66 protein-coding genes, 1 pseudogene and 1 riboswitch are annotated in these 91,456 nt (G+C 46.0%); of the genes and pseudogenes, 23 read left to right on the top strand and 44 right to left on the bottom strand.

Annotated elements, in window-relative coordinates; genetic code table 11:
• Positions 1 to 305 precede the first annotated feature (305 nt).
• The 22 genes from HQM11_12990 to HQM11_12885 all read right to left on the bottom strand — a co-directional run bounded on the left by HQM11_12990 (position 306) and on the right by HQM11_12885 (position 19,117).
• On the bottom strand, positions 306 to 995 hold the full coding sequence (locus HQM11_12990; GenBank protein MBF0351942.1) for a hypothetical protein: 690 nt from the start codon (positions 993 to 995) through the stop codon (positions 306 to 308).
• A 10-nt stretch (positions 996 to 1,005) separates the two neighbouring features.
• Positions 1,006 to 1,461: a hypothetical protein gene (locus HQM11_12985; protein MBF0351941.1), complete on the bottom strand. Its 456-nt coding sequence runs from the start codon at positions 1,459 to 1,461 to the stop codon at positions 1,006 to 1,008.
• Between the two features lie 5 nt (positions 1,462 to 1,466).
• Entirely contained in the window at positions 1,467 to 3,173 is a 1,707-nt protein-coding gene (gene ureC, locus HQM11_12980; protein ID MBF0351940.1) for an urease subunit alpha, read from the bottom strand.
• Positions 3,170 to 3,541 carry an urease subunit beta gene (locus HQM11_12975; protein MBF0351939.1) on the bottom strand — a complete coding sequence of 124 codons (372 nt, stop codon included), beginning with the start codon at positions 3,539 to 3,541 and terminating at the stop codon, positions 3,170 to 3,172. The genes ureC and HQM11_12975 overlap by 4 nt, the downstream gene beginning before the upstream one ends.
• A gap of 81 nt (positions 3,542 to 3,622) precedes the next feature.
• Positions 3,623 to 3,847: a DUF2283 domain-containing protein gene (locus HQM11_12970; protein ID MBF0351938.1), complete on the bottom strand. Its 225-nt coding sequence runs from the start codon at positions 3,845 to 3,847 to the stop codon at positions 3,623 to 3,625.
• 3 nt (positions 3,848 to 3,850) lie between these two features.
• Positions 3,851 to 4,087: a hypothetical protein gene (locus HQM11_12965; protein ID MBF0351937.1), complete on the bottom strand. Its 237-nt coding sequence runs from the start codon at positions 4,085 to 4,087 to the stop codon at positions 3,851 to 3,853.
• The gene (gene ureA / locus HQM11_12960; GenBank protein MBF0351936.1) at positions 4,088 to 4,390 is read right to left on the bottom strand and encodes an urease subunit gamma; all 303 of its coding nucleotides are present in this window, start codon (positions 4,388 to 4,390) and stop codon (positions 4,088 to 4,090) included.
• A 23-nt stretch (positions 4,391 to 4,413) separates the two neighbouring features.
• Entirely contained in the window at positions 4,414 to 5,019 is a 606-nt protein-coding gene (locus tag HQM11_12955) for a HupE/UreJ family protein (GenBank protein MBF0351935.1), read from the bottom strand.
• A 205-nt stretch (positions 5,020 to 5,224) separates the two neighbouring features.
• Complete coding sequence (gene urtE / locus HQM11_12950; protein ID MBF0351934.1) at positions 5,225 to 5,920, bottom strand: urea ABC transporter ATP-binding subunit UrtE; 696 nt, start codon at positions 5,918 to 5,920, stop codon at positions 5,225 to 5,227.
• A gap of 15 nt (positions 5,921 to 5,935) precedes the next feature.
• A complete protein-coding gene (gene urtD, locus HQM11_12945) occupies positions 5,936 to 6,697 on the bottom strand; it encodes an urea ABC transporter ATP-binding protein UrtD (protein ID MBF0351933.1) in 762 nt (253 codons plus the stop codon).
• Positions 6,681 to 7,784: an urea ABC transporter permease subunit UrtC gene (gene urtC, locus HQM11_12940; protein ID MBF0351932.1), complete on the bottom strand. Its 1,104-nt coding sequence runs from the start codon at positions 7,782 to 7,784 to the stop codon at positions 6,681 to 6,683. The genes urtD and urtC overlap by 17 nt, the downstream gene beginning before the upstream one ends.
• A gap of 88 nt (positions 7,785 to 7,872) precedes the next feature.
• Positions 7,873 to 9,507, bottom strand: a complete 1,635-nt coding sequence (gene urtB / locus HQM11_12935; protein ID MBF0351931.1) for an urea ABC transporter permease subunit UrtB — start codon at positions 9,505 to 9,507, stop codon at positions 7,873 to 7,875.
• A gap of 107 nt (positions 9,508 to 9,614) precedes the next feature.
• Positions 9,615 to 10,901 (bottom strand): urea ABC transporter substrate-binding protein, encoded by a 1,287-nt coding sequence (urtA, locus tag HQM11_12930; GenBank protein ID MBF0351930.1) that lies wholly within the window; start codon positions 10,899 to 10,901, stop codon positions 9,615 to 9,617.
• A gap of 312 nt (positions 10,902 to 11,213) precedes the next feature.
• Positions 11,214 to 11,486: an AraC family transcriptional regulator gene (locus HQM11_12925; GenBank protein ID MBF0351929.1), complete on the bottom strand. Its 273-nt coding sequence runs from the start codon at positions 11,484 to 11,486 to the stop codon at positions 11,214 to 11,216.
• Between the two features lie 112 nt (positions 11,487 to 11,598).
• Positions 11,599 to 12,399: a hypothetical protein gene (locus HQM11_12920; protein ID MBF0351928.1), complete on the bottom strand. Its 801-nt coding sequence runs from the start codon at positions 12,397 to 12,399 to the stop codon at positions 11,599 to 11,601.
• Positions 12,396 to 13,052, bottom strand: a complete 657-nt coding sequence (locus tag HQM11_12915; GenBank protein ID MBF0351927.1) for an SCO family protein — start codon at positions 13,050 to 13,052, stop codon at positions 12,396 to 12,398. The genes HQM11_12920 and HQM11_12915 overlap by 4 nt, the downstream gene beginning before the upstream one ends.
• A complete protein-coding gene (locus HQM11_12910; GenBank protein MBF0351926.1) occupies positions 13,028 to 13,735 on the bottom strand; it encodes a hypothetical protein in 708 nt (235 codons plus the stop codon). Before HQM11_12910 ends, HQM11_12915 begins: the two co-directional genes overlap by 25 nt.
• Before the next feature lie 11 nt (positions 13,736 to 13,746).
• Positions 13,747 to 15,918 (bottom strand): hydrogenase iron-sulfur subunit, encoded by a 2,172-nt coding sequence (locus HQM11_12905; protein ID MBF0351925.1) that lies wholly within the window; start codon positions 15,916 to 15,918, stop codon positions 13,747 to 13,749.
• A 29-nt stretch (positions 15,919 to 15,947) separates the two neighbouring features.
• On the bottom strand, positions 15,948 to 16,298 hold the full coding sequence (locus tag HQM11_12900; GenBank protein ID MBF0351924.1) for a hypothetical protein: 351 nt from the start codon (positions 16,296 to 16,298) through the stop codon (positions 15,948 to 15,950).
• 519 nt (positions 16,299 to 16,817) lie between these two features.
• Entirely contained in the window at positions 16,818 to 18,371 is a 1,554-nt protein-coding gene (locus tag HQM11_12895) for a cbb3-type cytochrome c oxidase subunit I (GenBank protein MBF0351923.1), read from the bottom strand.
• A 14-nt stretch (positions 18,372 to 18,385) separates the two neighbouring features.
• Positions 18,386 to 18,949: a cytochrome C oxidase subunit II gene (locus tag HQM11_12890; protein ID MBF0351922.1), complete on the bottom strand. Its 564-nt coding sequence runs from the start codon at positions 18,947 to 18,949 to the stop codon at positions 18,386 to 18,388.
• 18 nt (positions 18,950 to 18,967) lie between these two features.
• On the bottom strand, positions 18,968 to 19,117 hold the full coding sequence (locus HQM11_12885; protein ID MBF0351921.1) for a hypothetical protein: 150 nt from the start codon (positions 19,115 to 19,117) through the stop codon (positions 18,968 to 18,970).
• A gap of 437 nt (positions 19,118 to 19,554) precedes the next feature.
• Here HQM11_12885 and HQM11_12880 point away from each other — a divergent pair, with 437 nt between their 5' ends.
• On the top strand, positions 19,555 to 21,252 hold the full coding sequence (locus tag HQM11_12880; protein MBF0351920.1) for an acyl-CoA dehydrogenase: 1,698 nt from the start codon (positions 19,555 to 19,557) through the stop codon (positions 21,250 to 21,252).
• A gap of 98 nt (positions 21,253 to 21,350) precedes the next feature.
• Here the strand turns inward: HQM11_12880 and HQM11_12875 are convergent, their stop codons facing one another.
• From HQM11_12875 to HQM11_12860, 4 genes are all read right to left on the bottom strand, one after another.
• The gene (locus HQM11_12875) at positions 21,351 to 22,349 is read right to left on the bottom strand and encodes an endonuclease/exonuclease/phosphatase family protein (protein MBF0351919.1); all 999 of its coding nucleotides are present in this window, start codon (positions 22,347 to 22,349) and stop codon (positions 21,351 to 21,353) included.
• An 8-nt stretch (positions 22,350 to 22,357) separates the two neighbouring features.
• Positions 22,358 to 23,566, bottom strand: coding sequence for a hypothetical protein (locus HQM11_12870; protein ID MBF0351918.1), 1,209 nt, complete (start codon positions 23,564 to 23,566; stop codon positions 22,358 to 22,360).
• A 110-nt stretch (positions 23,567 to 23,676) separates the two neighbouring features.
• Complete coding sequence (locus HQM11_12865) at positions 23,677 to 24,150, bottom strand: SET domain-containing protein-lysine N-methyltransferase (GenBank protein MBF0351917.1); 474 nt, start codon at positions 24,148 to 24,150, stop codon at positions 23,677 to 23,679.
• Positions 24,151 to 24,304: 154 nt separating this feature from the next.
• Positions 24,305 to 26,386, bottom strand: coding sequence for an adenylate/guanylate cyclase domain-containing protein (locus HQM11_12860; GenBank protein ID MBF0351916.1), 2,082 nt, complete (start codon positions 26,384 to 26,386; stop codon positions 24,305 to 24,307).
• Positions 26,387 to 27,150: 764 nt separating this feature from the next.
• Here HQM11_12860 and HQM11_12855 point away from each other — a divergent pair.
• The 7 genes from HQM11_12855 to HQM11_12825 all read left to right on the top strand — a co-directional run bounded on the left by HQM11_12855 (position 27,151) and on the right by HQM11_12825 (position 35,797).
• On the top strand, positions 27,151 to 27,561 hold the full coding sequence (locus tag HQM11_12855; GenBank protein MBF0351915.1) for a 2Fe-2S iron-sulfur cluster binding domain-containing protein: 411 nt from the start codon (positions 27,151 to 27,153) through the stop codon (positions 27,559 to 27,561).
• An 8-nt stretch (positions 27,562 to 27,569) separates the two neighbouring features.
• The gene (locus tag HQM11_12850) at positions 27,570 to 27,941 is read left to right on the top strand and encodes an iron-sulfur cluster assembly accessory protein (GenBank protein MBF0351914.1); all 372 of its coding nucleotides are present in this window, start codon (positions 27,570 to 27,572) and stop codon (positions 27,939 to 27,941) included.
• 32 nt (positions 27,942 to 27,973) lie between these two features.
• Positions 27,974 to 28,234: a BolA/IbaG family iron-sulfur metabolism protein gene (locus HQM11_12845; GenBank protein MBF0351913.1), complete on the top strand. Its 261-nt coding sequence runs from the start codon at positions 27,974 to 27,976 to the stop codon at positions 28,232 to 28,234.
• 53 nt (positions 28,235 to 28,287) lie between these two features.
• Complete coding sequence (locus tag HQM11_12840; GenBank protein MBF0351912.1) at positions 28,288 to 30,834, top strand: hypothetical protein; 2,547 nt, start codon at positions 28,288 to 28,290, stop codon at positions 30,832 to 30,834.
• 353 nt (positions 30,835 to 31,187) lie between these two features.
• On the top strand, positions 31,188 to 31,709 hold the full coding sequence (locus HQM11_12835) for a peptidylprolyl isomerase (GenBank protein ID MBF0351911.1): 522 nt from the start codon (positions 31,188 to 31,190) through the stop codon (positions 31,707 to 31,709).
• A gap of 131 nt (positions 31,710 to 31,840) precedes the next feature.
• Positions 31,841 to 34,411 carry a DNA gyrase subunit A gene (gene gyrA, locus HQM11_12830; protein ID MBF0351910.1) on the top strand — a complete coding sequence of 857 codons (2,571 nt, stop codon included), beginning with the start codon at positions 31,841 to 31,843 and terminating at the stop codon, positions 34,409 to 34,411.
• Between the two features lie 168 nt (positions 34,412 to 34,579).
• Complete coding sequence (locus HQM11_12825; GenBank protein MBF0351909.1) at positions 34,580 to 35,797, top strand: protein phosphatase CheZ; 1,218 nt, start codon at positions 34,580 to 34,582, stop codon at positions 35,795 to 35,797.
• Positions 35,798 to 36,602: 805 nt separating this feature from the next.
• Here the strand turns inward: HQM11_12825 and HQM11_12820 are convergent.
• From HQM11_12820 to HQM11_12810, 3 genes are all read right to left on the bottom strand, one after another.
• Positions 36,603 to 38,294: a HAMP domain-containing protein gene (locus tag HQM11_12820; protein ID MBF0351908.1), complete on the bottom strand. Its 1,692-nt coding sequence runs from the start codon at positions 38,292 to 38,294 to the stop codon at positions 36,603 to 36,605.
• Between the two features lie 2 nt (positions 38,295 to 38,296).
• A complete protein-coding gene (locus HQM11_12815; GenBank protein MBF0351907.1) occupies positions 38,297 to 39,415 on the bottom strand; it encodes an ABC transporter substrate-binding protein in 1,119 nt (372 codons plus the stop codon).
• Between the two features lie 369 nt (positions 39,416 to 39,784).
• Positions 39,785 to 41,077: a hypothetical protein gene (locus HQM11_12810; protein ID MBF0351906.1), complete on the bottom strand. Its 1,293-nt coding sequence runs from the start codon at positions 41,075 to 41,077 to the stop codon at positions 39,785 to 39,787.
• 291 nt (positions 41,078 to 41,368) lie between these two features.
• On the opposite strand from HQM11_12810, the gene HQM11_12805 reads away from it, so the two are divergent.
• From HQM11_12805 to HQM11_12780, 6 genes are all read left to right on the top strand, one after another.
• Positions 41,369 to 42,538: a hypothetical protein gene (locus HQM11_12805; protein MBF0351905.1), complete on the top strand. Its 1,170-nt coding sequence runs from the start codon at positions 41,369 to 41,371 to the stop codon at positions 42,536 to 42,538.
• A gap of 95 nt (positions 42,539 to 42,633) precedes the next feature.
• A complete protein-coding gene (locus HQM11_12800) occupies positions 42,634 to 45,426 on the top strand; it encodes an Hpt domain-containing protein (GenBank protein ID MBF0351904.1) in 2,793 nt (930 codons plus the stop codon).
• Positions 45,427 to 45,553: 127 nt separating this feature from the next.
• A complete protein-coding gene (locus HQM11_12795) occupies positions 45,554 to 46,495 on the top strand; it encodes a hypothetical protein (GenBank protein ID MBF0351903.1) in 942 nt (313 codons plus the stop codon).
• Positions 46,492 to 46,947, top strand: a complete 456-nt coding sequence (gene rnhA, locus HQM11_12790; GenBank protein ID MBF0351902.1) for a ribonuclease HI — start codon at positions 46,492 to 46,494, stop codon at positions 46,945 to 46,947. The genes HQM11_12795 and rnhA overlap by 4 nt, the downstream gene beginning before the upstream one ends.
• A complete protein-coding gene (locus HQM11_12785) occupies positions 46,944 to 48,461 on the top strand; it encodes a DUF4080 domain-containing protein (protein ID MBF0351901.1) in 1,518 nt (505 codons plus the stop codon). Before rnhA ends, HQM11_12785 begins: the two co-directional genes overlap by 4 nt.
• Before the next feature lie 4 nt (positions 48,462 to 48,465).
• A complete protein-coding gene (locus tag HQM11_12780; GenBank protein ID MBF0351900.1) occupies positions 48,466 to 49,317 on the top strand; it encodes a transglutaminase family protein in 852 nt (283 codons plus the stop codon).
• 285 nt (positions 49,318 to 49,602) lie between these two features.
• Here HQM11_12780 and HQM11_12775 read toward each other — a convergent pair.
• A pseudogene (locus HQM11_12775) lies at positions 49,603 to 49,710 on the bottom strand (transposase).
• Between the two features lie 119 nt (positions 49,711 to 49,829).
• Here HQM11_12775 and HQM11_12770 point away from each other — a divergent pair.
• Both HQM11_12770 and HQM11_12765 read left to right on the top strand, forming a co-directional pair.
• Positions 49,830 to 50,096 carry a hypothetical protein gene (locus tag HQM11_12770; protein ID MBF0351899.1) on the top strand — a complete coding sequence of 89 codons (267 nt, stop codon included), beginning with the start codon at positions 49,830 to 49,832 and terminating at the stop codon, positions 50,094 to 50,096.
• A gap of 243 nt (positions 50,097 to 50,339) precedes the next feature.
• Positions 50,340 to 52,262, top strand: coding sequence for an acyl-CoA dehydrogenase family protein (locus tag HQM11_12765; protein MBF0351898.1), 1,923 nt, complete (start codon positions 50,340 to 50,342; stop codon positions 52,260 to 52,262).
• 345 nt (positions 52,263 to 52,607) lie between these two features.
• On the opposite strand, the gene HQM11_12760 is transcribed toward HQM11_12765, so the two are convergent.
• From HQM11_12760 to HQM11_12745, 4 genes are read right to left on the bottom strand one after another with little or no spacing between them, the layout of a single operon-like run.
• On the bottom strand, positions 52,608 to 52,859 hold the full coding sequence (locus HQM11_12760) for a DUF2442 domain-containing protein (GenBank protein MBF0351897.1): 252 nt from the start codon (positions 52,857 to 52,859) through the stop codon (positions 52,608 to 52,610).
• 1 nt (position 52,860) lies between these two features.
• A complete protein-coding gene (locus HQM11_12755) occupies positions 52,861 to 53,109 on the bottom strand; it encodes a DUF4160 domain-containing protein (GenBank protein MBF0351896.1) in 249 nt (82 codons plus the stop codon).
• A gap of 53 nt (positions 53,110 to 53,162) precedes the next feature.
• The gene (locus HQM11_12750) at positions 53,163 to 54,677 is read right to left on the bottom strand and encodes a leucyl aminopeptidase (protein ID MBF0351895.1); all 1,515 of its coding nucleotides are present in this window, start codon (positions 54,675 to 54,677) and stop codon (positions 53,163 to 53,165) included.
• Positions 54,678 to 54,706: 29 nt separating this feature from the next.
• A complete protein-coding gene (locus HQM11_12745; protein ID MBF0351894.1) occupies positions 54,707 to 57,631 on the bottom strand; it encodes a calcium-translocating P-type ATPase, PMCA-type in 2,925 nt (974 codons plus the stop codon).
• 375 nt (positions 57,632 to 58,006) lie between these two features.
• Between HQM11_12745 and HQM11_12740 the strand changes: the two genes are divergently transcribed.
• The gene (locus HQM11_12740) at positions 58,007 to 64,006 is read left to right on the top strand and encodes an AAA family ATPase (protein MBF0351893.1); all 6,000 of its coding nucleotides are present in this window, start codon (positions 58,007 to 58,009) and stop codon (positions 64,004 to 64,006) included.
• Positions 64,007 to 64,109: 103 nt separating this feature from the next.
• On the opposite strand, the gene HQM11_12735 is transcribed toward HQM11_12740, so the two are convergent.
• The 8 genes from HQM11_12735 to HQM11_12700 form a co-directional block, all read right to left on the bottom strand.
• Entirely contained in the window at positions 64,110 to 64,577 is a 468-nt protein-coding gene (locus HQM11_12735; GenBank protein MBF0351892.1) for a hypothetical protein, read from the bottom strand.
• A 134-nt stretch (positions 64,578 to 64,711) separates the two neighbouring features.
• Entirely contained in the window at positions 64,712 to 65,248 is a 537-nt protein-coding gene (locus tag HQM11_12730) for a hypothetical protein (GenBank protein MBF0351891.1), read from the bottom strand.
• A gap of 176 nt (positions 65,249 to 65,424) precedes the next feature.
• Positions 65,425 to 66,039, bottom strand: a complete 615-nt coding sequence (locus tag HQM11_12725; protein ID MBF0351890.1) for a hypothetical protein — start codon at positions 66,037 to 66,039, stop codon at positions 65,425 to 65,427.
• Between the two features lie 7 nt (positions 66,040 to 66,046).
• The gene (locus tag HQM11_12720) at positions 66,047 to 66,634 is read right to left on the bottom strand and encodes a YeeE/YedE family protein (protein MBF0351889.1); all 588 of its coding nucleotides are present in this window, start codon (positions 66,632 to 66,634) and stop codon (positions 66,047 to 66,049) included.
• Positions 66,631 to 67,161 (bottom strand): YeeE/YedE family protein, encoded by a 531-nt coding sequence (locus HQM11_12715; GenBank protein ID MBF0351888.1) that lies wholly within the window; start codon positions 67,159 to 67,161, stop codon positions 66,631 to 66,633. Before HQM11_12715 ends, HQM11_12720 begins: the two co-directional genes overlap by 4 nt.
• A 51-nt stretch (positions 67,162 to 67,212) precedes the next feature.
• A complete protein-coding gene (gene nrfD / locus HQM11_12710) occupies positions 67,213 to 68,169 on the bottom strand; it encodes a polysulfide reductase NrfD (protein ID MBF0351887.1) in 957 nt (318 codons plus the stop codon).
• A gap of 9 nt (positions 68,170 to 68,178) precedes the next feature.
• Positions 68,179 to 68,724 (bottom strand): 4Fe-4S dicluster domain-containing protein, encoded by a 546-nt coding sequence (locus tag HQM11_12705; protein MBF0351886.1) that lies wholly within the window; start codon positions 68,722 to 68,724, stop codon positions 68,179 to 68,181.
• Positions 68,724 to 70,919, bottom strand: a complete 2,196-nt coding sequence (locus HQM11_12700; protein ID MBF0351885.1) for a molybdopterin-dependent oxidoreductase — start codon at positions 70,917 to 70,919, stop codon at positions 68,724 to 68,726. Before HQM11_12700 ends, HQM11_12705 begins: the two co-directional genes overlap by 1 nt.
• A 374-nt stretch (positions 70,920 to 71,293) precedes the next feature.
• Between HQM11_12700 and HQM11_12695 the strand changes: the two genes are divergently transcribed.
• Positions 71,294 to 76,870, top strand: coding sequence for a GAF domain-containing protein (locus tag HQM11_12695; protein MBF0351884.1), 5,577 nt, complete (start codon positions 71,294 to 71,296; stop codon positions 76,868 to 76,870).
• 282 nt (positions 76,871 to 77,152) lie between these two features.
• Here HQM11_12695 and thiC read toward each other — a convergent pair whose 3' ends face one another.
• On the bottom strand, positions 77,153 to 78,928 hold the full coding sequence (thiC, locus tag HQM11_12690; protein ID MBF0351883.1) for a phosphomethylpyrimidine synthase ThiC: 1,776 nt from the start codon (positions 78,926 to 78,928) through the stop codon (positions 77,153 to 77,155).
• 71 nt (positions 78,929 to 78,999) lie between these two features.
• Positions 79,000 to 79,101: riboswitch (TPP riboswitch) on the bottom strand.
• A gap of 584 nt (positions 79,102 to 79,685) precedes the next feature.
• Here thiC and HQM11_12685 point away from each other — a divergent pair.
• Positions 79,686 to 81,095 (top strand): response regulator, encoded by a 1,410-nt coding sequence (locus HQM11_12685; protein ID MBF0351882.1) that lies wholly within the window; start codon positions 79,686 to 79,688, stop codon positions 81,093 to 81,095.
• Between the two features lie 65 nt (positions 81,096 to 81,160).
• Here HQM11_12685 and HQM11_12680 read toward each other — a convergent pair whose 3' ends face one another.
• Positions 81,161 to 83,869 carry a CHASE2 domain-containing protein gene (locus HQM11_12680; protein MBF0351881.1) on the bottom strand — a complete coding sequence of 903 codons (2,709 nt, stop codon included), beginning with the start codon at positions 83,867 to 83,869 and terminating at the stop codon, positions 81,161 to 81,163.
• 725 nt (positions 83,870 to 84,594) lie between these two features.
• Between HQM11_12680 and HQM11_12675 the strand changes: the two genes are divergently transcribed.
• From HQM11_12675 to HQM11_12660, 4 genes are all read left to right on the top strand, one after another.
• Complete coding sequence (locus HQM11_12675; protein ID MBF0351880.1) at positions 84,595 to 85,926, top strand: hypothetical protein; 1,332 nt, start codon at positions 84,595 to 84,597, stop codon at positions 85,924 to 85,926.
• Between the two features lie 10 nt (positions 85,927 to 85,936).
• Complete coding sequence (locus HQM11_12670) at positions 85,937 to 86,695, top strand: FecR domain-containing protein (protein ID MBF0351879.1); 759 nt, start codon at positions 85,937 to 85,939, stop codon at positions 86,693 to 86,695.
• Positions 86,696 to 88,304: 1,609 nt separating this feature from the next.
• Positions 88,305 to 89,879: a formylglycine-generating enzyme family protein gene (locus HQM11_12665; protein MBF0351878.1), complete on the top strand. Its 1,575-nt coding sequence runs from the start codon at positions 88,305 to 88,307 to the stop codon at positions 89,877 to 89,879.
• A gap of 17 nt (positions 89,880 to 89,896) precedes the next feature.
• Positions 89,897 to 91,378 (top strand): GAF domain-containing sensor histidine kinase, encoded by a 1,482-nt coding sequence (locus HQM11_12660; protein ID MBF0351877.1) that lies wholly within the window; start codon positions 89,897 to 89,899, stop codon positions 91,376 to 91,378.
• Positions 91,379 to 91,456 lie beyond the last annotated feature (78 nt).

The following is a 91,456-nucleotide window of genomic DNA, read 5'->3' as shown; positions in this document are numbered from 1 at the left end:
ATTATCGGCTTTTTGCTTTTTTAAAAAAATAGACCGCTTTTTCGATTTCTGGGGATGTGTTGTTTCGAGTTGGAAGGAAAATTCGTGTTAGATCTGCGCTGGTAATCATTTCACACATAATTGCTGCCCCTTTGAAAAGGGGGACTTCCCGGCGACGAATTCCTTAAGTTGATGACATTGCCCGGGACGTAACCCGGGGCTACCATTCTTTTTTTCTTTCGTGTTTCTGATGTTTTTCGTGTACTTCGTGGCTAAAAAAATACCTGCACAGCTTGAAATCTTGCTGAGGAGGGAAACCATGGAGGTTATGACCGAAACAGGCGGGAATACAGAAACGGATGATTCATTTGTGCGATATCAACGACGGGCGAAAAATTCAGCAGGAGGGGAGCCTCTGAATCAGGAATCAACCGGGTAATTCGGGCTAAATCTTTCAATCTGGCATTGAGAACCGCCTGTCCCTCCTGTTGACCAAAGGACATCAGGCGTAATGCCGCGGAAATCATCCCGGTCAGACGAATATAGCCGTAACTCAACAGAGCCGCTTCACCATTCAGTCCAGCCACACTTAACAAGACCGCGTAAACCGTGATTGAATTGCCTTTCAGTTGCCCCTGAAGGATTTTTTCATGCAATTGCTCCAGATCGGAATCAGGATATAAAGGAAGACTGGTTTTGAGGAGTCGCTTGCCCAGGGTATGGGAGCTTTCACGGGCTTCAGAAGAGGGTTTCAGGGCTGTCAATTCATGATCAATTCCGCTGAGAGTGTTCCAGTTTTTCTGATGCCAGGCCGTCATCACGCCCAACAGCGCCGGACCTTCACAGAACCGGAAGGTGTGCCCACACCAGGATTCCATCCATTGATTGAGTGTCTGACGGTCCCTCACCCATTGATGAGCAATGGCTGTTTCCAGTCCATCTGAATAGGCAAAGGCGCCCACCGGAAAAAAACTGTCGCAAATCTGAAGGGCATTTAACCAGGTTGTGGCATCCATGATTTGAAGCTTAATGAGTGTGGCCGCTCACTTTGATGGCAGGACGGAAGGCACGGACCGCCTTGCGAAAAGGAACTTTCAACTGAAGAAGAAGCATACTAACCGCAGGTTCATCCATACATACCAGTTCATTTTCTGTGATCATCAAGGCCTGATGTCTGTTGCCGATCTGATAAGCCCAATAGGCCCATTGATATTGGGTGAGCGGGTTGATAAGCAGAACTTTTTCATTGGCTTCCACTACTTCGATCAACACATTTTCTGCTTCCAGTATCAAACAGTTGCCCTGTTCGAGAACCGTCCCTGAAGGAAGGGACAGACCAAACTCCAAACCTCCATCCGTTTGCCGTTTTCCGTGACTCCGACAGCGGTCCTCCCATGTCAGCGTGAGCGTATCATGTTTCATTCCTTCCGGAATTTCCTTGTCAGGCAAGGCTTGCAACAACGTTTCAATCACAGTCATCATTGTACTCAAAATAGAAAATACCGCTGAGCCAACGGTAAAATCAACGCCGGCTCACAAGTCAGAATCTGGCCGTCAGCCCGTACTTCGTAAGTGTCTGGATTCACTTCAATTCGAGGTTGATAACTGTTCAGGATCAAATCCTTCTTGCCAATGTTCCGGCAGTTTCTTACAGGAACAGATTTTCGCCTGAGATCATTGAGCGAACCATTGACGATGCCTGCCTGTGACACGAAATGCACACTGGTATGATCCAGCGCTTGTCCGTAAGAACCGAACATCGGTCGGTAGATCACGGGTTGCGGTGTGGGAATCGAGGCGTTGCCATCACCCATCACCGAACCGGCAATGAATCCCCCCTTGATGATCAGTTCAGGTTTGACACCGAAAAACGCGGGTTTCCACAGCACAAGATCCGCCATTTTACCAATTTCGATCGAGCCGATGATATGACTCACACCATGAGTGATGGCGGGATTGATCGTGTATTTTGCAATGTAACGCCGGATTCTGAAATTATCATTGGAACCTTTGTCTTCAGGAAGCGCTCCTCGTTGTTTTTTCATCTTGTCCGCTGTTTGCCAGGTACGGCAGATCACTTCTCCAATCCGGCCCATCGCCTGGGAATCGGATGAAATCACACTGAAAGCCCCCAAATCATGCAGAATATCTTCGGCGGCAATGGTTTCAGCCCGTATTCGTGATTCCGCAAAAGCGACATCTTCAGGAATTGAAGGCGACAGATGGTGACAGACCATGAGCATGTCCAGGTGTTCATCCATGGTGTTTCGGGTAAAGGGCATGGTCGGGTTGGTCGAAGATGGCAGTACATTGGCTTCGCCGCACAGTTTGATGATATCAGGCGCATGACCGCCGCCGGCGCCTTCGGTGTGGTAGGTGTGGATGGTGCGTCCCTTGAACGCCGCAATGGTGTCTTCCACAAAACCTGCTTCATTCAGCGTGTCGGTGTGGATGGCCACCTGAACATCAAACTCATCAGCCACACTCAGGCATTGATCAATCGCGGCCGGAGTTGTGCCCCAGTCTTCATGGAGCTTGAGTCCGAGCGCTCCAGCCTTGACCTGCTCCCGCAAAGAATCCGGCAGTGACGAATTGCCCTTCCCCATAAACCCGAAGTTCATGGGAAAGGATTCCACCGCTTCATACATTTTGCGGATGTTCCACGCACCGGGCGTGCAGGTCGTGGCATTGGTACCGGTCGCAGGGCCAGTGCCGCCGCCAATCAGGGTGGTGATGCCGGAATAAAACGCTTCAGGGAATTGATTGGGTGAAATGAAATGCACATGCGCGTCAATCGCTCCGGCTGTGAGAATCAGGCCTTCTCCTGCCATGATTTCAGTAGAGGCCCCAATTTCCATGCCTTGGGTAACCCCTTGCATGATGCCAGAGTTGCCAGCTTTGCCAATGCCGGAAATCAAGCCATCCCGAATCGCCACATCCGCTTTATAAATTCCGGTGTAATCCACAATCAGCGCATTGGTAATGACCATATCCGGAGCCCCCTGATTTCTGGTCACGGAAGACGATTGTCCCATTCCATCCCGAAGCACTTTTCCGCCGCCGAATTTGCATTCGTCGCCATACACGGTGTGGTCCTGTTCCACTTCCAGCCACAAATCAGTATCAGCGAGTCTTACCTTGTCTCCAACCGTCGGGCCAAAATGGTCCGCATACACATGCCGATCGATTTTCATGAGTTTCCTTTCGCAACAAATGACTTTATGGCGTCCATGGCAGTTTCACGAAGCTGAGGATCATCCAGACTGCCGTTGATGAGGCCGTTCAGTCCCCAAATCTGCCGTGTGCCGCCCAACGCGACGAGTTCTACTTCTCTGGAATCTCCGGGTTCAAAACGCACGGCGGTTCCTGCGGGAATATTCAGACGCATTCCATAAGCCTGTTCCCGATCAAATTGCAACCAGCGGTTGACCTCAAAAAAATGGAAGTGAGAGCCAATCTGTACAGGCCGGTCTCCGGTGTTGCTGACTTCGAGAGTCAGCACCGGACGATCCACATTGGCCTCAAGGGGTTCTTGTTTTAACTGATATTCACCTGGAATCATGGAGTTCCTTGCTCTCAATCTGTAGATGTTGAAGTTTAAATATTACAGGATGTCATGAATAGCTCTGATACCAGCGTTGTCTCACGCGACCTGTTCAGCATAACCTTTGGATTCTTGTATCTCCTGGTATGAAAATTCCCATAACCCTGCATTAGTTTTTGCATGTTCAATTGTCATGGTTATTAAATTTCCATCTTGATCCAGATCTACATAAACATTTTCACTGATTTCTTTTGTCTCAAACACTGTTTTTTGGACAAACTCAATCAATGCCGTGTCTGTATCAGCAAAGTATTTAACTTTCATATTTTACCTTTCTTTGAATGAACGATCGAAAAAAGCATTATGAACAGTTTCCCCATCTTCTAACAGAATGACACGCAGATACTTGTTTTCTTGCTCAATTTTCCCCCATTTTCTTATTCTGCCATCGGATTGTACTTCTGTTCTGTAGGGATGTTGAATCACCAATTCGATCCACTCTTCCTTAATACTAACTCTATCAGATTTTGTCCGGGTATAGTTAAAATATTCCGTTGTCTTCATTTACACCACCGGATGATGGACCGTGACCAGCTTGGTGCCGTCTGGAAAAGTGCCTTCCACCTGAATCTCATGAATCATTTCCGGCACGCCTTCCATCACATCATCCCGTGCTAAAACAGTTTTGCCCAGACTCATGATTTCAGCGACAGTTTTGCCATTGCGGATTTCCTCCAGCAATTCCGAAGTGATCAGGGCGACGGCTTCAGGATAATTGAGTTTGAGTCCACGAGCCTTGCGTTTGCGTGCAAGTTCACCGGCCATAAAGATCATCAGTTTATCCATTTCCCGAGTGGTTAAATGCATTGGATTCCTTTCAAGAAACAGATTCAGGCAACGGTGGACGCGATCAAGGTCAAGCCGGCAAAAGCAGTCATTCCACCCAGCGCAGTGGTATATTTCCGTAGCAGGGATTGCTTCAGAAAGTAACCCGTTCCCATTCCCGTTCCATGCAGAAGCGCCGCAGAAATAATCGCGCCCAGAGACCACATAAGCATTTGTGAATCCGGTTGAATTTCACTTCCATGAGCCTGCCCATGAAAAAAACCGAAAGCCACGGTCAGAGTCATAGCAGTCCATTGAGGCAAACGGGAGCGTGCAGAAATGAGCACTCCCAGAATGAACACTGAAGCGGCAACACCGGTTTCAACCATTGGTATCTGCCATCCCTGAATTCCTGAAAGCAGTCCGGTTGTCATTCCTGAAAGAAACACCAGCGGTAAAACCCAGAGTTGTTTTCCACCACGTTGAACGGCCCATAATCCGAGAACCAGCATGGCCAGCAGGTGGTCCATGCCTGTGAACGGATGCAGGGAGCCTTCCAGCAAACCACCATGTTCCAGCATATTGGTATGCGCCAATGCGATTCCGCTGGCACTTGTAAACGCAAGGGTGGCAAGCAGGGTTTTTAATTTTGTATTACTGAAAAATTTCATAAGGATCTCCTGGTTAAATTTATAAAGAAATTGTTTCTGGTGACGGCAACCTATTCAAGCCATCGCACGGTGTCATTCCGTGCTTGACACGGAATCCATCGGCGCACTCCTGGATCCCCATTTTCACGGGGATGACATCGTGGCGGGCCACAGGATTTCATCACCAAATTATTTACAGCAGGAAGAAATTCAGAAACAGGCTTTCTCAGACAGCAAGGTGTTTCTGAATCAATTTGTCATCCAGAGCATCAATCGAGTCTCCGGCGACAATACGGCCTTTTTCCATGATACAGAATTCTTTGGCAACTCTCCGGGCAAAGGGAAGTTTCTGTTCGACCAGCAAAACTGTCAGTTTTTCTTCCTGATTCAGTTTGATGATGATGTCGCCAATATCATGAACAATGTTGGGCTGAATGCCTTCAGTGGGTTCATCCAGAATGAGCAGATCCGGATTGGTGGCCAGCGCCCGGCCAATGGCCAGTTGCTGTTGTTGACCGCCTGAAAGGTCTCCCCCTCTGCGGTTTGCCATGTCCTTGAGCACCGGAAACAGATCATAAATTTTTTCAGGAACAGTTCGGACCTTGTCACGCCGGGCACTCAGGCCCACCTTGAGGTTTTCCTCAACGGTCAAAAACGGAAAGATTTCCCGTCCTTGCGGGACATAACCGATACCGGCTTTTACCCGGACATCCGAAGAACTGTCCTGAAGTTCCTGTTCATCCAGTTTGATACTGCCGTTTTTAATTTGCAACAGTCCCATGATGGCTTTCAACAGCGTGGTTTTTCCCACACCGTTTCTTCCCATAAGACAGAGGCATGTTCCAGATTTTATTGTCAAGTCCACATCCCACAGGGTATGACTTTCACCATAGTACTGATTCAATCCTTGTATGGATAGCATAACTTCCTCGAATTTTTAATTTCCCAAATAAACTTCCATGACCTGTTCATTGTTTTGAATGTCTTCCATGGTGCCTTCCGCCAACACGCTTCCTTCATGAAGCACTGTGACATTCCGTGCGATGGAGCGGATAAATTCCATGTCATGTTCCACCACAACCACCGAGTGTTTTCCCGCAAGATCGGTCAGAAGTTGTGCGGTTCTGTCCATTTCCTGCGGAGTCATTCCAGCCACTGGTTCATCGACCAATAGCAGTCGGGGGTCCTGCATCAACAGCATCCCGATTTCCAGCCATTGTTTTTGTCCGTGAGACAGCAAGCCCGCGTTCCGATGGATTTCATCTTTGAGTCCAATGGTTTCGAGCACAAAATCAATCCGATCCTTTTGTTCCGGAGTCAGTTGAGCGAACATGCTGAACCAAACGCTTTTGTTGGAATTGACAGACAACTCCAGATTTTCGAACACCGTGTGTTCCTGATAAACCGTTGGTTTTTGAAATTTTCTGCCGATCCCTGTCTGAACAATTTCATTTTCGGAAAGTTGAGTGAGATCAATCTTCTGTCCAAAATAAATGACACCGCTATCGGGTCTGGTTTTGCCGGTGATCACATCCATCATGGTGGTTTTGCCGGCCCCGTTAGGGCCAATGATACAGCGTAACTCACCATCATTGATATACAGGCTCAGTTCATTCAAGGCCTTGAAACCATCAAAACTGACCGAAATTTTTTCCATATACAGGATAACCCCATGCCGGACATCAATGATGTTTTCCATGTTTCACTCCCTGACTGATCCGTTGCAACAAGCCCACGATTCCCTGAGGAAAATACAGGGTGACCGCAATAAACAGTACGCCGAGAAAATAGAGCCACAAATCCGGAAACATGGCAGTGAACAGGCTTTTGGCACTGTTTACAATTCCTGATCCGACCAAAGCTCCCAACAGGGTTCCTCGTCCGCCGACCGCCACCCAGATCGCCATTTCAATGGAGTTTGACGGTTGCATTTCACCGGGATTGATGATGCCGACCTGCGGCACATACAGCGCTCCGGCGATGGCGCACAAAACAGCCGACAGGGTCCAGACGAACAATTTATAATTGGTGGAATCATAACCTGAAAAGCGTACCCGTTGCTCGGCGTCACGGATCGCCATGAGGATTCTTCCCAGACGGGACGTGACAATGAATCGTGACAGCAGATACACACTGCCAAGCATGAAACCTGTGAGAATGAACAAGCCGACTTTGGTGCCCTGATCCTGCAATGAAAAACCCAGAATGTGCTTGAAGTCGGTAAGCCCGTTGTTGCCGCCAAAACCCATGTCATTTCTGAAAAAGGCCAGCATACTGGCATAGGTCATGGCCTGGGTGATGATCGAAAGGTAAACACCCTTGATTCTGGAATGAAACGCGAAATAGCCGAAAATATAGGCCAGCAACCCCGGAATGAGCAGGACCATCAGCATGGAAAAATAAAAATTATCAAAGCCATACCAGTACCAGGGCAATTCCTTCCAATCCAGAAACACCATGAAATCCGGCAGTTCACTGCGGTAAACCCCTTCTCCGGACATGGCCCGCATGAGATGCATGCCCATGGCATAACCACCAAGCGCGAAAAATACCCCATGCCCCAGACTGAGAATGCCGGTGTATCCCCAGATCAGATCCATCGCCAACGCTACAATGGCAAAACACAGATACTTGCCAATGAGCGGAATCAGATAATCCGGAACATGCAGTGCGGAATCAACCGGAACAGCCAGATTGAGAACAGGCACAAGCACCAGCAGACTCAGCAGACATGCGGCAAAGAAGGCCCAGCCTGTTTTTGAATGAAGTTCAGAAAACCGTTTCATAATGCCTCTATGATTTGTTATTCACTCAATCGTTACGAATTCTCTGCTTTCAGCGGTCAGTGTGCTGAAAACTGATGGCTGAATGCTATTATTCATCAGCCGCTCTGCCTTTGAGAGCAAACATTCCCTGAGGGCGTTTTTGAATGAACAGAATGATAAAAATCAGCATGAGAATCTTGGCAGACACAGCCCCGGTCAGCGGTTCCATGAATTTTGAAATCACGCCCAGACCCATCGCGCTCAGAATGGTACCAATCAGTTTTCCGACTCCGCCAAGCACAACCACCATGAAGGAATCAACGATATATCCCTGTCCCAGTTCCGGATTCACGTTGCCAATCTGTGACAGCGCCAAACCTCCCAGTCCTGCGACGCCAGAGCCAAGCCCGAACGTCCAGGCATCAATTTTTGATGAGGAAATACCCACGCACGAAGCCATCTGTCGATTTTGAGTCACAGCCCTGACCTTGAGTCCCAGTTCGGTGTGCTGAAACAGATACCAGACAGCGGTAACCACCATAATCACAAACACGATGATCACAATTCTGTTATAAGGCAAAACCAGTCCCTGAGACACATGAATGCCGCCGGAGACCCATTCCGGATTGGCGACTTCCACATTCTGGGCGCCAAAAATGAGCCGGACGGTCTGGATCAACAACAAACTGAGTCCCCATGTCGCCAGCAGGGTTTCAAGGGGTCTGCCATAAAGAAAACGTACCACCAGTCGTTCCATCAGAACCCCGGTCAGGGCAGACACCATGAAGGCGGTGGGAATGGCCGCGAGGAGATACCACGAAAACCAGTCGGGCAAATATTGATGAAAAAAGTTCTGAATCACATAGGTGCTGTAGGCTCCCAGCATGAGCATTTCCCCATGAGCCATGTTGATGATTTTCATCAGGCCAAAGGTGATGGCCAGACCGAGGGAAACCAGAAGCAAAATGCTTCCCAGACTGATTCCACGGAACAGATTTCCAGCCATTTCATACAGCATGAGTCTGGAATTGATCGCGCTCAGCGACTTGTTGACGGCTTCCCGAATATCCGCATCAGGTTCAGTCCACTGGCCTTCGCCCGTTTGTTCCAGCAACGGTTCCAGCAGAGATTTGGATCTTCTGTCGCCTGATTCGCCAATGGTTTTAAGGGCGTTGATTCTGGTGAATTTGTCATCACTTTTCATTTCATTCAGTGCCAAAGCCAGGGTCATGACATCCCTGACCTGGCGGTCTTTTTCAACAGTCAGCGCTTTTTTCAGGGCGTCCACAGCGTCAGGGTTGTTTTTTTCCACCAGTTCCTGAGCCGCCTTCAAACGTTCCTCGATGTTGGGCGAAACCAGTTGAAGCTGGGCGATCACCGGAGCAATCGCCCGGCGAACAGAATTGTTGATAGCAGGAGATGAAAAGGAATCGGAAGATTCTAGTTTAAAACTCTGTCCTGTTTTGGGATCCAGAAAGTTTGTGGAACTGGTTTCATCCTGAATCAGTACCAATCCCTCAGGAGTGAGAAAAAGTCGTCTGTCTTTCAAGGCCTGAAGCACAGGCAGAAAAAATCCGTCATTGATTTCAGCAATTTTGTCGATGGTTTCCTTGATAGTCGTCCGGCTTTCTGACACCAGTCCGTGAAGTATGTCATCCTGTTCATCAGCCTGTACAAGAGAAACAAAGAAAAATAAGAATCCGGGCAACAGTATGAAATATTGCCAAAGTCTAGCAATTTGCATAATTTTCCGTTAGATGGAACAAGACGCTTTGTACCGGCACAGCGCTTTTGACGGCCTATCATTAGCAGTCCGGCGCAAAGCGTCTCTTCAAGAGATCAAAGAGGGGATCAATATTTGGCTTTAGTACAGTTTCCGCAAACCCAGGGATAGGTCCAGTCCGCGATTTTTTTGGCACTGTCTGGAATGTAGGGACTCCATGCTTCAGCCCGGATCGGCATTTTGGTTTGCCATACGATTTCCAGTTGTCCATCTTCCTGAATTTCACCAATCATGACAGGTTTGTGGAGGTGATGGTTTTTGGCATCCAGTTGAATGTCATAACCTGAAGGTGCGGTGAACACCTGAGTTCCCAAAGCCTGACGAACCGCGTCAATATCGGTTGTACCTGCCTGAAGAACGGCTTGTGCCCACATATTCACGCCGATATAAGTGGCTTCCATGGGGTCATTGGTCACACGTTTGTCTCCGCCTGGAAGTTTGTTTTTCTTCACATAGGCTTTCCATTTGCTGATAAACGCGTCATTGACAGGATTTTTGACGGACATGAAGTAATTCCATGCGGCCAGATGTCCAACCAGGGGTTTGGTGTCCATTCCACGAAGCTCTTCTTCACCCACTGAAAACGCCATCACCGGCACATCTTCAGCCTTCACCCCCTGATTTGCGAGTTCCTTATAAAACGGAACATTGGCATCCCCATTGATGGTGGAAACCACTGCTGTTTTTCCGGAGGCGGACCATTTTTTGATGTCAGAAACAATATTCTGCCAATCCGTGTGTCCAAAGGGAGTGTAGGTTTCGTAGATGTCTTTATCAGCCACATTTTTGGATTTCAAAAACGCGCGCAAGATTTTATTGGTCGTTCGAGGATACACATAATCTGTTCCAATAAGCATCCAGCGTTTGGCGCTTCCACCATCGGCACTCATCAGATATTCCACGGCTGGAATTGCCTGCTGGTTTGGAGCGGCACCGGTATAGAATACGTTATAGGAAGATTCCTCGCCTTCATACTGCACAGGATAGAACAACAGACCATTGAGTTCTTCAAACACAGGCAGGACGGATTTTCTGGAAACAGAAGTCCAGCAGCCAAAAACTACCGATACTTTGTCTTTCTGAATCAATTCTCTGGCTTTTTCAGCAAACAACGGCCAGTTGGAGGCGGGATCAACCACTACGGGTTCGATTTTCATTCCCAACAGACCACCCTTGTCATTCAGTTCATCAATCGCCATTAACGCCACATCCTTGAGTGAGGTTTCACTGATAGCCATGGTTCCGCTCAGTGAATGAAGGATTCCAACCTTGATGGTGTTTTTAGCGGCCTGTGCCATAAGCGGCATGACCACCATAAAAAATACCAGAACTGACTTTGCCCACTTGTTGCTCATCAATGAGTGATTCATATCAACTCCATAAAATTGTTTTTAGTTATCATTGTTTAATCAGGTCAGATTCAACAGGAATGAGTCTGAATAACTCACACTTCATGAATCGCCTAATAAATAAACAACATCATCAGGGAACGATCCCGGAAACCATTTATCGCAAGAACAGGGCCATGGGGCTGATGTTTGGTGTGAGTGTGTGCAGTTTGCTGTAAATATTGAGTTTATTTTAAATAAAATTTGGGGCTTTAAGCTGTGAGGGTGTTTTTTATCAAAATATTTTATACAAGGATCAATATTGTGATTAAAATTTAATCACAAATACCGATTTGAAGAATAATCAGGCGGGGAGTCGTCACGTGCCTCATTCCGAAAAGTACTAGGTGAAGTTCCTGTCCATCTCTTAAAAGCATGTGAAAAGCTGGCGGGCTCCTGGAAACCCAACAAACAGGAAATCTCCTCAATACTCCAATGGGAGGTTTTGATATAGGAAAGGGTGCATTCCAATAGTGTGATTTTCTGTTTTTTCGACAACAAATCACCACTATAAGGGATTTTAAGAATTTTTATGCAGTATTTGACTACAATTTATGGTTTTAGGAATCGCTCATCAACAACATTCCTAACTATAAATATTCCTCTCCATAGCTTTGTTTTGGTTGGTTGGAGGCAAATGGGTAAGTTATTTCTGTGCGATTCCTTAGGGTTTATTTTCAGTATTTTCCGAGACTCTATTGTCAGCATAATGAAGTAAAAACAGTTCGTCGAGATATGATTCTATATCCTCGATTTCGTTGTCATGGGATACAATTTCCAGCTCATCATCGTTCGATTCAGCCCTTTGTTTCAATTGCTCTCTGACACGCCGCAAAGGATGAATGACGATAAACTGTAAGCCCATATAGGTTCCAATCAGTAACAGGCCAACCATCATGGTGTTGGTCACAAACAGATCTTTCACAAAAAAGAACAGTTTGCTGTCATGCAATTTGGACAAGGGCACCGTGGAAACAGCTAATCCCAGCACATAACCCAGGGGGATCTCTTCTTTTCCATTTTCAGCAAGATGACATTCCTGACAGACTTCAATGACTCGCAGGGGATAGATATATTCAAATTCCTTTTCAGTTTTGTTCAATAGGGGAATTCCCGTTTTTAAAACCTCTTCTTCCATTGAATTTTCAGGATTTCTTGTGGGAGCATTTCCATATTGAAGGGTAATGGATTTACTGCGCCGCAGTGTTACCGGAATATCAGGATCTTCACCAATTTGCAGCAATGCTTTTCGGACAACAGCCTCATCCCCATCGGCGATATTCGCCACAATATGAATAATTTTTTCAAAGGCGATCATATTCTGCTTCATGTCAAATTCTATGGACATTTCCAGAAAACGGTCCACCTGGGGAATAAAATAAAATTTTGCGCAAATCACCACCAAGACGCCCGTAACGCTCAGCAGCATGACCCATTTGCCATTGATAGTCGAAAAATATTTCATAACTGCTCCTGTGCCAAGAGTTCCTTAATCTTCTGGTTAACCATCTCCGGTTTCGGATTGCCCCAGATTTGTTCTTTCAATTGTCCCTGTGTGTCAAACAATCCAATCATGGTCGCATGAGTAATCTGGTCGCCATTTTTAATGATGGGAAAGTTCAACGGTTCGGTCAATTTTAGTAAATTTTCCTGGGATCCTGCCAGAAAAGACCATTGAGGCGCCGGTGATTCAAAGGGCAAACCATATTGTTTCAGTCGTTCCGGTGTGTCATAGTCAGGGTCCATGCTGAACAATAAAAATTGTGTTTTGTGTTTTACACGATCATCCATCCAGTCTTCAATTTCCTTGAATTTAAGCACCAGCAATGAGCATGTGTCCGTACAGCGTGTATAAATAAACCCTGCCACCAGAATTTCTCCCCGCAAATCATTAGCCGATAATGATGTCATATCCTGAGTGATCCAGTCGGGAATAAAATCGTAGAGATTGATTGACGGAACAGGCCTTGGCACTGAAACATTGTTTGTTCCGGAAAACGCTTCCGCCAACGTCAATGTTTGGGGTTGTGAGTAACGCCAGAATCCCCAAATCAGCAGGGGCGAAGCTGAAATCAGGGAAACTGCCAGAATTCTCAGGAAGAAAAGTCGAATTTGCATGAGGCTCCACAATCCATGGCGTGTTCTTCAATGGTTTGAATAATGATCTGGCTGTAAAGTGGACGAATATCCTTCAGAAACTCCGCCTGTTTCCTGGCTGCATCGAATTGTGTGGTTGAACGGGCCAGGAACAGACCATAATGAAATCGACTGAGTGTTCCCTCAGGAGCAATATCAAGCGCCTTTTTGAATTCTTCTTCAGCCCGCATGGTGTTTCCCAACCGTTCCCAGATCAGTGCCCGTCTCACCCACGCCATGAACAATCCGGATTTTTTTTCAAGTGCCTGCCCATACCAATCCAGGGCCTCTTCAGGTTGATGCTGGAGTTCAGCGATCACACCTTTTTGAAAAATCAACCGTGGAATTTTATGAGGATATTCGATGAACATCAGTTCCGCGTCAATTGTGGCCAGATCGAAGGGAATTCGGGAGTTTCTGATTTCCAGATTCCTCGTGAATTGTTCGGCATATTTTCGGCTGTCTTCTTCCGCCATTGCTTTCGGTAGTTCTTCGATGGCATGAAACCAGTCTCCAGCCTGATCGAGTGTTTCCACCACCTGAAATCGCCATCCAGCGTTTGAGGCTAAAGGCGGACTTTGGCGGATCCATTGAACCGAAATGGCAAAGACAATGGCCGTGAAAAAAAAACAACCCCATGTCCAGACAGTTTTAAACCGTTTCATAACACCTCAAATTACCGGGTTCGGAAAAAGAATTTTTCCTGTTCTTCATGATAATCCACAAACAGAATCTGTCGGGATTTCAATGAAACAGAAGTCTCAAAATGAATTCCCGCCTGACGTTCAGGATTCAGTGAATCGTTCATTTGCAGAGTCAGTTGATGATCACCGGAAGGTACTGGCAAATCCAGATTGACATAGGTCAGACCATCCTTGTTGATTCCTGCCGGTTGAAATTCATGATCCAGCACCTGTTTGCCGTTCAAGACAGCAACCAGACGTACAGGAACGCGCTCCCGCGGACAAAGCAACGCTGAAACAAGATGCGAAGATATTGCCTGAGTCTGCCCTTTTTCTGACACATTATCCTTGCGGGTCATCTGGTTGATACGAGACCGGATTTCATTTGAACCCGTTTCCAGATTGTTCATGTCGCAGGACACAATATCGCTTAAATGGAAAAAGTTGATTCTCAGCAATGCGTCTGTTTCCGGCAGTTCATACATGTTCCATTTCCAGGGATCCAGAACCCCGATTGCGAAAACCGAGACAAAAATGATAGAAATCATGGCAACCACCAGGCCTGCCAACGGTTTCCCCCGCATTTTCAGTGGCAGAAAAACGCCTCTGTTGTTTTTAGGGATTTTGTTCTGAGTCCAGAGGTCAAGGTGAGATTGCGCCTGTTTGAAAAATTCAGAATATTCCAGTTTGTTGAAACCAAGCGACAAAACAGGTTTCTGTTCGTGTTTCAGTCTCAGTTTGGGCAAACGTTTTCCTTGGAGTCGTTGTTCCAGCCAGAGATTTCCTTCCTTGTAATAACAGTCATGAGGCCTGCATGCGGCAATGATGATACCCGCGGCACCCTTGTCAAAGGCGTTATGAATGAAAGCCGGTCCGATTGCGCCTGCACAGGGAACGGATAGGATCCTCAGTCGAGTTTCTCCTTTAAGGGTCATCGAATCCTGTTCCAACGCGTCAACCGAATTCTGGCAGAACACTCCCAGATAAGGCGCGGAACCATCCTGAAGCGGTCGTTGCAAGGCGTTTGTGAGTGTCTGCTCCAGACTTTCAAGCGTCATGGTTGTCAGATTCATTGAATGATAGTTGCAGGACCCGACACAGTTGCCGCAACCGGAACAACGATCCTCGATGATGACGGATTCCAGTTTATATTTCTGGCCATCCGTTCTGGGCCGCATATAAATCGCTTCATAGGGACAATCTTTCGAACAGGTCGCACAACCTGTACAGTGTTCCAGATCCACTCTGGCAACATCAATCGGAGTTGGTTTTCGATACCACGGAGCCAGCGCCAGAAAGATAAACACGAGAAGCGTTGATCCCAAAATGAGATAAGGAGAAGTGTGTTCAATGATTGGTGTGAAAAACAGATAAAACCAGTCCACATTTTCAATATGGGGCAAGGCCATAAAATTGAGTTTTTCACCAAGGGCAACAGGGAATAGCAAACTGAAGCCGATCAGAAACAGCACCAGTCCCAGCATGAGTGACGACGGCGGCATCAACGAAGGTCGGGAGATGCGCATCACATGAATATACAGCAGAAAAATGAAGCCTATGGGGATCAGAATATGAACCGCCAGCATGATCCAGATGATCCAGGTTCCAAGCAACTCGATGGATGAAAAGGATCTGGGCAGATCAGGGCCGAACACTTTGAGTGCCGCCAGCAATCTGGAGGTGTTGAACGAAACAAACTGGGAGCGGGTATCGCCAATCATCATGTGTCCCGTCACGCCTTCGAGCACAATGAAAAACAGCAGCACCACGCCTGAAACCCAGGCAATCCAGCGGTATTGACGGTATTTATCCTGCACGAAAATACGGACCATGTGCAACACCGCGAGTACCAGCATCATATCGGCGGCATATTGGTGCACACTGCGAACCAGATTTCCCATGAAAGCTTCATCGTTCACATAACGCACCGATTCATACACACTCTCCACAGAAGGGGAATAGTAGAGAAACATATAAACACCCGTTACTGAAAGAATGATCAGAGCAAAGAGTGTCAGGGGGCCAAGAAAATAGAAGGGATTGTTTTTTTCAGAAAACAGGCGGTTCCACTGAGATTCCAGCATCATGAACAACCGATGCCAGATCACATGCCATTTTTGATAAAGGCTGGAGGAAGATGTTTGCTTTTGCGGAGATGGAGTCATAATTTTCACTGAGGCTCAGGTGAGTGCAATTATTTTCTGGAATGATCCGTGACCCGGAAAATGAAACTGATCGTTCCATAAAAAACGCCTAACACCACAATAAAAATCGTGGTCATCGCCATTTTCCCTGAAATCATTTCCCAAGTACTTCGCAGACGATAACCCCATTGTGTTTCGCCGGGACGTAACTTGTTGGCCCAACCGCATAGTGACGCGATTTTTTCCCAGTCAATAATACCCGTGCCGGTAAGCCGGAAAACAATTTCATTATAAAAGGCAACATAGCTGGGCAATCCAAGCAGGACCATGCAGGCAAACGCCAACAGCAACAGCAACCATGTCTTGATTGAAAAATACATGACATCCTTGAAGAACAGCATATCCCTGAGGGGACAGCGGCCATAGTCATTGTTTCGCCAGTGTCAGATGGTTGCCGGTAAAGAAAATGCGGAAATCATCGAGGATAAATACCGTTTCGAAGACGGTAGCATCGGGTTACGTCCCGATGAAATTCCACGGTTTGTCGCCTTCCCCGGGACGTAACCCGGGGCTACCGTTCTCGGTATTGTTCTGAACGGCTTGCGCCATTCACTGGCGAAGCGATGACTATAGCCGGGACAGCTTTCAAATAAAAAACCAGGTTCTGCCTGTTTAGAAGGAAGGAGGCCTTCAATTCAGACAAAACCTGGCACGGGAGTTTTTTAAATTAGCGCAGAAACCAGTTCTCACTCAAAGCGATCCAGTTCGTGGTATATAAAATCACAAACCACGCAAACCAGATGAGGGTGAGAACAAATGTTCCCGGAGCATGAAATTTTTCTTTTTCCTGACTCATGGAATCCTCGTATTGATCAGGTTAACAACAGGCGGTTGTTTCCAACCGCGTTATGAGCGTACCATCATGCGGATGGAGTGTGTTTAATCATTTCTGAGGGAATTCTTTTTCCAAAAAATGCTGTGAGCGCGGCAATCACACAGAAAATCAGCAATCCGATAAACGCCATGATCGCACCAAGGCCAAGCAGGCCAAGCATGGTTGTGGCGGTTGCGCTGAACGGAACCTGAAAAATCGCTGTTGAGAATGTCACGTCGTAATGTCGTCTTGGAATTCCGAGAATTCCGGCAAAGGTCATTCCGAAAGACATGATGGAAATACCAATTCCAAATATCCACGGTTGGTATTTTGCGAGACCTTTTCCAATCAATTCACGGCGCATGACCAGCGGAAGCGCATAATAGGCCAGGGCCATGAAGGCCAGGCTGGTTCCACCGACAACCGTCACATGGAAATGTCCCGGAATCCTTAAAGTATTGTGTGACATGATGTTGATTTGCTCAACACCCTGGGTGACGCCGGTAACACCACCGCCAAACCCGAATATCACAATTGAAAGCGCCATGCCCGCAAAGGCCGGATTGCCCCAGGGAGCTTTAGTCAGCCACTCGAACAGACCATTGGTGAATCCTTTTTTGCGTTGTGCTGTTTCAATCGCCGCAGGAATGGAGAACGCGTGAATCATACTGCCAATGGTTGCCGCATAAATCACATAGCTGGTGTTGAACATGCGGAAACTTGCGCTGAAACCGGGGTCCACCAGTAAGTGATGCACTGAAGCGACGTTGATACCAATGAGATACAACAAAAACGCAATACGACTGAATTTTTCATTCACAGGAACAGCGCCCACTGTCAAAGTACCGATGAGATACCAGATGGAAACCATTGCCGCCAGGTTGATTTGTTGCGCTGAGTGGCCAAATCCCCAGAATCCCAGACGGTACAGTCCCGGATCAATCGAATTAAGCCAGCCCATGGCCCAGACCCATGTAGGAATATAGGTGATCGCACCGGAAACCAGCGTGAATACCGCAAGAATCACCGCAATCAGGATTCCGAAGGTGAATAGCGGATAGCTTCCCTTGTGATAACCTTCTTTTTTGGCGATGTACAGGGTTGCCAGAAAGTGAAAACAATTCAGCAGGGTTCCTACCGCAAACAGAATGATTCCCAGATAGTAATTGGGATGCGCCTGAAGTGGAGGATAGGAGGTGAACATCACATCCGCGTTTCCGCCGAAAATCATGGCATTGGTCATCAGCGCGCCTACAAGCATCAAGGCGTAATTCAGCCATCCGAACCAGGGCGCGGGCAACCGGCTGCCAAGCACAGCGGTTGAGGCAAAAATCAGCCCCGCCATTTCAAAAAACACGATCCAGAACACCAGCATGTTCATGCCATGAGCGGTCACAAAGCGATAAAACAGATCCGCGGGAAGCAGATGCACCGCAGGCCAGCGGGTCAAGGCAATCAGGATCGCCATGATACCGCCCACCAGGAGAGATACCACCGCTGTCACCGCATGCACATAAAACAGTTTTTCACCGGGAAGATGCACTTTCAGCCCGGTGGTTCTACATATTCTGAATTCATTTTCGTAATTGTTTGATGCCATATCAGGACTCCTTCCTACTTAACAATTATTTTGCCGATCATATTGTGATGCCCAATCGCACAGTATTCATTACAGATGATAAAGGATTCACCAGCTTCCCTTGGTGTGATAGTGACCACGAGGTCATATCCTGACAGAATCTGAAAATTGATATTCTGGGGTTGTAGCGAAAATCCATGTTGATAGTCCATGGATGACATATGGAGGCGATACTCACGCCCTTTTTCAAGCTCGAGGATTGGATAAAATTCCCAGGCTCTGGCCCGGAGATAAATATCTTTGACACCCGGACCGGGGCTGACAACTGGAACCGGCAACTCTACGACTTGTGAGCCAAAGCGTTGTTTGACAATTTCATCACGCACCTTGTTTTCCTGAACAAACTGTTCCGTCAGTTCATTGTATCTTTCCGGAGTCACTTTATAGGATTCATGGGTGGGATTCTGTTTACCAAAAAGATTATAGATCGGCATCATCAAAAACAGCACCAGAGCCGTAGCGATACAAATCTTGATCCAGATTTTTTCATCCGGCCCCAAAGGCTGCCACCAATTCTTTTCAGGTATAAAAATACTCATTTTGTTCTCCTCATCCGGTTAGTTGATTGTTGGAACATTCATCAGTTCAATAAAACCCCACACCAGGTAGGACAAAGCAGACCAGCCCACATGAAATGCGAGCAGTAAAAAATCATTGTCCATAATCTTTTGCCATGGACTGATCACCTCATTATCGATTGCACCCATATCCTTCTCCTGAAAGAATATTAACTTAAATTGCATGAAAGCCTGTTGAGACCTGCACTTTATAGAGTAACCAGCCTTTTTCCGGATATGATGAATGTCATACTTTCCAGACTTTCTTGGGCATCTTTCAAAAAGCCTGAATTTTAGTTTACAGTTTGCCTTTCAAGGTCCACCTGCCTGCCTGTGCGAAAACGACAGCAACGTGTCAACTACTTTTGAAAGGTGCCTAAAATTTTTATCAAAAGGCTTCCAGCCCCAGTTCCCCAACCTGGACAATTTTCTAGCGAACCGTCAGTTATTATTAACAGGATAAAACTTGGGCTGGATTATGGACTTTATTTTCAGGATAACCATCTTGTTGGTATTGAGTTCTTCTACTATACCGGCAAAAAACAGATACTTCGAATCTCTCTGAAAATTTCAATAAGGAGCCACACATGTTATTGTTAAACCCCTCAAAAGAAAAATTTGAACATCTGGACGAAGCATCCCGTCAAATTGTGATGAAGACTGTTGCTTTTTTTGAGAATCGTGGAAAAGCAAAGCTGAAACATGACGATCATGAACGCTTGTGGTATGCGGATTTTCTGGAGTTTTCAAAAAATGAAAAATTATTCGCGACATTCCTTACTCCGGCTCCCTATGGCTCAGAAAATCAAAGATGGGACACCTACCGTAATTGTCAGATCAATGAAATTCTGGGGTTCTTTGGCTTGAGTTACTGGTACACCTGGCAGGTCACTATTCTGGGGTTGGGACCAATCTGGATGGGGGCTAATGAGAACATCAAAAAGAAGACCGCGGAATTACTCAAGGAAGGAGGAATCTTTGCTTTCGGATTGTCGGAAAAGGAACATGGCGCGGATATTTATTCCAGTGATATGTTTCTGGCCGCTGATGGAAAGGGCGGATATACAGCCAACGGGAGTAAATACTACATAGGAAATGGGAACAAGGCTGCTCTTGTTTCAACTTTCGGGAAATTCAAGGAATCCGGGGATTATGTATTTTTTGCGGTAGAATCCAGTCACGAAAAATATGAATGCGTCAAGAACGTGGCAAACTCCCAGAACTATGTGGCCGAATACAAGCTGACAGATTATCCTATCACCGAAGATGATATCCTGACTAAAGGAACAGACGCCTGGGATTCCGCGTTGAACACGGTCAATGTCGGGAAGTTCAATCTGGGATGGGCCTCCATTGGAATTTGCACACACTCGCTGTATGAAGCCATCAATCATGCCTCAAAACGGAGATTATTTGATCATTATGTCACTGATTTTGTGCATATCAAACAATTGTTTGTGGATTCGTATGCACGGTTGATCGCCATGAAACTGTTTGCGTTGCGGGGTATTGATTACATGCGGGCCGCTTCCAGTGAAGACCGGCGTTATCTGCTGTATACACCCATGGTTAAAATGAAAGTCACAACTCAGGGTGAGGAAGTCATGAACATGCTGTGGGATGTCATCGCGGCTAAAGGCTTTGAAAAAGACATGTATTTTGAGATGGCTGTTCGAGATATCCGGGCATTGCCCAAGTTGGAAGGAACAGTGCATGTCAATATGGCGCTGATCATTAAATTCATGGCAAACTATTTCTTTAAACCAGGTGAGTTTAAGGAAATCCCGACAATGAATAAACCTGTGAATGACAGTTTCCTGTTCAATCAAGGGCCAACCAAAGGTTTGAGCAAGATCAAATTCCATGATTACAGACAGGTCTACAACAGTGTGAATCTGCCCAACATCAATATTTTCAAAAAACAGATCAAACTGCTGAAACTCCTGCTGGTTGCCGCAAAGCCCGGTAAAAAACAGATTGAGGACATTGATTTTCTGCTGATTCTGGGAGAATTGTTCACGCTGGTTGTTTATGGACAACTGATCATTGAAAATGCCCGTCTGCTGAAAGTGGAAGACGATATTCTGGAGCAGATTTTTGATTTCATCGTCAGAGATTTTTCCAAGTTTGCCCTGCAACTTTATTCCAAAACAAGCAGTACCGCGCCACAAAGGAGTCTGTGCAAATTAATGATACAGAAAGCTGTGGTTGATACGGATCGTTTTGACCGAATCTGGACGAAACATGTGTACACTTTGAAAGATCAGTACACCATGAATCCATGATCTGGTTGAACGTTACGGCAATTTTTTGGGGGAGCCAATTTTTGGTCACAAATTGTAGGGGCAAACCTGTGTGTTCGCCCTGATTCCGGGAAGATTTGTCACAGTTGCTGAAAGTTGTCGAATTTCAACTGAGAAATCAGTGGTAAATGATCTGAAGCCTGTAGGGTGTTTCGATCGTTGAGAATATGTGATTCGATCACTTTAAAATGATCGGACGCGTAAACATAGTCAATTCTGACTGAGGGGCTCAATCTTTCATAGGGAACCCCCAGTTTTTCATTGGTGTCAAACCAGGTGAATGCGGAAAAATTCCCGGGATTCATGAGTTTCCATGTGTCCGTCATATATTCCCTGAACGAAGACATTCCATGAAATCCTGCCTCAGCGGCACGTTCCATGATGTGTTTTTTCCTGCTTTCCGCCAGTCGATCCTCATATTCCTTGTAGTGGTGTGAATACCAGAAACTGCCCTGATGGTGTAAGGGTGCCTGTTCATCCGCGAAATCTTCCCAGTCCACCGTATTGAAATCGCCCATCAGAATGGTGGGTTCCGAAAGTTTTTTCAAAACATTTTCCCATAGATAGCGGGTTTGATTGAAGCGGTCTTCCACGGAAAGTCCCAGATGGGCAACCATCACATGAACAGATTTTCCCTGATATTGGACATGGGCTTCAATGACCACACGTTGGTCAGCCACACTTTCCAGAAAAATCGTGTTGGTTTTTTCAAGTGGATATTTGGACAGCAGAGCGACACCATAAATATTATCTTTGGTTTTCGGGCCGAAATAACTGTACATGCCCAGTTTGTTAGCCAACCAGCGGACCAGATCATAGTTGGACGAAATCACACGGTTTGTATCGGATTCCTGCAATCCCAGCAAATCTGGATTCTCGGCTTGAATAGCTCTGAGAAACAGCGTTGGATCGACTTTTCCCGCATTATTGAATCCCTGATGGATATTGTAGGTCATCACTTTCAGCGTTTCTGCCGGGGTGACCGGTTCAGGAGATTTCTGATTCAACAGATAAATGATACTGAGCAGTGACAGAAAAAAAGCACTCAGAGTGATGATCCATGTCGAAATTTTTTCCATACATTCCTTCAGTCACGAGATTGCAGATCATTATAAATCCGGCTGTTATAAAAAACAGACGTGGTGATATAGACCAGACTGGCACCTGTCAGGAGCGGAATCAACTGCCCTTTGAGAAATAGTCCCGGTGGGCCAACATGCGCCCAGACCAACGTTGCTATGGATAAAAACAGGATCACCAGAAAGGTGATGATGCCCACCACCGTCAATCGGATAAAATGGATGATGGAATAATTTCTGGTTCCAACAATCTGAAACAGAATAAACATATCCATAATCAGGGAACTCAGGGCAATGCCGGCAAGAAACTGGTATAATCCGTAATCCATCCATAAAATATCAATAATGGCCAATAATTGTAACGCATTCAGAATAACTTGAGAAACCGGATGAAACAGCAATTTTCTGACAAGGGACCATTGCAGTAGCATGATCATCACGGTGAGACACACCACACAGGAAAGAATGACCACGTTATAACTTCCCTCTGTCCAGCGGATCGCGGTACCCGGAGTTCCCAGCAGAATGAAAAACACACTGAGTAGCAATCCCAGACAGATTCCAGGCCAGAAACTCGATACGGGCTGTCCTGAACGCTGAGTGACACGGATGGAAGGCAAGGATTCAAGGATGTGGAGATAGTTGACACACACACAATACAGGGCCATCGCGCAAATCAACAAGGTGAACCATAAAGGACTCAGCGAAGACTCAGGTGAGATCCCGGTGATTCCGACAATGGTAATGTCCAGGGTATCACCAAGCACACACAGTGTGATGTCCGTCAAGATGGCCAGCACGAGTCCGATAATGATGGCCCATGGCATTGTATGCATTTTATGTTTGGCATGAAAGGCGTAGTAAATCGTTAGAAATGAGGGGAAATAGGTTCCAAAAGCGATGATCACAACCGCATGAAAGAGCATGTATAAATTGGCTTCAGAATGCAGGCTTCCATAAAGACGGTGCAGGATAATGGCCACTCCGGAAACCAGCATCACCATGTTGACATTCAGTTCCTTGAGGAACACCATCAGCAATGGCGCCAGAAAAACAGCCAGATATCCCACCGAGGGACTCATCCCCATGCCGGTCAGGTTTTCATAATAGATTGTAGCGATGAATTGACGGGTAGATTGGAAATACATCAGTGCAATCAGCGCAAAAGCCAGAATGAAATTATGATTGCGCCGGATCAGATCCTGTTTGGTCTGCATACATCCCCTTGAAAAAACGGTGTTTACAAAAACTGAAAAGAGGAGCAATCCCCGGTTGCTCCCGGTTTATCCCGAAAAATAAAGGTGATCTGATATGCAGTTTACCGACATCAGGATTGTGGCGGTTGCAACACCTGCAGAAGTTTTTGGGTGGAATTCCAGATGTTTTCCTCCCAGTGGTAGCCAATGATTTTTCTTCCTGTGACCGCATCATCAAAACCGATGTCATCGCCCGGTTTAATGAGATAGCGGTAATCAATGGTCAGTTCATCTCCCGGTTGAATGGGTTTCATACAAAAGACAAATCCAAGATGCCACATTCCGTTGGGGTCAAATGAATGGTTGATATAACATTCATCAGGCCAGTCTGGTGTTAATGAATAAATATTTTCAAACCAGCACACCGAGCTTTGATATTCGATGCTGTCGGTTGGCAGTTTTTTCAGTTCAGTATCATCTATAATCCGATCAATGCCGTCAGGAGCCACTATGATTTTCCCGGGTGTGACCTGTTCCTCAACAAACAAACCGTTTCCTGCACATGGAATTGATGATTGACCGACACGATATTTGACACGAAACATGATTACTCCTGACAAATTTGGTTTAAAAAGGAAATCCCCTTTTACAAAAAATTATCATTTCATGCAGGGGATATTAAAAAACGGAGCAGAAAACAGGGGCGTTTTTACTGTTCCGTAAAAAGAATGTGGTCTTGATGTGTGGCTGAGATCAATACTATTTTTGGGTATATATCATGGTTCCGTCCCAGTTTTCCGGTAGTTTTTCAGGGTGTTCCCTGAAATCCTGACTTCGGTTGAGAAATAATTGAACGGCATGGTCTTCAGGATTTTTTTCTTGCGCTTTGGTAAACAGATTGATCGCTGAGTCCCAATCTTTATTGAGATAGGATTGCAGAGCCTGTTCAAAAAGCTGGTTGGATTCGAGAATTTGAGCAGGAAGTTCACTGCTTTTTTCCGCAATCAATTCATAGATTTTTACGCCGGCAGTTTTTCCCTTAACAGCAACGATATCCAGCAAACGACAATGAAATTGAGCTGAAACCTGACGCCAGGTGTCTTCGCTGATCACGATATGAGTTCCATAATGTTTGTTGATCCCTTCCAGGCGGGAGGCCAGATTCACACTGTCCCCGATGATGGTATAGTTCATCCTGTCTTGTGACCCGAAATTACCCACAATTGCCAGTCCAGTATGCAGACCGATTCGGGTTTCCAGGAAAGGTTTGTTTTCTTTGCGCCATTTTTCTTTTAACTCTGTGAGTCGTTTCTGACAACGCAAGGCCGCTCGACAAGCCAGATAGGGAGCATTTTCCTGTTTCATGGGAGCCCCCCAGAAGGCCATGATGGCATCGCCGATATATTTGTCGATGGTTCCCTGTTCTTCCATGATGATGTTGGACAACTGCTCAAGGTATTCAGATAAATGAAACACCAGAGCCTGAGGATCCATGCCTTCCGAAATATTGGTAAAGCCCGCAATATCAGAAAAGAAAATAGTCAGTGTTTCCTGATCGCCACCCAATTGCGCTTCTTTCCCCAGTTGGATCAACTCCCTTACGAGAGCTCTGGGGACATATTTGGCAAAAGATTGCAATCCCTGAGCTGTAGACGACAAGGCATTGTTCATTTCATCAATTTCCCTGATCGCTGATTCTTCAAGATCAATATTGTCCAGTTCTAGGTGCTTGATTTGAGTTGTCGCGGTTGACAGTTTCCGGATCGGCCGGGTAATGACATTGGCCATGAAATAAACTGCCATAAACGAAAAAGCAAAAATCACCAGGGCAATAAACAGCGCTTGAATCAAGAGTTCATTGACAGACCCCAACAGATCATCTTCCGGCAAAATCACAAAGATCTGCCATTTTGAAGTGAAGGACTTAGGGAAGGGTACAACATTCGTAATATAATTTTTTCCCTGGGTGGTCGATTTGAATTTGGTCACCCCGTGTTCTTTAAAAGTATGATAGGCATCTGAAATCCAGTTCTTGTGTAGATCACTGACCGTAGAAAGGCGCATTTTCCCTGTTTTTTCATCGGTTGTAACCGTATTGCTGGAGTCTGGATAGGCCATAATCTGGTCTTTTTCATTGACAATAAACACCAGCCCGTTTTTGCCAACTTTCTGCTCAGAGAGAAAATCTGAAAGACTTTGTAACGGAATGTTGATGCACACCACGACCGCCACATTTCCATTTTCATCCAGCACCGGATAGGTTGCGGAAAATCCCGGTGTTTTAGCGGTTGTAAACACATAAACATCTGTCCAGTAAATTTTGAGATCATTGTGAGTGTTTTTATACCATGGACGCGTTCTTGGATCAAAATCTGGTACATTGGATTCTGTTTTCAGTAAATTATAATTTTCATCTCTGAAAAACCACATTTCCGAGGGAGTTTCTCCAGAACGGTCGATGTAACGAGTGGCATAATCAGGTTCTCTGCGGACCTGAACATAACTGCCCTGAGCGTCTGCCAGAAAAATAGATTGAATCTGAGGAAAGACCATGAGTTGTTCCCACATGATCTTCCACATTTCTTCATGGTTTTCCATGATTTTGTGACTTTTGACCAACTGGCTGACCGGTTTGGTCTGTAAAGCAGGAGAATTGATGAAATTAGTGGAACGTTCAATGATTTTGGCTGTCAATTCTTTAGTGATTTTTTCAGAAAGATCAAAAATGATATTGGTGGAACCAAAATAAAACAAAGCCATCATGCTGGCCTGAGTGATAAACAACAGAACAAACATGATTTGCAGAATGGTGACTTTGTAACTCACTTTCCATTTTTTCATAAACATTCTCGAGATGACGTTGGCGTATAGATACAAAGGTTCCATAAAGCAAATGGTATGCCTTCTATCAAAGTAAGCTGATACACTTTTGTATTCAATCACTTAGCTCTTCGATTTTTAGAACGCCCGCAAGATGTGCTTATACATGTGTTTCTTCTGTAAGAGCATTCCTTGTGAGTGTTCAGTCACATCAGATAAATACCCGACCATAAATCTTTAAACATTTTTTCTGGTTCCCTACCTCTGGTGGGGAACCCTCCTTATCCCACCTTCGGTGGCTTGCCAACGAACCGTGGAAGGGCACCAGAGGTGCATTATGGAACGGTTCCCGACGAGATGTCAGGAACCAGAGTAATGTTAAAAAACTTTTGATCGGGTACTTAACTGTATCGGCTTAAATTGGTAGCCAACGTTCCTAAGGGACATGAAAGAAGAATTCATGGTCGCAAATACGCCGGAATTCGACTTGTTTATCAGGGACCCACATTAATTGGCTTTGGAGGCCCATCTAACCAGGGAAAAACCATTTTCCTCTTCGGAGAGGCTTTCCTATGTCCATATAGAAACTGGTTGTTTAAAATCAAGCTGGAATGACCATAACTCGTGTGATCGAGGCAGTTACATTTACGAATGTCACTCCTTCTTCCTGTTCACTGTCGTTTATTCTTCAAATTGCTCTGGAATTTTAAGTTGCCTTGAGTATAATCCTTAAATAGTCATAGTAACAACCCGGAACATTGAGTTCATCGATCTAAAAGGAGTTCATGGCAGGCTTCAATCCCTATCTGCAAAAATCATCTACCACCTTGAGCACGACCCCCTATCAGGTCACATTTCTTCCAGCCAATGTCACGATCAAAGTCACGCCGGAAGGTTTGGAGCATAATCCTGTTGGTGAAAAAGGATCCATTCTGTCAATTGCCGAAGCCAACGGTATCATGATAGATCATTCATGCGGTGGAGTTTGCGCATGCTCAACCTGTCATGTTTTTGTGAAACAAGGCCTGGACAGTTGCAATACTCCGACGGAGGATGAAGAAGATATGCTCGATATGGCTCCGGGACTTCGCAGAGACTCGCGTCTGGCCTGTCAGTGCATTCCTGATGGTTCTCAGGATATTGTAATTGAAATACCGGGTTGGAACCGTAATCTTGTCAGTGAAACGCCTCATTAAAGGAATTTATGGTTAAACTCACAGAAAACGCAGCAAAAGAACTCCAGAAAATCATGCAGGAGCAAAATGTGGAGCATGAGGTCAAACTTCGGGTTGGTGTGAAAGGCGGAGGCTGTGCGGGGTTCACCTACACACTGGATTTTGATTCCAAGAAAAGTAAATTTGATCTCGAGTTTGAATCACAGGGAATTGGAATCCTTGTAGACAAAAAAAGCCACCTTTATGTGGATGGCACTGAAATTGATTGGGGTTATGGTCTGACGGACCGTGGTCTGAAATTCAATAATCCCAAAGCCAAAGGTTCCTGTGGTTGCAAAACCTCTTTCATGCTTGATCAACCTGAACAGACTGATGATGGTTTCAAACCACAGTGGTTGTAAATTTACACTTGTTTCTCATTGAAGGAATCGCTATGGAACATCTACATTGGAGTAGTAAATCATTGGATATCATTGTGAAGGAAACGCTGGAACAATCCATTCCTGAGTCAACAGTTCATGTCACCTCCAATGGAAACCATGTCAGCATTGATATTGAATCGCCTGCGTTTAACGGAAAAAATCTGTTGAACCGGCAACGGTTGGTTTATTCGGCCATAGATCACCTGCTTAAAGGGGACCATGCGCCATTACATGCTGTTGATCACATAAAGACTTCTGTTCCATCCGCATAACAACCTGATTTCAGTCTCCATCCGGAAACGTTCATTCTGTATCAAGGATAATTATGAATGCGATCACAACAATTGATAAAGAAAGCCTGATCTCTGTATCTACTACTGAACTATCAGGTTCACTGAAATCCAGAGAAATGATGATCAGGGCACTGTGCAACAGAATTTATCAATTACTCAGGCGATGTCCTGCGAAAGGCGGTAAAAATCTGGCTGAAGTGATTTCTGAAGTGGAACTCAAACACCCTCAGTATATTTTTGACAGGATTTATAAACACCTGCACAACCAGTATTTCATGTCCCTCCACGAACGCGCCAATAATCTCCGGAAAAGAGCGTTCCTGGTGCAGGAAAAAGACATGTTCTATTTAAAAAACATGACTGATTTTCTGGATGTTTTACATATTTTGGGGTTGTCTACCAATTACAACGAAGTTGAAGCACAGCTCAAAAAACAGATTGATCATAAAACGGTGGAGTTTTTAACGGAGGATTTACCCCGTTCAAGAATTTTATACAATGACCGTCATGTTCCAACATCGTACAAATTCAATGTCATTGAAACCACAGAAATTCACAAAACGCATCCGGATGGCCATCCAATTCCCTTTTATATCAAAAATATCTACATCCATAAAATTTTCAGATTCCATGGGAATTATGTCAAAATATGGGAAATTGTTCCCAGAAAACAGACGAAGCCCACACCGATATGTTTGATTCCGGGTTTCTGCTCCAATTATTATTCCTTTCATTTTGAAGGCAATCACAGTCTGGACTACTACCTGGTCCGTGAAGGCAGTCGGGTTTTTATTCTGGATCATGAACGCAAAGACAACCATGCAAACATTGATGTGTATACAGAATACTTGTGCACTACCATGATTGATTTTGTCCGTGAACGCACGGGCAAACCCCAGATTATCCTGGGAGGACACAGCATGGGTGGCATGATTTCTATTTTTAAAACCATTCTTGATGCGGTCAGACGACCGCGGCTCATCACTTCCGTCAAGGCCTTACTGATCCTCAGTTCACCGGTTCACTTCAGCAAGGATTTTTTTATTCCTGACAGTGTCGCGAAATTTGGTGAATATTTGTTTGATTTAATTGGTTACGATGGGGCAATGCCTGTCACCGAATTTCTGCATGTCGTTTTCAAAATTCCAATGTTTGACAAGTTGCTCAGTTTCAATGGACAGGACTTCCTGAAAAAACTCCAGAAACTCCCCCCCCTGGAATTCAGCAAAATCCTTCAGCGATTGATTGATGCCCAGATCAATCCCATCACCCTGAATCATAAACATCTGAAGGCCCTTGTGGCTAAAGGTGTGACCAATCCACCCCGAATGGTCACACACCATTTTGCCAAACTGGTGAAAAGCAATGTGGATGGGGTGACATCCTATAATTACGACGAATTTGCTGCGCCATTGATTGAAGTCAGTGACATGGATGACCAGCAAACAATCATCAAGGATCGTATCGGTATCAATTATACAGCCAATTTATACAGAGTTTCTCCAGCGATTCCTGTGATGGTTATTCAGACCACTGATGATGTTCTGTCGCCCCCCAGATCGTTTTTTCAACACTGGAACCGCTGGCCTCATCGTTACAAATTAAGAATCGACAGGATTCCCCATGAACCGGGCAATGCGGAAGAAACATCGACAGCCGTTGAAAAATTTATTCAGGAACACGGTTTATCCAGCGCGATCGGTGTCACTCAGCATTCCGGACGGCATATGGGGAGTTTGACAACTGAAAAACAGTTGATCGCTACTTTTATCCGTGCCGTTGAAAATTATCCGGCAACACCGTTATCCGTCATAGAAACAGCAATCGACGCGCAAATGCTGTTCATCCAACGAGAACAGGATGAAGAAATTCGCTTCATCGCAGAGCGTGATTTCGCAAAAAAAATCCGGTATATTGATACCCACCTGTTCTGGTCGGAAAGCAGAGCGATCACACGTATTCTCCTCAAGATCATCTGTAATTTTGAACCCAAATCACGGATTGATGATAAATTTCGAAATTTCATGGTCCGGGATACCCGGAAAATTGAGGTGGACGAGGACGCTAAATACAATGTGCTGTATAATTGTGTCATGACGATTTTATCTTTCAAGCCAGGCCCTGAAGACACCATGAAGGACATTCTTGAGGTACTTGACCAGATGGAAACGATGCCTCCGCCTGAATGTCTCCGGTCCTTGATAGACCTTAGCTCGGGCCTGTATGATTTAAGCCGGAATGGTTTGCCTGAAAAACATAAAAAATTCATTGAACATTTTGAAAAATTTCTGGATCATTGCGCTGGTCATCACCAACGTTCGGTGGCGTTGCATGCTGTGCGAGCTTTTTTTCATACAGGTGATGAACTTTTCATTGAAAAAGGTGGGACCTATTGCCAACAATGGCCGCAGTCTCTCCGGCGTGATGCCTACAGAATCTATTGGGAAGAAGCACGTCAACGCATCCTTGAGTTGCGCTTAACGTCTGAAACCAAACTTCATGAAGCCATGAAACCTTATATGGAAATAGCCAAACGAATGACATCCCACCAAAAATCCAATCTATCAGATTCCAATTAGCCAGTCTGTTATGACTTCCTCATTGCCCTCTGACAGTCCATTCTCTTCAGGAAAATGGACTGTTTTTCTTTAACCTTAATTAAACAAAGAGATCATCTATGAAAGTGGAAGACAAACGCATCATTTTTTCAAAGGAACTTCAGGTCAAATACGCCGGAAAAATTATTGAAGAAACCGATAAGGAAATTACTCTGGAAGGCGAAGATGATGAATCTTTTGTCAAAATTTATAATCCCTTCCGTGGCGTGGGAAAATTGTTCATGTTTGAAAACGGGCGCTGGGTTGACGCGGAAACATCTTCACCTTTTTCCAATTTTGATCTGGCATCACTGGGGCTGGGCGATCTTCCCTCCATGTTGCCTCAAGATAGTGCTGACGATGAGGATCTTGATTATGAACCTGAAGAAGATCTGGCCTTACCCGAGGTTGAATTAGATACAACCCGGGGTGTGATTCATCTCGAATTGTATGAAGATGACGCCCCCAATACGGTCGCGAATTTTATTTCGCTGATCGAACAGGGCTATTATGACGGACTGAATTTCCATCGAGTCATTCCCGGCTTCATGATCCAGGGAGGATGCCCTACTGGAACGGGCACTGGTGGTCCGGGGTATCGCTTTGCCGATGAAATTTCCTCTAAAAAACATGACAGTCCCGGAATCCTTTCCATGGCAAACGCAGGTCCCGGAACCAATGGCAGTCAATTCTTCATCACGCATGTTTCAACACCTCATCTTGATGGAAAACATACGGTGTTTGGCAAAGTTAAGGAGGGATTGGATGTAGTGAATGCTATCCAAAAGGGCGATGTCATCAATAAAATTACAATTCTCCATAAACGAAACCATGACTATGAAGTGATCAAACTTTAACTCATGGAAAAGTGCGGCATGGATTAAGCCGCACCGGAACCATTCCGGACAGTGGATTGGCTCACCTCCAAATCCCCATTTTTTCAATGGACTGATTCATAACAATAACTTTTTCCCAATCAGGAACATCAATGGCAGAGCAGATTTATAATCAAAATATCGTGGATGAAATGCGCACTTCCTATCTGGAATATGCGATGAGTGTGATTGTGGGACGTGCCTTGCCGGACGTTCGTGATGGTTTGAAACCTGTCCACCGCAGAGTCCTCTTTGCCATGCATGATCAGGGAAATGACTACAACAAACCCTATCGGAAATCAGCCAGAGTGGTGGGGGATGTGATTGGTAAATACCATCCTCATGGTGATGCGGCCGTGTATGACACCATCGTTCGCATGTCTCAGGATTTTTCCTTGAGATATCAACTTGTCGATGGCCAGGGAAACTTTGGTTCGATTGATGGCGATTCACCGGCCGCCATGCGTTATACCGAAATCCGTATGAAAAAACTGGCACATGAACTGCTCGTTGATCTTGAGAAAGATACGGTTGATTTCACACCGAACTATGATGACTCCCTGTCTGAACCTTCGGTGTTGCCCACCCGCATTCCCAATCTGCTGATCAACGGTTCCACAGGGATTGCCGTGGGAATGGCCAGTAACATTCCGCCTCACAATCTGGGCGAAATCATGAATGCCCTGTTGTATTACATTGATCATCGGGATGCGACAGTCGCTGATCTGATGCAGTTTATACCGGGACCGGATTTTCCAACCGGAGGCACCATCATTGGACGAAAAGGAATCTTTGATGCCTATACCACCGGACGGGGTATCCTCAAAGTTCGGGCAAAATCGCACATTGAAACCGAAAAAAATGATCGGGAAGCCATTATTATCACCGAACTGCCCTTCATGGTGAACAAGGCAAATCTGGTTGAAAAAATCGCTGAACTGGTACGTGACAAGAAAATTGAAGGCATTTCAGACATGCGGGATGAATCAGACCGCAAGGGAATGCGGATCTATATTCAGATCAAACGGAATGAAAATGCCAATGTTGTGCTGAGTAATCTTTACAAACACACTGCACTTCAATCTTCCTTTGGTGTCATCATGCTGGCGATTGTGGAACGTCAGCCAAAAATCCTGCCCCTCAAAAAAGTGCTTCAGTATTTTGTCGAACACCGGATGGTGGTTGTCACCCGTCGAACGCGTTTTGAATTGAGACAGGCGGAAGCCAAGGCCCACATTCTTCAGGGACTCACAATCGCTCTGGATCATCTTGATGATGTGATTGAAATTATTCGTGGTGCCCAAAGCGGCCCCATCGCGCAAACTCTGTTGATGGAAAAATATCAACTGAGCAAGGAACAGAGCCATGCGATTCTGGAAATGCGTCTGCAACGACTGACAGGTCTTGAACGAGACAAGATTAGGGGGGATTATGATGAAACCATGGCCGCTATCGCCAATTACAAAAACATTTTGTCTGATGACCATCTTGTTTTGGACATCATCCGCAAGGAATGTCAGGAAATTCTTGAAAAATACAACGATCCCCGACGAACTGAAATCATTGAAGGAGACAGTTCAATCGCGATTGAGGAACTGATCAATGAAGAAGACATGGTGGTCACAATTTCTCACAGCGGGTATATCAAGTGCAGTCCTGTCAGTGAATACCGGTTGCAGCGAAGAGGCGGCAAGGGGCGGCAGGGCATGAATACCAAGGATGAGGATTTTGTAGAAAAAATGATTGTGGCATCCACCCACGATTACCTGCTGATCTTCACCAATATGGGTCAGGTTTTCTCCAAAAAGGTGTTTCAACTGCCATCCGGTGGACCCAATACACGGGGAAAAGCGATCATCAATATTTTACCGTTACGTCCAGATGAAAAAATATGCACCTATCTTCGGATTCCTCAAAATTCTGAAGGCAAATACATTCTGATGTGTACAGCAAAAGGAATTTGCAAAAAAATTCATTTACTGGATTGTGACCGGATCCGTGTGAGTGGCATCAGGGGAATTACCCTGGATGAGGGGGATGCCTTGATCTCGGCACAACTGACCGATGGCAATTCAGAGCTATTTTTTGCCACACGGAATGGCATGGGACTCAGGGTTCATGAAGATGAAATCAGACCGATGGGAAGAGCAGCCCGTGGTGTGATTGGTATCAGAATGCGGGGTGATGACCAGGTGGTTTCAGCCATCGCCTTGACCGGAGAAGGCCAGTTGCTCACTGTGACAGCAAATGGTTTTGGCAAAAAAACCCCCATTGACTCTTACACCCTTTCCAAACACAGAGGAAATCGCGGCGTAAAAAATATTAAATCGGATGAAAGTACCGGACAGGTGGTTGGAACAATGGAAGTGATGGATCATTATCAATTATTCATCATCACTCAGGGGGGAAAACTCATTCTGATTCCAGTTGCCAATATTCCGTCTACCGTTGGCAGAGTCACTCGGGGATCCAGACTCATCAGAATGGCAAAAGATGAATTTGTGATTGCTATCGCGCCAGTGATGGATCCGGAAGAAGTTGACGCGGATGTTGAAACGGCGGAAGTGCTCCTTGATCAGGAGATTGAGGTTGACTCTGAAGATGATCTGGAACAGGAAACGGATGAGATGGATGAGGAATTTATCGACGAATCCGGTCCAGACAGTGACGAACTGGACGAATAGAAGGCCAATCTTTTGACTGGAGAGAAACCATGAATGCTGTTCATTGGCGCTGTCATCGCTTCAGTCAAGATTCACTTGAAAAATTCAGGGCCGTCTTATAGGGAACAGATAATCACATCCCGGTGATTCTGAATAATCGTTCAACATTTTGTTCTTCCGGAGCAGTTCATGATCCGAAAATATAAAATTACCATTTCCAAACAACAGTTATTGTCTGATTACAACCTGTTCAAACAGTGGCTGTTGGACTACTGGAAATTTCTGGAAGACCTGCCCCTCAGTTCATTCACCGATGACAAACAGATTGTCGATTTTTTGAAAGACCAGCATCATGCTCTGATCAAAACCAAAGTCCGCATGGAAATTGTGGATATGATCAGTGCGTTGATTCAACTGACATTGGGAAGACTGAAAAAAGACGAACTGACCTTTGAAATTCCTGAACGCAAAACAGAATCAGCAGAGGCGTATCAGTTCATTACCGACCTTTCCAGCCAGATTAAAAATATTGAATCATCCCTGCTGAGACTGGTGGAACAGGTTTCTTATCTGACCCGGCATCTTCCTGCAAGCGAAGACCAGCAAAAACTGGTTCATATCCTCCAGGTCATTGGTTCCTTGTTCAAAGCCATCATTCGTCAGGACCAGGATGACATTCGTATCGAACTCAATCAACTCAATGTTCTGACATCATCCCAGGAAAGTTATCTGCTTCTTGAAGAGATCGGTAAGGTAACCCGTGAGATCTATAATTCACTTCAGGAACTGTCTCACAATATTGATCCGTCTGAAATCCAGCATGCAACCGATGAAATGCCGGATGCTGTGCAAAAACTGTATTCTGTCATCAAACGTCTTGAAGATGCCACCAATGACAATCTGGATTTTCTGGAAAAGCTATTGCAGCAATGCGAGGAAAATATTGAGCTTGCCAGGGAAATGTCAGAGTCCTGCGAATTGCTGTATAAAAAACTTGATGCGGTTCACACCAAACATCCACAGACCAGCAAGGAAATGGGTGAACTCAAACTGATGATCAAAGAAAAACTCCACTGTAAAATTGAAGCACTCCTGGGGGTATTGCATGAAGATGAAAATTCATACATTGCCATCATGTCCAACCAGGGATTCCAGGATCTGACTGGCCAAACTCTGAAAAAAATCATTGATTTCATGGAAAAACTGGAGTTGCGTTTACTCAAACTGATCCAGACCTACACTTCGAGAATGGGCGAACAGGACAGTAATGATAAAGATGGCATACTTACCAGAATTGATATTGGTTCTGAAAATGAAAAAATCAAACTTCATGGACCCGATGAAAGCGAAACCCAGAAAAGTTCACAAAATGATGTGGACTCACTCCTTGCGGAACTGGGATTTTAGAATTTCTCCCTTTAAGTATCCTGTGATTGGTCACAGTCATCGTTTGGCCAGTATTTTGTAACCGTTCAAGGGGGTGAAAACTATGAGGCCATTTTTATGGCAATATCATCGTTTTGAGGAATCAATGAAGGATAGTATTTTGATCCAAAATGAGCTGTTAATGCCTGAGTAATGAACGGAATCAATCGAGTTTGCCCTCTTTGATGTACCCAACATGTTCTGATTATAACGGACTCCAGATCAGGTTTGGGTTGCTTGAAACACAGGCAGGATTGGTTTCTATATGAAAACCTATGCAAATTATGGCACCTTTCAAAAAGACTGAATTTTAGTTTACAGTTTGCCCTTCAATGTCATACCTGCGAAGGCAGGTATCCAGTCCGTTGCCCTGGAGATGGACTGGATTCCCGCCTGCGCGGGAACGACAGCAAAGTGTCAACTACTTTTGAAAGGTGCCCAAATTATCAGCAACCTTCAAGCACAAGCTGGAGCCCTGATGGCTCGGCGGAAATATCACATTCCGATGTATTGATTACTGGTTTGTGATGACGCGCCTCAATTCAAACTACTGGCCCTGGATTTAGCTCTGTGCTGGATTCATGAAGGACGCCCTTATAAAAAACTATCCCCTGTTGTCCCGCTACATCAAGAGTTTCTGAAATCTGTGCTTGAGGATTTCTGGAAGTATTACCACCAGTTGCTTGAATTCAAAATAGCACCGACTTTAGTTCTGGCGAAACAACTCCGGAAGCGAAAGGAAGTGCCATTAAGGAACAGAGATGATTCTTGGCATGCTGATCTCTACTTATTTGATCTCCAGTTGGGTGACTCCATCCCACTCTTCATCCCAACCGACTTTCAGGAAGTGTTCACAGCGCTTGATGTAAATCTGAGTGGCCTTGTCGTCGGGAAACAGGGAACGACATTTCTGGAAGCATCGGAAGGATTCCTCGAATTCCTTGAGATGATATAGGGAAATGCCTTCTTCAAAAGGTTTTCGTGTGATGCTTTTCATGTCAAACATTTCAGGCGGATCGCCGTTGAAAATTTCAAAAATAGTCACCGGTTCTTTTTTGCCCTTGGCTTGAACACGGTCAATGACACGGACCTCCACGTCTCCAGGCTTCCGCAGGCCATGCAGCACCGCGTCACTGATGAGCAGGGATACCCCATACATTTTGGTCATGCCTTCCAGGCGGGACGCCAGGTTGACCGTATCGCTGATGACGGTCGTTTCCATCCGTTTATGCTCTCCGATGGTGCCCAGCATCAAGAATCCCCTGTGGATGCCGATGCCCATGCGGATCGGCAAACGGGAAGGGCTGGTGCGTGTTTCGTTATAACGGTTGAGTTGCTGAAGCATTTCGATTCCGGCCTTGACGGCATCATCCGCGTCATGATCAAACAAGGCCATGATCGCATCCCCGATATATTTGTCAATGAATCCATGATTGCCTCGAATCACCGGTCCCATATGGCTGAGATACGCATTCAAAAACCGAAAATTTTCTTCGGGTGTCATGGTTTCGGATAGAGACGTGAACGACCGCAGATCGGAAAACAGAATACACATTTCCCGCTGCACGCTGTTGCCCAGTTCCACTTCCACGATGCTGGGCTTGCTGAGATGTTCCAGAAATTCATGCGGAAAGAACCGACTGTAAGCATGGGCGGTACTGGCGATGATAGCATTTTTTTGTTCCAGCTCCAGTGCATATTCCTCCAATTGTTCCCGTGCGACTTTCAGTTCGGTGTTTTGCTGCTCGATCTGATGATAGGACGAAGCCAGGGATTCGGACATGTGATTGAAGGCTTGGGCCAGATCGCTGATTTCATCGTTTCCCGGAATCCGAACCTGATGTCCGAGCTCTCCGGACTGAACCTGGCGCATGCCTCGGCGCAAATGAACGATCGGCAAAATGATGCTACGGGACAAAAACCAACTGAGCAACAATACCATGATCAGAAAGATGCTTCCCAGCAAACTGCCGAAGATCACAAAGGACAATCGCTGTTCCTGCTCAATATCCAGCAACGTGTAATAAAACCGGATGAAACCGATACGTTCTCCGAATCCCCGGATTTCCTGGACATAATGAATGGTTTTTTGGCCCTGCCACTCCGCAATCCAGATGCGAGCCCTGTTGCGCAAGGTTTCCACCAGATGTTGTGGCAAATTCTGTTTCAATACGGGATTCCCGCCGGATGCCAGCAATTTGCCGGTCTCATCAAAAAATCCAACAGTGAGCAATCCGTCAATTTTCAGGAGGCTGTCGATTTTTAAATTCAGGCTACGGAGATTGCGTTCAAAAATCAGATTGGCATATGCCGCCTCATCGCGTTTGATGGTGCGGTGCAGCAGGAACTTGACCTTGTTCACCACGGTTTGGGTTCGACGTTCCTGAAAGGGAATCTGGACCGTGGTAAAAATCAGGGAAATGATGGCAAAGTTGATGAGCAGGGCGCCCAGGATCTTATGTCGGAGTTTCCAGGTCATGTTCATAAAGCGGGATCGATCATTTTAATAAATTGGGAGGTTTGGGGGCCATATTGAAGAATCACCACCGGTTTGATCGGATCCCCTGCCTCGTCCAGTGTGATCAGTCCGGTTACTCCCTGATAGTCACGAGTTTGTGCCAGCGCATCACGGATCTGTGCTGGAATCAACGTTCCAGCGCGATGGACGGCATCCGCCAAAACCATGACGGCATCATAAGCCAGAGGAATTCCGCTCACTTCGATTTTGTGGTGTTGAGCCTCATACGCCTTGACAAAGGCCTGACTCACGGGCGTTGGCGCATCCCGATGCCAATGCGTGGTAAAATAGTTTCCCTTGATCACCGATCCGCCATAATCATAAGCACGGTCGCTCCAACCATCGCTCCCCAAAAATAAAGTGATGATTCCCATTTTTCGGGCCTGGGTGATGGCGAATCCTGCCTTGCCGGAAGGAAAAAATACCAGGTCTGGATTCAGGCTTCGGACTTTGTTCAGCAATGGAGCAAAATCCGTCATGGAGTCTTCAAAATCGCCTTCCCACAGGATTGTACCGCCGGTCTTTTCAAATTGTTCCTGAAACAACTGTGATATGTTGCGGCTTTGCTGTCGAGTGACTTTGGTCAGAATCACCGCCGTTTTGGCGTGCAGATCCTGTCTGGCAAAACGGGATAGAATCTTTCCTTGCAGCTCATCGGTGAAGCATACCCGAAAGATATAATTCCCGATACGCGTCAGTTCCGGATCAGTGGAAATGGGGGAGATCATGGGAATTCGGGCTTCTTGCAACACGGGCGCCATGGCAAGGGAATGCTCACTCCAGGAAGCGCCGATGACCGCGATCACTCCGGATTGAATGGCTTTTTTGGTGACAAATCGGGATCCCAGCGCGCTACTCTGGTTGTCAAATTCCACCAATTCCACCGGCTTGCCCAGCAATCCTCTGCGTTGATTCAAGGTCTGTACGGCAAACCGAACCCCTTGCAGATGAAATAAATTGCTTTTGGCTGCGGGTCCGGTTTTTCCGAAAATCGCTGCGATTTTCACGGTTTCCACCCCGAAGAGGTTGGAGGGGCAGCCGATCCATAATACCATCAGTCCCAGAATCAGAAAATTTTTCATGGATGGTTTCCGCAGGCTCGTGTCATGAAACGGGAGTGTTCCCGATTGGATTTCTTGAAAAGTTCTTGCGGTGTGAACCGATCTTTGTCAAGCAGATTCTGGGCTATCGTCATCGTTTCGCCTATTATCGGGGGAAACCGTATAAAACCATACCGGGAAAGGTGTTTTTCCGAGCCTGAAAATCAGTGAAACGATGACGATGGTCCTTTACAGGCGACCGTCTGTAACTGGCGAAACAACAACGATGGCCTCTGATTCAGTTGGAGACACGTCCATACAAATGGAGCGGTTTAAAAAGAAAATCCCCCGTTTTCCTGAACACAGGAAGAACGGGGGACTCAATGCGGAAGGAATAGGTTTCTCAGGAGTTTACCAGTAGAAATGATTGATGACATGCGTACTCAGGTGCCCACTTATTTTACCGGCAGGAGAATTATAGATTTCCCTGTTGTCATCCAGACGTTTGAAATAGGATTTCCACCACCAAATTCCCTCTGTTGTTTTCTTGCTGTTATCAAGATTTGAATACCCGTAATTGCTCACTACCGTTTCTGTTCTGTATTTTATGAAGGGTATCACACAGACCAAGCCGTCTAACGGGTCATCAGACAACACTGAAATATGGAAATCCACCAGACAAGGATACAATTCTGAACCATGACCTTCTTCTGTCATGATGTAGGGAAAATGGTTTTTGTAGGTGTTGGGCGCATTGAAGGTGTCGTTGTATTCCCCATCTTTCCCCAATGTTCTGGAACAGCTTTCATAGGAGCCAAACCGGTTGCCTCCACAGGAACTGTGCATTGCGACAACACCGTCATTGGTACCTTCCAGGAACGGTTTCATGATGTCATTGGTAAAATGACCATAGCCGGCAACGTTCAGAATCGGAATGGTGACACTGTCAGAGTGATTATTGGCCCGGGCTACAGCGACATTCAAATCATAGGTTGCCCCCAGAGATTCAGGATGGTCGCAGTCATAATCGACGCCAAGAACCTTGAGTGTGGTTTCAATCACAAATTCGCCGATTCCCCAACTGCAATTTGCGCTTTCAAGCACATCAACCGCAATGTCTGTCGCTTTCACACCGCCGGCCGCTGACGCGATTTCAACACCTAAAATGGTATTGTTGATGATTTTGGCCTGAGCACCCGAAATTCCCGACTCATTGGCACGGGTGAGCAGCATATCCAGAACCAGACCCCCGGTGGAGTGAGTGATGGTCACACAGCCGTTGGCACAATGTCCGCTGTTGAGGATATCCAGATATTTCTGAACGATTTCCTTGAATTGACTCCCCTTGATGTCAGGGCTAACACGTCGTTTTGTGTCCCATTTTACATGCCTGGTGGCAATGCCTTTATCGTTTAACTGGGATTCCCAGAATCCCCAGTACAGATCGGACGTGGTATTCGAAAGCCAGGTGCCATTGTCAAAAAAGTTTCCCCAACCGTGAATAAAAATCACGTTGGTATTGTGTTGTCCAATGCGGGCAACATCCTGCTGGTCCATCAACTCAGCATCAATCACTTTAACATCACTGGCACTGATGGCTTGATCCTGACTGTCTGAAGCTGAATTTTGATTGCCCGACTGACCGCAGGCCATCAAGCCTGCGCAAATAAAGCAGATTCCAAGGTATTTAATCATATTTTTCATGGTTCCCCCTGATACAGAAGTGTGGATTTCGGGTGTTGGTGCGGGTTAGCTGAAGTGACATTAGCGTTTCTGAAACTGATATTAATATCCATGGCGTGGACAGGATTCAGTCGATTGCTAACAGTCTGAGCGTCACACAGCTAAAAGTGGGATTTGACCAATGGCACAGAATTCTTATATAAACTTAAAACCTGATGTGAATGGTCAGTAGATTTTTTAACTGCTGATACTGAATAATAAATTACGGTACTGGAGGTATCGTTATTACAACCTTTAGGACAAGACCTGCCCATGAAAAAAATAATCATTGTGATGTTACTTCTGCTGGTTGGTATCGCAGGGTATTTCTTTTTGAATGTTGAAGAGGAACCAGTACCAGAGCCTCAACAGACCAACGTCAGCAAACCTGAACCTCGAATTGAGCAGGAAACCGTATCTGCTGAAAGGAGGAATGAGCCTGTTGACTGGCCGGAAACAGAAAAAAAGAAGACTTTAGCCGATAAACTCCCCCCTCCACCTGAGCCTGAAATTGAGTTACAGGGACGAAACGCCGGCAACAAACGACTCAAAGAAATATTTGAGCAATTTGCTGAAAACATAAAATATCCAGACTACTCCACACCTTTGAAAGAAACGGATCACGCGTTGTTAAATCCTAACGAATTTGTTGAAGTCCGGCGACAGATTCCACAAGCCAAGGATTTTGCTTACAGCCTGATACTCCCGGCATTTCATCTGTTCAAACCCGAGCCCATTTCGTTCACGTTCAAGGTCTTTTCCATGACCAGTGAGCCACTGCCGCAAATGCTGGACCTTCAGGCAGAACTCTGGAGTGACAATAAACAAATCGCCCAAATCAATTTGCCGTTGAATCAGCCCCCCGGGAAAGAAATTTCCTTTAGGGGAGAGTTCAAGCCATCCTTGGCCGACAGTGACTCCTGGTCCAATGAACTACAGTTAAAAGTGTTGTATTCTTTCGCAGGTTACAAACAATTTTCTGCGGTAACGCTGTTTCGCTATGATTTGTCCGTCGCTGAATTGAAAAGTGTTGGACCTGAGCGCGTTGAGGGTTCCCATCTGGTGATTCCTCTGCGATTGAAGGTGGCGCAACCCGGGGAATATCAGGTGACCGCCAATCTGATTGCTGAAAACACTGGAAGGCCCGTGACTCACCTTTCTGAAAGCCTGGCGTTGAAAACACAAGACGCTGTTCTGGAATTGAAAGCACATATCAGTGTGCTCAAGGCAAGTAATGACTATGGCCCTTATGTGTTGAAACATTTCACCGGGATTCGTCTTCCAGACAAACCGGAGGAGTTGACTCAATATGCCAATTTAACAGGAGAATATCGGATAGGTTCACACCCTCAGACAGAATATCAGGATGAGGAATATGTGAACGAACGGGTAAAAGCCAAAATGAAGCAATTTCAAAACTTGATCCGGTTGCCGCCTCAATAAACCGGGATTGACTTATCCGCATGAAATTGTCAGGAAAAATCCAGGCCATTACCTCAAACAACGAACGGAATCATCACCTGTATGAAGGGGCATGAATGAACTATATCAAGACATGGCTGTGTTTGTGTTGCCTGGTGTTGGCAGGCCTGACAGCCTGGGCCTCTGACCCTGACAAGATGCTGGAATGTGACTCCTGTCAATTTAAGATCAGCAATCTCAAAGAACCTTTTCCTCTCACAGGAAACTGGCTGTTCACACGTGACGATTTGCCTCAGAATAAAGAACCTGAAATTGATGTTTCTTCATGGAAAATCGCAAAAACACCGGGCCCCTGGAAAAAGATCTATGGCGACCATCAGAATTTCAGGGTGGGCTGGTACCGGGCCAATCTTGAATTTGAGCCATCGCTCATTGGCACGATTGTTCTGTTTCAGTTGGAATGTTACATGAGTCGGGTTCAGGTGTTTCTGGACGGAAATATAATTTTTGAACGAACTGGTAAAAAAATGGCTGAACAATTTTATGCCATCCAGCCGATTCCGGTTTTGTTCAAAATCACCCAACCGTCCCATGTCCTGACTTTTCGGGTTGACACCATGATGATGACAGGCGTGTATCAGGTTCCCTTTGATCTGAGAGAATACGATGACGCGGATTGGAGCATTGCCCTGCGTCATTTCTGGAGCGGAGATCTGCGCCAGTATTCCGGCGTTGTCATGCTGTTCTTCGGATTATTTTTTCTGCTGGTTTATTCCAAAACCCGGGCTCTCATTTATCTGGTAGCCGGAATGACTGGGGTGATGGTGATTCCGTTTGCGATTGCCCCCGCGGATGTTTTGCTACATTTTTTCACGCCTGAATCCCTGTTGATGTTTTCCTACGTTGGCATCATCACCATCTATCCCAATTATCTGTTTGTGCAGTTTTTTCATCGGTTTTACACAAAATGGAACTGGTTCTGGGGCATCTGGTTTGGTCTCATGGGCCTGACGTTTCTGGGAATGGCGGTCTTCCATCAGTCACTGGATCTGTTTCAGACATTGCGAACCGTCTACCTGCTCAGTCTGGCGGTGCTCTGTGTGGTCATGTTGTTCACCGTGATCCGATGTGTTATGGACAAAAAGCCTGTGATGGTATTGCTGGGCGGAACACTGATCGCGATTATTGTGGTTATCAACGATATTTTACTGGGCTTGGGACTCATTCGCTCCATATCGCTTTCATTCGCTGGAATTCTGTTGTTGAATTGCAGCATCATGTGGGTTGCCAGCAATCAATTCGCTGATACCTTTGTGGAAAACAAGCGCCTGGTGGGACTGTTGCAAAAAATCAATGAGAGTCTGGAAGACATGGTGGCGGAGCGCACCGCACAGTTGCGCCAGAAAACCGTTGATATCCAGAGTATGCTGGCCAATCTGCAGGAAGGTATCATGGCCATCGGGGAAGCGAATAAAATTCATCCGGAATATTCCGCGTTTGTGGAACGTATTTTTGATACGGAAAATATCGCCAACCGGGATGTGCTGGAGCTGGTTTTCACGGATACCAACCTGGGACCTGACCAGCTCAATCAACTGGATACGGCTATTGGCTCCTGCATTCAGGAAGATGTGGCCAATTTTATATGCAACCGGCATTTGTTCATTCAACAGGCTCAAAAAGAAATCCACGGCAAAACCAGGCATCTGGATTTCACCTGGTCGCCCATCTGTAATGAGAATGAAGAAATCGAGAAGATTCTGCTGTGTGTGCGTGATGTGACAGAATTGAAGTACCTTCAGGCACAAGCCCTTGAACAACGTACTGAACTGGAAATGATCGGTGAGATTCTGGCCTTGTCATCCAGTCAGTTTCAGGCGTTTCTGGAGTCTGGCGATCAGTTTATCCGGGAAAATAAAACCAGTCTTGCCGGTCAGCACAATCAAAACAGTGAAACCCTTGACACGCTGTTCCGCAACATGCACACGCTCAAAGGCAATGCCCGAACTTACGGACTCACTCACCTCACCGATGTTACCCATCAGGCTGAACAGTCCTATGACCAGCTACGCAAACGTCCTGATCAAGCCTGGAACATCCCCCGGCTGTTAGAAGAATTGACCAGTGTTGAACAACAACTCAACGCATACCGGCAGATCTATCAGGAGAAACTGGAAGGTTTCGTCGGAGAAAAAAAAGATGGCATTTTATTGGATCAATCCCTGCTGTCGATCATTCACCAAATTCAGCAAACGCTGACAGAAACAGCCTCTCCAGTCGCACAAGCCCTGCAAAATGTGCTCAAGGCCATTCACACTCATAGTCTCAAGGATATCCTGAGTGAACTACTCAAAGGCCTGACAAAACTCGCTCATGAACTGGGAAAAAGGCCTCCCCTGATTGAGTTGGAGGACCAGGGCATCCGCTGGTCAAAAAAAGCGGCGCCCTGGATCAAGGATATTTTTGTCCATCTCTTCCGCAACGCCATGGATCATGGCATTGAACAGCCGCAAATCCGCACCAGCAAAGGCAAACAGGAACGTGGCACTATCCGGTGTCATATCGCTTATGCGGACCAGAACACGGTGGAGTTGCTCATTTCAGATGACGGGCAAGGCCTGCATCTGGATCGACTGCGAGCCAAGGCTATTGAACAGGGCATAGCCACCGATCCCGCCAGTATTTCTGACACGGAAGCGGCAGAACTGATTTTTATATCGGGTGTTTCCACCACAGACAAAGTTTCAGAAATTTCCGGACGCGGTGTGGGAATGGACGCGGTACGCAAATTTGTGCAGAAACAAGGGGGGGATGTCAGGCTGATTCTGGCCACAGAAGGCGACAATACCGGACGTCCGTTCCACCTCAGAATCACTTTGCCTGCGGACCTGACTGTCAAGGTGACATAGTTGAGATTGTCCGATTGCGATGCTTCAGTCAACCGTAGTCAGTCGCAAAAAACTTCCTACTTTACAAAACCGGTTCATCAAGTTACAAATCATCCATGATGGATGACAGCCAATTTTTGGAGCGACTATGAAAAAATCACGCCCTATCCGATATGCGAATTATAAAGAAGAACTGCAATTACGCATGATGAACTATCCGACGCAGTATGATCTGATCACTCTCTTTCTCAATGCCTATGAACTTTATAAACCTCAATTCAATGAAGCATTGAAAGCGCTGGGAATGGATTATCTGGATGAAACCGGCAAACTGAAAAATATTCGCGACATGGCGCTTACCGAACTGGAAGATGTCGCCCGGGAAATGAACAGTTGCGGCTACGAATTTCTCGAGGCTGGAGCCAATCCTGAGGATCCCAAGTTTTTCAAATATATTCCCATCCGTTATCAACCCTTCCTGGATGAATTGTTTGAATTCGCCTTTCACCGTGAACTGGACAATGTCCAGTACTTCATTGACGATTTCATTCAGGAAACCCGAATGGAACTGGATGAACTCAACCAGATCGATCTCGGCGACAAGGAATTGACCCTGGGCGAGGCGGAAAAAATCGCGCAGTCCATGTATTTGCCTGCGTTTGAATTGATCAAACACGAATATATCCTGTATGTCGCAACCAAAATCAGAGAATACAATCCTCACCGGACCTTTCATCGGCTCAATGATTTACCCCATGAGGAAAAACTGAAAATCCTCAACTATATTCGCTATATTGTTCAAAGTGATCAGGTCATTACCATTGGAGAAATGAATTTTATCGATCGGATTATTGAAAAACTGGGAACAGATTCGCTGGATGCCGAACGTTACAAAAGATCGCTGTATCACGAAATTAAACGAGAAGAACTCAAAGACCTCTCCGAATCCATTCTCGAACCAATCCGCCGACAGATTCTCGGCTTGGTGATTGATTCCGCCTATGCCGACCGGATGCTTCACATTGAGGAGGGACCACGAGTGCTTGAAGTGGCCAGAATGTTGCTGACTACAGACAGGATCATGCCATGACAGAAGTTCATATCTACACCGATGGAGCCTGCTCTCCCAATCCCGGAACCGGTGGCTGGGGAGCCATCCTGATTTCCCCGGAGCATAATAATTTCCGCAAGGAAATCTCAGGCGCTGAAGCCAACACCACCAACAACCGCATGGAACTCATAGCCGCCCTCAAGGGACTGGAAATGCTCAAACGTCCCTGCCGGGTTAATGTCTACACGGATTCCGCCTATCTTAAAAACGCCTTCACGCAAAAATGGCTGGATAGCTGGCAACGGAAAGGCTGGAAAACCGCCGATGGTAAACCGGTGGCCAACAAGGATCTTTGGGAAGCCCTGTTGCAACAGGCTCGTATCCATGAGATTTCCTGGCATTGGGTCAAAGGGCACAGTGACAATCCTGAAAACAACCGCTGCGATGAACTGGCCGTACAAGCCCGGATCGCCCTGGGAAAACAAGCATGATTTTGCTGACAACAGCCAATGCCCGCTATTCTCATACGTCATTGGGCCTGCGGTATCTTTATGCCAACATGCGGGAATTGCAAAACCGTACCGTACTGATTGAATACACCCTTCAGGACACGCCCCGACACATGGTCGAGCAATGGCTGTCATATCAGCCTCAAATCATCGGAATCGGGATTTACATCTGGAACATTGAAGTCCTGACTCAGGCGATTTCCCTCCTCAAAAAAACTCACCCTGAAATTTATGTCGTGGTTGGCGGTCCGGAGGTGAGCTATGGTGTTCCGGATGAATTATATGAACTGGTCAACCACATCATTCCCGCAGAAGGGGATCATGCGTTTCAACGTTTGTGTCAGGATATTCTCCAGCATAACGCGCCAAAAACAAAAGTGTTGCCCAAAGATCAGATTGATGTCAAGGAACTGATTCTACCCTATGAATTCTATACGGATACCGATATTGTCAACCGGAAGATCTATGTGGAAGCCTCCAGAGGCTGTGCCTTTAAGTGCCATTTTTGCCTGTCGTCCCTGGATAAAGGGATCCGTTCCTTTGACACTTCTCAATTTTTGCTGGAGATGCGTAAACTTTACCAGCGAGGCGCACGACAATTCAAATTTGTTGATCGAACCTTCAATCTCCACATCAAACAATCCATTGCGATCCTGTCATTTTTTCTGGAAGAATTTCCGGCACAGGATTTTTTTCTCCATTTTGAAGTCATTCCTGATCGCCTGCCGCCTGAGTTGAAAGAATATATTCTGAAATTCAGGGAAGGGGTTTTGCAATTTGAGGTCGGCATTCAGACCCTGGATCAACAGGTTTCCGCCTTGATTGGTCGTCAGCAAAATAAAATAAAGGCTCTGGACAATTTAATGTTTCTCAGACAGAACACCCACATTCATCTGCATGTGGATTTGATCATCGGCTTACCCGGCGCGACCTTAGACATTTTCAAAGATGATCTGAATCAGTTGGTTGCGCTTGGACTTCAGGAAATTCAAATTGGCATTTTAAAACACCTGAAAGGCACACCGATCACTCTGCACACTGACACGCACCAGATGATTTACGATTCAAATCCACCTTATGAAATTGAGAGTAATGTGGATTTACCGGTTGAATTGATGTTGCGGTTAAAGCGCTTTGCCAAATACTGGGATCATTACTACAATTCAGGAAACTTTATCCAGTCGATGGCCCTGCTGTTTCAGTCGTCGAATCCTTTCGATGAGTTCGTTCAATTTTCAGAATATGCTTATGCGTGTCTCCAACAAACCTATGGCATCTCGCTGGAGCATTACGCTGAAATTTTATACGATTATCTGGTCTCAGAACAACATCTGGACCGTGTTCAGGTAAGGGAAACCATTTTGAAAGATATCCTGATCAAACCGGGACGAAAAGTTCCGGGTTTTCTGAAAGATGATTCGCTGGGCATTCCGCACGTCATCAGCAGAAAATCAAATAAATTCCTGACGCGTCAAAGCAATCATTCTCCCCTATGAGTCTATGCAACGCTATAAAATTCTCCATCGTACCTATTACAATTTTTCCGGTTTAGTCACACTGGGTCCCCATCAATTACGACTACGTCCGAGAGAAGACCATGAAATGCGTATTGAATCCTCAACCTTGAAAATCACACCTCAGGCAAACCTGCACTGGTATCGGGATGTGGAAGGCAATTCGGTTGCCAACGCCATTTTCGATTTACCCACCAGTCAGCTTGTGATTGAAAGTGAAGTCATCATCCAGCAATACAATGAGGATCCTCTTGGTTTTCTAACAGTCACTCATGCCACCGATTACCCGTGTACCTATCACCCTGATGATCAAGTTTTGCTGTCGCCTTATATGGTCTTGCTGGAACAGAGTTCACGAAAACAACTTTCACACTGGATTGCGAACATATGGAAACAGAATGAACGGATTCAGACGTACAAACTATTGCAACGAATTGGCACCCATATCTATAAAACAATGTCCTATCGGCTGAGAGAAGAACCCGGTGTACAATCCGTAGAACAAACATTGTCTTACGGAACCGGTTCCTGTCGTGATTTTGCGATGTTGTTCATGGAAGCCGCACGCTGTCTTGGTCTGGCCTCACGCTTTGTGAGCGGCTATCTCCACGCGCCACCCTCAGGACTCAACAACGGTTCAACCCATGCCTGGGCCGAAGTCTATCTGCCCAGCACAGGCTGGACCGGATTTGATCCGACGATTGGAGACATTGTTGGAACCGATCACATTGCTGTGGCCGTAGCACGATTGCCTGAAGCCGTACCGCCCATAGCAGGAACGTTCATTGGTCCCCCCGGATCTTCCATGGATGTGGGCGTCTGGGTGAGTCGGTGTTGAATCATGGCTGTTCAATTCTCTGGTATCGAGTCGGAGGAGTCCGAAGACTACGTCCGCTCACAGAACCGTGCGTACGGGTCCGTACACGGCTCCTCATGATGTTGCCTTCCATACATTCAGAGGTAACCAATGTGGGAAAGCCTGATCCGAGATAGTTTTGAGCCCCTTTGAGGTAAACCACTCCTTATTTTCCATGCCAGGGCAATCGCACTAAAATCTTCTGAAAGGGTTAAATTATCGAATATTTGTTAAGTTGGAAACAATAAGTATCTTTTTCCTATCACTATTTTGTGGCGCATGATCTTTTCGAATTCTGTTTTCATCTTCACGAAAGGCGATGTCCAATACCCAATGGAGGCAATTTTCAATCTGCCAATGGCTTCGAACCGCTTTGGCAAACTGGAACTTCAACGTATTCCCTTATGGGATTTGGATCTTGATCAATTGCAAATCCATCTAAAGCAAATACACTCACTGACATCTTGCTTCCTGATTTAGTGGATGAGGCGATTGTGCTTTCTGATCGGGTGGTGATGATGACCAATGGCCCTCGTGCCCGTGTAGGCGATGTGCTGGAAATCACGTTGCCTCGTCCCAGGGTGCGTGCTGAATTGCTCGAAAATGGCCAGTATTACCAATATCGGGAACATTTGCTGACCTTTCTGGAGGAATGCGAAAAATTGAAAAAACCGCCAGTGTTTGCGTCTAAAGCCCAAACATCAACCGCCAAAACCGGACTTCGCAAATATTTATCAAAACTGGTTGCCGCTGAAGCTTGAAATCAGAATCTTGACATGAATCCGGCTTCTTTTCGGGGAGTGCCATGGCAATGAGGGACTGAACCTGGATCAATTTGAATGATGCAATTGACGCAAATGGCCGGACTGGACAACAGATTGTCTCAAAAAGTCATTGGATAACAGCCTTGTTTGCCTTATCTTCCAGCAGGTTCATTTCATTAATCTGTCGCCAATGGGTTGCGATCAGGTTGCCTTTATTCCCGCATTGATCCCAGGAGGAACATGGCCAATTTTTACAAAGACAACGAAGACCTTCAGTTTTATATCGAAAAATGGATCGACTGGAGCCCTTTGCTGGCACTCAATGAACGCCAGGGGTTCGGCAAGGACTGTGAATTCGCTTCTGAAAAGGAAGCACTGGATGTCTACAAGGACATGCTGGAACTGGTCGGAACGTTTGCCGCTGAAGAAATCGCGCCCAAAGGCGCCGAGATGGACCGTAAAGGTCTGGAATACAAAGATGGCGATGTTGTTTTTCCCAAGGAAATGAATGAAATTTTCGCTCAACTAAAAAACATGGAACTGCATGGCATGTGTATTCCCCGGGAACTGGGAGGCATGAACCTGCCGATTCTGCTGTATATGACCAATATTGAACTCATGGCACGAGCCGATGTATCCACCGTCATGCATTATGGATTTCATGGCGCGATGGGACTGGCGATGCTGGCCTTTTGCATTGATGAAGGAAGTGCTGAGTTTGATAAGGAATCCAAAACCATTACCAAGGTACGGTTTGAACGGGAACTGGCGGATATCGCGTCAGGCAACGAATGGGGCTGTATGGATATCACAGAACCTGACGCTGGCAGTGACATGGCGGCCTTGAGAACAAAAGCGGTACAGGATGCCGATGGAAACTGGTTCATTACCGGACAAAAAATTTTCATCACCTCAGGTCATGGACGATACCATTTTGTCATTGCCCGGACTGAGGATGCCAAAGATCCCAATGATCCCTTCAGCGGATTGAATGGTCTGTCATTCTTTTTGTGTGAAACGTTCTCATACGGTGAAAATGGCGAAAAAATCCGTCATGCCACAGTAGACCGGATTGAAGAAAAAATGGGCATTCATGCCAGTCCCACCTGCACGATTTCCTTTGATAAAACACCTGCTCAACTCATTGGTAAACGCGGCGATGGTTTCAAACACATGTTGTTGTTGATGAACGGCGCTCGTGTGGGTGTCGCTTCCATCAGTATGGGGCTTTGCGAGTCGGCTTACCGCACCGCCAGGGATTATGCCGCTCAACGAAAAAGCATGGGAAAAACCATTGATCAGCATGAAATGATTGCAGATATGCTGGACGAAATGCGCAATGACATTCAGGCAATTCGGGCCATGACAATTCAGGGGGCCTACTATGATGAACTGTCGCAGAAAAGTAAAATTCTGCTCAAAACCCTTGAGCCCTCCTCCATGGAATACAAACGGGTGGAAAAAGATGTGAAGTTTTATGCTGGCGAAGCACGAAAGTTGACTCCGTTGATGAAATATCTGGGCAGTGAAAAATCAGTTGAAATGAGTCGACGCTGTGTGCAGATTCATGGCGGTTCAGGATTCACCCAGGAATATGGTGCGGAAAAACTGTTGAGAGACTCCGTGATTCTGCCGATTTATGAAGGAACCTCACAAATTCAGGCGTTGATGGCCATGAAAGACACGTTGGGCGCCATCATCAAAAATCCTCAGGGATTTCTGAAAACCATTGCCCAGACCCGCTGGCTGAGTGTTTCTGCCCGTGATCCTCTGGAGCGACGTGTTGCCAAATTGCAATCATTGAATCTTGCGGCACAACAGCATTTGATTCAAAAAATTGCCACCCGCAAATTCAAGACACTGAGTGATAAACCCATGGCGAGCTGGCCTAAGGAATTCCTCAAAAATTGGGATCCAAAGCGTGACTTCGCGCCTGGAATGCTCCATGCGGAACGTTTGATCAAGTTGTTGTGTGATTCGGCTGTGGCAGAGTTGCTTTATGCGCAGGTGAAAAAATTTCCGGAAAGACGAGAAGTTCTTGAAACATTTCTGGACCGTGCTGAGCCACGTGACCGGTTTCTGTTGAATGAAATCACCACCACTGGTGACCGTATTCTCGCAAAATTAAGCGGGGAGTCCGTTGCGGAAGAAAAAATCGCCTGATTTTTCGGCAGGGCTGTTCACTTCTCTGGTAGGACGGGACTACGTGCCCGTCAAAAATACGATTTTTGGCGTTTGCGGGGCATGTAATCCCCGCCTACCATCCGGTTGACGCTCAAAATAAGGAGAAATGAACAGCCCAGGATTTTTCGGCACCTATCATTTTCCCTTTTACAGTTTGTCATCTCGACGAAGGAGAGATCTTGTACCTCACTCTGTCGGGATGACACCTTCCAACTGTCAATTACTTTTCACATCGTCTGAAAGGTGCCGATTTTTCTTTCCAACCAACGATAGAGCTGAGCGGTTGCCGAAACGCAGTGTAGGCAATCCGTCGCAAGCGACTTGTTAGGACAGGAATTGTCCTTTGCTCCATAGTTCGTACTCACTGATGTCAATATCCTCATTCCAAACCAGCGCATGTCCTCCTGTTTCGATTTGGACATTTTTGAAGAACGCATCATTTTGTAGTGGAGCAAACGTCTGGAGTTTGAGCAACGGCCTCACGTCATATTGCCGATTCTCATGATTTGAAAACTCGATGATCAAGAGATGGTTGTCTAACGCCTGAACAGCCTTGATTTTCGGTATTTTCTTCATTTTACCTCAATGGAGGGAGTTTTTTAAACTCTTGTGAGTCCCACATCTTCTTGAGTTCTTCGTGATAAGACGATGCCCATTCCAGCACCAATTTCTTTGCGCGTTCCGGCAAGTCGCCTTCAATCATTTCTAAGGATTCTATATTGAAAATTGCATTATATTCTCCATAAACAGCATGAAAATGGGGAGGCGGATGATCTCCAAAAAATAGTTTAATCACTATTCCATAAAAACGGGTGATCTCTGGCATAATGCTCTTTTATTCGTGTGATGTCCTAACAATGCCGGTGGCTTTTTTTGAAGTCATGCTTGCCATGAGCCAATCAGGTCAATCAGCAGTCGAACCCCGACTCCTGTGGTTCCCTTGGCCGGTTGATAACTGATATGTTTGACACCCCAGGCCGTTCCGGCAATGTCAACATGCACCCAGGGGATTTCTTCCACAAAATTTTTCAAAAACAAACCTGCTGTGATGGTTCCGGCTTCGCGTCCGCCGGTATTCAGCAAATCTCCAAATTTTCCTTTGATCGATTCTTCATATTCTGGAAATGAAGGCAACGGCCACACCGTATCTCCGCTGGACTTACCCGCTTCGACAACCTGACGGGTGAGTTCTTCATTGTTGGAAATCACACCACTGGCATAGTGCCCTAGCGCGATGATACAGGCACCGGTCAGAGTCGCAAAATCAATGATCCCATCAGGAGAATATTCCTTGATCGTGTAGCTCAGGGCATCACCCAGAATCAACCGGCCTTCAGCATCGGTATTGAGAACTTCCACACGTTTTCCATTGAATGCGGTGACAATATCCCCTGGGCGTTGGGCATTGCCATCGGGCATGTTTTCAACGGCAGGAATCACACCGATAATGTTGAGCTTGGGTTTGAGTTCACCAATGGCTTTCATGGCACCCAGAATTGCCGCGGCGCCGCACATGTCATACTTCATTTCATCCATGCCGCTACCTGGTTTCAGTGAAATGCCACCGGAATCAAAGGTGACGCCTTTCCCCACAATCGCCAATTGCTTTTTCGCCTTGGGATGTTGGTATTCCATCAGAATCAATTTGGGCGGACGCACTGAACCCCGGGCCACCCCCAACAACATTCCCATACCAAGTTCTTCCATTTCCGGTTGATCCAGAATCCTGATTTTCATGTTGTATTCCAGGGCAATGGATTCGGCTTCTTTAGCCAGAATTTCAGGATAGAGATCATTTCCGGGAGTATTGCCGAGATCCCGGGCATAATTGGTGGCGATAGCTCTGGTTTCGCCCTGTTTGATGGCTTTGGCAGAAGTCATTTTGTCGGCATCCAGCAAAGTGATTTTCACTTTATCCACGGGCTGATCATCCTCCTCATCCGGAGTTGGCGCTGAACTGTATTTATTGAAATCATAAGCGCCAAGAAGCAGTCCTTCCGCAATGATTGTACCCACATCAAGGCTCAATTCGCTGAGCCAGGGTGGAAGCACCAGACTGATGGCTTCACTTTTGAGGCTTTTAATCTTTTTGCCGATTTTTCCGGCAATTCTTCTCAACGTTTCCTGATTCAGCTTATCCTGTTTTCCTGTGCCGACCAATAACAGGCGGGGCATATCATCGATGCCGGTCACCATTAAATGTGTGCTTTCAGCTTTTTCCGAGAAGACCTTGAGCTTGATCGCCTGTTTGACAAGGTGGATCAATGAGTCAGGTAAAAAATCCAGTTGTTTTCCGATTTCTTTATTTTTTTTGATTTCAGGAATCATTAAAATCAGCGCATCGGTTTTAAGCGATTCAAGTCCCTTTGTTTTATAGTCCAGTTTAATTTCCATGAAGAGATTCCTTTCAGTGTTCAATAAAGTCATGCCTGTCGACGCAGAACAAAACGTTTGATCTCACCAAGCCACAGTACTAATGATGTTCCTGCCACCACAAGTGCCCAGGTTTCAAGAGACAGTGGAACAGTTCGAAAAACTTCTCCTCCAAACTGTACAATCAACACCTGGCCAATAAAAATTCCCAGCGCGATCATGGTGAAACCCTTGTTCTCAAAAATTCCTTTCAACGCGGAATCAGTCTGCCCCATGCTACGGGCATTGAACAGATTCCAGAATTGTAGCATCACAAAGATGGTGAAAAACAGGGATAACTCATGATTTGTGACCATACCATCCCCCTGGAAATAAAACAGCAGTCCGATCAGACCAGCCAGAAATACCAGACCAATGCCACCGATCTCCCGCATCATGTGTGGAGTCACAATGAAGTCCAGAGGATTTCTCGGATGCCTGTTCATGACACTTTCATGCGGAGGTTCAGTCGCCAAAGCCAACGAAGCGAACGTATCCATGATCAGATTGACCCAAAGCATCTGAATCACGGTCAATGGCAGTTTGATGCCGATGAACGGCCCCAGCATAGCAATTCCGAGCGCAACCACGTTGATGGTGAGTTGGAATAAAATAAATCGCTGAATGTTTTCATAAAGGGATCGTCCCCACATCACGGCGTTGACAATGCTTTTGAAGGAATCATCCAGCAGAATGATATCACTGGCTTCCTTGGCCACAGCGGTACCGGTTTTTCCCATCGCCAACCCGACATCCGCATGATTCAGCGCAGGGGCGTCGTTGGTTCCGTCACCCGTAACAGCAACAACATGGTTCTGGCTTTGCAGCAGTTTAACGAGTCGTAATTTATCCAGTGGTCTGGCCCTTGCGAGCACTTTGAGTTTCTGCACCGCGACTTTAGCCTGTTCATCGTTCATTTTGCCAAATTCCGCACCGGTGAGAAAGCATTCCGGACCATCATCCGGCTTGCTCAAACCAATTTGGCGGGAGATTTCTTTGGCGGTTTCAACAATGTCCCCTGTGACAATCTTGACCTGGATTCCTGCTTTGTAGCAATCAGCAACAGCATTGGGAACTTCCGGGCGAACCGGATCTTCAATAGCGGCAAAGCCCAACCAGATCATATCGTGCGTCAGTGATTCAATCGTTGCTTCAGGGTCGTCGTTTGTGGCGTTGCGGTAAGCAATCGCCAGTGTTCTCATCCCTCGCCGCTGATAATCTTTGAGAGCTTGCTCAATTTCCTGCTTGAATGGTTCCAGCGGGGTTTCGCCATCAGCAGTCAGCATATTGACGCATTGGGACATGATAATTTCAGGTGCCCCCTTCACATACAGTGTTTGTGACCCCAAGGGCACAGACTGCCCCATTGTGGCCATGTATTTGCGCTCGGTGGTGAAGGTCCATTGATGGGAAATGGTAAATGTACCGCGGTGTTGCTGGTAATCAATGGATTGCTGATTGAGCCAGAGTAAAAGAGCGCCTTCTGTTGGATTGCCCAGTGGTTTGATGACATTGTTTTCCTCACTGAGTTGTGCTGTGGTGTTGGCCGCGATGGCTTCGGCAAGCAGTTGTTCATTGACAGAGGAAAGCGATGCCGTGAGCTTGTTATCCTGTAGGGAGGGAAAACGTGTTTCAAAAACCTGCATTTCGTTTTGGGTCAGCGTTCCGGTTTTATCAGAACAGATCACTGTCGCCGCACCAATGGTTTCACAGGCATGCATTTGTCGCACGAGGTTATTGGCGGCCGTCATTTTGCGCATGCTATAGGCCAGACTCAGAGTAACACTCATCGCCAGACCTTCAGGAACAGCGACCACAATAATGGTGATGGAAATCATGAAATATTTGAGCAGTTCTTCAGCGGCCAGCGGTGGAATCCAGTCACGAGGGGTTGCCGGTACAAGGCCGATCACATACCCTCCGCCAATACCAAGAATAAACACAAGAGCGCCCAAACCCGCGGTTTTTAACCATGCGACCATGCTATTATTTTCCAGCCAGGCAGGACGCTGGTGATTAATTTTGAACATTTCCAGGGCGTCATAGGAAATCGGCAACCAGACTCTGGTCATGGCGATCAAAGTACTCAGGATCATGGTCATGGTAAAAAACCATTGTTGCTGATTCAGAACCAACTCATTCACCATAACACCGCGGGCCATGAGTGCCGCAAAAATGATACCCGCAACGCTGAAGCCAACCACGCCAACCATTTTTCCCAGTTTTTCAAGCTGGATGCTCAGTGGGGTCTGATTGTCCGTTTCTTCTGAAGCCGCCTTGGCCGCTGTTCCAATTTCTGAACGATCGCCAACCGCTGTGACTTTCAGGGTTCCATGACCATCTTTGGCAATCGTGCCTTTCAGCACCATGTGGCGGGCATAGGCCAGGTTCTGCCCTTCAGCTTTATTTTCAGACCGGGGACGTTTGGTGACAGGGGCCGATTCTCCGGTCAGTCGGGATTCATCAATCTGGAGCGATACGGAGTCCAGAACATCCGCATCAGCCGGAACTTCTTCGCCTGCTTCAAGCAGAACAATATCTCCAACCACAATATCTTTACGGGGAACAGTGGTGTAATGGCTTTCGCGGATCACCTTGACCGCCACTTCGTCGGTCACCTGATTCAGAATATCAAATTCCTTCCCGGCCTTGAACTCATTGAAAAAGGCCAAAGTGGTTGCGAGCAACACCGCGATGATGATGCCGACACCTTCAATATAATGCCCATCCACCATGCCGACACCAATGGCGACAAACGCGGCAATCAGCAGGATCCGGATGACAGGATCATCAAATTTTTCCAGCAACAGATGCCACCATGGTTCACGTTCCGGAGGTGTCAGCACATTGGCGCCGTTTTGTATTCTGCTTTGTTCAACTTCCGCAGAAGTGAGACCGGTGAGAGTGTGTTCAGTGTGAGGGGTTGTTTGTGACATAAAGACCTTATCAGCAAGTTAATGAATGATTATGGTTTTAATATGTTATGACTGATTACTTTCGGTTTTGCAAGGGGGAGACCAATAAAGCAAGTTCAAAAGGTATATTTCAGAGGGACATCATCAATCAAGAAATGAAATTGGTAAGCGTTCAGCCGTCAGCTATCAGTTTTTCAAGCATTCTCAAGGCCTGGAAGCCAAGCGATAATTCTGGTATTGAGTCATAATGCAACCAAAACGCATAAATACTGACTGCTGAATACTGATAACTGAACGCTTACTAAAATTGTTTCTGAAAAATATTCTTGTCGAATCCTGTTAATTTTATTATGGGGATAACAGAGACAATTATAAAAAATTTCCGGAGAGAACGTTATGCTACAGGTCAAAGGTTACAAAGTCATGGAGGAACTTTATAGCGGGGTCAATACCACCGTTTGCAGAGCTGTTCGTGAATCAGACCATCTTGCGGTCATCATTAAATATCTGAACAGCGAATATCCGACACAGGAAGAACTGGCCAGATTTCAGCATGAACACAGCATCCTGACCCATTTACAGATGCCCGGGATTTCACGGGTGATCGGACTGGAAAAGACAGGAAGTTCTGTGATGCTGGTCACCAGTGATGACATGCTGTCAAAATCGCTCAAGCATGTGCTGGGAGAACAGACACTCAAACTGGAAGATATTCTTGACACCATGCTCAAATTGACCGTGATCCTGGGAAATGTGCATAAAAAAGGGTATATCCACCGTGATTTGAAACCGCACAACGTTATTATCAACCCGGGGAACAAAGAAGTCACTCTGATTGATTTCGGCATCGCAACCACCCTCGAAGAAACAGAAGAAGTCGTTGCCAGTGATGCTGTGCTGGAAGGAACCCTGGCCTATATTTCTCCTGAACAAACCGGACGGATGAACCGCAAGGTTGATTTCAGATCTGATCTCTACTCACTGGGAATGACCTTTTATGAAGTATTGGCCGGTGATTTGCCATTCCATGCGGATGATGCGATGGGATGGGTGCATTGCCATATTGCCCGAAATCCAGCACCGTTGCTGGAAAAAAAGCCGGAAATTCCCGGCATGATCGCTCATATGATCCACAAGTTACTGTCTAAAAGTGTGGAAGATCGTTATCAGAGCGCGTTTGGTTTAAAGCATGATCTTGAAAATTGCATCCGGCAGTTCAGGGAAACAGGGAAAATTGAGCCCTTCACGTTGGGCACTCATGACATTTCCGACAGATTGCATATTCCACAGGTTTTGTATGGAAGAGAGCCTGAACTCAATGAACTCATGAAACTGTTTGAGTTGGTCAAGGGCGGTCACAAGCAATTGGTGTTTCTCGGCGGACAATCAGGCAGCGGAAAATCAGCGCTGGTCCATGAACTGGAAAAAATTCTGGTGAACCACAGCGGCATGCTTCTGTCAGGAAAATATGACGAATTCAAACGCAATGATCCCTACTACGGCATTGGACAGGCCATCAACAATCTCGTTCAAAATCTGTTACGCGAAGATGAGGACCATCTCAATCAATGGAAATTCAAACTGGCGGAAGCACTTGGTCCCAATGGAAAAATCATCACCGATCTCGCACCGGACCTGGAACTCATCCTTGGACCGCAACAACCTGTTCCGGAGTTAGGCCCCAGTGAAACCCAGAACAGATTTCAACTGACATTTCTCAAGTTTATCCGGGTGTTCACCCAGGCACACCATCCGCTGGTCCTGTTTCTGGATGACCTGCAATTTTCTGACACAGCCAGTCTGGGTTTGCTCAATATCATGTCACAGGATTCTGAATTGCGGCATTTCATGCTCATTCTGGCTTATCGGGATAACGAAATTCAGGAAGACCACCCGTTTCTGCAATTGCTTCAGGAAACAAAACAGGGAACCATCCCCTACAGGGAAATCCAGTTGAATCCCTTGAACCTGAACGCCATCGTCCAGATGCTTGGCGAAACGGTGAAAACGGAACCGGAAAATGTTAAACAGTTGGCGGAAGTGATTCAGAACAAAACAGGTGGAAACACTTTTTTTATTCATGAATTTCTGAAACTTCTGCATCACGAAAAACTGCTGTGGTTTGATTTTGAAGCCATGTGCTGGAAATGGGATCTGGACAAAATCAAAGCCCATGAAACCACCGGGAATGTCGTCGAATTGATGATTGAAAAAATCCAGAAACTTCCTGAAGTGACACAATCCGCATTGAAAATGGCCGCGTGTATTGGTGCTGATTTTAATTTGAAAACGCTGGCGGCGGTTTGTGGACGAACCCTGAAGCAAACTGCGGAGGATCTATGGTCCGCTGTTCAGGAAGGAATGATTCTTCCAGTGGGAGAAGGTCACAAACTGCTTAAAAATTCTGAGGAATCAGGAATCAGTGATTTCAAGGCTTCCGTGTGGGATAAGTTTGTCCATGGACGTGTGCAGAAAGCCGCTTATGAAATGATTTCCGAAGAGGACAGAAAACCGATTCATCTGAACATCGGGCGTGTCTTGCTGAAATCCTTGAGTCAGGAGGAACTGGAGGAAAAATTGTTTTATGTCACGTCCCAGCTCAATATGGGAAAAGACCTGATTGAAAGTCAGGAGGAAAAAAACAAACTGGCAGAATTGAATCTGCTTTCCGCGCAAAAAGCCCGTCTTTCCACGGCATACGGACCTGCCGCAGGCCATGCCCGGATTGGAATTGAACTGCTCCCGGCAAATTGCTGGAAAGAAAACTATCCGCTGACTCTGGGGTTGTATGGTGAGGCTGTGGATACCTCCAATCTCACCCGCAAATTTGACAAGATGAATACCTATGCGGACATTGTGCTGAAAAATGCCAAAACCTCATTAGACAAAGTCCGTGTGTATGAAGCCCGGTTACAGTCACTGGTTTCTCAGAATAAAATCCATGATGGCGTTCGTGTGGCTCTGGAAGCACTGAAAATGCTGGGCATAAAACTGCCTTCCCGCCCCAATCAGCTTCAGGTGGCCCTGCGTCTTCTGCCCATGCTCATAAGGGTTCTTCCCATTTCATTAGCCAAATTTGAATCAATGCCGATGATGAAAAATCCTGTGGCATTGGCCGCAACCAGGATTATTGCCCAATCGGTTTCCTCAGCCTATATTGTGAGTGCCAACCTGTTTGCGATCATGCTGCTGAAAGTGGATTCATTATCGCTTAAACATGGAATCACAGGCGTGTCCCCTTACGGCGTTGGGGGGGTAGGCATGGTAATTCTCTCTAATATGGATGACATCAAAAACGGGACTCGCTTAGGAGAAGACGCGCTATCAATGGTGTATGATCTGAAACTGGATGAATTTAGAGGAACACTGGAATTTGCCATCGCCATGGCCATTCGTATCTGGCATAAACCGGTCAGGGAAACCATGCCGTTGCTGATGAAAGCGCTTCAAAGTAATCTTGAAGCCGGAAATCTTGAATTTGCCACCTATTCTTTTTCCGTTTATTGCTACACTCAGTTGTTCATCGGGGAGTCTCTGGATTATGTGATCGCTGATTTTGACAAGTACTTCCCTCAGGCTGAGAAATACAAGCAGGGCCCAACCATCTACCACATGCAGGTGTTTGCGCAGACCGCCGCCAATTTCAGAGGTGACGCTGAAAATCCGCTGGTGCTCAAAGGCAAATATTTTGATGAACACACCATGATCCCGGAAGGACTGAAAGCCGGTAACCAGACCGGTGTGTTTTACGCCTTCATGTGCAAAGGCATGCTGAGTTGCTGGCTCAAGGAATATGAGACAGCCCTTGCCAGTTTTCAGGAGGCCCGCAAATACATTGAAAATGTGCCGGGCATGATCGTCAATGCGATCATCACGTTTTATCATTCGATGGCATTCATCGGCTACGCAAGAAAAATGCGACGCAAACGCCTGCCGCTAAGGTTTTATATCAATCAGATGAAACTGAAAAAATGGGCAAAATACGCACCAATGAATTATCGGCATCAGTACATCTTGGTCGAAGCTGAAAAAGCTCGCTTGAAAAAGAAAGAACGACTGGCGATGGATCTGTATGATGAAGCAATCCACCTGGCGAATGTGAATGGCTTTATCCATGAAGAAGCTCTCGCAAACCAGCTTGCCGGTGAATTTTATATTGAAATCGGGAAACCTCGACTCGCCCAGACTTATCTGACCAAAGCCTGGTATCTGTGTGGTCAGTGGGGCTCCAAAGTGATGGTACAAAATCTGGAAGAGAAGCATTCCAATCTGCTCAGACAGCGTGGAACAAGTGGTTCCAGAGAAGACAAGGCCACTGTCACCGCCACCTCAATGGGCACGAGTTCCACGGTAGCTCTGGATCTTGGATCGGTCATGAAAGCTTCCCAGGCCATATCCGGTGAAATTCGACTAGATGTTCTGCTGGAAAAAATGATGCGGACTGTTGTTGAAAACGCAGGTGCTGAAAAGGGTATTTTGCTGTTGCGGGATGATCAGAGTGGTTCTGTCATGATTCAGGCGGAATGTCTGATGGAACATGAAAAAGTGGATGTCATGCAGCAAATACCCTTGGCCCAATTCTCCAGAATTCCTGTGACACTGGTGCAGTATGTAATGCGGACTAAAGAGGCTGTCGTACTGAATAACGCAGAAGATGAAGGAAATTTTACCAAGGATCCCTTTGTGGTTGAGAATCATCCGAAATCAATCCTGTGCTCTCCCATCATCAATCAGGGACGTATCACCGGAGTTCTTTATCTGGAAAACAACCTGACCACCGGAGCGTTCACGGCCGGACGTCTGGAAGTGCTCCAAATGCTGTCTTCGCAGGCCGCGATTTCCATTGACAACGCTTTGTTGTATCGCAATCTGGAACAAAAAGTTCAGGAACGAACCGCACAATTGCAACAGAAAACCAATGACATCAACAATATGCTTCAAAATATGCACCAGGGAATCTTTACGATCCCTGATGAGGATCTGGTGATCCATCCCGAATATTCCAGGTATCTGGAACATATTCTGGAAACAACTGAAATTGCCGGAACATCCTTTATGCAAACCCTGTTTGATGATTCAAGTCTGGGGGGAAATATACTCAATCAGATTGAAGTCGCTACGGGTTCAGTTTTTGGCGCGGACATGATGATGTGGGACATCAACAAACATTTGCTGGTGCATGAATTTCAGAAAAACATGCCCGACGGACGGGTAAAAATTCTGGAACTGGATTGGGATCCCCTGCCAAGTGAAGAGGATGAAATTGAAAAAGTCATGATCACGGTCCGGGATGTGTCAGAACTCAGAAAATTGCAGGCAGAAGCAGAATCCCAGAAACAGGAACTGGAGATGCTGGGACAGATTCTGGCAATATCTGTGGACAAATTCACAGGCTTTCTGGAATCAGCCAATAATTTTATTGAGGAAAATCAAAAGTTGATTGAGGCCAGCATACACAAAGACATGGATGTGATCGCAACTTTGTTCAGGAACATGCACACCATCAAGGGAAATGCCAGAACCTATGGCTTTTCGTATATCACGGATATTGTTCATGCCGCGGAACAGACTTATGACCATTTGCGGAAAAATGCTGACGCACCGTGGGATAGTGCACTGCTGTTACAAGAGTTGGAACAGGTTCGTCAAGGCATTGAGGTTTATACGAAGTTGTTCAATCAAAAACTGAGATCCTTCGCGCAAACACGCAACGACACCACGGTGGTGGAAAATCAATTACTGGATCGGTTGAAACAACTTGCTGTCAGGAATCGTGACAAGGAACTGGAGACTGTTCTGAAAGCCATTCATACCCTGTCCATTCATGATATTCTTGGTGGAATTCGTGATGGCTTGCCAGACATGGCCAGAAACCTTCAAAAGGCTACACCCAAATTTCTGGTCAAGGACAAAGGGATTCGATTCGTGAACAATATTGTGCCGGTGATCAAGGATGTGTTCATGCACATGATCAGAAACTCAATGGATCATGGTCTTGAAACACCGGAAGTACGGTTGGAAAAAGGCAAACCGGCGGAAGGCAATCTCTTCCTTGATATTTCCTTGAAGGAAAACCAGGTTATCATGCGCGTGGGGGATGATGGCAAGGGTTTGAATCTGAAACGCCTCAAAGAAAAAGCGCTTGAAGTGGGGCTTGAAGTCAACAGTGAAATGGATGCAGCGAATATGATTTTTCAATCGGGTGTGTCCACCGCTGAAAAAGTCAGTGACATTTCCGGACGAGGTGTGGGAATGGATGCGGTTCGACGCTTTTTGCGGGATAAGGGAGGCGATGTTGAAATTGTGATCAAACCCGAAGGGGATGATACCGGCAGAGCGTTTGAACTGCAAATCACATTGCCGGCTGAGGTCGCTGTGCAGGTAGACGCTGAATAATTCTGCATGAAACAGTAGAGACGCTATAGCACGTCTCTACTGTGCTGAAATTCCAATCTTTGTACGGGATGTTCTTAACGTGATTCTGAAGGCTGTGCACGCGTTACATATTGAACATATCGGACATTTGTCTCATGTTCGCTGGTTGTGAGTCTTGTGAGATATCAGCGGAAATGCGTTCACCATCCACTTCGCCTTCAATCGTGTTCCCCATGGTTTCAAAAGAATAGGTTCCCTGAAACTCCCCGTTTTCCTGCATCTGCACTCTGGCTGTCATGGAAATCTGACCAATGGTTGCCTTGTCCAGCACAATACTTCCTTCCGGAGAAACAGCGCCTTTGACCGTTACCAGTTGTTTATCCATGTTTAGAAAACGCAGATAAATAAACCCTTTTGTAATCGAAAAAGTGGCTTCATAATTTTTAACAGAAACAGCTTCTCCATTGATCTTCGATCTGTGATACCGCATGTTGTACGTTCCATCATAGGCTTTATTCACGGGAGTTCCCGGAATTGAACACCCCAGAAGAATCAGTGTCATAGAAAATAAAATAAGAATGTTAGGCTTCATGAGTCCTCATTTTATAAAAAGTTTTGGAAGTGCTGGAATTACCCTGCAAGACCGTTCCTGCGGGATGTTAGGTTCTTAACAAAAAAAAACGACGGATGACAAATGATTTTTGAAGGATTTTTATCACACAGAAATTAACGCATCGCGTCAGCCTTCAGTTTTTCTTTAGCCGCCTCAAAGAACTCTTTCAGATTCGGTGTGATCAGTTTGACAATCATCGGTTCCAGAATTTGGACTGCTTTTCTGACAATCACTGAAGGAATTCCGGGAATATGATCCAATGAGATTGAAAACTCCCCTTGCAATTCTACTTCAATCCCGTCGGGATGTTCCCGATAATATGTTTTGCCACTGCAATGCACATGCTCAGTGAAAACGTCGGTAATGATGTTCCAGTTGACTTCCCAGTTATTGTAATCGCATAAAAATTCTTCATGCCAGCGGAGCATTTCAGGTTTGAGAATCGCCCGTGCAATGGCGGGAATGGCGGCATCACCATGAAATCTGACATAGCGCCGCTGTCGCCCGTCTTCCAGTGGATGGTCTTCCTTGATCTGAATGAGGGTCACATTGGGAATGTAATCTACGAGGGGTTCTATGTTTTTGCAGGTTGCGTCGAAGGTTGCCAGAACAGAAAAAGGAAACACACTCTTGATACCAAATTTATCCATGCTCAACTCCAGAATGAAAAGAAAATCAAATACTGCCGTTTTGCCACACAAGTGGCTGGCAATTGGTTCTGAATTCCCTTTAACGAAAGGCGAGGGTGTTGGCAAGGATTGTTTGAGGATTTCCCCCTGTGATCTTTAGATTCAGATTTTACAGGGGGATTTTGGAGGATGGAAAATCAACAGCCTTCATATTTTTCAGGTTTTTTCTGCAACAGCGGAGGCATGGCAACAGGCGGTGCCACATAGCGGTTTTGCTGTTCTCGTTCGGCATCAGCATTTAAATAGGTTTTCTGGAAAAAAGGTCGAACATTGTTCAACGCATCAATTTCTTTCATGTCCATGGATTGCCAATCCGGAGTTTTGCTAGTGATTTTTTGATCCCAGGCCTGCAGGCCACCTTTGAGCAGAATGATTCTTCTGCGCCAGTCATTGGTCAGCACAGACGCATACTTGTTTTCCAGCGTTCCATCGACTGTGATAATGACCCACTTTTTATAATAGGGTATTTGCTTGATTTCTTCAGTCAGATTCTCAGTTGGAATCAGCAGAACACCAGGGATGTTATCCACTTTCTGACCGCTGTAGCTTTGCAGCAGAACCGGCAGAAAATCATTCCGTCCCTCAATCACCCAGCCAGCCATTTCTTCAATCGAGATTTCGCTGATCTGGTAATCTTCCACATTATCATACCAGCGGGCGGTCTGTGGAAGATTGGTCAGAACCAGCAGAGCCAGCACCGCAATCCCAAACCCAATCAATACCCATTTCTGATCTTTAGCAATTGCTGTCATAAAAACCTCATGTGTTAAGTTTTTTTTCAACATAGTTGGCGCCAGCAAAACCGCCAACGGCAATGAGCAGAACCACGGTTGCGACCAACCATGGATTGAGATCCAGCCATTGGGGAATGGTGATATCTCCCATGTTGCCCTGTTGCATGAAATTTTCCACCAGGTCCCAGCCTTCCGCAAAGATCAACATGCCCAGCATCATGCCCGATAAATAAAAAATTGCATCGATTTTACCACTGGCAATGGCGACCACAGAGGTTCCGGGACAGTACCCACCAATTGCGAATCCCACACCAACGAGGATTCCGCCAATCAACTGGGAGTGAAGATAGGTTCCATTGAGATAAAAAGATCCCAAAGGCATGATATTTAAGGCGTCAAGAATCAGAATGCCAAACATGGTTGTCACAATGGCAGTGAACATGACACGAAAGACACTCCAGTCCCGACCATACCACTGATCTGTCAATTTTTTTGCAGAGCCAAAGCCTGCTCGTTCCAGCATGAAGCCGAAGCCGAAGCCGATCAATCCTGCGGCAATCAAATCTATCTCGAAAGAAATAAAACCGGTTTTTACTAATGGTGCGATCGTCATAGCCACAATCTCCTTACGAAATATCCGCCAATAAAGCCGCCGGCAAATAAAGCCAGCATGAACACCCAACTGCCAAGAGCAAGAGTAGCTCCTCCGCTCAGTGCCTGTCCGCTGGTACAGCCACGAGCCAGGCGTGCCGCCCAGCCAATGATGCCACCACCCAGCACGGCAAAGAAAAAACGTTGGCCAGTGGTGATTCGTGGGCCTTTTTCAATGGCTTTTCCAAACCTTCCAGCCGTTATCGCCCCAAACAAACCACCAAAAAACATGCCGATAAATTGCATGATCAACCAATCATTCCAGATGATTGACCCATTTTCAAAATAACCGTTCAGGTAGCTCAGTTTGGCGACATGCTCTGAACTGAATTGATTGAGAACCGCAGTGGTGACCCGCATGATAAATCCGGATCCGCCCAAGCCGCGTCCTGAAACATAATAGGCCAGCAACAGCACCAGTCCCAGACCAATTCCAGCGGTGATATTATGCCAGTAAGGTTGGGGTTGTATTGGTTTTTCATGATCCATAATCCCTCCTGTTCCTCAAAAAAATTGAGACGAATGCCTGTTCGTCCGTGATTATGAAAATGTGGGAATGGCTTGCCCCGCATAGACAATGATAAATCGCAGAGAAATTCCACCCAACAGAACCAGAAGTGGAACCAGCACGGAAAACCGGATCCGCTCCATCACTTCCAGTGTTTCAAGCAGTAGCGGAATCAGCATTCCACCCAGCACCACCACGATCCAGAACCAGGGCGTATAACGACTGCCACCAATCAGAAAAATCATGGCGTCTTTCACATTTTCTGAAGCGGTAATGCCGCCGACAATGAACAAAGTCACCGCAAAGCCTTCCAGCGCGATCATGTACATGTCAATTTTGGAATAGAGTCCTTTTTCAGTTCGCGGAGCCAAAAGGACGAGCAAAGCCGCGGCGGAAGACAACCCTGAAAGCAGGAATACAAACCCTAATATTGAACTGGACCAAAGTGGCCTCGCGTAAAACGAGGAAAGCAGAACTCCGGTATAAACCCCCACACCCACGCCCATGTGAAAATTGATCGCTGCGATTTTGTTCAAATGAGTTTCCAGCCATTTTGTCAAGGGAATCAAGGGTTCCGCCTGCCTGATTTGGAGCAGATACTCACGATTCACGACCAAGGCCTGCATGGCTGAAACGGGAAAAAAGATGATCAGCATCCAACTCCCCCAGGACATGGGCGAGGTGTAAACAAAATTGGTATAAAACCTCCAGACATGGATCTTGTATTCCAGATCCAGAAACAGAAAAAACATGCCGATGCCGAGCAAAACCGGTGACAGAACGGAACCGATTTTTACGGCCATGCTGTATTCTTCCGAAGGTTCATCCTTACTGAAAATTCCACCTTTTCGCATCAGAATCATGGCGGCCGTGATGATCAGCAATCCGGCTGATAGGCCACCCAGAAACAGATATATGGGTACTTCCCAGCCCCAGATATGGAGATGCGGAAGAACCTGGGGATTGAGTTTATTGGTTACGATTTCCATAATTCCTCCCTACATCAACCAGAATAATTTGGGTTTGGTACCGGCATGAAGTTTATCCTGTGTCACAACTCTTCCGGCAAGCAGCGATTCCGCTTTTCCATCATTGCTGTTCAGATCCACCAGAGTCAGACAACTGGTAGGACAAACGGTGACACAGGCTGGCTGTAATCCCGCCTGAAGTCGATGCTGACAGAAAGAACATTTATCGGCGTAACCCGTGGGATGGATATAGCGTGCGTCATAGGGACAGGCCGCGACACAGGCTTTGCACCCCGTGCACAAATCACGGTGAATCTGCACAGTCCCATCACCGGGATAATACGAAGCGCCAGTCGGACAATTGGTCACGCAGGGTGCTTCTTCGCAGTGCTGGCAACGCTCAGAGCGGTTGACCATACTCAATTCAGGAAACACTCCTTCTACTTTTTGAACAATCCAGTCCCGGCAATAGCCTTCCGGAACATCGTTTTCTGATTTGCATGCATAAACACAGGCTGAACAACCTACGCAACGTCGTGTATCAATGATCATGGCATATTTGCGTTCTCTGGCCATTATGCCTCCCTGGTGAAGGTGACAAAATTATTATTCATACCGGTACCGCCCATGATGGGGTCCACCGACAGATGCGTGATCAGATCCGCGTCACTGGCACCCTTGTTCCGTGCAAATTCCAGTCGGGGGTCTGTGTGACCAAAGCCATGAACCATGTATACCGTGTCGGGCCGGATTCTCTGGGTCAATCTGATTTTGATCTTTGTTCGGCTTTTGAATCCATCCTGATTGACCAGATACACATATTCTCCATGTTCCAGTCCCATGTCACGACCTGAAACCTGATTCACCCACAACTCGTTTTCAGGCATCAATTCACCCAGAAACCGGTTATTGGCTGTTCGGCCAAAGGTGTGCATCGGCGCTCTTCCTGAAAGCAATCTGAAATATCCCGGCGGGTTTTCCGGCGGCGGTGTGTACTGCGGCACAGCGTCAAAACCCATGGACTTCAATTGCTGTGAGGCCAATTCAATTTTGCCGGAAGGCGTGTTGAATTGAAGCACTTCACCGGGTTGTCGATAAAGTGCGGGATCTTTCTTGGTCAAGACACCTTTTTTCTTGAATTCAGCCAGCGAACTTCCCATGAGTTTCAAGCGATCATCGAGATAGGATTCAATGCTTGCGGGAAACAAATTGGGCAGACCCATTTTTTCAGCCATCATTTTAGCAATTTCATGTCCGGGTTTCGAATCATACAATGGCGGAACGACAGGCTGTCGTATCGCTACATGCGGTATCCGGAAGGAACGCGGGTCCAGATCGTCATAGCGTTCCAGATAGGTACATTCCGGCAAAACCACATCCGCGTAACCGGTGATTTCCATGGGAAGGATATCAACCGCGACCATGAATTCCAGTTTTTCAAGAGCTTCGATCGTTGATTTCTGATCTCCCAGCGAATGAATCAGATTGGTTCCATAAACAAACCAGGATTTTATGGGATAGGGATCCGCCGTCAGCGTTTGCTCGACAATTTCATTGGCCGGAACATCCGACGCAAAGGGATATTTTGATTTGAATTTATGCTGCGCATTGTGCTGGCTCGGAAATGGGATTCCGGGAACAGGGTAGGATTTGTATTTCAACATTCCGCCCGGCATCCGGTAATTTCCCAGAAGCGCATTCAGGATGGCGATCGCGCGCTCTCGTTGAGTGTCATCCCCATACCAGACAACATGCCTTCCGGGGTGAATCAACGCCTTAGAACCATAGCGCCCCATATCTCTGGCGACACTTACAATTTGTTCCACCGGAATTCCGGTAAGGGCAAACGTGTTTTCAGGAGTAGCCGTTTTGACACCGTCCCAGAGTTCTTCCAGACCAATGGTGTTTTTTTCCACAAACTCAGCATCATACAGTTTTTCCTTGATCAGAATATGAATCCAGGATCGCAATAACGCCATGTCCGTTCCCGGTTTGATGGGCAACCATTTTTCGGCTTTGCCTGCGGCGACCGAATATCTCGGATCAACCACAACAATTTTTCCGCCCTTGCCAACCATTTCAGCGAACTCCTGGACGGCGGTGTTGTGCATGTTCTCACCCAGATGAGAGCCAATCAACACCAGGTATTCGCTATTGGCTACATCCAATGCTTCCGGACTGCCAACTCCATGGCCATAAGTGAGTTTGAAAGCTTCCAGGCGGGGACCACGACATTGTGCATAGGATGGCGCTGAAAAGGTTTCAATGCCATAGGCCTTGAACAGGGTTTTAAAAAATGACGCGCCAAAACCATGACTGAACATCACAATGGCTTCAGTTCCATATTTTTTTGAAATTTCTTCGTAGCGTTGCGCGATCAGCGTCAATGCTTCATCCCACGAGGCCTTGCGAAATCTGGATTCGCCATTGACGGTTTCCCGAATCAATGGATGCGCCAGCCGGTCGGGGTCATACAACATGCCATGTCCGCCCGTTCCCCGGGGACAAAGTTTTCCATTACTCAGGGGATGATCAGGGTTGCCTGTGATTTTATAAAGCTTGCCGTCACGGACATGACCATTGATGCCGCAACGCCAGAAACATATTTCACAGACAGAAGGAATGATTTGTTCCATGGCAGGATCACCTGCGGCAACAACTTCCCCGGCTTCCCATGGAAGCTTGAAGCCATTTGCCATCATGGTTGATGACGCCAGAAAGGCCGAGGAAATTTTGATGAAATCTCTCCGGCGGATGCTGTGCTTTCCCATAGTCCTCCTTTAGATCGGATGCTGACTGTATTACTATAGTGTTTCAGAAAAGTATTCTGGCACTGTTTGAGTATTGGAGAAAGTGTTCATCCCGAAGGAACATGTGGGATTTTCAAGCAGAGAACAATTTCGCGTCTTGAGCTCGAAAGGACACAGAACCCCAATTTATTGATCTGGAATAAAATATTCAGAATAAAACTATATTCGTATATTTGAATACATTGTTAAATTCAAGTTTTTTTTCAATACCTTATTATTGGGTGTCTTTTTCATCCCTCTTGCCCACCATCCTTGAATGTGTCATAGATCACCTAACTGAAGGGAGTGTTCTTGCATTCCACTCCTGATGAATTTCCCATAAACATGATTATCAAATGCAGTCCCTGATTCACACTAAACTTATCTTTCCCCATACAATTCCGCTGCTGCTCTCGCTGCTGACCAGCCTGTTTTTGGCTTCCCTGACCATTCAGTCTGGCAGCACCCAAAGGAAAAACCAGTTATTCACCCTCTACTGCCTGCTACAGGCTACGGACTATCTGAATGGCATCCTGCAGATTCTGCTGGTTTCCAAAGAAGCGGCGCTGCTCTGCTCCCGACTGGAGGCTCTGGTTTACGTTTTTATCATCCCCATCGGAATGCATTTTGTGCATCAATTCCTGGACATCCGGAAGCGTCAGGGACTCGTGCGGGGGATCTACCTGATCATTACCCTGTTGGTTCCCTTTGGACTCACCCGCTATCACATCATGGACAAGACCCGCGAGGGAAATGTATGGGTGAGTCACATGGGCTTGAATTATCAACTTCTGACCTTCATCGCGTTGGGAGTGACCCTTTACTCCATGGGTTTGCTGATCTCAGGCCTTTGGCATTGTCAGAAGCCTGAAAAACGGCAGGAAATTCTCTTTATTTTTGCAGGGCTCCTTTTGAATGGGATATTGAGCCTGTTGAGCGCTTTATTGCACGCCTTGGGAATAGAGCGTCTTTATCTTCAGAATTATGGTTTTCTGCCTCTGGGACTGATGGCGTATGGTCTGCTCCGTCATCAATTTCTGGACACTTCCGGAAGTTGGCTGGCACAAAGCAGGATTCCCACCATGCTCTCTTTGATCGTCTGGGCGCCTTTCGGGGTGTTTCTGCTGTTTTGGATTTTGTCTCCTGAAGGCACCTTTTATCCTCTATTCAAAGAACACATCGGAGGGTATGCCCTGCCTCCGTTGCTGACCATGCTGTTCAGTCTTGCCTTGGGCTCCCTGATGATCCGGTTGGGCGGAAATCAAAAGAAAAAACAATTATTCACGTTTTATTGCCTGATTCATGCCGTGGGGTACTTCAATGCCGTAACCAATCTGGTGGTGTCTTCCCGGGAAACAGCATTGATTCTGGCACGGTGGAGCGCGCTCATCTATGTATTGATCATTCCTGTAACCATCCATTTTGTTCATCGGGTGTTGGCTATCAAGCATCGCCAATGGTTGGAACGCGGACTTTATGGACTGACCCTGCTGGTCGTGCCTTTCACCCAAACCCGTTATCATATCACCGACAAGTTCTATACCCCCTATGGCTGGCAAAGCCAAACGGGGGGCCTTTATCAATTTCTGACCTTCCTCGCCCTGGGATGTATCCTTTATTCCATCATCCTGTTGGCAAGAGGTTTAAAACAACAACATCCTCCTGAAACCCAGAGGGAAATTCTCTTTGTCCTCAGTGGATTTTTGCTCAATGTGGTACTCAGTTTCCTGGACAGTTTGTTTCCTGTGATAGGAGTGGTGATCTATCCTGTAGGGAACTTTGGATTTTTGCCTCTGGGATTCATGGCTTATGGTATTTTCCGTCATGATCTCCTCCATCTCAATGTCTATACCCAACGACGGATCATCAACACCCTGCTCCAGGGGCTCTTCCCTCTGGCTTATGGAATGGCGATAGTTCTGGGATTCTGGATTTTGCGTCCTTATTCTCTGGAACATATTCTTCAGCGTCTGATTCCTTATGGAATCCCTCCCTTGCTCTCCTTCCTGTCCTGCTTTTTTCTGTCGATGGCATTGATCTATCTGGCAGAGCACAAAAAAGAATCCTGGGTTTTCAACGGAATCTGTCTGCTCTATGGCTTTCTGAATCTGGATATTCTGCTCAATGGTCTCATTACCGATCCTGCTCTCGGATTGCAGATCAGTCGCTGGGATCATTTCTTTTTTGTGTTTATTTTTGGACTCAATCTTCATTTTCTGTTTTTGGTCACCGGGGAACAACGGCATCGCTGGTTGATCAAGCTTTCTTATGGGATCAGTCTGTTGATGGCACCGCTGACTCAGACCTCGTGGTACCTCCAAGACATGTATTCTTATTCCTGGGGATTTTTTGCCCAAAAAGCTCCCTTGTTTGATTTGATGAGCGGGTTGTGGATGGCAGAGTTTTTTTATATGTGTGCTGTTTTTTACCAAAGTTGGTCTCACAGCCAAAATACTTTTGAAAAACATCGTGCCTTCTACCTCATGGTCGGATTTGGGGTGACCGCAACCCTGAATCTGGGAAACATCCCGACCCTGAATGGCATGGAATGGTATCCTCCCGGAAATTTTACCTTTATTCCCATCCTGCTCTTTGCTTATGGGGTTCTCGTTCACAATGGCAAGGAACTGCTGAGGATGCTCCGGAATCTGTTCTATTGGACCGGTTTGGCGGGGTTCATCATTGTGCTTGTAATGCTGATGTGGGAGCTTCCGTTTTTTCGGGACTCCCCTCTGGGAACCCTCGTTGGCTTCACGGGGGTGATGCTGGCTCTGAAATTATTTTCCCTCAGTTGGACCTTGCTTCTGAACATGTTCTTTCCCCAAGAGAAAGAGAACCTTCAGCAAGTTCTAAAAGTCCTGATGGCGATGTTATCTCAAGCGACACGCTTCCGGGAACTCTACCAGTTTGTCAGCTACACCCTGTTCAAGCATTTTTCCACCCGTCAGTGCAGTCTGTTGATTCAGACAAACCTGGACTCCTCTTTTAGCGGTTGGTCGTATCAAAGCTTTCAGGCAAGTTTTTTTTCTGGGGCAGATCCCCTCAATAACAGTGAACATCCTGTAATCCTCTCCTCGAAGCATCCCCTGTTGAGCCGTTTGTCAGAATTAAAACGAGCGATGAATCAGGAAGAAGTGGCGGAATGGATTCTGATTCAACAGTTCCGCCTGGAACCGGAGGATCTGCTGAGTCATGCGGAATGGATTCTGCCCATATTTCAGGAAGACGCCCTGAAAGGACTCCTGTTGGTTAGCGAAAAAACCGATTCTTCTGCTTATAGTGTAGCGGAACAGGAATTTCTGCATCAACTCGGACTGGCACTGGGACCTCACATTCAAAATCTGGAACTGTTGCAGGGACTGGAAGCCAAGGTTCAGGAACGGACCGCAAGCCTCCATGAAGCGATGGAAGAAATTCAACATATCAATCAGGTCGTTCAGGCGGTAAACACCACGCTGGATCTGGATGAGATTGTCCAAACCATCATGGATGCTTTGCAGGAAATTTTTGAATTTGACCAGATTGGAATTTTTTTGCTGGATGCTCAAAAAAAAGAATTACGAATGCATCATTATTATGTAGAAGGCGTTACCGAACAGCATTTCAGAAATGCGCAGGAAATGATTTTTCCTCTGAAAGATTATTGCAGTTATGTGAGCAATGTGTGCATGACTCAGGAATTTGCCTACATTTCACCCATCACTCCGGAAGTCGTTGATAAATTTATGCCGCTGGATCGAAGATTTTACGACAACATTCCTGTAAAAGCCTATCTGCTCTGCCCATTGCTTGTCCAGAACCAGGCCATTGGAACCGTGGTAATTGCCCATAGCCGGAAACCCTTTCATCTCACCGAAGAAGAGATCCTCAAAATCCAGCACTATGTGACGCAGATTGCCACTGCCATCAATAATGCCCGTCTGGTGGAAGAAAGCCGTCAGGCTCATCGTCATCTGTCTCAGGTGCATGAAATCAGTCAGAAGGTCAGTGTCCATCTGGATATTCAGGAAATCACCCGGGTTTTCATTCAGGAAATCGTTCAGGCCATTCGTCCGGAAGGTTCCGGTGCCATTATGCTGTATCATACGGAAAACAATACGCTGAGGCTTTACGCCAATTACGGATTAGACTCACGCTATAGTCAGACCTATGCCCTGCCTGTAACGCCGGAAACCATGTATACCTATGACTGCTTCCATCACCAAAAAACCGCTATTTTTGAAAGGGAAACTCTAGCTCGCTATCAAACGACGGAACTGGCGCTCAAACTGCATTTTCAACGACACCTCATCCAGCAAATGGTGGTGCCCCTGACCATCGAACAGGAATCTTTCGGTCTGGTGATTGTGTCGCACTATGACCCTGAACAAGGGTTTACAGAGAGTGATCGACAGCTTCTGGAAAACCTCGCTCTCAATTTGGCTCATCATTTCCAGAACGCCAGAATCCATCAAAAAATCCAACTCAAGGAACGGGAGATCACGCATATCAACCAGGTGGTTCAGACTGTGAACAAAACCCTGAATCTGGATGAAGTCATGCAAGCCGCGATGGAAGCCATGAGAGAGATCTTCTGGTTTGATCAGATCGGAATTCTTCTGATTGATCCTGAGAAACAGGCTTTAAGGCTTCAAAAATTATACGGGAATGTGGATCAAAACATTGTTTCCAGGTTGCGGCAACTCATGTTTTCGTTGGAGAATATCAACAGCTTTTATGTCAAGACGGTGGTTTATAATGCCCTCAATTATATCCCTCAGATTACCCCGGATTTGGTAAAACAGTTTTGTGAATCCGATTATAAGGCCTATCAGATGAATCCCGTTTCGGCTATTCTGATGTATCCTTTGGAGGTTCAGGGCAAGGTGATGGGAATGATTGGATTTTCCAATCTTGAAGGCTCCTTTGCTCTATCGGAAGAACAGATTTATCAAATTCAGCGCTATGTGACCCAGATCGCTACCTCCATCAACAATGCCCGTCTGCATGAAGAACTGAAAACCACCCGGATGCAGTTGGCAGAAAGTGAGAAAGTCGCTGCCATGACCCGGACTTTCGAGAAATTTGTTCCTCAACAATTTTTGAGAAGACTGGCACGAGACGGCATCGATCAGATGCAGTTGGGGAAGGCGGAAACCGATGTGATCACCGTTCTGTTTTCAGATATCCGGAGTTTCACGAATCTGTCGGAATCCATGTCCCCCCAGGAACTGTTGAATTTCCTCAATGCCTACCTCAAACGCATGAATGCCCCCATTCATGCCCATCACGGGTTTGTGGACAAATTCATTGGCGATGCCATCATGGCGCTGTTTGACAGTCAGGAAAGCACCGACGCAGAAGATGCACAGAATGCAGTGCAGGCCGCCATTGCCATGCAGGAAGCCGTCAAGGTGTATAACGGACATCGTCGAAATTCAGGATATCGACCGATTGCCATCGGAATTGGCATCCATAGTGGCCCCGTGATTTTCGGAACGGTGGGTTCGGAAGACCGACTGAGTTCCACGGTGCTGGGGGATAACGTCAATCTGGCTTCACGACTGGAAGGACTGACCAAAAAATACCACGCCCCCATTATCATTTCCTCCCACACCTGGCGTCTTCTGCATCCGCATCAGGATCTGTTGTGGCGGGAACTGGATTTTGTGAAAGTGAAAGGAAAAAGCCAACCGGAAAGCATCTTTGAGATATTCAATGCCGATGAAGAACCGGTGCGGAGCCAGAAGCAAAGCCTTTTGCAACCGTATCATCAGGGACTGATGAACTTCCATATCCGTCAGTTTCAGGAAGCCCTAGGCTATTTTGAGACCTGCCTGGGAATCTACCCTGAAGATGTGGTTTCCCAAATGTATTGCAAGCGTTGTCAGGAGTTTCTGAAAAATCCACCTTCTGCCGAGTGGGATGGTTCCTTGCAACTGGATCAGAAATAGAGCGTTCCTTTAGGCGATTCATGGAGGAATTTTAGACACTCCCATGCTTGAAAAGGCTGAAAACAGTGGGCAAATTATAGTAAGGACCCAATAACCACCAGGTTAAAGCTAGGGTGTAGAAAATCGCTTGTTTGGGCAAAAAACTGTATGATCCCATGTTTACCGGTTTCGACCCCCTACCCCAACAAGTCCCCTAAAAGATGGATTATCTCAGTGGATTGCTTCATAATTTCCCCTTGGAAGAGGATGTCTATCCAGGATAATCCTTATCCCGAACTCACGTTATTGATAGAGCCTGAATCCTGTGGCTCTGAATTCGTCGGCTTTTTCTTTCATTTTATGTTCAAGCTGTTCAGGAAGAACACTATCTTCGAGCTGAACTTCTTCTGGTGCGATATTTTCTGAAGAAGCCACAAAATCACGAATTTCCTGGGTGATTTTCATCGAACAGAATTTGGGACCGCACATTGAACAGAAATGTGCCACCTTGGCATTTTCCCTTGGGAGTGTTTCATCATGGTAGGCCTGTGCGGTTTCAGGGTCGAGACTCAGGTTGAACTGATCTTCCCAGCGAAACTCAAACCGTGCTTTGGACAAGGCGTCATCCCTCACTTTGGCCTGGGGATGTTGCTTGCCCAGATCAGCGACATGCGCCGCGATTTTATACGTAATGACTCCCTGCTTGACATCATCCCGATTGGGCAGTCCCAGGTGTTCCTTGGGGGTGACATAGCACAGCATGGAGGTTCCCATGGAACCAATGATTGCGGCGCCAATGCCTGAAGTGAAATGGTCATATCCCGGTGCGATATCGGTGGTCAAGGGCCCCAGTGTGTAAAACGGAGCCCCCTTGCACCAGTCCAGTTCTTTGTCCATGTTTTCACGAATGAGATGGATGGGCACATGGCCGGGGCCTTCAATCATGACCTGAACCTCATGTTTCCAGGCGATTTCTGTGAGTTCTCCCAGTGTTTTCAATTCCGCGAACTGCGCTTCGTCATTGGCATCGGCAATTGAACCGGGCCGCAGACCATCGCCCAGCGAAAACGCGACATCATACGCTTTCATGATTTCGCAGATTTCTTCAAAACGGGTATAGAGAAAATTTTCCTGATGATGCGCCAGACACCATTTGGCCATGATGGATCCGCCGCGACTGACGATTCCAGTCAGACGCCGGGCGGTGAGTGGAATATAACGTAACAGGACACCGGCATGAATGGTGAAATAATCCACACCCTGTTCAGCCTGTTCAATGAGTGTGTCGCGCATGATTTCCCACGAAAGCATTTCCGGTCGGCCATTCACTTTTTCCAGTGCCTGATAGATCGGGACAGTCCCGACCGGAACAGGAGAATTGCGGATGATCCATTCGCGCGTTTCATGAATATGTGGTCCGGTGGAAAGATCCATGATGGTGTCAGTTCCCCAATGGATCGACCACACCATTTTTTCCACTTCTTCTTCAATGGAAGATGTCACCGCGGAGTTGCCGATATTGGCATTGACCTTCACCAGAAATTTCTGGCCGATGATCATGGGTTCGAGTTCAGGATGATTGATGTTGGCGGGAATGATTGCCCGTCCATCAGCCACTTCCTGCCTGACAAATTCCGGAGTGAAGCCTTCACGGATGGCGATAAATTCCATTTCCGGGGTGATGATGCCTTTTCTGGCATAATGCATTTGTGACACGTTGCCCTTGCTTTTCAAAACCTTGCGGGGAGTTGGTGGCATGAAGGAAGAATCACCGGCATACACCGGATCGGAAATTTCATAGTCCCCCCGGGCACGAATCCAGTCCTGACGGAGGGGCAGAATTCCTTCACGTACATTCTGGTGTGGAACCGTGTCTCCATAGGGACCGGAAGGATCATACACACGAACAGGCGGATTGTGTTCTGTTTGTCCATTGGAATGCCGGGTGTCTGTCAGGGAAATTTCACGTGCGGGGATTTTCATTCCTGACGGCCCTGAAAGATAAATCCTTTTAGAATTTGGATAGGGCTTGGGAATCTGAAGTTTAGGAGGCGCGATGTTTTTTTTCAGAGCTGACATGGTTTTTCTCAGGAAATTGCGTGAAAATGAAAAGCATTGCCCGGGAAAAACCGAATGGATTCAGGAGCGCTACCGCTCTCTTTTGCCACTCCCTGCTCCGGCATAATCCGCACAGGTTCCAGGGGTCGCTGTTTAAAGCCTCTCAGTCCATCAGGACTCCCCCAGGCAAATGGATAATTATGCCCGACCGTAACGGCCTTCATCGGAACAATCAAGGGATTTCAAGGCGTTAAAAATATGCGTCCAGCAGTGACAATCCGTCATATTCACAGACATAATTTTTCAATGAAAACCCTTGCCCCAAACGACTGAAAAACGAAAAAACCGGTAGTTCATCTGTTCGGACAGATGTCACAAAACAGGTCATTACCCGAAAAATACTGACACCTCAGGTGATTTTTGGTAAGCGTTCAGACGTCAGTTTTCAGGAATTCTCAAGGCCTGGAAGCCAAACGATATTTTCTGATATTCAGTCATAATGTTTCTGAGGCGCATAAACACTGAAAGCTGAACGCTTACGATTTTTGTTAGTAAAAAACAATGATTGCACGAGATTTAAATGTTGCTGTCCTTTACAACATGTTGGACGGTTCTGTCGCATCTGTTGCAGGTTTTTAAAGAAGTGGTAAAATCTCCACTCATTTTATCCTCCTGCAACCAGTGCTATATTTCATTAGAGAGTTGTTATTCTTCTAATATTTAGTCCAAACGATGCGACAGAACCCTTATATCTTATAACACTAATTGAGGATGGACTGTGACCGTTGATGAATTTGATATGTTCAGGGAGATTCCTTCTCTTGTCTTGCCTACAGACGGAGCGTCTGAAAAAAGCGACCCTGCCCTGGAGCGTTCCGATTTCAAGATGCCTCTGATCCTGATTATTGATGATGACCCTGTCGTTCGCGAATCCATGGGCTATGTCTTGGAACAGGATTACCGATTGCTGATCTGCGCCAGTGGCGAGGAAGGTATCCAAAAGGTGAATGAGGAAGTCGACGCAGTTGTGTTGGATATCAAGATGAAAGGAAAAGACGGCTTTGAAACTTTTGTCGAACTCAAAAAGCTGTTTTCTCACCTCCCCATCATCTTCCATTCTGCCTATCAGGATGTCAAGGATCCCTATGAAGTCATCAACAACTTTCGTCCCTTTGGGTATATCAGTAAACAAGGAGGACTCAAGGAACTGTCGGATACCATCGTCAGCGCGGTCGAATATCATGCGCAGATACGTAAAAATGAAATCCTGGTTCAAGAATTCCGGGAGTTGAATGCCACGCTGGAAAATAAGGTCGTGGAACGGACACAATCCCTTCAGGAAACACTGGAGCAACTGGCCGCAACCAATCATCAGTTGTCCGAGTCGAATGGGGAATTGAAGAAGACACTACACCAACTGAATGATACACAGACACAACTCATTCAATCCGAGAAAATGGCGGCGTTGGGGGGCTTGGTCGCGGGGATTGCCCATGAAGTCAATACGCCGATTGGGGTCGCGGTCACTGCCTCCAGTTTTTTATTGGAAGAAACCAATAAACTGGCCAAACTGTATCAAAACGGAGCAATGAAACAGGAAAATTTTACGGATTATCTGGAAACCAGTATGGAAAGTTCCCTGATGATTTTGCGTAATTTGAACCGCACTGCGGAATTAATCCGTAGTTTCAAACAGGTGGCGACGGATCAGTCCGAAGAAGCCATTAGACAGTTTGGGGTGGAGGAATATCTGGGGGAAGTGGTGATGAGTCTCCGTCCCCAATTCAAGCGAACAAGGCATTCGGTGGATATTCAGTGCGATGCCGTGATTCAGATGGAGAGTTACCCCGGTGCGTTATCTCAAGTGATCACCAATTTTATTACGAATTCCCTGAATCATGCTTTTCCCGAGGGTTTCCAGGGAAAGATGAACATTGCGGTCAGGCAGGAAGGGAAAACGGTGATCCTTACCTTTTCCGATAATGGTCAAGGGATTCCTCCGGAACATCTGGGGAGGATCTACGAACCGTTTTTTACGACGAAACGCGGCACGAACGGCACTGGCCTGGGATTGCACATCACCTGGAATCTGGTGACCCAAAAGCTCCAGGGGACACTTCAATGCAGTAGCGTGGTGGGGCAAGGAACCACGTTCACCTTGCGACTTCCTGTCCAAGTGCCTCTTTAAAGCATTCTTCCCAAATAAATTTTTCCCCTCCACCGAGAAGAGCATCGGAGCACCCGCCGTAATGCTTAAGCAGTAACAGGGAAATGAACGGTGAACGTTGTTTTCATCCCTGTGGTCTCATCCGGTTCGCCGCTGTGAACCTCCAGAGATCCTTCATATAAGTGGACAATCTTCTGCACAAAGCTTAAACCCAGCCCTGTTCCAGACTCTGGTTTTGTGGAAAAGAACGCATCAAATATTCTTGACTGAATGGCAGGGTCAATGCCTATACCATTATCGGCGATGGTAACTGTATAAACTGAATCTCTTTGCCAACTCTTGAGGGCAATTGCCAAGTCCGCCCCGCCTCGTTCCAAAAGAGCATCAATCGCATTTTTAAGCAGGTGGCTGAGCATTAAATGCAACTGGTGCGGATGCGCCTGAAAATGCCCATTTCCTGCTAAATTTAACTGCGCCGTAATGTGGTGTTCTTCCAAGGTTTGACGGAGTTCTTCAACCACATCTAAAATGATTTGATCCATCTGGATAGGCTGTAGCCCTTTTTCCTCTTTGCTGAGTTTGGCAAAATTCAAAATTTGATCAGTAATGGCCAAGGCATGCGAAGTCGATTTGTGGATTAACTGTAATCCCTTGTCAATTTGTTCTTCATTTCTATAGATATTTTTCATCAGCGACAGAATGTGAGGGAGTTCTGAGCTTTCTGCAGAGGCAAGGACTTCATAGATTTTTTTGAGATGCACACAACTTTGGTAGCTAAGACTTTCGTAGGGTTTAGCACCCATATAGCCTAAGGATTTATCCACAATGAGTTTCGCTCCGACCAGCGCATTTCTCATTTCATGCGCAAACCCGCCCGCCATTTGCCGTTCTGTCGTTTCTTTTTGTTTGAAAGCCGCTAATTGTGCCGCCTCTTTTTCACGCAGGGCACGTTCCATATCGGTAATATCTTCAAACTGAATAATAGTGCCTAACAGGTCTGCACCACGTTTGAGTGGAGCTATATGGATATTGACCACTAAAGGAGAAAATTGATGTAGCGTGGAAGTATATGGGACGCGAGTCAAGTGGGCTTCCGGTTGTGTGCCATTTAAAATTTGCTGAAGCAGGTTCGGGCTGTCTATGTTTTGGTGAAAAATTGAATCAGGGGCTCCCCAGTTTTCTCCAAGTGTGGAGTGGTTTTGTGGCAGTTTAAATAAGCGGCGTGCCGCGGTATTTTCAGCGATCACTACGCCCTGAAGATCCGTAGTAAAAATTGAGATGGGCGCATTGTAAATGATATCCTGAGAAAGTTTTTGCTCTTGCCGTTTTTCTGCGTCTGCTTTGAAAAACGCATAGACGGTCTGGGCAATCCAGATTCCTGAAAATAACAAAATCGTATAAATGACACTATACCAGGTATGTTTAACATGCAGGAGATATGAATAGCTACCCAGCGCAATACCAAGCCCGCCCCAGGCGATCAAACTAAAAACAAGATATGAATAAGAGGCGGCGGCCAGACTCAATCCCACCCCGATGAAGATCAACAGCAAAAATGTTTGCCAGCGTTCATGGGGTACTCTCTGTAACCAGGTTTCAGAAAGAATATTCTCCAAAACGGTCGCATGAAATTCGATGCCGGGATAATCTCCCCCCAAGGGGGTCACAAAAGAATCAAGCAACCCAATTTCAGTTGCTCCAACCAGGGCAATTCGGTCATGCAAGGTTTCTCTAGGTATGTGGTGTTCAATGATATCGTAGATCGAAATCGTTGGGAATGTTTCGCGTGGACCTTTGTAGTTGAGCAGCAAGGAACCATCTTTATACAGAGGAATGCTTGTGGCACCCAATCCTATGTTTTGGATACCCGTCTCATTTAATTGAACGCTCACATTATTGGCATTCAAGTAATGTTTGAGAATTTGAACATCCACAGACGTATAGAGTTGATCACCCAATCGTTGCACCAGGTGGCTACGCCGCAAAACACCGTCTTCACTATCTTGAAACGCATTGAGAAATCCCTGTCCGGCGGCCTGTCTGGTAATCAGGGAAATACTCGGCTCTGCCGCATACCCTTGAATGAGCGGGGCCTCGTTCAAAAAACGTTGTCCCACAACAGTGGCGATTTGTGATGATCCAATTGTTTGTTGTTCAACACTAATTTGCTGCGGCGTCAATTTATGCCAGCGATGAAGATGCGTCGCCAGCCAAAGTATTTCCCAATATTGCTGATATTGCGATGTGGTTAATTTTTGCTGAAGCAGTGCCTTAAACTGTGGCCACTTTAGTGGCGCACGGTTGGTAAGCAGTTGTAGCTTTGCCATCACTTCAGCAGGCACCTTCCCGGCTTCTAACTGAGCCATGGCCGTATGATCGAGTTGGAAAAGTCCTGATTTACTATGAATAAAATATCCTAAAATGACGTTTCCGGCCTCTGCAATTGTTTGCCCCAAGATGGCGTCATGATCTGTATTGACTTCTGGTTCCGAAAATAAAATATCAAGTCCGATAGTGCGCACTTGATAGAACTCATTTAAGGTACGAATGAGTTCCGAAAAACGTGAACGTGGCCAAGGCCAACGGCCATAGTGCTCCACGCTTTTGGCATCAATGGCCGCAATAAAAATACGATCGCTTTGTGGAACCTGTGTATAATATTTTTGTTGAAAATCAGTCCACTTTTTATCCAGAAATGTGAGCGGTTCATAGCGCTGGCTATAAATGAATAAGACGCTGCCTGTGATGAATAATGCCAATTTAAGCGGTGAAATTTTAAAAAAACGATTTATCATGGATGTCTTTCATGCCGCGATGTTAACTAATCCTAAGAACAACGCCCCACAGGGCTGTTCATTTCTCCTTATTTTGAACGTCAACCGGATGATAGGCGGGGATTACATGCCCCGCAAACGCCAAAAATCGTATTTTTGACGGGCACGTAGTCCCATGTCGTCAACTTAAGGCGTTCTTCGCTGGGGAATCCCCCTTTTCAAAGGGGGCATGGGGGATTTAACGCTCAGAATTACATCCCCCTAACCCCCTTGAACCAAGGGGGAATTAATACTCAGCACCAGTCATAATGCTTAAGTTGATGACATTGGCACGTAGTCCCGTACTGCCAGAGAAGTGAACAGCCCTGTCAGTATGAGCGACTTAAAAAATTTGACAATGACTTAAAATCTCAATAGCTAGACCTGAGCCGAAAACTAAAAAGTCTTTCATTTTAGAGTGATATAGGAGCGAATAAGAGTGTAAATCAACAAATCAATCAACCCCGAACCGACGAGGTCGTTATTACACTCTTCAAGCATCAAATTAGTCTGATTGAGATATCAGAATCAAGGTTGGAAAGCGAATACGCCATCAAAGCTCACGGGAAGATTCAGACGGAACTGGATCAAGCTCTAAAGCGTCGTCAACAGATCGATCTTCAACCTTCGGTGGCCCAACGATTGGATCGCTGTCTGGAAAGGACACCCCCATTTTCACGGTAACATGAGTCAATAAGTGTTTTCTTATGAGTTTTCATGATTTTATCGCTTTTCAAGCGAATCCTGATTTTAGGCGTTTTATGGTTCTGAAAAACAACTGTCTCATCACTGTCCTGCTGCTCGTACTATTACCCGCTACGATTTTGGCTCAAGCACCTGAAATTTTGTCAGTCAATTTGGCCGCGGAAAATTATTTTGAGTCTCCTGATATCACTGCAAAGATCATTGTGACGAATGTTAAAAACATCACGGAAATTCACGTCAATGGGAAAGCAAAGGAGATTGCTCCTGCCAAAACTTTTTTCTTTGAAGTCCCGCTTATCTTGCGGCATGGAGAAAATCAACTGATCATTGACGCCATGGATGAGTCTGGAGTCAAGGCACAAAAAATCTATCTCTTGCATTTTGGCAGCACTGCTGAAGTCGCACAATGGAGAGAAGAGAAAGAAACTGAAGTACGTGAGCGGTTGTTTTTTCTTGTAGATTTGCGCCTGCGTTACGATGACAATCCTCTGTTAGTGCCACAGTCTGAGAGTAGAACCCATGGAACCAATGAAGCCACCAGTGCTGTATTTGCTGATGTGATGGCCCGGTTTCAGCCAACTGTCTGGTCACTGGGTTCGACTTTGGTAACTCCTGAAGTTAGCTATCGCTTCCAGTCACAGAAAAATTCGACGTCTGTCGCAGGAGGATACTTATTCCACTGGCTTTCGGGAACATTAAATTGGCGCATGGGGGAGCACCAAATCAATACCAGTTATCATAATGTCACCTTGCTGACAGAGACAGCCGCGGACGGGTGGAAATCTATGGCAGTGATGAACATTGGTGAAGTGGCAGACGTATGGTTTCATTCAGCAAGAGTACAGTCACGTCCCTTCTTCATGTATATCAACCAGAATTTCAATGATGATCTTGAAACCATCAAAGAGGAAAATAACCAGGGCAATGATCTGGATGGAGTGAAATGGATCGGCGGGTATGGCTTGAACTACTTCATTACACCGGACCGTCAGCAAATTCTGGGACAACTCGTTTATACGAATTCTGATACTCGTCTGGATTATGAGGATTTTTCAGGGATCGGGGTTGTTCTGAATTATCGTATCCTGATTGGAGAACGGATTGAGGTCACTTTGGAGGAGCACCACGAGCAAAATCGTTATCAAGCAACGTATCCCATCTCGGAACACCCCCGTCATGACCAATATAATCAAATCACTTCAGGCTTTCGTTATCTCCTCGCAGAAAACACTCATGTGAAGTTGAATCTCGTTCGTTATACTAACGATTCTAACATCAATCTATTTGATTATGTTCGTCTGGTGGCGGACATCGGAATTTCAACTAATTTTTGATGGATGAAATATGGAGAAAACCATGATTAAACTCATGCGCCATTTAGGGATCATAGTTTTTATGGTCTTGGTACAAATCCATCCCCTTTGGGCGGCGTCAAGGTCTGTGGGCACGCTCACACCACTTGGTCACAGTGCGGAAGTCTATCTGGGCAATCAGAAAATCAGTGTTGCCACCGCCGTCACTAAGGAAGATATCATTCGGACAGGAGGTGGTACCGCTGAACTCGTCATGAACAACGGAGACCGTTTCAATTTGAGCAGTAATACGATTATCAGTGTAGAAGCTTATGTGGATGATAAAAGCCAGGACGAACCCTCACTCATCAAACTAATCATTGGGAAAATTCAGGCGATGGTCGAACGAGAAGATAAAGAAAGTGTCCGCATCAAAACAGAAAACGCCATGGTTGGCGTCAAAGGCACCGAGTTCATTGTGGAAGTGCCTTCTGCAGAGGTGACCCAGGTAACCACGATCACCGGTATTGTCAGTTTACGAAAACTGGATGCTGCTGCTGATAATGAACTGCTCATTACTGCTGGTTTTCGTTCAATTTTGTTGCATAATCTCCAACCCTTCGCTCCCATTGCGATTTCCAAAAAAGATCGTATGCAAATGAACCAGATCTTTCCTTCGAAAAAAGCACCTGCTTTAAAACCTGTCGAATCTAAACCTTTAGATGACGTATTGATTAGAGAAGTTGAGCGTCACATAGTTCAAGATGCATTGCGCGAGCAAGCCCTGCTCGGCGTTGATCTCAATTTTTAGTTGTTATCGCGGCAATTTCATATTTGGGGAAATCATCATGAAATCATATTACCAACAAAACCTGATCCTGGTTGTACTGAGTTTGGCACTGATCTGTTTTTTAGGGAGTTGCAATCCTTATAGCCCTGAAGAAAATTCCGCTAAAGCCCAGTTACGGATAGACTTAGGTCTCCATTCAGACAATAACACGCAAAGGACCATTAATAATTTAGCTACCGCAAGCCGCTTTGAGATCACAGCACAAGTGATCTTCAATTTACAAAAGGAAGATGAAGGGCGAATGCCCTCTGCGACAGTCAAAAAACTCACACCATTACAAGACAAGATTTATAATACGGAAGCAGAATTTTTAGCTGTAGTGACACCGTTGCTGACCACAGAGGAAATGACTAATTATTGGGCAACCATTACCGAATTTGCTTCAACGGCAGTCGAAACCTTAGTAATCCATATTCGTCGTATTGAAGGGGAAGGCAACGTGGGTTCTTTAAGTGCGACCAAAATCATGTATCCTCAAGAAGGTTTTAAGCCGGAAGATTTCGTCTTCTTACTCGATCCAGGCAAAGTAAAAATTTTAGTTTACGCCTATGATAATCTTTTTTTTCGAGGTGGCGGCTTTTTCCCTAGTTCCAATCTCAAAAATATGCGCTATTTTAAGGCATCGGATGTCATCACAATTTTACCAGGTGAACCACAACAAGTCAGTTTACAGATGGCGCATTTTCGCTATGTTCTGCGCCTTGCCACCAACCATGCCATTAAAAAAGTTGGGGAGAACACCTACAAAATCAGTTTTGAGGTTCCTGACTTAGATATCCCCGATGATGTAAAAACTTTTTCGCTCTCCCTGCAGTACGGCATTGGGTTTCAGCGCAATGAATTGAACACGTTCACGATTCCTAATGCAAAACATATTGATTTGTTATTGGAAAACCCGCCCTTCCCTCCCTATATCTATCAGTTCAATGTCTCTTCAGAAGATGCCGAGCTATTCAATGCAGTCGAACAATATTGTCCGATAGAAGTATGCGGCGCGGCACCCATCAGAGTGAGCCGGGGCCCAGTGCATCCCATCAATACGCGAGATTATTCTAATGGCATTCGTATCAAATATACTTCCAATCAGATACAGCGAGACTTGAAAGCCAAAATCTATTTGAGTGAAAGTCCCATCACGCAACGTACCCTCAACGCTGTTATGTCCGGTGATACCGCCACAATGGCCATTATGAAAATATATGGCTTTGACATTCCTGCGGTCATCAAACCCACGTATGAATTCAGGGCATACTTCCTTCCAGACGAAAATTTAAAGGCGATGAACATGGATTTTGTCTTTGATAACATTCCCAACTTTTCTTTTTTGAACGTTGTTGAAGATCCGGACAATGGGGCAAAATCCTATATATTCGTTTGCCAGGATCTGGCAAATCGCGGCTTTGGACATGGGAAAAATCCGTTTTTTACGGATGCGGTAATAGGCGATTTCTGCAACACCATTCCGCACATTAATGAAATCAAGAAATCAACGGATCAGTCTCAGTTGCTGGTTTCATGGGCTTTCTTCGTCCTTGGGCAAAATCTGACTACCGCGGCGAAAACGTTTAACATGGATGTTGAAATCTATGATGACAAGGGCACACTGGTGAAGTCCTTAACCAACCAAACTGCGACTCTTCAAACACCGCATAAATTAGGTATCTATCAACTCCCCATTAGTTTGGCAGACAATGGGTTATCCGCGACGAAAACTTATAACATTCGGCTGCGTTATGCGGTTGGCTATAAATTCACTCAGTATGTTTATGATAAACTGTCCAAGGAATCTAGTTTAAATATTTCGGAAGAAACCCTGGCAAATATTAAAAAATTAGTGAATGGTTTAGGCAAAACGGAACAAACCTTAACTGAGGACATTCAAAAAAATCTGGGAGCTACTGAGGCCGCAAAGTACCAAAGCATTATTCTGGATCGGGCTAAATTGATTCCACGGCCAAGCAATGTATACTCAACGGCCGATGCCGTCTCACCTGGAGCCGGCGGTTCTACCAAAGAAACTGCCGTTGCTGTGGATGATTATATCAACAATCATGCGGGATTTGTCGGCATCAATAATGGCACAGATGAGTATTTTTCTATTTCGGCGATTGATGCCAGTTCCGAAGTTACAGTCTATGTGGTCGGTGTTACTTCAGAAGATGATCTGGTGTATCTCACGCCCCTGCTTTTAGATGCTTCAGGAAAAACCGTCACCGGGAGTGTCGAAAATGAGATTGGACATACTTTTGTCACCCTTGCTAACGGAAACTATATCATTAAAATTCCTAAACCTGATGCCGATGTTGTGCCTTTGAAGTATCGCTTGATCATTAAATGGACTGATGGCTCCAATCAAGTCCCCCCGGCAACAGCCACCTATACGCTTAAAAATCCGGTTGTCCCTAAAGTACGCACAGAACCATTAGACCCTAATGATCCAGGCATGGTGCTGATCAAAGCAGGAACCTTTCAAATGGGCGGCTCTGATTATAGCGATAATACCGCACATACCGTGACTATTTCTAAAAACTATTACATGTCAGATCATCCTGTAACGCTTGGAGAATACCATAGAGTTGATCCAACATTTCAACCTAATAAAAATACAGCCTGTTCCCAGGACGATTGTGCCGCAAGTGATATTTCCGCAAACGTTCACATTCCAAAATATCTTGAATGGCTGAATAAAAACAATCCCTTGGCAGGCGCAGATCCCTATCGTTTATGCACTGAAGCTGAATGGGAATACGCCGCCCGCGCGGGCACAACGACAAAATGGTTTTGTGGTGATGATCGCTCCTGCCTCAATGAGTATGCCTGGCACAATGTCAATTCAGGAGGCCATGTACACCCTGTCAAACAGTTAAAACCCAACCCCTGGGGACTGTATGACATGTATGGGAATGTCTGGGAATGGGTCAGTGATTGGTATGCTCCTTACTCGGGAAACGTCGAAACCGATCCTCAAGGACCAGCATCCGCGATCTACCTTTATGATAAAAGTGATAAAACGGAAATTCTCCAGGTGCTTCGCGGTGGGGCTGCTATTTCAGATGCGGATCAACTGAAATCAGAGTATCGCTTTTATCATCGTATTGGCCGTAGCCTCTGGTTAGGCTTTAGAGTATGCGCGAGCGCAAAATAAAAAAGAACTCTGTTGCTATGGCTGGCAGGACGGATGAGTTTAATGGGTCTCTTCCCACAAATCTTGATTTGGCAAGGGTGATAAAAGCGTCACAGGCCATTTCCGGTGAAATCAAACTAGAACGACTTTTGAAAAAAATGCTTCTGGTGCTGATTGAAAACGCGGGTGCGCAAAAAGGGATTATATTGTTACAGGATCAGGGACCCTGGGAAATTCAGGCGCAACATCCCGCTGAACAAGCCGATATTACGGTGTTGCAAGCAATTGCCCTGGATTCTCAGGAAGCAGAAAAACATTTGCCCAAATCCATTGTTCGCTACGTTGAAAGTACCGGGGAATCCCTGGTACTGGAACATGCCGCTCATGAAAAGCGCTTCATGAATGATCCCTATGTTGTCGCATTTCAACCCAAATCACTTTTGTGCCTGCCGATTCTGTACCAGAAAAAAATAATCAGTATTCTCTACCTTGAAAATAATCTGATGACTAACGCCTTTACTCCAGACCGCATGGAAACCTTGGAGGTATTAGCCTCGCAAGCGGCCATATCTCTGGAAAACTCGAGGCTCTATACAAACCTGGAAGAAAAGGTGAAACAGCAGACCAAAGAATTGGAATCTGCACATGAAAAGATGCTGATTTTGGAAAAAGAAGCCACAGAGACACACATGGCGGGAGGTTTTGCCCATGAAATTAAAAACGCACTGGCGGGTTCTAAACTTGTGTTAGAAAAGAAGTTAGGTGTGAGTGTTCGAGAAACTAAAGATAGCCTGAGTAGCCAAAACTGTGTGGAACTCAAAGCAATTTATGAAATGCTTGATTCTTCAGAAAGCACCGTGATTCCACAAGTGATGCCCCATATGAAAAAGATCTTTGCTAATGAACAACAAATTGACAAGGGACTGATCATTATTCATAAATCAATCGATAGAGCTTTAAATATTACCCGGCAAATCATTGATTTCTCCAAGATTGGCAAGGATGAAACAGGAACGGATCCTGTTTCGATCGATCGGGTCATTGAAAATATTGCTGAAGAATACCGGGAAGCATTCAATAAACTCTCCATCTCCATTCGTTTGAATTTATGCCATGAAGTGATGATTCCCGGCAGAGAAGAGCATTTTTACTCACTATTTAATAATCTTGTTTTGAATGCCAAAGATGCGATTCTTGAGGCAAAGCAGGACCATGCCCTCATCGAAATATCAAGTGTCCGGGAGGACGACCATTATTGTGTTTCCATCACCGATAATGGGATCGGCATTCCTGAAGAAAACATTCCCAAAATATATGACGCGTTTTTTTCCACAAAACCAGAGCCTGGAACAGGCTTGGGATTGGGTGTGGTACGAAAAATAGTTTTGCTTTATCATGGTGCGATTGAAGTCAATAGCGAACTTGGAAAAGGATGTACCTTCAAGATTACTTTCCCTCTGATTAATAGGTCCTTGGGTTTTCGAAAAAAACATCTGTTGAGTTGTGTTGATTTGGCATAAAAATTTTCTGAGCGCCATTCACCCCAGGAGGACGTATGAAAATCCCTTGTATTGAAGCATTACCTTGGTTAGTAGCTG

The sequence above is a fragment of the SAR324 cluster bacterium genome, assembly GCA_015232315.1.
Classification (GTDB): Bacteria; SAR324; SAR324; order SAR324; family NAC60-12; genus JADFZZ01.
Note: the sequence above shows the minus strand (reverse complement) of the source record. Positions and strands in the feature narration are given on the sequence as shown.

What these genes read in the sequence shown, in the direction of transcription:
- HQM11_12990 (MBF0351942.1), bottom strand. Translation starts at nt 995, where the DNA reads ATGGATGCCACAACCTGGTTAAATGCCCTTCAGATTTGCGACAGTTTT.
- HQM11_12985 (MBF0351941.1), bottom strand. Translation starts at nt 1,461, where the DNA reads ATGATGACTGTGATTGAAACGTTGTTGCAAGCCTTGCCTGACAAGGAA.
- ureC (MBF0351940.1), bottom strand. Translation starts at nt 3,173, where the DNA reads ATGAAAATCGATCGGCATGTGTATGCGGACCATTTTGGCCCGACGGTT.
- HQM11_12975 (MBF0351939.1), bottom strand. Translation starts at nt 3,541, where the DNA reads ATGATTCCAGGTGAATATCAGTTAAAACAAGAACCCCTTGAGGCCAAT.
- HQM11_12970 (MBF0351938.1), bottom strand. Translation starts at nt 3,847, where the DNA reads ATGAAAGTTAAATACTTTGCTGATACAGACACGGCATTGATTGAGTTT.
- HQM11_12965 (MBF0351937.1), bottom strand. Translation starts at nt 4,087, where the DNA reads ATGAAGACAACGGAATATTTTAACTATACCCGGACAAAATCTGATAGA.
- ureA (MBF0351936.1), bottom strand. Translation starts at nt 4,390, where the DNA reads ATGCATTTAACCACTCGGGAAATGGATAAACTGATGATCTTTATGGCC.
- HQM11_12955 (MBF0351935.1), bottom strand. Translation starts at nt 5,019, where the DNA reads ATGAAATTTTTCAGTAATACAAAATTAAAAACCCTGCTTGCCACCCTT.
- urtE (MBF0351934.1), bottom strand. Translation starts at nt 5,920, where the DNA reads ATGCTATCCATACAAGGATTGAATCAGTACTATGGTGAAAGTCATACC.
- urtD (MBF0351933.1), bottom strand. Translation starts at nt 6,697, where the DNA reads ATGGAAAACATCATTGATGTCCGGCATGGGGTTATCCTGTATATGGAA.
- urtC (MBF0351932.1), bottom strand. Translation starts at nt 7,784, where the DNA reads ATGAAACGGTTTTCTGAACTTCATTCAAAAACAGGCTGGGCCTTCTTT.
- urtB (MBF0351931.1), bottom strand. Translation starts at nt 9,507, where the DNA reads ATGCAAATTGCTAGACTTTGGCAATATTTCATACTGTTGCCCGGATTC.
- urtA (MBF0351930.1), bottom strand. Translation starts at nt 10,901, where the DNA reads ATGAGCAACAAGTGGGCAAAGTCAGTTCTGGTATTTTTTATGGTGGTC.
- HQM11_12920 (MBF0351928.1), bottom strand. Translation starts at nt 12,399, where the DNA reads ATGAAATATTTTTCGACTATCAATGGCAAATGGGTCATGCTGCTGAGC.
- HQM11_12915 (MBF0351927.1), bottom strand. Translation starts at nt 13,052, where the DNA reads ATGCAAATTCGACTTTTCTTCCTGAGAATTCTGGCAGTTTCCCTGATT.
- HQM11_12910 (MBF0351926.1), bottom strand. Translation starts at nt 13,735, where the DNA reads ATGAAACGGTTTAAAACTGTCTGGACATGGGGTTGTTTTTTTTTCACG.
- HQM11_12905 (MBF0351925.1), bottom strand. Translation starts at nt 15,918, where the DNA reads ATGACTCCATCTCCGCAAAAGCAAACATCTTCCTCCAGCCTTTATCAA.
- HQM11_12900 (MBF0351924.1), bottom strand. Translation starts at nt 16,298, where the DNA reads ATGCTGTTCTTCAAGGATGTCATGTATTTTTCAATCAAGACATGGTTG.
- HQM11_12895 (MBF0351923.1), bottom strand. Translation starts at nt 18,371, where the DNA reads ATGGCATCAAACAATTACGAAAATGAATTCAGAATATGTAGAACCACC.
- HQM11_12890 (MBF0351922.1), bottom strand. Translation starts at nt 18,949, where the DNA reads ATGAGTATTTTTATACCTGAAAAGAATTGGTGGCAGCCTTTGGGGCCG.
- HQM11_12885 (MBF0351921.1), bottom strand. Translation starts at nt 19,117, where the DNA reads ATGGGTGCAATCGATAATGAGGTGATCAGTCCATGGCAAAAGATTATG.
- HQM11_12880 (MBF0351920.1), top strand. Translation starts at nt 19,555, where the DNA reads ATGTTATTGTTAAACCCCTCAAAAGAAAAATTTGAACATCTGGACGAA.
- HQM11_12875 (MBF0351919.1), bottom strand. Translation starts at nt 22,349, where the DNA reads ATGGAAAAAATTTCGACATGGATCATCACTCTGAGTGCTTTTTTTCTG.
- HQM11_12870 (MBF0351918.1), bottom strand. Translation starts at nt 23,566, where the DNA reads ATGCAGACCAAACAGGATCTGATCCGGCGCAATCATAATTTCATTCTG.
- HQM11_12865 (MBF0351917.1), bottom strand. Translation starts at nt 24,150, where the DNA reads ATGTTTCGTGTCAAATATCGTGTCGGTCAATCATCAATTCCATGTGCA.
- HQM11_12860 (MBF0351916.1), bottom strand. Translation starts at nt 26,386, where the DNA reads ATGAAAAAATGGAAAGTGAGTTACAAAGTCACCATTCTGCAAATCATG.
- HQM11_12855 (MBF0351915.1), top strand. Translation starts at nt 27,151, where the DNA reads ATGGCAGGCTTCAATCCCTATCTGCAAAAATCATCTACCACCTTGAGC.
- HQM11_12850 (MBF0351914.1), top strand. Translation starts at nt 27,570, where the DNA reads ATGGTTAAACTCACAGAAAACGCAGCAAAAGAACTCCAGAAAATCATG.
- HQM11_12845 (MBF0351913.1), top strand. Translation starts at nt 27,974, where the DNA reads ATGGAACATCTACATTGGAGTAGTAAATCATTGGATATCATTGTGAAG.
- HQM11_12840 (MBF0351912.1), top strand. Translation starts at nt 28,288, where the DNA reads ATGAATGCGATCACAACAATTGATAAAGAAAGCCTGATCTCTGTATCT.
- HQM11_12835 (MBF0351911.1), top strand. Translation starts at nt 31,188, where the DNA reads ATGTTGCCTCAAGATAGTGCTGACGATGAGGATCTTGATTATGAACCT.
- gyrA (MBF0351910.1), top strand. Translation starts at nt 31,841, where the DNA reads ATGGCAGAGCAGATTTATAATCAAAATATCGTGGATGAAATGCGCACT.
- HQM11_12825 (MBF0351909.1), top strand. Translation starts at nt 34,580, where the DNA reads ATGATCCGAAAATATAAAATTACCATTTCCAAACAACAGTTATTGTCT.
- HQM11_12820 (MBF0351908.1), bottom strand. Translation starts at nt 38,294, where the DNA reads ATGACCTGGAAACTCCGACATAAGATCCTGGGCGCCCTGCTCATCAAC.
- HQM11_12815 (MBF0351907.1), bottom strand. Translation starts at nt 39,415, where the DNA reads ATGAAAAATTTTCTGATTCTGGGACTGATGGTATTATGGATCGGCTGC.
- HQM11_12810 (MBF0351906.1), bottom strand. Translation starts at nt 41,077, where the DNA reads ATGAAAAATATGATTAAATACCTTGGAATCTGCTTTATTTGCGCAGGC.
- HQM11_12805 (MBF0351905.1), top strand. Translation starts at nt 41,369, where the DNA reads ATGAAAAAAATAATCATTGTGATGTTACTTCTGCTGGTTGGTATCGCA.
- HQM11_12800 (MBF0351904.1), top strand. Translation starts at nt 42,634, where the DNA reads ATGAACTATATCAAGACATGGCTGTGTTTGTGTTGCCTGGTGTTGGCA.
- HQM11_12795 (MBF0351903.1), top strand. Translation starts at nt 45,554, where the DNA reads ATGAAAAAATCACGCCCTATCCGATATGCGAATTATAAAGAAGAACTG.
- rnhA (MBF0351902.1), top strand. Translation starts at nt 46,492, where the DNA reads ATGACAGAAGTTCATATCTACACCGATGGAGCCTGCTCTCCCAATCCC.
- HQM11_12785 (MBF0351901.1), top strand. Translation starts at nt 46,944, where the DNA reads ATGATTTTGCTGACAACAGCCAATGCCCGCTATTCTCATACGTCATTG.
- HQM11_12780 (MBF0351900.1), top strand. Translation starts at nt 48,466, where the DNA reads ATGCAACGCTATAAAATTCTCCATCGTACCTATTACAATTTTTCCGGT.
- HQM11_12765 (MBF0351898.1), top strand. Translation starts at nt 50,340, where the DNA reads ATGGCCAATTTTTACAAAGACAACGAAGACCTTCAGTTTTATATCGAA.
- HQM11_12760 (MBF0351897.1), bottom strand. Translation starts at nt 52,859, where the DNA reads ATGAAGAAAATACCGAAAATCAAGGCTGTTCAGGCGTTAGACAACCAT.
- HQM11_12755 (MBF0351896.1), bottom strand. Translation starts at nt 53,109, where the DNA reads ATGCCAGAGATCACCCGTTTTTATGGAATAGTGATTAAACTATTTTTT.
- HQM11_12750 (MBF0351895.1), bottom strand. Translation starts at nt 54,677, where the DNA reads ATGGAAATTAAACTGGACTATAAAACAAAGGGACTTGAATCGCTTAAA.
- HQM11_12745 (MBF0351894.1), bottom strand. Translation starts at nt 57,631, where the DNA reads ATGTCACAAACAACCCCTCACACTGAACACACTCTCACCGGTCTCACT.
- HQM11_12740 (MBF0351893.1), top strand. Translation starts at nt 58,007, where the DNA reads ATGCTACAGGTCAAAGGTTACAAAGTCATGGAGGAACTTTATAGCGGG.
- HQM11_12735 (MBF0351892.1), bottom strand. Translation starts at nt 64,577, where the DNA reads ATGAAGCCTAACATTCTTATTTTATTTTCTATGACACTGATTCTTCTG.
- HQM11_12730 (MBF0351891.1), bottom strand. Translation starts at nt 65,248, where the DNA reads ATGGATAAATTTGGTATCAAGAGTGTGTTTCCTTTTTCTGTTCTGGCA.
- HQM11_12725 (MBF0351890.1), bottom strand. Translation starts at nt 66,039, where the DNA reads ATGACAGCAATTGCTAAAGATCAGAAATGGGTATTGATTGGGTTTGGG.
- HQM11_12720 (MBF0351889.1), bottom strand. Translation starts at nt 66,634, where the DNA reads ATGACGATCGCACCATTAGTAAAAACCGGTTTTATTTCTTTCGAGATA.
- HQM11_12715 (MBF0351888.1), bottom strand. Translation starts at nt 67,161, where the DNA reads ATGGATCATGAAAAACCAATACAACCCCAACCTTACTGGCATAATATC.
- nrfD (MBF0351887.1), bottom strand. Translation starts at nt 68,169, where the DNA reads ATGGAAATCGTAACCAATAAACTCAATCCCCAGGTTCTTCCGCATCTC.
- HQM11_12705 (MBF0351886.1), bottom strand. Translation starts at nt 68,724, where the DNA reads ATGGCCAGAGAACGCAAATATGCCATGATCATTGATACACGACGTTGC.
- HQM11_12700 (MBF0351885.1), bottom strand. Translation starts at nt 70,919, where the DNA reads ATGGGAAAGCACAGCATCCGCCGGAGAGATTTCATCAAAATTTCCTCG.
- HQM11_12695 (MBF0351884.1), top strand. Translation starts at nt 71,294, where the DNA reads ATGCAGTCCCTGATTCACACTAAACTTATCTTTCCCCATACAATTCCG.
- thiC (MBF0351883.1), bottom strand. Translation starts at nt 78,928, where the DNA reads ATGTCAGCTCTGAAAAAAAACATCGCGCCTCCTAAACTTCAGATTCCC.
- HQM11_12680 (MBF0351881.1), bottom strand. Translation starts at nt 83,869, where the DNA reads ATGATAAATCGTTTTTTTAAAATTTCACCGCTTAAATTGGCATTATTC.
- HQM11_12675 (MBF0351880.1), top strand. Translation starts at nt 84,595, where the DNA reads ATGAGTTTTCATGATTTTATCGCTTTTCAAGCGAATCCTGATTTTAGG.
- HQM11_12670 (MBF0351879.1), top strand. Translation starts at nt 85,937, where the DNA reads ATGGAGAAAACCATGATTAAACTCATGCGCCATTTAGGGATCATAGTT.
- HQM11_12665 (MBF0351878.1), top strand. Translation starts at nt 88,305, where the DNA reads ATGGATGTTGAAATCTATGATGACAAGGGCACACTGGTGAAGTCCTTA.
- HQM11_12660 (MBF0351877.1), top strand. Translation starts at nt 89,897, where the DNA reads ATGGCTGGCAGGACGGATGAGTTTAATGGGTCTCTTCCCACAAATCTT.